This window comes from Aeromonas sp. OTU364 (assembly GCF_038440395.1).
In the GTDB taxonomy this organism is placed as follows: domain Bacteria; phylum Pseudomonadota; class Gammaproteobacteria; order Enterobacterales; family Aeromonadaceae; genus Aeromonas.
Genome location: NZ_JASATR010000005.1, coordinates 111,445 through 205,513 on the forward strand (window position 1 = coordinate 111,445; position 94,069 = coordinate 205,513).

General features: G+C 62.1%; 88 protein-coding genes, 6 tRNA genes and 1 pseudogene (1 of these 95 cut by a window edge). 49 read left to right on the plus strand and 46 right to left on the minus strand.

Annotated elements, in window-relative coordinates; all coding sequences use genetic code 11:
- Both AAHB08_RS07840 and AAHB08_RS07845 read left to right on the plus strand, forming a co-directional pair.
- A protein-coding gene (locus AAHB08_RS07840) for a CobW family GTP-binding protein (RefSeq protein ID WP_342058622.1) crosses the window boundary here: on the plus strand, positions 1 to 92 show its 3' portion. Its footprint begins 922 nt before the window's first position; 92 of the gene's 1,014 nt are visible here — the last part of the coding sequence; the start codon falls outside the window, past its left edge; the stop codon is at positions 90 to 92.
- 13 nt (positions 93 to 105) lie between these two features.
- Complete coding sequence (locus AAHB08_RS07845) at positions 106 to 324, plus strand: DUF6500 family protein (protein WP_342058623.1); 219 nt, start codon at positions 106 to 108, stop codon at positions 322 to 324.
- 77 nt (positions 325 to 401) lie between these two features.
- Here the strand turns inward: AAHB08_RS07845 and AAHB08_RS07850 are convergent, their stop codons facing one another.
- Entirely contained in the window at positions 402 to 1,796 is a 1,395-nt protein-coding gene (locus tag AAHB08_RS07850) for a PepSY-associated TM helix domain-containing protein (RefSeq protein WP_342058624.1), read from the minus strand.
- A gap of 259 nt (positions 1,797 to 2,055) precedes the next feature.
- On the opposite strand from AAHB08_RS07850, the gene AAHB08_RS07855 reads away from it, so the two are divergent.
- Positions 2,056 to 2,463 (plus strand): hypothetical protein, encoded by a 408-nt coding sequence (locus AAHB08_RS07855; protein WP_342058625.1) that lies wholly within the window; start codon positions 2,056 to 2,058, stop codon positions 2,461 to 2,463.
- Positions 2,464 to 2,496: 33 nt separating this feature from the next.
- Here AAHB08_RS07855 and AAHB08_RS07860 read toward each other — a convergent pair whose 3' ends face one another.
- Together AAHB08_RS07860 and dbpA are read right to left on the minus strand one after the other, a co-directional pair.
- The gene (locus AAHB08_RS07860; RefSeq protein WP_041206500.1) at positions 2,497 to 2,787 is read right to left on the minus strand and encodes a YkgJ family cysteine cluster protein; all 291 of its coding nucleotides are present in this window, start codon (positions 2,785 to 2,787) and stop codon (positions 2,497 to 2,499) included.
- 90 nt (positions 2,788 to 2,877) lie between these two features.
- On the minus strand, positions 2,878 to 4,257 hold the full coding sequence (dbpA, locus tag AAHB08_RS07865; protein ID WP_139439596.1) for an ATP-dependent RNA helicase DbpA: 1,380 nt from the start codon (positions 4,255 to 4,257) through the stop codon (positions 2,878 to 2,880).
- Between the two features lie 531 nt (positions 4,258 to 4,788).
- Here dbpA and AAHB08_RS07870 point away from each other — a divergent pair.
- Positions 4,789 to 5,994: a NupC/NupG family nucleoside CNT transporter gene (locus AAHB08_RS07870; RefSeq protein WP_342058626.1), complete on the plus strand. Its 1,206-nt coding sequence runs from the start codon at positions 4,789 to 4,791 to the stop codon at positions 5,992 to 5,994.
- A 168-nt stretch (positions 5,995 to 6,162) separates the two neighbouring features.
- Here the strand turns inward: AAHB08_RS07870 and AAHB08_RS07875 are convergent, their stop codons facing one another.
- Together AAHB08_RS07875 and AAHB08_RS07880 are read right to left on the minus strand one after the other, a co-directional pair.
- Positions 6,163 to 9,159, minus strand: coding sequence for a beta strand repeat-containing protein (locus AAHB08_RS07875; protein WP_342058627.1), 2,997 nt, complete (start codon positions 9,157 to 9,159; stop codon positions 6,163 to 6,165).
- Positions 9,160 to 9,687: 528 nt separating this feature from the next.
- Entirely contained in the window at positions 9,688 to 10,140 is a 453-nt protein-coding gene (locus AAHB08_RS07880; RefSeq protein ID WP_342058628.1) for a YaiI/YqxD family protein, read from the minus strand.
- Positions 10,141 to 10,279: 139 nt separating this feature from the next.
- Here AAHB08_RS07880 and zntB point away from each other — a divergent pair, with 139 nt between their 5' ends.
- Positions 10,280 to 11,245, plus strand: a complete 966-nt coding sequence (gene zntB / locus AAHB08_RS07885) for a zinc transporter ZntB (protein WP_202047498.1) — start codon at positions 10,280 to 10,282, stop codon at positions 11,243 to 11,245.
- Between the two features lie 9 nt (positions 11,246 to 11,254).
- Positions 11,255 to 11,773, plus strand: a complete 519-nt coding sequence (locus AAHB08_RS07890; protein WP_139438827.1) for a mechanosensitive ion channel domain-containing protein — start codon at positions 11,255 to 11,257, stop codon at positions 11,771 to 11,773.
- A 39-nt stretch (positions 11,774 to 11,812) separates the two neighbouring features.
- On the opposite strand, the gene AAHB08_RS07895 is transcribed toward AAHB08_RS07890, so the two are convergent.
- The 8 genes and pseudogenes from AAHB08_RS07895 to AAHB08_RS07930 form a co-directional block, all read right to left on the minus strand.
- On the minus strand, positions 11,813 to 12,061 hold the full coding sequence (locus AAHB08_RS07895; RefSeq protein ID WP_202047497.1) for a hypothetical protein: 249 nt from the start codon (positions 12,059 to 12,061) through the stop codon (positions 11,813 to 11,815).
- Positions 12,062 to 12,146: 85 nt separating this feature from the next.
- Positions 12,147 to 14,028, minus strand: a pseudogene (locus AAHB08_RS07900) (cation:proton antiporter).
- A 30-nt stretch (positions 14,029 to 14,058) separates the two neighbouring features.
- A complete protein-coding gene (locus tag AAHB08_RS07905; RefSeq protein WP_025325560.1) occupies positions 14,059 to 14,580 on the minus strand; it encodes an MltR family transcriptional regulator in 522 nt (173 codons plus the stop codon).
- A gap of 103 nt (positions 14,581 to 14,683) precedes the next feature.
- Positions 14,684 to 15,829 (minus strand): mannitol-1-phosphate 5-dehydrogenase, encoded by a 1,146-nt coding sequence (locus tag AAHB08_RS07910; RefSeq protein WP_342058630.1) that lies wholly within the window; start codon positions 15,827 to 15,829, stop codon positions 14,684 to 14,686.
- Positions 15,830 to 15,866: 37 nt separating this feature from the next.
- Entirely contained in the window at positions 15,867 to 17,795 is a 1,929-nt protein-coding gene (locus tag AAHB08_RS07915) for a PTS mannitol transporter subunit IICBA (protein WP_043140732.1), read from the minus strand.
- A gap of 683 nt (positions 17,796 to 18,478) precedes the next feature.
- Positions 18,479 to 20,515 (minus strand): exoribonuclease II, encoded by a 2,037-nt coding sequence (locus AAHB08_RS07920; RefSeq protein WP_342058631.1) that lies wholly within the window; start codon positions 20,513 to 20,515, stop codon positions 18,479 to 18,481.
- A 100-nt stretch (positions 20,516 to 20,615) separates the two neighbouring features.
- Positions 20,616 to 21,515, minus strand: a complete 900-nt coding sequence (locus AAHB08_RS07925; protein WP_139438815.1) for a LysR family transcriptional regulator ArgP — start codon at positions 21,513 to 21,515, stop codon at positions 20,616 to 20,618.
- A gap of 242 nt (positions 21,516 to 21,757) precedes the next feature.
- Positions 21,758 to 22,384 carry an acyl-homoserine-lactone synthase gene (locus AAHB08_RS07930; RefSeq protein WP_265437064.1) on the minus strand — a complete coding sequence of 209 codons (627 nt, stop codon included), beginning with the start codon at positions 22,382 to 22,384 and terminating at the stop codon, positions 21,758 to 21,760.
- Positions 22,385 to 22,448: 64 nt separating this feature from the next.
- Between AAHB08_RS07930 and AAHB08_RS07935 the strand changes: the two genes are divergently transcribed.
- The 3 genes from AAHB08_RS07935 (at position 22,449) to AAHB08_RS07945 (ending at position 26,223) form a co-directional block, all read left to right on the plus strand.
- The gene (locus AAHB08_RS07935) at positions 22,449 to 23,231 is read left to right on the plus strand and encodes a LuxR family transcriptional regulator (protein ID WP_005324972.1); all 783 of its coding nucleotides are present in this window, start codon (positions 22,449 to 22,451) and stop codon (positions 23,229 to 23,231) included.
- A 264-nt stretch (positions 23,232 to 23,495) separates the two neighbouring features.
- Positions 23,496 to 24,116 carry an L-lysine exporter gene (gene lysE, locus AAHB08_RS07940; protein ID WP_342058632.1) on the plus strand — a complete coding sequence of 207 codons (621 nt, stop codon included), beginning with the start codon at positions 23,496 to 23,498 and terminating at the stop codon, positions 24,114 to 24,116.
- Between the two features lie 127 nt (positions 24,117 to 24,243).
- Complete coding sequence (locus AAHB08_RS07945; RefSeq protein ID WP_247627443.1) at positions 24,244 to 26,223, plus strand: bifunctional 2',3'-cyclic-nucleotide 2'-phosphodiesterase/3'-nucleotidase; 1,980 nt, start codon at positions 24,244 to 24,246, stop codon at positions 26,221 to 26,223.
- 62 nt (positions 26,224 to 26,285) lie between these two features.
- On the opposite strand, the gene lpxL is transcribed toward AAHB08_RS07945, so the two are convergent.
- Positions 26,286 to 27,209, minus strand: coding sequence for an LpxL/LpxP family Kdo(2)-lipid IV(A) lauroyl/palmitoleoyl acyltransferase (lpxL, locus tag AAHB08_RS07950; protein WP_342058633.1), 924 nt, complete (start codon positions 27,207 to 27,209; stop codon positions 26,286 to 26,288).
- Positions 27,210 to 27,462: 253 nt separating this feature from the next.
- On the opposite strand from lpxL, the gene hldE reads away from it, so the two are divergent.
- A complete protein-coding gene (gene hldE, locus AAHB08_RS07955; RefSeq protein WP_106885090.1) occupies positions 27,463 to 28,890 on the plus strand; it encodes a bifunctional D-glycero-beta-D-manno-heptose-7-phosphate kinase/D-glycero-beta-D-manno-heptose 1-phosphate adenylyltransferase HldE in 1,428 nt (475 codons plus the stop codon).
- Between the two features lie 108 nt (positions 28,891 to 28,998).
- Here the strand turns inward: hldE and tolC are convergent, their stop codons facing one another.
- Entirely contained in the window at positions 28,999 to 30,324 is a 1,326-nt protein-coding gene (gene tolC, locus AAHB08_RS07960; protein ID WP_319912243.1) for an outer membrane channel protein TolC, read from the minus strand.
- A gap of 307 nt (positions 30,325 to 30,631) precedes the next feature.
- Here tolC and nudF point away from each other — a divergent pair, with 307 nt between their 5' ends.
- From nudF to AAHB08_RS08005, 9 genes are all read left to right on the plus strand, one after another.
- Positions 30,632 to 31,273 carry an ADP-ribose diphosphatase gene (nudF, locus tag AAHB08_RS07965; protein ID WP_139438803.1) on the plus strand — a complete coding sequence of 214 codons (642 nt, stop codon included), beginning with the start codon at positions 30,632 to 30,634 and terminating at the stop codon, positions 31,271 to 31,273.
- Between the two features lie 102 nt (positions 31,274 to 31,375).
- Positions 31,376 to 31,822 (plus strand): DUF1249 domain-containing protein, encoded by a 447-nt coding sequence (locus tag AAHB08_RS07970; RefSeq protein WP_342058634.1) that lies wholly within the window; start codon positions 31,376 to 31,378, stop codon positions 31,820 to 31,822.
- 27 nt (positions 31,823 to 31,849) lie between these two features.
- Positions 31,850 to 32,668, plus strand: coding sequence for a 3',5'-cyclic-AMP phosphodiesterase (cpdA, locus tag AAHB08_RS07975; RefSeq protein WP_342058635.1), 819 nt, complete (start codon positions 31,850 to 31,852; stop codon positions 32,666 to 32,668).
- A gap of 9 nt (positions 32,669 to 32,677) precedes the next feature.
- Positions 32,678 to 33,265 (plus strand): YqiA/YcfP family alpha/beta fold hydrolase, encoded by a 588-nt coding sequence (locus tag AAHB08_RS07980; protein ID WP_342058636.1) that lies wholly within the window; start codon positions 32,678 to 32,680, stop codon positions 33,263 to 33,265.
- A 2-nt stretch (positions 33,266 to 33,267) separates the two neighbouring features.
- Entirely contained in the window at positions 33,268 to 33,891 is a 624-nt protein-coding gene (locus tag AAHB08_RS07985; protein WP_202047488.1) for an NUDIX hydrolase, read from the plus strand.
- Between the two features lie 38 nt (positions 33,892 to 33,929).
- Positions 33,930 to 34,331, plus strand: coding sequence for a GFA family protein (locus tag AAHB08_RS07990; protein WP_342058637.1), 402 nt, complete (start codon positions 33,930 to 33,932; stop codon positions 34,329 to 34,331).
- A 93-nt stretch (positions 34,332 to 34,424) separates the two neighbouring features.
- Positions 34,425 to 34,667 carry a DUF1656 domain-containing protein gene (locus AAHB08_RS07995; RefSeq protein WP_139438791.1) on the plus strand — a complete coding sequence of 81 codons (243 nt, stop codon included), beginning with the start codon at positions 34,425 to 34,427 and terminating at the stop codon, positions 34,665 to 34,667.
- The gene (locus tag AAHB08_RS08000) at positions 34,660 to 35,526 is read left to right on the plus strand and encodes an efflux RND transporter periplasmic adaptor subunit (protein WP_139438785.1); all 867 of its coding nucleotides are present in this window, start codon (positions 34,660 to 34,662) and stop codon (positions 35,524 to 35,526) included. Before AAHB08_RS07995 ends, AAHB08_RS08000 begins: the two co-directional genes overlap by 8 nt.
- 1 nt (position 35,527) lies before the next feature.
- A complete protein-coding gene (locus AAHB08_RS08005; RefSeq protein ID WP_342058638.1) occupies positions 35,528 to 37,540 on the plus strand; it encodes an FUSC family protein in 2,013 nt (670 codons plus the stop codon).
- On the opposite strand, the gene AAHB08_RS08010 is transcribed toward AAHB08_RS08005, so the two are convergent.
- A complete protein-coding gene (locus AAHB08_RS08010; RefSeq protein ID WP_342058639.1) occupies positions 37,435 to 37,707 on the minus strand; it encodes a hypothetical protein in 273 nt (90 codons plus the stop codon). The genes AAHB08_RS08005 and AAHB08_RS08010 overlap by 106 nt on opposite strands.
- 94 nt (positions 37,708 to 37,801) lie before the next feature.
- Between AAHB08_RS08010 and parE the strand changes: the two genes are divergently transcribed.
- Both parE and parC read left to right on the plus strand, forming a co-directional pair.
- A complete protein-coding gene (parE, locus tag AAHB08_RS08015) occupies positions 37,802 to 39,697 on the plus strand; it encodes a DNA topoisomerase IV subunit B (protein WP_265437058.1) in 1,896 nt (631 codons plus the stop codon).
- Between the two features lie 71 nt (positions 39,698 to 39,768).
- Positions 39,769 to 42,063 (plus strand): DNA topoisomerase IV subunit A, encoded by a 2,295-nt coding sequence (gene parC / locus AAHB08_RS08020; protein WP_342058640.1) that lies wholly within the window; start codon positions 39,769 to 39,771, stop codon positions 42,061 to 42,063.
- Between the two features lie 43 nt (positions 42,064 to 42,106).
- On the opposite strand, the gene AAHB08_RS08025 is transcribed toward parC, so the two are convergent.
- The gene (locus AAHB08_RS08025; RefSeq protein WP_342058641.1) at positions 42,107 to 42,991 is read right to left on the minus strand and encodes a bacteriophage abortive infection AbiH family protein; all 885 of its coding nucleotides are present in this window, start codon (positions 42,989 to 42,991) and stop codon (positions 42,107 to 42,109) included.
- Between the two features lie 636 nt (positions 42,992 to 43,627).
- Here AAHB08_RS08025 and AAHB08_RS08030 point away from each other — a divergent pair.
- A complete protein-coding gene (locus tag AAHB08_RS08030) occupies positions 43,628 to 43,840 on the plus strand; it encodes a hypothetical protein (protein WP_342058642.1) in 213 nt (70 codons plus the stop codon).
- A 107-nt stretch (positions 43,841 to 43,947) separates the two neighbouring features.
- Here AAHB08_RS08030 and AAHB08_RS08035 read toward each other — a convergent pair whose 3' ends face one another.
- From AAHB08_RS08035 to atcJ, 7 genes are all read right to left on the minus strand, one after another.
- Positions 43,948 to 44,712, minus strand: coding sequence for a CPBP family intramembrane glutamic endopeptidase (locus AAHB08_RS08035; RefSeq protein WP_342058643.1), 765 nt, complete (start codon positions 44,710 to 44,712; stop codon positions 43,948 to 43,950).
- Between the two features lie 226 nt (positions 44,713 to 44,938).
- Positions 44,939 to 45,313 (minus strand): hypothetical protein, encoded by a 375-nt coding sequence (locus AAHB08_RS08040; protein WP_342058644.1) that lies wholly within the window; start codon positions 45,311 to 45,313, stop codon positions 44,939 to 44,941.
- Positions 45,314 to 45,384: 71 nt separating this feature from the next.
- Positions 45,385 to 45,636 carry a hypothetical protein gene (locus tag AAHB08_RS08045; RefSeq protein ID WP_202047581.1) on the minus strand — a complete coding sequence of 84 codons (252 nt, stop codon included), beginning with the start codon at positions 45,634 to 45,636 and terminating at the stop codon, positions 45,385 to 45,387.
- Between the two features lie 201 nt (positions 45,637 to 45,837).
- Positions 45,838 to 46,740: a cold adaptation protein AtcC gene (atcC, locus tag AAHB08_RS08050; protein ID WP_139438762.1), complete on the minus strand. Its 903-nt coding sequence runs from the start codon at positions 46,738 to 46,740 to the stop codon at positions 45,838 to 45,840.
- A gap of 10 nt (positions 46,741 to 46,750) precedes the next feature.
- Positions 46,751 to 47,512, minus strand: a complete 762-nt coding sequence (atcB, locus tag AAHB08_RS08055; protein ID WP_342058645.1) for a cold adaptation protein AtcB — start codon at positions 47,510 to 47,512, stop codon at positions 46,751 to 46,753.
- Between the two features lie 13 nt (positions 47,513 to 47,525).
- The gene (gene atcA, locus AAHB08_RS08060; protein WP_139438756.1) at positions 47,526 to 48,056 is read right to left on the minus strand and encodes a cold adaptation protein AtcA; all 531 of its coding nucleotides are present in this window, start codon (positions 48,054 to 48,056) and stop codon (positions 47,526 to 47,528) included.
- Positions 48,057 to 48,063: 7 nt separating this feature from the next.
- The gene (gene atcJ, locus AAHB08_RS08065) at positions 48,064 to 48,348 is read right to left on the minus strand and encodes a cold adaptation protein ActJcold adaptation protein ActJ (protein WP_025325592.1); all 285 of its coding nucleotides are present in this window, start codon (positions 48,346 to 48,348) and stop codon (positions 48,064 to 48,066) included.
- Between the two features lie 361 nt (positions 48,349 to 48,709).
- Between atcJ and AAHB08_RS08070 the strand changes: the two genes are divergently transcribed.
- Entirely contained in the window at positions 48,710 to 49,129 is a 420-nt protein-coding gene (locus tag AAHB08_RS08070) for an EF-hand domain-containing protein (RefSeq protein WP_202047477.1), read from the plus strand.
- A gap of 79 nt (positions 49,130 to 49,208) precedes the next feature.
- Here the strand turns inward: AAHB08_RS08070 and AAHB08_RS08075 are convergent, their stop codons facing one another.
- From AAHB08_RS08075 to AAHB08_RS08090, 4 genes are read right to left on the minus strand one after another with little or no spacing between them, the layout of a single operon-like run.
- A complete protein-coding gene (locus AAHB08_RS08075) occupies positions 49,209 to 49,736 on the minus strand; it encodes a protein disulfide oxidoreductase (RefSeq protein WP_342058646.1) in 528 nt (175 codons plus the stop codon).
- A gap of 3 nt (positions 49,737 to 49,739) precedes the next feature.
- On the minus strand, positions 49,740 to 50,471 hold the full coding sequence (locus tag AAHB08_RS08080; RefSeq protein WP_342058647.1) for a DsbA family protein: 732 nt from the start codon (positions 50,469 to 50,471) through the stop codon (positions 49,740 to 49,742).
- Positions 50,468 to 52,510, minus strand: coding sequence for a protein-disulfide reductase DsbD family protein (locus tag AAHB08_RS08085; protein ID WP_342058648.1), 2,043 nt, complete (start codon positions 52,508 to 52,510; stop codon positions 50,468 to 50,470). Before AAHB08_RS08085 ends, AAHB08_RS08080 begins: the two co-directional genes overlap by 4 nt.
- A 50-nt stretch (positions 52,511 to 52,560) precedes the next feature.
- Positions 52,561 to 52,938, minus strand: a complete 378-nt coding sequence (locus AAHB08_RS08090; protein ID WP_342058649.1) for a hypothetical protein — start codon at positions 52,936 to 52,938, stop codon at positions 52,561 to 52,563.
- A 176-nt stretch (positions 52,939 to 53,114) separates the two neighbouring features.
- Between AAHB08_RS08090 and AAHB08_RS08095 the strand changes: the two genes are divergently transcribed.
- From AAHB08_RS08095 to pspG, 4 genes are all read left to right on the plus strand, one after another.
- Entirely contained in the window at positions 53,115 to 53,843 is a 729-nt protein-coding gene (locus AAHB08_RS08095) for a 1-acylglycerol-3-phosphate O-acyltransferase (protein ID WP_139438739.1), read from the plus strand.
- Positions 53,844 to 54,050: 207 nt separating this feature from the next.
- Positions 54,051 to 54,713 carry a phage shock protein PspA gene (gene pspA / locus AAHB08_RS08100; protein ID WP_163147997.1) on the plus strand — a complete coding sequence of 221 codons (663 nt, stop codon included), beginning with the start codon at positions 54,051 to 54,053 and terminating at the stop codon, positions 54,711 to 54,713.
- Positions 54,714 to 54,715: 2 nt separating this feature from the next.
- Entirely contained in the window at positions 54,716 to 54,922 is a 207-nt protein-coding gene (locus AAHB08_RS08105) for a PspC domain-containing protein (protein WP_042649985.1), read from the plus strand.
- Between the two features lie 48 nt (positions 54,923 to 54,970).
- Complete coding sequence (gene pspG / locus AAHB08_RS08110; protein WP_139438733.1) at positions 54,971 to 55,189, plus strand: envelope stress response protein PspG; 219 nt, start codon at positions 54,971 to 54,973, stop codon at positions 55,187 to 55,189.
- Between the two features lie 70 nt (positions 55,190 to 55,259).
- Here the strand turns inward: pspG and AAHB08_RS08115 are convergent, their stop codons facing one another.
- Together AAHB08_RS08115 and rarD are read right to left on the minus strand one after the other, a co-directional pair.
- Positions 55,260 to 55,604: a GIY-YIG nuclease family protein gene (locus tag AAHB08_RS08115; protein WP_342058650.1), complete on the minus strand. Its 345-nt coding sequence runs from the start codon at positions 55,602 to 55,604 to the stop codon at positions 55,260 to 55,262.
- Complete coding sequence (rarD, locus tag AAHB08_RS08120; protein WP_319916848.1) at positions 55,601 to 56,494, minus strand: EamA family transporter RarD; 894 nt, start codon at positions 56,492 to 56,494, stop codon at positions 55,601 to 55,603. Before rarD ends, AAHB08_RS08115 begins: the two co-directional genes overlap by 4 nt.
- A gap of 101 nt (positions 56,495 to 56,595) precedes the next feature.
- On the opposite strand from rarD, the gene AAHB08_RS08125 reads away from it, so the two are divergent.
- A complete protein-coding gene (locus AAHB08_RS08125; RefSeq protein WP_342058651.1) occupies positions 56,596 to 57,177 on the plus strand; it encodes a uracil-DNA glycosylase family protein in 582 nt (193 codons plus the stop codon).
- 1 nt (position 57,178) lies between these two features.
- On the opposite strand, the gene AAHB08_RS08130 is transcribed toward AAHB08_RS08125, so the two are convergent.
- Positions 57,179 to 58,036: a DMT family transporter gene (locus AAHB08_RS08130; protein ID WP_139438720.1), complete on the minus strand. Its 858-nt coding sequence runs from the start codon at positions 58,034 to 58,036 to the stop codon at positions 57,179 to 57,181.
- A gap of 91 nt (positions 58,037 to 58,127) precedes the next feature.
- Here AAHB08_RS08130 and AAHB08_RS08135 point away from each other — a divergent pair, with 91 nt between their 5' ends.
- Positions 58,128 to 59,018, plus strand: coding sequence for a LysR substrate-binding domain-containing protein (locus AAHB08_RS08135; protein ID WP_025325605.1), 891 nt, complete (start codon positions 58,128 to 58,130; stop codon positions 59,016 to 59,018).
- A gap of 97 nt (positions 59,019 to 59,115) precedes the next feature.
- Here AAHB08_RS08135 and znuB read toward each other — a convergent pair whose 3' ends face one another.
- Together znuB and znuC are read right to left on the minus strand one after the other, a co-directional pair.
- Positions 59,116 to 59,895: a zinc ABC transporter permease subunit ZnuB gene (znuB, locus tag AAHB08_RS08140; RefSeq protein WP_025325606.1), complete on the minus strand. Its 780-nt coding sequence runs from the start codon at positions 59,893 to 59,895 to the stop codon at positions 59,116 to 59,118.
- Positions 59,896 to 59,915: 20 nt separating this feature from the next.
- On the minus strand, positions 59,916 to 60,680 hold the full coding sequence (gene znuC / locus AAHB08_RS08145) for a zinc ABC transporter ATP-binding protein ZnuC (protein ID WP_025325607.1): 765 nt from the start codon (positions 60,678 to 60,680) through the stop codon (positions 59,916 to 59,918).
- A 94-nt stretch (positions 60,681 to 60,774) separates the two neighbouring features.
- Here znuC and znuA point away from each other — a divergent pair, with 94 nt between their 5' ends.
- Together znuA and AAHB08_RS08155 are read left to right on the plus strand one after the other, a co-directional pair.
- Complete coding sequence (gene znuA, locus AAHB08_RS08150; protein ID WP_342058652.1) at positions 60,775 to 61,719, plus strand: zinc ABC transporter substrate-binding protein ZnuA; 945 nt, start codon at positions 60,775 to 60,777, stop codon at positions 61,717 to 61,719.
- A gap of 76 nt (positions 61,720 to 61,795) precedes the next feature.
- A complete protein-coding gene (locus AAHB08_RS08155) occupies positions 61,796 to 62,470 on the plus strand; it encodes a transglutaminase-like cysteine peptidase (protein WP_111913433.1) in 675 nt (224 codons plus the stop codon).
- Here the strand turns inward: AAHB08_RS08155 and AAHB08_RS08160 are convergent.
- Both AAHB08_RS08160 and AAHB08_RS08165 read right to left on the minus strand, forming a co-directional pair.
- A complete protein-coding gene (locus tag AAHB08_RS08160; protein WP_342058653.1) occupies positions 62,465 to 63,406 on the minus strand; it encodes a TAXI family TRAP transporter solute-binding subunit in 942 nt (313 codons plus the stop codon). The genes AAHB08_RS08155 and AAHB08_RS08160 overlap by 6 nt on opposite strands.
- Positions 63,403 to 64,701, minus strand: coding sequence for a LapD/MoxY N-terminal periplasmic domain-containing protein (locus AAHB08_RS08165; RefSeq protein WP_202047465.1), 1,299 nt, complete (start codon positions 64,699 to 64,701; stop codon positions 63,403 to 63,405). The genes AAHB08_RS08160 and AAHB08_RS08165 overlap by 4 nt, the downstream gene beginning before the upstream one ends.
- Before the next feature lie 270 nt (positions 64,702 to 64,971).
- Between AAHB08_RS08165 and mepM the strand changes: the two genes are divergently transcribed.
- Positions 64,972 to 66,309, plus strand: a complete 1,338-nt coding sequence (gene mepM / locus AAHB08_RS08170) for a murein DD-endopeptidase MepM (RefSeq protein ID WP_106885053.1) — start codon at positions 64,972 to 64,974, stop codon at positions 66,307 to 66,309.
- Between the two features lie 68 nt (positions 66,310 to 66,377).
- On the opposite strand, the gene AAHB08_RS08175 is transcribed toward mepM, so the two are convergent.
- Positions 66,378 to 67,322, minus strand: a complete 945-nt coding sequence (locus AAHB08_RS08175; RefSeq protein WP_342058654.1) for a D-2-hydroxyacid dehydrogenase — start codon at positions 67,320 to 67,322, stop codon at positions 66,378 to 66,380.
- A 161-nt stretch (positions 67,323 to 67,483) separates the two neighbouring features.
- Here AAHB08_RS08175 and AAHB08_RS08180 point away from each other — a divergent pair, with 161 nt between their 5' ends.
- Complete coding sequence (locus AAHB08_RS08180; RefSeq protein WP_163147989.1) at positions 67,484 to 68,065, plus strand: YjaG family protein; 582 nt, start codon at positions 67,484 to 67,486, stop codon at positions 68,063 to 68,065.
- Positions 68,066 to 68,113: 48 nt separating this feature from the next.
- Here the strand turns inward: AAHB08_RS08180 and AAHB08_RS08185 are convergent, their stop codons facing one another.
- A complete protein-coding gene (locus tag AAHB08_RS08185) occupies positions 68,114 to 68,593 on the minus strand; it encodes a MarR family winged helix-turn-helix transcriptional regulator (RefSeq protein ID WP_025325615.1) in 480 nt (159 codons plus the stop codon).
- A gap of 163 nt (positions 68,594 to 68,756) precedes the next feature.
- Between AAHB08_RS08185 and AAHB08_RS08190 the strand changes: the two genes are divergently transcribed.
- Together AAHB08_RS08190 and AAHB08_RS08195 are read left to right on the plus strand one after the other, a co-directional pair.
- Positions 68,757 to 69,284, plus strand: coding sequence for a hypothetical protein (locus tag AAHB08_RS08190; protein ID WP_025325616.1), 528 nt, complete (start codon positions 68,757 to 68,759; stop codon positions 69,282 to 69,284).
- A gap of 9 nt (positions 69,285 to 69,293) precedes the next feature.
- Positions 69,294 to 70,892 carry a BCCT family transporter gene (locus AAHB08_RS08195; protein WP_139438696.1) on the plus strand — a complete coding sequence of 533 codons (1,599 nt, stop codon included), beginning with the start codon at positions 69,294 to 69,296 and terminating at the stop codon, positions 70,890 to 70,892.
- Between the two features lie 71 nt (positions 70,893 to 70,963).
- On the opposite strand, the gene mutS is transcribed toward AAHB08_RS08195, so the two are convergent.
- Together mutS and AAHB08_RS08205 are read right to left on the minus strand one after the other, a co-directional pair.
- Positions 70,964 to 73,534, minus strand: coding sequence for a DNA mismatch repair protein MutS (mutS, locus tag AAHB08_RS08200; RefSeq protein ID WP_342058655.1), 2,571 nt, complete (start codon positions 73,532 to 73,534; stop codon positions 70,964 to 70,966).
- 268 nt (positions 73,535 to 73,802) lie between these two features.
- Complete coding sequence (locus AAHB08_RS08205; protein ID WP_236661740.1) at positions 73,803 to 74,210, minus strand: Spy/CpxP family protein refolding chaperone; 408 nt, start codon at positions 74,208 to 74,210, stop codon at positions 73,803 to 73,805.
- A gap of 239 nt (positions 74,211 to 74,449) precedes the next feature.
- On the opposite strand from AAHB08_RS08205, the gene pncC reads away from it, so the two are divergent.
- The 11 genes from pncC (at position 74,450) to AAHB08_RS08260 (ending at position 81,839) form a co-directional block, all read left to right on the plus strand.
- Complete coding sequence (gene pncC / locus AAHB08_RS08210; RefSeq protein ID WP_202047579.1) at positions 74,450 to 74,941, plus strand: nicotinamide-nucleotide amidase; 492 nt, start codon at positions 74,450 to 74,452, stop codon at positions 74,939 to 74,941.
- An 80-nt stretch (positions 74,942 to 75,021) separates the two neighbouring features.
- Positions 75,022 to 76,083, plus strand: coding sequence for a recombinase RecA (gene recA / locus AAHB08_RS08215; RefSeq protein ID WP_005324574.1), 1,062 nt, complete (start codon positions 75,022 to 75,024; stop codon positions 76,081 to 76,083).
- A gap of 40 nt (positions 76,084 to 76,123) precedes the next feature.
- On the plus strand, positions 76,124 to 76,624 hold the full coding sequence (locus AAHB08_RS08220; RefSeq protein ID WP_342058665.1) for a regulatory protein RecX: 501 nt from the start codon (positions 76,124 to 76,126) through the stop codon (positions 76,622 to 76,624).
- Between the two features lie 278 nt (positions 76,625 to 76,902).
- A complete protein-coding gene (gene alaS, locus AAHB08_RS08225) occupies positions 76,903 to 79,527 on the plus strand; it encodes an alanine--tRNA ligase (protein ID WP_342058656.1) in 2,625 nt (874 codons plus the stop codon).
- 16 nt (positions 79,528 to 79,543) lie between these two features.
- Positions 79,544 to 80,791, plus strand: a complete 1,248-nt coding sequence (locus AAHB08_RS08230; RefSeq protein ID WP_005332431.1) for an aspartate kinase — start codon at positions 79,544 to 79,546, stop codon at positions 80,789 to 80,791.
- 93 nt (positions 80,792 to 80,884) lie between these two features.
- Positions 80,885 to 81,073 carry a carbon storage regulator CsrA gene (gene csrA / locus AAHB08_RS08235; RefSeq protein ID WP_005315760.1) on the plus strand — a complete coding sequence of 63 codons (189 nt, stop codon included), beginning with the start codon at positions 80,885 to 80,887 and terminating at the stop codon, positions 81,071 to 81,073.
- 213 nt (positions 81,074 to 81,286) lie between these two features.
- A tRNA-Ser gene (locus tag AAHB08_RS08240) sits at positions 81,287 to 81,379 on the plus strand.
- A gap of 4 nt (positions 81,380 to 81,383) precedes the next feature.
- Positions 81,384 to 81,460: transfer RNA gene (locus AAHB08_RS08245), tRNA-Arg, on the plus strand.
- Between the two features lie 98 nt (positions 81,461 to 81,558).
- Positions 81,559 to 81,635 (plus strand) — tRNA-Arg (locus tag AAHB08_RS08250).
- Positions 81,636 to 81,660: 25 nt separating this feature from the next.
- Positions 81,661 to 81,737, plus strand: a tRNA-Arg gene (locus AAHB08_RS08255).
- 25 nt (positions 81,738 to 81,762) lie between these two features.
- Positions 81,763 to 81,839 (plus strand) — tRNA-Arg (locus tag AAHB08_RS08260).
- Between the two features lie 366 nt (positions 81,840 to 82,205).
- On the opposite strand, the gene pbpG is transcribed toward AAHB08_RS08260, so the two are convergent.
- The 6 genes from pbpG to pepA all read right to left on the minus strand — a co-directional run bounded on the left by pbpG (position 82,206) and on the right by pepA (position 90,431).
- Positions 82,206 to 83,033, minus strand: a complete 828-nt coding sequence (gene pbpG / locus AAHB08_RS08265) for a D-alanyl-D-alanine endopeptidase (RefSeq protein WP_342058657.1) — start codon at positions 83,031 to 83,033, stop codon at positions 82,206 to 82,208.
- Positions 83,034 to 83,169: 136 nt separating this feature from the next.
- Positions 83,170 to 83,835, minus strand: coding sequence for a DedA family protein (locus tag AAHB08_RS08270; protein ID WP_025325626.1), 666 nt, complete (start codon positions 83,833 to 83,835; stop codon positions 83,170 to 83,172).
- A gap of 18 nt (positions 83,836 to 83,853) precedes the next feature.
- The gene (locus AAHB08_RS08275; protein ID WP_139438678.1) at positions 83,854 to 85,146 is read right to left on the minus strand and encodes a hemolysin family protein; all 1,293 of its coding nucleotides are present in this window, start codon (positions 85,144 to 85,146) and stop codon (positions 83,854 to 83,856) included.
- Positions 85,147 to 85,389: 243 nt separating this feature from the next.
- Positions 85,390 to 88,242 (minus strand): valine--tRNA ligase, encoded by a 2,853-nt coding sequence (locus tag AAHB08_RS08280; RefSeq protein ID WP_342058658.1) that lies wholly within the window; start codon positions 88,240 to 88,242, stop codon positions 85,390 to 85,392.
- Between the two features lie 65 nt (positions 88,243 to 88,307).
- The gene (locus AAHB08_RS08285; RefSeq protein ID WP_342058659.1) at positions 88,308 to 88,763 is read right to left on the minus strand and encodes a DNA polymerase III subunit chi; all 456 of its coding nucleotides are present in this window, start codon (positions 88,761 to 88,763) and stop codon (positions 88,308 to 88,310) included.
- 156 nt (positions 88,764 to 88,919) lie between these two features.
- A complete protein-coding gene (gene pepA / locus AAHB08_RS08290) occupies positions 88,920 to 90,431 on the minus strand; it encodes a leucyl aminopeptidase (RefSeq protein WP_342058660.1) in 1,512 nt (503 codons plus the stop codon).
- Between the two features lie 172 nt (positions 90,432 to 90,603).
- Between pepA and lptF the strand changes: the two genes are divergently transcribed.
- Positions 90,604 to 91,716, plus strand: a complete 1,113-nt coding sequence (gene lptF / locus AAHB08_RS08295) for an LPS export ABC transporter permease LptF (protein WP_202047456.1) — start codon at positions 90,604 to 90,606, stop codon at positions 91,714 to 91,716.
- 135 nt (positions 91,717 to 91,851) lie between these two features.
- Positions 91,852 to 92,922 carry an LPS export ABC transporter permease LptG gene (gene lptG / locus AAHB08_RS08300; RefSeq protein WP_342058661.1) on the plus strand — a complete coding sequence of 357 codons (1,071 nt, stop codon included), beginning with the start codon at positions 91,852 to 91,854 and terminating at the stop codon, positions 92,920 to 92,922.
- A 289-nt stretch (positions 92,923 to 93,211) separates the two neighbouring features.
- On the opposite strand, the gene AAHB08_RS08305 is transcribed toward lptG, so the two are convergent.
- Positions 93,212 to 93,730 carry an RDD family protein gene (locus AAHB08_RS08305; protein WP_342058662.1) on the minus strand — a complete coding sequence of 173 codons (519 nt, stop codon included), beginning with the start codon at positions 93,728 to 93,730 and terminating at the stop codon, positions 93,212 to 93,214.
- A 142-nt stretch (positions 93,731 to 93,872) separates the two neighbouring features.
- On the opposite strand from AAHB08_RS08305, the gene AAHB08_RS08310 reads away from it, so the two are divergent.
- Positions 93,873 to 93,957: transfer RNA gene (locus AAHB08_RS08310), tRNA-Leu, on the plus strand.
- The last annotated feature ends 112 nt before the right edge of the window (positions 93,958 to 94,069 follow it).

A 94,069-nucleotide genomic window follows, 5' to 3' on the forward strand; every position in this document is an offset into this window, starting at 1 on the left:
GGGATGAGGTGCCCTGCTCGCGGCTGGTGGTGATCGGTCGCTACCTGCCCCTTGAGGCGCTGGAAGAGGGGTTCGCCCTGACCCGGGCCTGAGGAAAAATAACAGATGCGTGAATCACTTAAACAGAAAATCATCCAGGTCTGCCAGCAGAAGATTGGTCAGAAGGGGGAGGGGGTGGGCGTCTCCTTCTATGCCTTCTTCGCCAACAGGAACGACGACCCCGAGCTGCTGATGGAGGCGGCGACCTGGTGGATCCAGACCCAGAGACTCGACCACTTCGAGAAGGCGCGCAAGATCATCGCGCTGGTCGAGGCCATGAAATAGGGCGAGATGAAACAAGAAGGGCTCCTGATGAGGAGCCCTTCTTGTCTATGGTTTGCGGCTATCGTCGCCGAGTGTTCTCAGCTGGCGGGCGCCACGGCCGTCCGGCGGGAGAAGAAGAGGCAGTCCAGCAGCCAGATGGCCAGCATGGAGGCGCCCACCAGGGGGAAGCAGATCCCGAGCACGACCAGCACTGCGATGGCGCCGCCCATGGGGGGCAACTTGGCGGGCAGGGGCGGGGCGGCGAGCCGGCCCCGGGGGCGGCGGCTCCACCAGATCCAGAGTCCGCTCACCGAGCTTGCCAGCACCATCAGGCAGATGATCAGCATGACGAGCTGGTGGGGCCAGCCGTAGAGCTTGCCGGTGTGCAGCATGACGCCGGTTTCCACCGTCTTGGCAACCGGGCCGTAATCCTGCCAGCGCACGTCGGCCAGCACCTTGCCGCTGTATTGATCGATGTGCAGGGTGGCGTCGTTGCGCGGATCATCGGCGAACAGGGCTATGGTATAGACGCCTGTGTCACCGATCGGCGGCGTGATGCTGTAACCCGGGTGAACCCCGCGCTCAGTGGCGATCTCCACTACCCGTTGCAGGGGGATGCGGTGGCTGGCCATGACCATGCCGTCGTGTTCCCCGCCATGGTTCATGGCGCTGTGATCATGGCTTTCCGGCGCCGGCTGCGAGCTCGGTATGGGCGTGTTCTCGACGGCCCAGGGCACAGTCTGTTCATGGGCATGGTTGAGGGTGCGGGCGAGAGGAGCAGATTTCGGCACCTCGTTCCACATGGCGGCCGGGAAACGGTTCCAGACGTTGGCGAACTGATCCCCCCAGAAGCCGGTCCAGGTCATGCCGCTGAGCAGCAGCAGCAGCAGGAAACCCGCCCCCCAGAAGCCGACCACGGCGTGCAGATCGCGCCACCAGAGGCGTCCGCGCTGGTTCATTCTGGGCCAGAGGATGCCTCCTACGCCGGGTCCCTTGCGCGGCCACCACAGGTAGAGTCCACTGACGAGCAGCACTATGCCCCAGCCGGCGGCCAGTTCGATCAGGCGATCCCCTGTGGTGCCGAGCAGCAGCTCCGCATGCAGGGCGCGGGCCACCGCCTGCAGGTTCCACTTGTTGTCCATGGTGCCGAGCAGGGCGCCGCTGGCGGGATCCATGAAGAGGGTCAGTTCGCGCTCGCCCTGATTGACGATGATCTGGGCGCTCGCATCCGTGGCCACGGGGGGCAGGTATTTGCGCAGACTGGCATCGGGCATGGCGATCTTCGCCTTGGCCAGCAGCTGGTCGGCACTCAGGGTCTGGGTGGCGGGGGCCACCTTCATCAGCTCGGGGTAGAGCAGGTTGTCGAGCTGGGGCTTGTACAGGTACAGGATGCCGGTGAGGGAGAGCAGGATCAGAAAGGGGGCGACGAAGAGACCGGCATAGAAGTGCCAGCGCCAGATCCTTTGGTAATAACTCGCGTCTTGATGCTTCATCTTGGATCCTTGCGCCGAGGCTAAAGATTGCAGTTGGTGGAACGTTTGAGTGGCGCGGATGATAGCAGCAACGTTTTATTAACTGCAACAGAACATGCTGGCTCCGCCTTCACTTCGTTGCGCGCCTTGATTGTGCCATCTGGTGTCGATGCCTGCCGGTGAGGGCCGGGGCTCCATGGACTTTTTGCATATAAATCCTTACCTTGTTGCAACATCAGGCGGCGTCGGCACGACGAAAAAATCAGGGGAGGAGGGGGACGTGCACTTGCAACCACACGGCCATTTCGAGATGCAGCGACAGGGGCAGGTGCTGATTTGCCGCCCGAGCGGCCCCTTCAATCTGGCGGGCGCCATGGCCTATGAGGCTGCGTTCAGCCAGCAGATCGCAGGATTGCGCGATGCCCCCTGGGGGATCGTCGAGGTGGCGACCGAGTTCGAGGCCGCCGGTCCCGAGGCGCTGGCGCGTTTTCGTCGTCAGTTTGGCTGGTGCGCCGCCAATGGCTGCGATTTTCTTGCGGTCGTGGTGGTGGGCGGGTTCAAGCGCTATCTGGCGGATCAGGTCTTCAGCGATCTGCCGTTCAAGGCGGTGTGTTACTTCGAGCAGGAGGCGGCGGCCATCCACTGGTTGGGGGAGCGGCTCGGCGGCGACGTCACGCCGGTGAGCTGACCCGGTAGCCCGGGGCCGTTCTGTCTGCCAGCCTCACTCCAGCTTGATAAACCACTTGTCCCGCTCGTCGACACAGTCGGGCTCGCCCATCTCGAACTCGCGGCAGATGAGGGGCCGCACCTCATAGATGCGGCACATCATGGTGTTGCGGTCGAGGGCGGCACACCAGCCATCTTCCAGCCGGCGCATCACGGGGATCTCCCCTTCCCGATCGAGCACATAGCGATCCGGCACGCCTGTGTCGGTAAAGAGCATCACTTCGAGGCGGCAGCAGCAGGCTTCGCAGTTCTGGCAGCTCACGTCGGTTTGGATTGCTTGGGTCATGGTGCCTGTCTTGCCGCATGGCGGCATGGAAATATATGAAACAGGCGCCTGTCAGGCGCCTGTGGTCTGGCCAACGGCTTGTGAAGAACCTTAGCCCAGTTTGCGGGCGCGGTAGCTGCGCCCCTTGATCTTGCCTTCCTGCAGCCGCTTGAGGGCGGCGCTCGCCACCTGACGCTTGACTGCCACGTAGGAGTACTGCTCGGAGATCTGGATCTTGCCCACGTCGCTGCCGGCAATGCCGCCTTCGCCGGTCAGGGCCCCCAGGATGTCACCGGCCCGTACCTTGGTCTTGCGGCCCGCATCGATGGAGAGGGTCACCATCTGCGGCGCTATCGGCTTGATGTCGCGGCCCAGGGTATCGAGATCTCCCAGCGGCATGGGGGCCTGCTGGTACTCCTCGATCAGGTTGACGCGCTGGGCTTCGTTCGGCTGATACAGGCTCAGGGCCAGGCCCTGCTGGCCGGCACGACCGGTACGGCCGATGCGGTGCACATGCACTTCAGGGTCGTAGGTCAGCTCGTAGTTGATGACGGCGCCCAGCTCCTTGATGTCGAGACCCCGGGCCGCCACGTCGGTCGCGACCAGTATGGTGGCGCTGCCGTTGGCGAAGCGTACCAGTACCTGATCCCGCTCCCGCTGCTCCAGATCGCCGTTCAGCGCCAGGGCCGAGAAGCCCTTGGCGGCCAGGTGATCGGCCACGTCGTTGCAGGCGCGCTTGGTGTTGCAGAACACCACGCAGGAGCTCGGTTGATGGTGGCTCAGCAGCCAGGTGAGGGCGTCGAGGCGCTGACCTGCCGGCACTTCATACAGCTTCTGTTCGATGGCGCTGCCCTCGTGCAGGGACTCCACGCTCACCTCGACCGGGTTGCGCTGCACACCGCGGCTCATCTGGGCTATCCCCTCCGGATAGGTGGCGGAGAACAGCAGGGTCTGACGGCGCTCGGGCGCATGGCGGATCACCTTGTTGATGTCTTCGCCAAAGCCCATGTCCAGCATGCGATCCGCTTCGTCCAGCACCAGGGTCTCCAGGCTGGAGAGCTCCAGGGTGCCCTGCTCCAGATGCTTGAGAATGCGACCCGGGGTGCCGACGGCGATGTGGGCACCGAAGCCCAGGGTGGCGGACTGGGGTGCGGTCGGGGTGCCGCCACACAGGGTCACCAGCTTGACGTTCGGCAGGGCGCGGGCCAGACGACGGATCTCCTGAGCCACCTGATCCGCCAGCTCGCGGGTCGGACAGAGCACCAGGGCCTGTACGTCGACACGGTTGACGTTGAGGCGTGAGAGCAGGCCGAGGGCGAAGGCGGCTGTCTTGCCGCTGCCGGTTTTTGCCTTGGCGATCAGGTCTTTGCCCTCGAGTACCAGGGGCAGGCTCTGGGCCTGGATCGGGGTCATCTGCAGGTAACCCAGGCTGGTGAGGTTCTCTTGCAGGGCGGGGGAGAGATTGAGGCTGCTAAATTCGCTGTTGTTCACAAAAGGACTCTATTTCGGAGAAAACGGGGATGCGTCGTGCGCAAGGGCGCGCATTGTATCAGAAAGCGCTGCCGGGTGTGGCGGATTTTTGAACGCTTAAGCCCGTGCAACCTCGGGGCGGCTTCATCCGTTCCCATGGCGACAGAGAGGCGCAACCGGGGTGGCACCAGGTGAAGGTTTGCGGTCGTTCGCTAATTATTTATCGGAGGTAAACGTTTTTCGTCCCGACTGATTAAATATTCCGGGTTGAAATATGTGCCGCGCAGAGGAGTGAATGTTGCGAGAATGATGCTGGAATATCCATTGGCGTTGTCTGTACAATTTCTACATTCCTATCGATATGTTTTATAAGTAGATTTTTACTTTTCGTTGCGCGATTAATATACAGTTAATGGTTAATTAATTTAAAAACGTTTGTATTATATCGCATACATATTATTGAACCAGATTGTGATGGCTATCTGATTTTTAAATATACGATTCTTTATGATGGCGCCGGTCAAAAATAACAATTCACTGGGTGCTACTGGTATGGAATACGTTCACTTTGTGCTTGGACTCGTGATGGTCCTCGCGCTGGCGTTGCTGGCAAACCGCCGCAACTGGAAACAGATCAAGCTGCGCTATATCGGGCAGCTGTTGGTGGTGGAACTGGCGCTGGCCTGGTTCATGCTGAACTCCGAAGTGGGCCTGGCGGTCGTGGGTGGCTTCGCCGCCGGCTTCACCAAGCTGATGGAGTTTGCCAAGCAGGGGACCGACTTCGTGTTCGGCGGCCTGGTCAACGAAGGGGCCTTCTCCTTCTTCCTGATGGTGCTGATGCCCATCGTCTTCATCTCCGTGCTGATCGGCATACTGCAGTACATCCGTCTGCTACCCATCGTCATTCGTGGCATCGGCACAGTGCTGGCCAAGATCAACGGCATGGGCAAGCTGGAGTCCTTCAACGCCATCAGCTCCATGATCGTCGGCCAGTCCGAGAACTTCATTGCGCTCAAGAACACCTTGCCGCACCTGAACGAGAAGCAGATGTACACCCTGGCGGCGACGGCCATGTCCACCGTCTCCATGTCCATCGTCGGTGCCTACATGCAGCTGATCGAGCCCCGTTACGTGGTGGCCGCGCTGGTGCTCAACATGTTCAGCACCTTCATCGTGCTGTCGCTCATCAACCCGTACGAGCCTGACAATACCGTGACCGACGCCAAGGCGCTGGCCGAGGGGGACGAGCACCATACCCCGAAGAAGGAGAACTTCTTCGAGATGCTGGGGGAGTACATCATGGCCGGTTTCTCCGTTGCCGTGATAGTGGCTGCCATGCTGGTGGGCTTCATCGCCCTGATCGCCCTGGTCAACTACCTGTTCGAGATGGCGTTTGGCGTCAACTTCCAGCACGTCATGGGCTACCTCTTCTACCCCATCGCCTGGATCCTCGGCATCCCGGGTGGTGAGGCGCTGCAAGCCGGCTCCATCATGGCGACCAAGCTGGTGACCAACGAGTTCGTGGCCATGATGGATCTGGGCAAGATTGCCGCCGATCTCTCGCCCCGCACAGTGGGCATCCTCTCCATCTTCATGGTGTCGTTCGCCAACTTCAGCTCCATCGGCATCATCGCCGGTGCGGTGAAGGCGCTGAACGAAGAGAAGGGCAACATGGTCTCCCGCTTCGGTCTGAAGCTGGTGTACGGCTCCACTCTGGTGAGCCTGCTCTCCGCCGTGATCGCCGGTGTGATGATCTAATCGCACCTCGCCATCACCATGACAAACCCCTGCCTCGGCAGGGGTTTGTTTTTCTGGGTGAGTCAGCCGAAAGGTGGTTCTGCTCATCATGACTTGCCGCATGTTGAGAAGATAAGAAGAGGCCGCCAATGCTGGCGGCCTCTCTGTCTGGTGGCTCAATGCCTGGCATCAAGGGCAGGTGATGGTGTTGCTGGTCATGCCATTGAGAGTGGCCTGGTAAGTCACCGACTGGGTCAACAGCAATATATCGGTGTTGTTCAGGGTTACCCCGATGACAATGCCATTTTTGCTCCAGATGACGCTGTTGCTGACATCCAGCGTGCTGGCGTCTGAGAAGGTGGCGACGGCCTTGCGGGTCACTATGTTGGCGATCGGCAGGCCGAGTGCTCCCAGCTGGACCTGTGTGGTGCAACTGGCTGTCAGGTTGCCGAGGGTTGCCGCCGTGATGGTGATTGGCTTGCTGTCTGTCCCGGTCAGGAAGCTGGCGGTGATATTGGCTGTTCCTGCGGTCACCCCTTGGGCCAAGCCTGTGCCGGAGACGGTCACGACTCCTGTGTTGTCACTCTGCCAGCTGACCAGGGCGCTCACATCCTGGCTGGTCAGGTTGCTGAAACTGGCCGTCGCCTTGAGTTGCGCCTGATTCCCGCTCGCCAGATTGGGAATGGGGTCTATGGTGAGCCCGGTCAGGGTCGCCGCCGTCGCTGCGATATTGATGGTGGCGCTAGTTCCTCCCAGACTGCCATTGATGACGGCAGAGCCCACCGCCAGCGCCTTGATCTGGCCGTTGGCATCCACGCTGACCAGAGTCGGGGCGCTGCTGCTCCAGCTGATCTGGCTGGTCACATCAACCAGGGTATCGTCAGAGTAGGTTGCGAGAGCCTTCAGCTGGCCATTGGTCCCCAATGCCAGTGAGGTAAGGGGAGTGCTGATTTGGATGGCACTCACAGTCGCAGCCGTGACGGTGACGGTCAAGTTGCTGGTTTGCCCGCCGAAGCTGCCGGTGATGACGGCCGTCCCCGGGGCCACTGCCGTGACTTCACCACTGGTGCTGACGGTGGCGACGTCGCTGTCACTGCTGCTCCAGGAGACCAAGGGGGTAATGTTCTGGCTGCTGCCATCGGAGTAGCTGGCAACTGCGGTCAATTGAGCCTTGGTGCCGGCTGCCAGGGTTGATGCCGTTGCCGACAAATCGATCTGATTCACGCTGGCATTGGTCACGCTCAAACTGACGCTGTTACTGGTGACCGCGCCCACACTGCCGGTCAAGGTTGCACTGCCGTTGCTGACAGCACTGACTTCGCCGGACAGGTTGATGGTGGCCACCCCTATGTTCGAACTGTTCCAGACCACCTGGTTCGAAATATCCTGGGTACTGTTATCGCTATAGGTGGCAATCGCCGTTAACTTGCCCTTGGTCCCCTTGGCCAGGGTGAGACTGGGCGGGGTGATCTGGATCTGGCTGACGGTGGCATTGGTGACGGTCAGCACAGTCCCGGCACTGGTGACACCGTTCAGGCTGGCACTGATAGTGCTGGTACCCACGGCAACCCCGGTTGCCAGGCCCTGGGCATTGATGGTGACCTTGGTTTGATCGCTGCTGAACCAGGCGGCCTGGCTAGAGACATCTAGGGTGCTGCCATCGCTCAGCACGGCCTGGGCCTTGAACTGAACCGAGCTGCCCTTGGCCAGGTTGCCACTGCCGCCATTCAGGACGACCTGGATGCTGTTGACGGTGGCATTGGTAACCACCAGCAGCACAGTATTGCTGGTGACGCCCAAGAAGTTGGCCGAGATACTCGATCCCCCTTCGCTGAACGCGGTGGCTTCACCGTTCAGATCTATGGTCGCGACGCTGATATCCGAGCTGTTCCAATTGACTTGGCTGGTTACGTCCTGCGATGAGTTGTCGCTGAAGGTGGCGATGGCCTGGAACTGCAGCTTGGTCCCCTTGGGCAGGGAGGCCGTCGGCGGTATGACTTGCAGCGCAGTGGCGATGGCATTGGTGACAGTCAGGGTCGCACTGCGGCTGATGGCGCCAAGGGTGGCGGTGACGGTCGCCTGACCAATGCCGCTCCCCGTGACCAGTCCCAGGCTATCGACACTGGCGATGAAGGGGTCGTTGCTGCTCCACTGGACCTGTGATGACACATCCTGAGTCGAACCGTCGCCAAAGGTGGCGATGGCCTGCAACTGGCTCTTGGTGCCGAGGGCTATGACCGTGACGGCAGGAATGACCTGCAGGGCGCTGACACTGGTGTTGTTGACCTGGATGCTGGTGCTGGCAGTGACCCCCAGCAGGCTGGCGGACAGGGTAGTGGATCCCGCCGCAACGCCGGTCACCAGACCCGTGCTATCTACGGTGGCGACGGCGGTGTTGCTGCTCAACCAACCCACCTGGGAGGAGACATCCTGAGTGCTCTGATCGGCGAAGGTCGCGATGGCCGTCAGCTTGGTCGTGGTGCCTATGGCCAGTTGCACTGTGGCCGGGATGATCTGGATCTGGCTGACGGTCAGAGCGACTGCCGAGATAGTGGTCTGGCCTGTGACCCCCTGTACCGTGGCCGTGACAGTGGCATCACCGGCTTCGATGGCGGTAGCTTTTCCCTTGTCATCGACACTCAACACGGTCGAGTTGCTGCTCTGCCAGCTGGCCTGGGTCGACACATCCCTGGTTGTGTCATCGGAGAGGGTGGCAATGGCCTGCAGTTGCAGGGTCAGCCCCTTGGCCAACCTGGTTGTGGGGGGAATGATGGAGACCTTGGTGGCAATGGCATCCGTGATGGTGAGGGTGGAGATATTGCTGGTAACCCCCTGATAGCTGGCACTGATCCCGGTGCTGCTGACCTTGAGTGTTTTGACCAGGCCCTTCTCATCTATGGTGGCAATGGTGCTATCCGCGCTGCTCCAGCTTGCCTGCTCCGTGATGTCGGCCGTGCTGTTGTCGCTGTAGGTCGCGATGGCAAGATATTGAGTGCTGATCCCGAGCGGGGTGCTGGGGTTGGCTTCGGCTCGGGCCTTGTTGCCAGCGGTGTCGGCTGATATGTCGATCCGGGTCAGTGATTTGGTGACGGGCGCCGGATTGGTCGGATTATCCTCTCCTCCGCCACCCCCACCGCCGCAACTGAATAAGAAAAGAGTGAAAAACAGTGAAAGAAATACATTCATTGACTTGCTCATTGATATTCCCCTTCAATTCCTGTGCTTAATATGAAGTGAAGATCATCCCGGTACTCCTGTATGGGAACAGCGAATCCTGCAGCCATGGCCGCCTCAATGTTGAACGAATAATGAAATCATAAAAGGTGTTGTTATGATTGGGTTTTACTTTTATTGGTCAGACATACTCAATATTTGGTAGGTATTTTAGGCATCCTTTAGGCATGGTGGTAATTGGTCAAACCAATACTGATTAAATTATTATTTGTGGTGTTTTAATATGTCTAGGATAGCGACATTGATAATTCAATCGATACCGATAGAATTAAAAATATTAGTTTGTGACTAAATTGACACCAAAAGTTATATCAGAAATGAATCTTATTGGCGGGACTGGCACGGGGAGTGGGTGGGGCGTCGTCTGCGGGTCAAGCGTGGCGCCAGGTGAGGGGGAGGATGGGTCGGCAAACGATAAGCCCCTGCCATCTGTGGCAGGGGCTTATCGTCAGCCAGGCCATGATGCCTTGTTGCGATGACTCAGGTCAGCTTGCCCTTGAGCAGCCATCTGTCGAGGGCATTGGCAAAGCGCTGCTTGTCGGCTGCGTTGAAGGGGGACGGGCCGCCTGTCTGCACCCCGGCCGAGCGCAGCTCTTCCATGAAATTGCGCATGCCGAGCCGGGCCTGGATGGTCTCGCGGGTGTAGATCTCGCCACGGGGATTGAGCGCCTCGCCACCGGCATCGATGACCCAGGAGGCGAGGGGGATGTCGCCGGTGATCACCAGATCGCCGGGCTGAACCTGCTGGGCAATGACATGATCCGCCACATCGAAACCCTTCTCCACCTGCTGGGTCTTGATGAAGGGAGAGGGGGGAACCCGCAGCCCCTGATTGGCCACCAGGGTGGTGACAACCTGGGCGCGATGGGCGGCGCGGTAGAGGATCTCCTTGACCGGAATGGGGCAGGCATCGGCATCGACCCAGATGGACATGGCATGGCTTCCTGTAGTTGAAACGGGCATGAAACGAGAGCGGGCATGGTAGCACAGGCGCCCCCTTCCCGGTGCGGGGCTGAGTCGGCCCCCGCTTTCGTGTAAGCTGGGGCCTGAGCATGAACGAGAAGGAGACGAGATGGATCGGGTGCCCAGTGACGTAATTTATGGCCTGACCCTGGATGGCAAGGGGGGGATGACCCCGCTGGCCACAGGCAGCGAGATCCCGGCAGCCCAGCCCAGCTGGGTGCATCTGGATTACGGCAATCCGGAGGCGGCCCGCTGGCTGTTGCAGACCCCCTTGCTCAATGACGCCGCGCGCGAATCCCTGCTCGGCCAGAGTAACAGGCCCAAGCTGGTGCGGATGGGGGAGACTGTGCTGCTGATCCTGCGTGGCATCAATCACAACAAGGATCACAGGCCCGAAGAGATGGTGGCGCTGCGCATCTACATCACCCCGGATTTCATCCTCAGCAGTCGCCGTCGCTCCCTGCTGTCGGAAAAAGATGTCTTCCAGCAGTTGGTGCTGGGGGGCGGCGCCATCTCTACCGCCGACTGGCTGGTGGAGATCTGCGATGCCCTGACCGACAGGGCGGGGGAGTTTGTCGAGGAGCTGCACGATCAGATCCTGGAACTGGAAGAGATAGTGCTGATGCGTGAACTGCCCGCTAACGGGCGGTTGGCGCGGATCCGCAAGCAGCTCATCATGATCCGCCGTTACCTCTCTCCCCAGCGGGATCTGGTGGCGCGCCTCGCCAACGAGAAGCTCAGCTGGCTGGATGAGGACGATCGCCGTCGCCTGCTCGACATCGCCGATCGGCTGCGGCGCTGGCTGGACGATCTGGATGCCGGGGTGGCTCGCTCCGCCGTGCTGGCGGACGAGATCAACAACCTGACGGCGGAGGCGACCAACCGCCGTGCCTACCAGATGTCGGTGATGGCGCTGATGTTCCTGCCCGCCAGCTTCCTGACCGGCCTGTTTGGCATCAACCTGGGCGGCATCCCGGGGGCCGAGAGCCCGACCGCCTTCTGGGTCTTCTGCGGTTCCCTGCTGGCGCTGGCGACCGGGCTGGCGGTCTGGCTCAAATATCGACGCTGGTGGTAAGGAGCGCACATGACGACATGGGAATCCTTTGGTGTGACCCTGCTGCTGTTGCTGGGGCATACTCTCATTCGCGGCCTCATTCACAAGAGCCTGATGGCCCTCGGCCAGAGCCGGCAGGTGAGCGAAAACCGGGTGCTCTACGTGGAGCATGTGTTCCACTTCCTGCTCGGCTGCGCCACCCTGCTGATCCTGGCGGGGGTGTGGGGGCTCGACTTCTCCCGGCTGGTGGTGCTCGCCTCCTCCTTCTTCGCCGTGCTTGGGGTCGCCATGGTGGCCCAGTGGTCGATCCTCTCCAACATCACCGCCAGCATCACCATCTTCTTCGCCTTCCCCTACAAGATCGGCGACCGGATCCGCATCCTCGACAAGGATGACTCAGTGACCGGCGTCATCACCGAAATAGGCCTGTTCTACCTGAGGGTGCGGGATGACAACGGCGACCTGGTGACCTACCCGGCCAACCTGATCCTGCAAAAGCCGGTCAGGCGGCTGGAGAGCAAGGAAGCCGAGCCGCTGCAGCCGGAATGAGAAAAGGCTCCCCGGGGAGCCTTTTTGCTGGCATCAGTCTCAACGCTCGAAGAAGCGATAGAGGTGCTCGACCTGGATGGGGCAATCGGCCACCAGGTGGATATGGTCGCGAGCCTCCTCGGTGGAAGAGAAGCTCATCGGGCAACCCAGGGTGTCCGTCATCATGTAGAGATGGCCGTCCTGACCCCGAAACTCCACTACCCAGCCGGGGGAGATGATGTCATGCATGATCTCCGCCTCCTTGAACCTGTGCTGCTGATGAAGCGCACGCAATTCGCTGACTGTCATGACATCCTCCTGTGACTCATGGCGCCACCCTCAAGTCTAGTCGCCCGCGGCGGACGCAGGCGCAGGGAGCCGGATCGTCGGCGCATCAAGCCGCCTGGGGCTCCCGTGGCGGCTGCAGGGCGATCAGCAGCTCACCGGCCAGCGGTGACACCGGGCCTGTGACGACCCGGGGTTTTCCCTTCGTATCGACGATAAACAGGGGAATGGCGCCGGGATTGGCCTCCTGATACTGGTTCCAGTCAAAGGCGTCGCTCAGGCGGGTCGCCTTGATCTGGCCGCCCCGGCTCAGCAGGCCGCTCAGGCGGGCGAAATTCATCTCTGGCCCGAACAGATCCTGGCGTGCGCGGAAGGTGGCGCTCTCCCGGTTCGCCTTGCCGTACTGCTCGCTGGAGCGCAGGGAGTGGACTTTTTCCTCCCCGTACAGGTGGGCAAAGTGCAGCACCCCGAGGGCGTTGTTGTGACGGTTGGGGGAAAGCGCCAGCACCGTATGGATGCTGGTGAGGGGCAGGTGCAGCTCGGCGTGTTCCGATTGCGGATTGCCAAAATAGCAGGGCAGGCCGCTCATGCGGGCCAGCTTGCAATGTTCCCAGGCCGGATCGGAGAGATGGACGGGTATGCCCTGATCCGCCAGCGCCCGGCCGATGGCGCGAGCCACCGAATTGGCGCCGATCAGCAGCCAGGTGTCGGGAGCGGGCTGGCGCATGCCGAGCAGCCTGGCCAGCGGGGTCGCCGTCAGGCTCTGCAGCACCACGGTGAAGATGATCACGGCAAACACCAGGGGCACCAGCTTATCGGCATCTTCAATGCCGGCCTCGTGCATGCTGATGGCGAAGGAGGCGCTGACCGCCGCCGCCACTATGCCTCGGGGGGCTATCCAGGCGAGCAGGGCGCGGGCGCGCCAGGGGAGATCCGATCCCAGGGTCGAGACCAGGATGCAGAGCGGACGGGCCACGAACTGCACCACGCAGAGCAGCACCAGCACCATGGGACCGAGTTGCCAGAGCTGCGCCAGATCGAGGCGGGCCGCCAGCAGGATGAAGAGGGAAGAGATGAGGATGACCGCGAGATCCTCCTTGAAGGCCAGCACCTCCTCCAGATCCAGCCCCTCCTGGTTGGCGAGCCAGATGCCGAACACTGTCACCGCCAGCAGGCCGGACTCGTGACTGAGCCAGTCCGACAGGGTGAAGGTGACCAGCACCAGGGCCAGCACTCCGAACTTGTGCAGGCTGACCGGCAACCAGTCCTTGCGCATGATCAGGGTGGTGATCCAGCCGGCCGCCATCCCGATGAGGGAGCCGACCCCCACCGTCTTGGCCAGGGCCAGCAGGGTGTGATCGATGAGATCCCCCTGGCTGCCGAGGCGCACCGCCTCGAACACCAGTACCGCAAACAGGGCACCGATGGGATCGATGACGATCCCCTCCCAGCGCAGGATCTTGTCCACCTCCCGTACCGGCCGAATGACGCTGAGCATGGGGGCGACCACGGTCGGCCCGGTGACCACCAGCACGGCACCGAGCACCATGGCGACCCGCCAGTCCAGCCCCAGCAGCCAGTAGCTGGCGGCGCCTATGACCGCGAAGCTGGCCAGCATGCCGGTGGAGCAGAGGTTGCGTACCACCTTGCCTATCCCCTTGAGTTCGGTCAGGTGCAGGGTCAGGGCCCCTTCAAACAGGATGATGGCGACCGAGAGCGACACCAGCGGAAACAGCAGCTCCCCCAGCAACTGGTCCGGGTCGAGTACGCCCGTCACCGGGCCGAGCAAGAGGCCGCTGAGCAGCAGGAACAGGATGGCGGGGACGCGCACGAACCAGGCGAGCCACTGGGCGAGCAGGGAGATCAGGGCGATCCCGGCGAGAGAGAGTGCAATCATGCCAACCTCGGGTGGGTAATGGGGTTGGGAGTAGTGTAGCGGGGAAGGAGGGCAAATTGACATCCGGTAGAGGCGGCCTCGGGGAGGCCGGGATCCCGGGAGTAGCCTCAGCGGGCTGGCCTGATCAGATGGGGCTCTCTTTGTGAAGTTCGGTGACGCAATCGGTCACCGCCAGCACCAGTGCGGAGCGCACCATCTGATCGAGCCGGTTGAGCTGCATCTGATAGAGGGGCCAGTCCTCCTCGTTGGCCGGGGGATCCTGCGGCATCATGCTGGTCTGATGGATGGCATGCAGGCGGCTTAGCAGGTCGCGGATCGGCTTGTCGCTGAAGCGATAATCCTTGGGGTCGCGCACCAGAAAATCGCGGATCTTCAGGTAGGCCTCGAGATCCTGGTAGTGCTCGAGGGAGATGAGGCCGAGGGCGAAGATGAGCTTGAGGCGCACCTCCAGCTGGCCGAGGGGGCCGCTCTGGTTGAGCAGGGGCTCGATGGCGTATTTGACGGCATACTCCTCCTGGCGAAAGGCTCGCCGCATCAGGGAGTCGACCGCCTCTTCCAGGATGGTCACGACCTCGAGAAAGAAGCCGCGGGGGCCATCCTGCTCGTTCAGTCGCTCCAGTACATCATCTTCCTGGTGTGTGGTCATAGGTGCTCAGGGTCCGGCTGACTGGGAGAGAGAGTGCCTCTCTCCCGGTTTCTATCATATGGGGCGCACGCGCTCGGGCTGTCGGCGAGTGCGCCCCATGGGGTCACTTCAAGTTGTTGTAACGGGCGACTATGGTGCGCACCACATCGCTGTTCTCATCCAGGCCGGTGACGCGGGCCAGGGTCCTGGCCGGGCCCAGTTCTGCCAGTAGGGCCTGCAGCTCCACCGCCTGGGGATCGTCATCGTTGTGATAGTGCAATGCCGCGGCTATGCCCTCCTGCAGGTGGTCGCTCGGCAGGCCGTACTCCAGGGTACCGAGCAGCGGCTTCACCAGCCTGTCCCCCGCCGCCAGCTTGCGCAGCGGCTGGCGACCGACCCGGTCGATTTCATCCACCAGATAGGGGTTGGCGAATCGGGACAGGATCTTCTCGATGTAGGCGGCATGCAGGCGCGGATCGAAGCCGTAGCGTTTCACCAGCACGGCCCCGCTCTCCTCCATGGCGCGGCGCACCTTGCTGCGGATCAGCGGATCCTCGATCGCCTCGCGCACGGTGCGATAGCCCCTCAGCTTGCCGAGGTAGGCGGTGACGATGTGGCCGGTGTTGAGGGTGAACAGCTTGCGCTCGACGAAGGCCATCAGGTTGTCGGTGGGCTCCATGCCCGCCACCTGGGGCAGCTCGCCCTTGAACTGGGTCTGGTCGACGATCCACTCGCTGAAGCTCTCCACCGTCACCTCCAGGGGATCGTCGTTCGCCGCGGCCGGGGGCACTATGCGATCCACCGCGGAGTCGACGAAGCCGACGCACTGCTCGAGGGTGGCATGATACGCGACCGGCAGGTACTTGAGTACCTCCTGCTTGAGGTGGCTGGTGCCGCGCACCATGTTCTCGCAGGCGATGACGTTGAGGGGGGTCAGGTTGCCGGCATCGAAGCGGGCCTGCAGCCCCTTGGCCAGGGTGCTGGCGATCTTGTCCAGTATGTTGGGGCCCACCGCCGTGGTCACCAGATCGGCTGTGATGATGCGGGCTATCACCTCGTGTCCGGCGGAGCTGACGGCGGCGACGTTGCGCACCACGTCCAGTTTCTGATCCGTGCCCACCACGTGCACCTTGTACTCCTGGCGGTGGTTGAGCTGATCGATCAGGGTCTCGTTGACGTCGGCGAAGGTGACCTGATGGCTGGCGTCCGCCAGCAGTTTTCCGATGAAGCCACGGCCTATGTTGCCGGCACCAAAATGCAATGTTTTCATGATATTAACCTCTACAACCAAAGACGATGAAGGACGATTAGGCAGCCTGTTCGGCCCCCAGCAGATCCAGGAACTCCTGCGGATCCTGGGTGCTGGCCAGCCGGTCGATGAGACCGGGTTCATCCAGTGCATTGGTCAGGCGGGTTATGACCTGAATGTGTTCGTCATTGCGGGCGGCGATGCCGATCACCAGGCGGGCCACCTCGTCGGCGGCTTCGCCGAAGGCGACCCCGGCCGGGTACTGGCAGATGACGATGCCGGTACGCTTCACGTGCTCCTTGGCGGCTATGGTGCCGTGGGGCACGGCGATGGACTCGCCGAGGTAGGTGGAGACCAGCTGCTCGCGCTCCAGCATGGCGTCGACGTAGTCCGGCGCCACATAGCCCCGCTCCGCCAGCAGCTTGCCGGCAGCCCGGATGGCGGCCTCCTTGCTCTCGGCCTTGAGGCCCAGATGCACGTCCTGGAGGCTCAGGGTGAAGACCTCGGCGGCCTGCGGCTCGTAGCTGTCGTCGTTGGCCGCCACCAGCAGTTGCGGGTTGGCCACGTCGTCGTTGGCCGCATTCGCCAGGCTGAGGTTTTGCACCAGCTCCTGATAGAGGGCGTTGTCGAGGAAGTTGGAGAGGGAGATGTGCCGGGCGTGGGGCGCATGGCGACGGGCACGGTCGGTCAGATCCTTGTGGGTGATGACCAGATCCACCTGATCGTCCAGGTTGTTGATGGCACGGTTGGTGACGCTGATGTCGAGACCGGCGGCCTGCACCCGCTTGCGCAGCATGCCGGCGCCCATGGCGCTGGAGCCCATGCCCGCATCGCAGGCGACCACGATATTGCGCACCGCGGTCAGCTCGGCACCCGGCTTCTTGGCCGCTGTGGTCTCGGGTTTGGCACCCTTCATGGCCTTCATCTTGCGGGTGGCTTCACCCAGGGCATCGGCCTCGTCGGCTTCCGGCTGCTGGGCACGGACGAACACGGCGGCGACCAGGAAGGAGACGGTGGCGGAGGCGATGATGGAGAGCAGCACCCCGATCAGGGAGGCTTTCGGCGTCATCAGCAGCACGGCGAAGATGGAGCCCGGGGAGGCGGGGGAGACCAGACCGGCGTTGAACAGGGTCAGGGTGAAGACCCCTGTCATGCCACCGGCGATCACCGCCAGGATGAGGCGCGGGTTCATCAGCACATAGGGGAAGTAGATCTCGTGGATGCCACCGAAGAAGTGAATGATGGAGGCACCGGCGGCGGACTGCTTGGCGGCGCCACGGCCGAACACCATGTAGGCCAGCAGCACACCCAGACCCGGACCCGGGTTCGCTTCGATCAGGAAGAAGATGGAACGACCCTGCTCGGTGGCCTGCTGGATCCCCAGCGGCGAGAAGATGCCGTGGTTGATGGCGTTGTTGAGGAAGAGGATCTTGGCCGGTTCGACGAAGATGGAGGTCAGCGGCAGCAGGCTGTGGGCGACCAGGAAGTCGACACCGCCGGCCAGGGCGCCGGAGAGCACCTTGACGAAGGGACCGATGACGAAGAAGGCGAGGATGGCGCACAACATGCCGATGATGCCAGCGGAGAAGTTGTTGACCAGCATCTCGAAGCCGCTCTTGACCCGGCCCTCCATCGCCTTGTCGAAGCGCTTGATGGCCCAGCCACCCAGCGGGCCGACCATCATGGCGCCCATGAACATGGGGATGTCGGTCCCCACGATGACGCCCATGGTGGTGATGGCACCGACCACGGCACCCCGCTCACCCCCGATCAGCTTGCCGCCGGTATAGCCAATCAGCAGGGGCAGCAGGTAGGTGATCATGGGGCCGACCAGCTTGGCCAAGGTTTCGTTTGGCAGCCAGCCGGTGGGGATGAAGAGGGCGGTAATGAAACCCCAGGCGATGAAGGCGCCTATGTTGGGCATGACCATATTGGACAGGAAGCGTCCAAAATTCTGTATCTTGACTTTGGTATCCGGTGATAACATGTCGGGACCCCGTTTTAAGCCTGTGTGATTAAAAGTGGTAGTCGGGATGACGGGTTTTGCCGAACCCCCATCCCTGTCGTCTAAGCAACTTCAATCTACCAGCTTGTGATCAAATTAGGCTGAAAACGGGGTGTCTTGTGACCCAGCTCTCAAATACCCCGACCTCCCCCCTCCCAACGCAGTGACGCCGATCACATTCAGGCGCTGTAGTTTGGCTACATTTCGATCTTTCCCATCGTGAACGGTATTTTAATGTGATGCACCTCACCTTTTGTCGTTTGCGCAAACCCTGTGTCAATGTGATTCTTGTCACAAAGCCATCATTTGTAGCCAATTGGAGCACGTCTGGTGGCGCCAGATCAGAGGGCAACGACGATGGATCTCGCGCCATCATCAACTACTAATCAATGAATCAGTGGTTTTGTAACCCACTTTCAGTTTTGCTCCCCGCACTTTCGGCCAGTCGGGCTCTGTCCCGCCTCCTTTGGCAGGCCCTGATTGGCCTCTCTGGCGACGCCTGCCAATGCCCGCAGCGACAAGATGAGAGTGTCGGCAGGGGTGTCGACACAGATGCAAGCAGAGGCCGACCCCACCCATTCACCTTCCTGATGTTTCTGCCGGGTTGCCGCGCCCATAAAAAAGCCCGCAGTATTGCGGGCTCTTGACATGCAGGGGAGCGGGGCTTATTCCGCCTTGGGGGCCGCGTCGGCCGCCGCCTCGCTGCTCTCGCTCGCTGGGCTCTCGGCAGCCGGTGCCTCCGGGGCCGGACCCGGCACCAGGGCCACCGCCGGCTTGGCGATGAGGGAGCGGGTCTCTTCCACCGCCTCGGTCAGCTTCACCTCGATGATCTGGCCAAGCTCATAGACCACTTCGGTCTTGTCCAGGTAGACGCGACCGTTGTCCCAGTTGCACTCCAGCCTGTCCTTGTTGTCCAGGATGTGGCGGGCGGGCATGAAGACCACGGCGCCGTTCTCCTGCAGACGCAGCTTGAGGCCGGCCCGCATAACGTCGATGATCTCGGCGTTGAACACCTGATCGGTACCGGCGGCGGCCTGGAGGTAACGGACATAGAGCCAGTCACCGATGTCGCGCTCCACCCTGCGGTGCAGACGGCGGCACTCGGTCAGGTGTTCGGTGAGCTCCTGGCTCGGACGCTCACCCGGGGCCTTGCCAGCGATGACGGCCTTGAGCAGGCGATGGTTGACCATATCGCCGTATTTGCGGATCGGGGACGTCCAGGTGGCGTAGGCATCCAGGCCCAGGCCGTAGTGGGCACCCGGCTCGGCGGACATAAGGGCATAGCTCTGGAAGCGGCGGATCTTGCCGTCCAGCCAGCGGGTGTCCAGGCTGTCGATCCAGCGGCGCAGGGCGCAGAAGCCGGACAGGCTGGCGATCTCTTCCTTCTCGAACGGCGCCTCGGCGCTCTTGAGCAGATCGATGGCGCCGTCGAGAGACTCCTCGTCAAAGCCGGTGTGGACGTTGAAGATGCCGTAACCGACGCTCTTGCCCAATACGCGACCGGCGCAGATGTTGGCGGCGATCATCGACTCCTCGATCATCCGGTTGGCGATGCGGCGGGGCTCCACGTGGATCGCCAGCACGGCGCCGTTCTCCCCCAACTCGAAGTCGTAGTCGGGACGGTCCGGGAACACCAGGGCGTGCTCGGTGCGCCACTTGATCCGCGCCTCCGTCATCGCCTTCATCAGCGGCAGCTGGGCCAGAACGCCGGCATCTATGTCCAGCGCCTTGCCGTGTTCGGCCCAGTCGGAGACGTCGTCATAGTTCAGACGGGCATGGGAGACGATGCGGGCGGCGAAGAATTCGGTCTCTTCCAGCAGCAGGCCATCCTCGGCGATCAGCAGGCGGGCGCACAGGGTGTTGCGCTCCTCGCCCTCTTTCAGGGAGCAGAGCTCGTCGGAGAGGGTGCGGGGTATCATGGGCACGTTGCGGCCCGGCATGTAGACGGTGAAGGCGCGCTTGGCGGCTTCCTGGTCCAGCTCGCTCCCTTCCGCCACATAGGCGGTCGGGTCGGCGATGGCCACCAGCAGCTCCCAGCCGTTGTCCAGTTTGCGGATGGACAGGGCATCATCCATGTCCTTGGTCTTGGCGCCGTCGACGGTGAAGAAGGGCACCTGGGTCAGATCGCGACGGGGCAGCTCTTCCTCTTCGATGACGTTCCACTCGGGCAGGTCCGCCGGCTCGATCTGGGCCAGGTTGTGGCGCGCCAGCACCACCCACCAGGGCACGTTGTGATCATCCTTGTCGGCGATGAGCTGGGTGATCTCGGCGGAGAAGTTTCCATCCACCAGGGCGTGGCGCTTGAGGGTCGCCACCACCCAGTCCCCTTCCTTGAAGGACTTCTCGTCCAGACCCTTCTTGGCGCGGGCCTTGATGGCGTCCTTGATGAGGGGGTGATCAGGCACCACGTTGAGGCGGTCGCGGAACATCTTGACGCGGCCGACGAAGCGGGTCACCGCCTGCTCCAGCAGGGCATCCGGCTCGGCCACTTCCTTCTCTTTCTCGGTACGGATCAGGGCGCTCACCCGGTCACCGTGCATCACCTTCTTCATGTAGGGAGGCGGCACGAAATAGCTGGTCTTCTCATCGACCTCCAGGAAGCCGAAGCCCCGATCGGAGGCGCGGATCACACCCTCTTTCTTGGGGATGTTTTCGCGGATTTGTTGCTTGAGCTGGGCCAGCAGCGGATTGTCTTGGAACATAAGTGAGGAACCTGAAGTGGAAAACCTGGGTGGAGACCTGATGACGGATCGCCCAGCACTATACGTTTTTACCCCTCCAAAGCCAAGGTGAATGGCCCGCTCAGCGGGGTTGCAGTGCCCGGCGGCCCTGCTCGATCAGGCGCAAGGAGATCTGCTTGTGCAGCCCCCGCTCCAGCACCCAGCGGTGCCAGTAGAGGCGCTCGACCAGGTGGAGATCCGGGCTGAGATCGAGCAGCAGCCCCTGTGCGAGCTGCTGGCGGATCTGCAACTCGGGGATGAGACAGCAGGCCAGCCCCTGCTCGGCCATGGCGACGAAGGCCTCCGACGAGCGCACCGTGTGGCAGGGGTAACCGCCGGGGGCCAGGGCGAAGTGGCGGGCCATGAAGCTGACGTGCATGTCGTCGCGCTGATCGAAGGCGACCGCCGGTGCCTTGGCCAGTGCCGCCGGGGTGAGCCCCTGGGGGAAGTGGCGGGCGACGAAGGCGGGGCTGGCGGTCAGCAGGTAGCGCATCTCGCCGAGCTCGTCGACGCAGCAGCCTGCCAGCGGCTGGGGTTGCAGGCTGACGGCGCCGAACGCCTGGCCCTCGCGCACCCGATCCAGGGTGCGGCTCTCGTCATCCACCAGCAGGTTCAGCTCTATGGGGTGCTGCTCCAGCAGTGGCGCCAGGGCGGGCAGGAACCAGGTGGCCAGGCTGTCGGCGTTGACGGCGATGCTGACCCGGATCGGCGCCTGGGGCTCGCTGGGGGAGAGTTCCCCCGCCAGCTCCAGCTCCAGCTGGCGTACCTGACGGTAGTGGGCCAGCAGCTTCTGGCCGAGGGGGGTGGCCTGCAGGGGCTGGCTGCGGATGATCAGCGGCTCTGCAAACTGCTGCTCCAGCTGCTTGATGCGCTGGGAGATGGCGGATTGGGTGAGGTGGAGACGCTGGGCGGCGCGCTCGAAGTTCTGCTCCTGCATCACGGCATCCAGCGCCAGCAGCAGCTTGTAGTCCAGCGTCTTCATCAGCATTCCTTATCAGAGAAGGGGATTGAGCAAGGATGCTACTGGAGCGGGGGCGGGAGAACAACCGGGCAAGACGGCGGGCACTGCGTGGAGGGGCATACGGGTGCTGTCACTGTGAGATGTGACAGTAGCGACAGGGTGAGATTCATCAGATACTCATTCGGTCCGTTTTTGCATGGGGTGGAAACGGGCCATAGCGAGAGTTTTGGTCCCGGGTGTCAGCCCGGGACTTTTTTATGGGGTCAGCTCATGCCGAGCAGTTCCCCGGCCGTAGCGTACTCCCCCCGCAGGGGACGGCTGACGGCGCGCTCGAAGCGTTCGTCCAGGTGGAAGCGGATCCCGACCCCGCGCACGGCCCCCAGATCCACCGCCTGACGGTGACCGAGCCGCTCTATGGGCAGGCCGAGGCGGCGGAAGATGCGCTCCACCGGCAGGCTGACCACGGCCACCAGCTCCCGGATCCCCTGCTCCCTGGCGAAGGCATGGACCTCGCGGAAGATGACGCAGGTCAGCTCGCTGATGCCGTTGTCGAGCGCGGGGGCGCGGCCGGCATCGATGGCGAGCCGGGTCAGCTCCCAGACATCGGCGCCGCGCGGGGGGCGCTCGCCGGCGAGGGCACCGGGAAAGATGCTGGGCAGCATGTAGTCCTGGGCGCAGCTGAGCAGCCTGATGCAGCCGCACAGACCCTCTTCATCTTCAATCAGCACCCAGTGGGTATCGGGCTTGTCGAAGCTGTCCCGCTCCAGACCCCGGTGGGATTCCACGTCCCAGCCTAGCCGATCGGAGAAGACGCGCTTGCGAAAGCGATAAAGCTCGTTTTCGACCTCCCATCTGGGGTGTTCTTTCAATTTTCCTTTGAAAACAAGCATTCATGTCTCTCCATTTCATGGTTAGGCGCTATAATCCAAGGCCTTGGCCAGGGGAGGCTAGCCTATGACACGCGACCAACTGCTTGAGTATCTGGAACATTTCACGCTGGTAACGGATGGAAACCGGCTGGCCGAGCTGATCGGCCGCTTCACCCTGGGAATGGGCTACGACTACTATCGATTCGCGCTCATCCTGCCCATGTCGATGCAAAGGCCCAAGGTGGTGTTGTTCAACCAGTGTCCCGACTCCTGGGTGCAGGCCTACACGGTGAACAACATGCTGGCCTGCGATCCCATCATCCAGCTCGCCCGCACGCAGACCCTGCCCATCTACTGGAACCGGCTGGACGAGAAGGCGCGCTTCCTGCAAGAGGGGAGCATGGATGTGATGGGGCTGGCGGCGGAGTTCGGGCTGCGCAACGGCATCTCGTTTCCGCTGCACGGGGCGGCGGGGGAGAACGGCATACTGTCGTTCATCACCCGGGAGCGGGCGTCCAGCGACCTGCTGCTGGAGTCCTCGCCCATCCTCTCCTGGATGTCCAACTACATCTTCGAGGCGGCGATCCGGATAGTGCGCCAGAGCATGAGGGAGGATGATCCCCAGGAGGCCCTGACGGAAAGAGAGACCGAGTGCCTGTTCTGGGCCAGCGACGGGAAGACATCGGGGGAGATCGCCTGCATCCTCGGGATCACCGAGCGCACCGTGAACTACCACCTCAACCAGGTCACCCGCAAGACGGGGTCGATGAATCGCTACCAGGCCATCGCCAAGGGGGTCAGCAGCGGCATACTGCTGCCTAATCTGGAGCAGGTCGTGGTCACCAACTTCCCCAGACTGTTGCAGTGAATGCCGGCCGGGTGACGCTGACCTGTCGCCCGGTCTCTCCTCTGTCGCCATCACCCACTGTCCCAAGCCGATCCTGTCACTCCGGCGATTCTCGGGGCGGGCTCCCGGGGCCACAATTGTCAGATCCTGCAATTGACAGCCTGCCAGATGTCGTTTTTTGCCCCGCCTTATCAGTTTTTTGAATGCATCAGAAAATGAATGAATTTCTCTGATTTCACGCCTCCCCTTATAGTGCCCCCAGATCTCCCACACAAAGGTTTGTCCATGTTCGCGACCACACTGCAAGGTTTTACCCTCGGCCTTGCCATGATCATCCCCATAGGTGCCCAGAACGCCTTCGTGCTGAGCCGGGGCATTCACCGCAACCACCATCTGCTGGCGGCGACCCTCTGCTGCCTGTGCGATCTCGTGCTGATCGGCATAGGGGTGTTTGGCGGCGCCAACCTGCTGGCGGCCAGCCCCATCGGCCTGGCGCTGCTGACCTGGGGCGGCGTGCTGTTTCTCGGCTGGTTCGGGGTGCGCTCCCTTGGCAGTGCCTGGCGCGGGCAGGGGGCTGCCCTGGCGGACTCTCCCCAGCTGATGGGGGTCAAGAGCGTGCTGGCCATGACGCTAGGGGTGACCCTGCTCAACCCCCATGTCTATCTGGATACCCTGATGCTGCTCGGCTCCTTCGGCAGCCAGTTTGCCGAGGAGTTGCGGCCCGCCTTCGCCGCAGGGGCCATGCTGGCCTCCCTGGTGTGGTTTTACGGACTGGCGGTCGGGGCGGCGGCGCTTTCTCCCTGGCTTGCCCGGAGCAGGGTGCAGCAAGTCATTGATATGGTTGTTGGTATCATAATGCTGGTGCTGGCGGTCAAGCTGGCCAGCGGGGCTCTGCTGGCCTCATAAGGCTATTTTTGTGCCGGGCTTCATAAAAATGAGTCCCGGTGTCATCTGCTGACATATTCGTCTGTTAAATTCCCGCCGCTGGTAAAGCGTTACTCATAATAAAAGGGAAAAGACAGTGAATAACTCCATGAAGCTGGGGGCAATCGCCGCCATCGTGCTGCTGACTGCCTGCAGCAATGAAAATGACAGCAAGGCGCAGCCGGGGACAGTCTCCCTGCGCCTGATCCAGACCTCCGACATCCACTCCAACGTGCTGGGGTATGACTACTACCAGAACAAGGAGGATCGCAAGTTCGGCCTCTCCCGTACCGCCCTGTTGATCCGCGCCGCCCGCGCCGAGAACCCCAACAACCTGCTGCTCGACAACGGTGACCTGATCCAGGGCACGCCGCTGGCGGACTACATCTTCGAGCAGTCCGGTGCCGGCTACCTCGAGAAGCAGGCCCACCCGGTGTTCAAGGCGATGAACGAGCTGGGTTATGACGCGGGCAACCTCGGCAACCACGAGTTCAACTACGGCCTGGATTACCTCGGCAAGGTGCTGGCGGGGGCCGAGTTCCCCTATGTGAACGCCAACGTGTTCGAGGCGGGCGCCTTCAAGCGCGACGCCAAGGGGCAAATCGACTGGAGCGGCAACAAGTTCACCCCCTATCTGCTGCTGGAGCGCCAGGTAACGGATGACAAGGGCCAGTCACAGACCGTCAGGGTCGGCATCCTGGGTCTGACGCCGCCCCAGGTGCTGCAGTGGGACAAGCGCCATCTGGAAGGCAAGGTGGTGGTGGCCGACATGGTCGAGACCGCCAACCACTATGTGCCCGAGCTGCGCGCCAAGGGGGCCGATCTGGTGGTGGTGGTGGCCCACACCGGCATCAATGCCAACAGCTACGAGGCCATGATGGAGAACTCCGCCTGGCACCTGGCCAAGGTGAAGGGGATAGATGCCCTGATGCTGGGCCATGCCCACAAGAACTTCCCCGGCGACTTCCCTGACCTGCCCGAGGTGGACAACCAGGCCGGCACCCTGAGCGGTATTCCGACCGTGATGCCCGGCTACTGGGGCAATCACCTCGGCATCATAGACCTCAAGCTGGAACAGGTGGACGGCAAGTGGCAGGTGAAGCAGAGTCAGGCCAGCCTGCGCAAGATCGACTCCAGCGAGGGCAGCGCCGTGGATCAGCGGGTGGTGGACCTGGTGCAGGCGGATCACGACGCCACCAACCAGTGGCTGGATGAGCCGCTAGGCAAGATCACCTCTCCCATCCACAGCTTCTTCGCCCTGGTGCAGGATGACCCCTCGGTGCAACTGGTGAGCGATGCCCAGCGTCAGCACGCCGAGCAGCTGCAAAAAGACGGTCTGCTCAAGGAGCCCTACCCGATCCTGTCGGTGGCGGCCCCCTTCCGTGGCGGTCGCAACGGCATCAATGACTTCACCTATGTGGCCCAGGGGGACATCTCCCTGCGCAACGTCTCCGACCTCTACATCTATCCGAACACCCTGCAGGTGGTCGAGGTGAACGGGGCCACCGTCAAGGAGTGGCTGGAGATGAGTGCTGGCCAGTTCAACCGCATAGACACCGGCAAGACAGAGGTGCAGTGGCTGGTGAACGAGAGCTTCCCCACCTACAACTTCGACGTGATTGACGGGGTGAGCTACGAGGTGGACATCACCCAGCCGGCCCGTTACAGCAAGGAGGGGCTCAAGGTCAGCGACGGTCAGCGCATCAGCGGCCTCACCTTCAACGGCCAGCCCATGGATCCGGCCCAGAAGTTCTACGTGGTGACCAACAACTACCGCGCCAGCGGCGGCGGTCACTTCCCGGGCATCGACGGCAGCAACATAGTGCACGAAGATCCCTTCGAGACGCGGGAGATCATCGCCCAGTACCTCAAGTCCCAGTCTGCTGCCAATCCGGCGGGCTTCAGCCCAGCGGCCAACAACAACTGGCACATGAAGGCGCTGCCCGCAGGCGTTGACGTGCGGCTCTACTCCTCCCCGGGTGAGGAGGCCAAGGCTCTGGCGGGGGCGGATCTGGCGTACCAGTCCACCCTGCCGATGAGTGACGCCAAGCATCCCGGCTACGCCATCTACCGCCTGATCCGCCAGTAAGGCAGCCTCGGGCAGACAACAAAAAGCCCTCGCAGTGCGAGGGCTTTTTCGTGGGGACGGGCTTAGTAGAAACCCGGATCCTCCGGGTTGGGACGGGTCTTGAAGCGGCGATGCAGCCACATGTACTGCTCGGGGGCACGGCGCACGGCGGCTTCAATCTCGCGGTTGGCGCGGGTGGCATCGGCCAGGTCGTCACCGCTCGGGTAGCCTTCCAGCGGCGCCCCTATATGCAGGGTGTAGCCCTCATTGGTGCGGATGTTGTAGCAGGGCAGGGTGACGGTGTTCTTGACCCTGGCCAGGGTGGCGGTGCCCGTGATGGTGGCCGCCTGCTCCACCGCGAAGTAGGGCACGAAGACGCTGGCGTGGCTGCCGTAGTCGTGATCCGGCGCGTACCAGAGGGCGTCGCCGTTGCGCAGCGCCTTGATCATCCCCTTCACGTCCATGCGGTCCACCAGGTACTTGTTGGAGGCGCAGCGACCGTGGTACTGGGCATACTCCAGCACCGGATTGGTGTTGGGGCGATAGACGCCGACCCCGGGCCGCACCAGGCCGAAGCAGCGGGCGTTGAGCTCAAGGGTGAGGAAGTGGCAGGAGAGCAGCAGCATGCCCTGACCCTTTTCGATGGCGTCGATGACATGCTCTTCCCCTTCCACCTTCATCAGGCGGCGCATCCGCCAGTCTGGCCAGAACCAGGCCATGCCCACCTCGAAGATGGCGCAGCCCACGCTCTCGAAGTTCTGTTTGAGCAGGGTTTCCCGCTGATCCCGGCTGAGCTCGGGCATCGCCAGCTCCAGGTTGCGGCGGGCAATCTTGACGCGGGATTTCAATACCTTGCGGGCCAGGGTGCCGAGCTGGCGACCCAGCCACATCTGGCTGCGCCAGGGCAGCAGCACCAGCAGCCAGAGCAGGCACAGACCGAACCAGCTGCCCCAGTAACGGGGATGGAACAGACGGGGTTCGAGGCGGGGAGCATGTTCTTGGGCCATGAAGAGTCTCTTGTTCACAAAGGCAAGGGAGGGAGCCCAGCCGACACGGGGAGATCGGTGCCCGTGGACAGGCTGTCACTCGCAATCTGGGGATTCTATCCGAAAAACGGGGGCGGGTGCGAATCGCCATCACCTGGTCAGAGGGGTCGGGTGGGGAGTGCCATGGCGGGCATGGCAGTGCTTTTTTCACGTCCCGGAAAAGAGTGTGATAAAATCGCCCGCTGAAATTTTCAGGTTTTGAGAGCCGATACAGATGAAAATCACCCTGCCCGAGTTTGAGAAAGCCCGCGTTCTGGTCGTTGGCGATGTCATGTTGGATCGCTATTGGCATGGCCCCACCGGCCGGATCTCCCCCGAGGCGCCGGTGCCCGTGGTCAAGGTCGAGCACATCGAGGAGCGCCCGGGTGGCGCCGCCAACGTGGCCCTGAACTCCGCCGCCCTGGGTGCCCAGGCCGTGTTGCTCGGGCTGACCGGTCAGGATGAGGCCGCCGATGCCCTGGCCGGCCAGATGGCAGGGGTCAAGGTCGCCTGTGATTTCGTTCGTCTGACCGACTACCCGACCATCACCAAGCTGCGGGTGCTGTCCCGCAACCAGCAACTGCTGCGCCTCGATTTCGAAGAGGCCTTCCACGACGTGGACGCCAGCCTGCTGATGGGCAAGGTGGAGCAGGCGCTGCCAGGGGCCGACGTGATGATCCTCTCCGACTACGGCAAGGGCGCCTTGAACGACGTGCCTGGCATGATTGCCCGCGCCCGCGCCGCCGGCATCCCGGTGCTGGTGGATCCCAAGGGGACGGATTTCGAGAAGTATCGCGGCGCCACCCTGCTGACCCCCAACATGTCCGAATTCGAGGCCGTGGTGGGCAAGGTGAAGAGCGAAGAGGAGCTGGTCGCCAAGGGGCTGGAGCTGGTCAAGCGCTTCGAGCTGGACGCCCTGCTGGTGACCCGTTCCGAGAACGGCATGACCCTGATCCGCGAAGGACAGCCCGAGCTGCACCTGCCGGCCCAGGCTCACGAAGTCTATGACGTGACCGGTGCCGGCGATACCGTCATCTCCACCCTGGCCACCTCCCTGGCCGCCGGCATGAGCCTGGACGAGGCCTGCGCCCTGGCCAACACAGCCGCCGGCATAGTGGTGGGCAAGCTGGGTACCTCCACCGTGAGCCCGGTGGAGCTGGCCAACGCCCTCTACACCGAGCAGGAGACCGGCTTTGGCGTCATGTCCGAGGCCCAGCTCAAGGTGGCCGTGCAGGCCGCCCGCCTGCGCGGCGAGAAGGTGGTGATGACCAACGGCTGTTTCGACATCCTGCACGCGGGCCACGTCTCCTACCTGGCCAATGCCGGCAAGTTGGGGGATCGGCTGATAGTCGCGGTGAACACTGATGAGTCCGTGCGCCGCCTCAAGGGGCCGGGTCGTCCGGTCAACCCGACCGAGCGCCGCATGACGGTGCTGGCGGCCCTGGGTGCCGTGGACTGGGTGGTGCCCTTCGGTGAGGACACGCCCCAGCGACTGATCGCCGAGATCCTGCCAGACCTCTTGGTCAAGGGGGGCGACTACAAGCCCGAAGAGATCGCCGGCTATGCCGAAGTGACCGCCAACGGCGGCGAGGTGCGGGTGCTGAACTTCGAGGACGGCTGCTCCACCAGCGAGATCATCAAGACCATACGCGAGCGCGGCTGAGCACCTCCGGCCTCGGCCGGAGGTGCCTGATCACTCGCCCTGGCGAGGGGCAAGCAGGCAGCAAAAAGGCGACCACAAGGTCGCCTTTTTTCATGCCGTGAATTTGGCTCAGGACTTGGTCGTCACCTGGGCGGCGGGCATCAGGCCCTGGTTCACGTCTTCCAGATCCTTCTGCTCCAGTATGCCGGCGGCCTGCTTGAGAGAGAGGATGCTGAGGATGTAGTTGTAGCGGGCCTCGGAGAGTTTCTGCTTGGCCTGGTACAGCTTGCGGGTGGCGTCCAGCACGTCGACTATGGTCCGGGTACCCACTTCATAGCCGGCCTCGGTCGCCTTCAGGGCGCTGTCGGCGGAGATGACGGACTGGCTGTAGGCGCGCACCGAGCCGATGCTGGCGTTCACGTTGTTGTAGGAAGAACGCACCGTGCTCTGCACCGAGCGGAAGCTGCGCTCCAGCTGCTCGCTGGCGGCCACGTAGTTGAACTGGGCCTGCTTGACCTGGGAGGTGGTGGCGCCCCCGGTGTAGAGCGGCAGGTTGAAGTTCAGGCCGACATTGCCCTGATTGCTGTTGCTCTCGGGGTTGCGGATCTCGTCCTTGTAGTCGTTGTAACCGGCGGTGAGGCCGGCGCCCAGATCCAGGGTCGGCTCGTGGCCCGTCTTGGCCAGATCGATCTGCTCCTTGGCGATGTCCTTGCCAATGCGGGCGCTGTGCAGCTCAAGGTTCTTGTCCAGTGCCAGCTCCAGCCACTTGTCGGAGTTGAACGGGGTCTTCTGCGGGGCGAAACGCTCGGTGTTGAGCACATCCAGCTGGCGATGATCGATGCCGGTCAGCTCGCGCAGGCTCTCGTAGCTGTTGTCCAGGGTGTTCTCGGCATTGATCTCGTCTGCCAGCGCCTGATCGCGCTCGGCCTCGGCTTCATGCACGTCGGTGATGGCGGTCAGGCCCACTTCGAAGCGCTGCTGGGTCTGTTCCAGCTGACGCTCTACCGCGGTCTTGTTGGCACGCACGAACTCCAGGGTGTCCATCGCCTTGAGCACGTCGAAGTAGGCCTGGGCGGTACGCAGCATCAGGTTCTGGTACTCGAGGTTGTAGGCCACGTCGGACTGGGTGGCGCTCTTCTCGGTCAGGTCCAGGTTGACCCAGTTGCTGCGACGGTAGATGGACTGATCCAGGGTCACCGAGCCGGTGGCGCCCGTGTTGGTCTGGGTATCGTCCTTGTTCTGCAGGTAGTTCAGGCCGGCACCCAGATTGATCTGTGGCAAGAGGGCGGCGCGGGATTCGTTGATCTTCTCGAAGGCTTGGTCCCGCTTGGCCTTGGATTCCAGCAGCTGGGTATCCTTGATCTGGGCTTGCTGGTAGATTTCGAGCAGGTCTTCGGCATGAGCGGCACTGCTCACACCCAGCATCACCATGACTGACAAGAGTGTTCTTTTCATATGATATTTTTAACCTTATTTATCAACCCAAAGCTGTCCGCTGGATGAAGGAGGGGATTGTCACCGACCAAGCTTGATTTCAGCTTAACCACTCTACTACAAGCAGATTTCATTGCGAACTGTCTCTTTTCCTGCGACAGGAACGTCAAGAGTCAGGGCGAGTTTTCTCGGCAACGCGCCTAGCCAAATGTCCTGTGGCTGCTAAAATCCATCCCTCATCGTCGGCGAGAGCGAGTGAATGAATGTTCATTCATGCCCCCGAATATTATGGTCAAACCAAGCCAAGTCAAGCTGGTAGGAGTCTCGTATGTCACAGCAAGCCTTGCCTCAAACCAGTCACTATTCCGGTGATGATGTGAAAATCATCGATAAATCATCTGGATACAACGGCTTTTTCAAAGTGAACGTCTATCGCCTGCAACACAGGTTATTTGCCGGTGGCTGGAATGAGCCCATAGTCCGCGAGCTGTTCGAGCGGGGCCATGCGGCCGCGCTGCTGCCTTATGATCCCGTGCTGGACCAGATAGTGCTGGTGGAGCAGTTCCGCATCGGTGCCATCGAGACCAGCCCCACGCCCTGGCTGCTGGAGCTGGTGGCCGGCATCATAGATGAAGGGGAGACCGCCGAAGCCGTGGTGCGCCGCGAGGCGGTGGAAGAGGCGGGCATCGAGGTGGGGCGCTGCGAGCATGCCATCAGCTACCTGGTGAGCCCGGGTGGCAGCACAGAGCGGATCGAGGTCTATGTGGGGGAGGTGGATGCCAGCCGGGCGGCGGGGATCCACGGTCTGGCGGAAGAGGGTGAAGACATCCGGGTCCATGTGGTGAGCCGCGAGCAGGCTTACGCCTGGCTCAAAGAGGGGCGCATCGACAATGCCGCCTCCGTCATCGCCCTGCAATGGCTGGCCCTCAATCATGGCGAGCTGCAGGCCCGCTGGCTGGCGGGGCGCTGAGGTGGTGCTCGTTCACGCCAGGCGCCATCTGCCTGACTTGATCTCCTTGCAGCGCACCTGCGAGGTTAATTACTCACGGGTGTTGATTGATGGAGTTGCGATATGCCATTAGTCCAGAGCCCGATGAAGCGCTATGTGCCTGACTTGATCTCCTTGCAGCGCACCTGCGAGGTCAACTACATGGCCTTGATGAAGTTGCTGCCCCCCGGCGGCAGCGTGGGGGCGGAGCGCCGCTATCAGGTGGGCAACGGCCTGCAGTTCCAGCTCACCGTCAGCGAAGAGAGCCGCTTCACCAGCCAGGTGATCCTGGCCCAGCACAATCCCGAGTTGCCGAGCTACTTGCAGGCTTGCATCGAGATTCGTTTGTATCACGACGTGCGGATGGCGGAAGTGTGTGCGGCGCAACAGATTTCAATGTTGCAACCACGTTATGATTATCCCAATAAAAAAATGCACCACAGGGATGAAAAAGAGCAGGTAAATCTATTCCTGGCCGATTGGCTAAGATTTTGTCTCAAACATGGCACCAGCCTGATCAACATCCTCTAGTCGAACCCATAAAAAAGAAGCGTGATTTTGGAAACAGAGCTACCTCAGGCGCCGGACGGCAGTGTGCGCCTGTTACAGATTACCGATACCCATCTCTTCGCCAGTGCCGAGGGACGACTGCTGGCCGTGCGAACCGCAGAGAGCCTGGCCGCCGTGCTGGAGCAGGTGCATGCCAACGCGCATCCGTTCGATCTGATCCTCGCCACCGGGGATCTCTCCCAGGATCACAGCCCGGAATCCTATCAGCGGTTCGCCTCCATGATGGCCCCGCTGGCGCGCCCCATCTACTGGTTGCCCGGCAACCACGATGACGGCCCCCTGATGACCGAATACCTGCATGCCGCCGGGATCAGCGAGGCCAAGCAGCTGGTGGGGGAGCACTGGCAGGTGATCCTGCTCGATACCCAGGTGCGCGGCAAACCCCATGGGGTGCTCGGCGATCACCAGCTGGCGGCGCTGGACAGCGCCCTGCGCCAGCATCCCGAGCGTCACGCCCTCATCGCCCTGCACCATCAGGCGGTGCCGGTGGGCTGCGCCTGGCTGGATCAGCACAATCTCAAGAATGCCGACGATCTCTTCGCCGTGCTGGCCCGCCACCCGCAGCAGAAAACCATTCTGTTCGGCCATGTGCATCAGGAGTTTGACGAGGTGCACCGCGGGGTGAGGCTGATCGCCAGCCCCTCCACCTGCATCCAGTTCAAGCCGCTCTCCGACGGTTTCGCCCTGGACGAATCCGGCCCGGGCTGGCGTTATCTCACCCTGCATCCGGATGGCCGCATTGCCAGCCAGGTGTGGCGGCTGCCGGTGGGGCAGTTCGTGCCCGACCCCGATGCCACCGGTTACTGAGGCGTTGCCATGAAGCCCGTTCTTCTGTATCTGCATGGTTTCAATTCATCCCCCGGCTCGGCCAAGGCGCAGCAGATGGCGGCCTGGGTGGCCGAGCACAGGCCCGACATCGAAGTGCTCATCCCGGCCCAGCCCAATACCCCGGCGGCGGCCTGGGAAGCCATCGAGGGCGTCATTGCCGAGGCCAGGGCTCGCCATGATGGCCGGCTCAGGCTAGGTGCCGTGGGCAGCTCCCTCGGCGGTTTTATGGCGACCCGGGTGAGCGAGCTGCATGGCTGCCGCGCGGCGCTGATCAACCCGGCGGTGCGTCCTCACGAGCTGCTCTGCGACTACCTGGGCCCCCAGGTCAACCCCTATACCGACGAGCGCTACGAGCTGCTGCCGACCCACATGGACGAGCTGCGGGCGCTGGCGGTGCCGGTGCGCGCCCCCGAGCGGCTCTGGATCCTGCAGCAGCAGGAGGATGAGGTGCTCGACTATCGCAAGGCATTGAGGGAATACGCGTTTGCCCGCCTCTCCCTGGAGTGCGGCGGTAACCACGCCTTCGTCGGCTTCGAGCGCTATCCGGCCCAGATCATTCGTTTCCTCGGGCTCTAGCCGTGCAACCGCCGTTGGCCGCCTTTCTGGAACAGGTGCTGGCCACGGCCCAGGCCGGGCTCACCTACTCCCAGGATCCCTTCGATATCGCCCGCTTCGAGGCGCTCAGGGCGGCCACGGTTGCCCTGATTGCCAGCCAGAGCGAGCTGGCGCCCGAGGCCATCGCCTCGTGGATCGCCCTGGATGACGGCTACCCCACCCCCAAGCTGGATGTGCGGGCCCTTATTCAAAACGATGACGGTCATCTCCTGCTGGTGCAGGAGCGCAGCGATGGGCTCTGGACCCTGCCTGGGGGCTGGTGCGATATCGGCGACTCGCCGGCGGGCGCCGTGGTGCGCGAGGTGGTGGAGGAGACAGGTCTGGAGTGCCGTGCGGTGCAGCTGCTGGCCCTGTTCGACAAGCTCAAGCACCCCCATCCCCCGCAACTGCCCCATGCCCACAAGGCCTTCTTCCTGTGCGAGGTGACGGGCGGATCGCTGCTCACCGAGACTGACGAGACCCGGGGGGCGGCCTATTTCCCCATCGACGCCCTGCCCGAGCTCTCCCGCCACCGGATTGTCGAGTCCCAGCTGCGCAGCCTGCACGACCATGTGGGGCAGGGGCGGCGCCACACCCTGTTCGACTGACACACCCGGGACGCTGGGCCCGGCGGCAAGGAGGCCACATGATCAAACAAATCGGCAATACCCCCATTCAGGCGAAACACAGGGCCAGCTGCCACTGCGGCGCCGTGGTGCTGGAGCTCAGTCTGCCGGACGGCGTGGTGGATCCCCGCCGCTGCGACTGCTCCCTCTGTAGGCGGCGGGGGGCCATAGTCGCCTCGGTGCCGCTCTCCGGCATCCGCATCCTGCAGGGGGAGGAGGCACTGCGCTGCTACCAGTTCAACACCCGCACCGCGAAGCACTACTTCTGCGGGGTCTGCGGCATCTACACCCACCACCAGCGCCGCTCCAATCCGGCCGAGTATGGCTACAACCTCGCCTGCCTCGAGGGGGTCAATCCATTCGAGCTGGCGGAGGTGCCGCTGCGGGACGGCATCAACCACCCGGCCGACAGGGCGGAATGAGACCAGGGGGCCATCTGCTTCTGTAGCCGCCGAAATGGCTGTGTTAACCTTGGTCTGCCTGCCCTCTGGCGGGCCATTGCCACTCTTCTCCTCTTGCCAACCGGGAGCCTGCCCGTGACGACTGCTTCAGCGCTGCCGGATCTGATCCTGGGGGCCTCGCTCTACTTTCCGCCCCTGTTCAAGGCGGTGCTGCTCGGCCTGCTCGGCTGGTTGCCGGTGCACCACCTGCTGCGGGACTGGCTCTACGGCGGGGAGGTCTGGCACCCCCTGCTGATGGATCTCTCCCTGTTTATCCTCGCCGTCAGTGGCGCACTCTGGATACTGCTACATGGCTAAATCACCCCTGGCAACCCTCAAATACTTCTCCACCCTGCTGGTCTGCGCCCTGGCGCTGGTGTCGCTCTGGTGGCTGTGGAACTACTACATGCAGGGCCCCTGGACCCGGGATGGCAAGGTGCGGGCCGAGCTGGTCAGCATCACCCCCGAGGTGTCGGGCAAGATAGTCAGCATCTGGATCAAGGACAACCAGCTGGTGAAGAAGGGGGACGTCCTCTTCAGCCTGGATCCCGTGCCCTACCGGATTGCCCTGGACAACGCCAACGCGGCCCTGGCCAAGGCGAAGTCGGATCTCGACAAGGCGGAGCACGAGGCCAGGCGTCGCCAGGGGCTGTCCCGCACCGTCATCTCCGCCGAGGCGGTCGACGAGTCCAGGCTCAATGCCCAGGCGATGAAGGCGGCCTATCAGGTGGCCCAGGCCAATCTGGAGCAGGCCAGATGGTCGCTCGCGCGAACCGAGGTGCACGCCGCCAGCGACGGCTACATCACCAACCTGCAGGCCAGGGTCGGCAACTACGCCAGCGCCGGGGTGCCCCTGGTGGCTTTGGTCGACATCCACTCCTTCTACGTGCAGGGCTATTTCGAAGAGACCAAGCTCGGGCACATAGCGCCGGGCAAGCCGGCGCGCATGGTGCTCTACAGCGGGGAGCAGGCGCTCAAGGGGGAGGTGGAGAGCATAGGGCGCGCCATTCACGATCAGAGCCTGGAGGGGAACGAGGGGCTGCTGCTCGACGTCAAGCCGAACGTGCCCTGGGTGCGGCTGGCCCAGCGGGTGCCGGTGCGGATCAAGCTGCTGGAAGTACCGCCCGGGCTTGCCCTGATCGCGGGCACCACCTGCACCATCACCATAGGGGAATAGGGTGGCAGGCCGGGGACGCTGGCGCCAGACACCCTGGGGCCAGGCCAATGAGGGCCAGTGGCGCTACGCCCTGCGCAACAGCCTGGCCATGTGCCTGTCGCTCTGGCTGGCCTTCGTGCTGCAACTGGATGCCCCCTACTGGGCCATGACCTCCGCCGCCGTGGTGAGCTTCCCCACTGTCGGCGGCGTCATCAGCAAGAGCCTGGGGCGGGTGGTGGGCAGCCTCATCGGCGCCATGGCGGCCGTGATGATCACCGGCCTTGGCATCAGCGATCCCTGGCTGTTCAGCTTCCTCATCGCGCTCTGGCTCGGCCTTTGCACCTGCATCTCCAACCACCATCAGAACAACGTCTCCTACGCCTTCGCCCTGGCGGGCTACACCGCGGCCATCATCGCCTTCTCCTGCGTCAACGTGACCGAGGCGGAGCACATCTTCGACATCGCCCAGGCCAGGGTGAGCGAGGTGATAGTGGGCATCCTCTGCGGCGGCCTGATGATGATGATCCTGCCGAGCCTCTCGGATGGCGAGACCCTGCTGGCGTCCCTTGGCAAGAGCCAGGCCCGGCTGCGGGAGCATGCCCAGCTGCTCTGGCTGGGGGAGGCGGGAGCCGATGTGCGCGGCGCCCACGAGGGGATCATCGGCCAGATCCTCACCATGAACGTGCTGCGCATTCAGGCGGTGTGGAGTCACCACCGCCTGCGCCGCCACAACCGCTTGCTCAACTTCCTGCTGCACCGCCAGTTGCGGATGGTCAGCCTGATCTCCGGGGTGCGCCGCATGCTGCAACACTGGCCGCAGCCGCCGGACGGGCTGACGCCCCTGCTGGGCTCGGTGATCCGCGCGCTGGGCGAGCCCGATTGCGACAAATACCGCATCGCTCGCCTGCTGGCCCCCTTCGTGGCCGAGTCGGGCAGCGACTTTCGCCGCCGCACCTTCTGGCTGCGCCTGCGCCATTTCTGCTGGAGCTATCTGGAGTGCCAGCGCTGGCTCGGCCGGCTGGCGCCCTATGACGGCCAAGAGTGGCCCGCGCCGCCGCGCCACAGCTCGCTCACCCGCTACAACGACAGCGTCGAGGCGGCCTACAACGGCGGTCGCACCTTCCTCTGCGTGGTGCTGGGCTGCGCCTTCTGGATCAACACCCAGTGGGAGTCGGGCGCCTCGGCCCTGACCCTGCTCTCCATCTGCTGCGTGCTCTACTCGGCCACCCCGACGCCGACCAAGGGGACCCAGACCATGCTGCAGGCCATCCTGCTGCTGAGTCTGGTCTGCTTCGCGGTCAAGTTCGGCCTGATGATCCGCATCGACGACTTCTGGCTGTTCTGCGCCCTGCTGTTCCCGGCGCTCATCACCATGCAACTGATCAAGTTGCAGCGCCCCGCGTCGGCGGCGCTCTGGGGCCAGCTCATCGTGCTGCTCGGCTCCTTCCTCGCCATCACCAACCCGCCGAGCTACGACTATCAGGCCTTCGTCAACGACAGCATTGGCAAGGTGCTGGGGGTCATGGTGGCGGGGCTGGCGTTCCAGATCCTCAGACCCAGCTCGGACAGGCGCAAGAGCCGCCGCCTCATCCGCTCCCTGCGCCGCCACTTCATCGATCAGCTGGCCGCCAGGCCCCGGCAGAGCGAGAGCCAGTTTGAATCCCTCATCTATCACTGCATCAGCCAGCTCGGGCAGGGGCAGGATCTGGGGGCTCGGCTCTGGGTGCTGCGTTGGGGCGTGGTGCTGCTCAACTGCAGCCACATCGTCTGGCAACTGCGCCAGTGGCGGGGCAGGGAGCCGGCACTCCATCTGGTGCGGGACGCCTGCGTGCGCTGTCTGGAGGGGATCCTCACCGAGCAGGGGGTGCAGCACAGCTCCCTCCATCAGACCCTGGGCGAGCTGGATCGCATCAGTCGTGGCCTGGCCGATCACCCCGAGCCCTCGGCCCGGGAGCTGGCGGGCCTGGTGTGGCGACTCCATTGCTCCCTATCCCCCCTGTTGCAGGCACAGCCTTCGGCACTGGCACCCGCCTGATCCCGCTCGTCCTTGTTGCAGGCACAGCCTTCGGCACTGGCACCCGCCTGATCCCGCTCGTCCTTGTTGCAGGCACAGCCTTCGGCACTGGCACCCGCCTGATCCCGCTCGTCCTTGTTGCAGGCACAGCCCTCTGCCCAGGCATCCGCCTGATCCCGCAGGGCCATCGCCTCTCTGGATCACCCTTTGCCACCGCCCTATTTGTCCAAGGCCCTCCCAGCGAGTAAGATTCCCTCCAAACGTCAATTCGCAAGGCCCTCCATGTCCACTCAATACAATGCGGATGCCATTGAGGTCCTCAATGGCCTCGAACCGGTGCGTCGCCGCCCCGGCATGTACACAGACACCACCCGGCCCAATCACCTCGGCCAGGAGGTCATCGACAACAGCGTCGACGAGGCGCTGGCGGGCCATGCCCGCACCCTGGAGGTGATCCTGCACGAGGACCAGTCTCTCGAGGTGATCGACGACGGTCGTGGCATGCCGGTCGACATACACCCGGAGGAAGGGGTATCCGGTGTGGAGCTGATCCTCTGCAAGCTGCACGCGGGGGGCAAGTTCTCCAACAAGAACTACCAGTTCTCCGGCGGTCTGCACGGGGTGGGCATCTCTGTGGTGAACGCCCTCTCCGATCGGGTCGAGGTGACGGTACGCCGGGACGGCCAGGTCTATGACATCGCCTTCGAGCGTGGCGACAAGGTACAGGAGCTGACCATCACAGGCACTTGCGGGCGCCGCAACACAGGCACCCGGGTGCGCTTCTGGCCGCAGGCAAGCTACTTCGACTCCCCGCGCTTCTCGGTCTCCAAGCTCGAGCACCTGCTCAAGGCCAAGGCCGTGCTCTGCCCCGGCCTCACCATCAAGTTCCTCGACAAGAACACCGGCATCCGGCTTGAGTGGTGCTACGAAGATGGCCTCAAGGATTACCTCATCGATGCGGTCAAGCAGTTCACCTGCCTGCCGGAGCAGCCCTTCGTCGGCGCCTTCAGCACGGATCAATCCGCGGTGGACTGGGCCCTGTGCTGGCTGCCGGAAGGGGGCGAATGCCTCGCCGAATCCTATGTGAACCTCATTCCCACGGCCCTCGGCGGCACCCACGTCAACGGCCTGCGCCAGGGGTTGCTCGACGCCATGCGCGAGTTCTGCGAGTTCCGCAACCTCTTGCCGCGCGGGGTCAAGCTGACCCCGGAAGACATCTGGGATCGCTGCGCCTACATCCTCTCGGTCAAGATGCAGGATCCCCAGTTCGCCGGTCAGACCAAGGAGCGGCTGTCGTCCCGCCAGAGCTCGGCCTTCGTGTCGGGGGTGGTGAAGGATGCCTTCAGCCTCTACCTGAACAGCAACACCGAGCTGGCGGAGCAGATAGCCGAGATCTGCATCTCCAGCGCCCAGCGCCGGATGCGCGCCGCCAAGACGGTGGTGCGCAAGAAGATAACCCAGGGCCCGGCCCTGCCCGGCAAGCTCACCGACTGCAACTGCGCCGACCCCATGCAGGGGGAATTGTTCCTGGTGGAGGGTGACTCCGCGGGCGGCAGCGCCAAGCAGGCGCGGGATCGCGAGTTTCAGGCCATCATGCCGCTGCGCGGCAAGATCCTGAACACCTGGGAGGTGGAGGCCGGTCAGGTGCTCGCCTCCCAGGAAGTGCACGACATCTCTGTGGCCATCGGCCTGGATCCCGACTCCGAGGATCTCAGCGGCCTGCGCTACGGCAAGGTGTGCATACTCGCGGATGCGGACTCGGACGGTCTGCACATTGCCACCCTGCTGTGTGCCCTCTTCGTGAAGCACTTCCGCACCCTGGTCAACAAGGGCCACGTCTATGTGGCCATGCCGCCGCTCTATCGGATCGACATCGGCAAGGAGGTCTTCTATGCCCTCGACGAGGACGAGAAGAACGGCGTGCTGCAGCGGGTCGAGGCGGAGAAGAAGAAGGGCAAGGTGATGGTGACCCGATTCAAGGGTCTGGGCGAGATGAACCCGAAACAGCTGCGGGAGACCACCATGGATCCCAACACCCGCCGCCTGGTGCAGCTCACCATGGGCGAGCTGGAGGAGGGGGACGAGACCCTGCAGCTGATGGACATGCTGCTGGCCAAGAAGCGCGCCCCGGATCGCCGTGAATGGTTAGAGGAGAAGGGCAACCTTGCCATCATCTAAGCCGTCGGTTAGCTGCCGACCCGCATTCCAGGCGTGCCCTCCAGGGGAGCGCCATAGCAAGAGAAAAACATATGAGTGATGCTATCGAGCTCAGTCTGGACGGGGTAGAGCGCCAGCCCATGCGCGCCTTCACCGAGCAGGCTTACTTGAACTACTCCATGTACGTCATCATGGACCGGGCCCTGCCCCATATCGGCGACGGCCTCAAGCCCGTGCAGCGGCGCATCATCTACGCCATGAGCGAGCTGGGGCTGTCGGCGCTCTCCAAGCACAAGAAGTCCGCCCGTACCGTGGGTGACGTGCTGGGTAAATACCACCCCCACGGCGACAGCGCCTGTTATGAAGCCATGGTGCTGATGGCCCAGCCCTTCTCCTACCGCTACCCGCTGGTGGACGGTCAGGGCAACTGGGGGGCGCCGGACGATCCCAAATCCTTCGCCGCCATGCGTTATACCGAGGCGCGGCTGTCGCGCTTCTCCGAGCTGCTGCTCTCGGAATTGGGCCAGGGCACTGTGGAGTGGACGCCGAACTTCGACGGCACCATGAAGGAGCCGGTGGTGCTGCCTGCCCGCCTGCCGCACATCCTGCTCAACGGGGTGACCGGTATCGCGGTGGGGATGGCGACCGACATCCCGCCCCACAACGCGCGGGAAGTGGCCCTTGCCTGTGCCGAGCTGCTGGACAACCCCAATGCGGGGCTGGATGTGCTGATGACGCACATTCAGGGGCCGGACTACCCGACCAACGCCGAGATCATCACCCCGCGTGACGACATCCGCAAAATCTACGAGACCGGCAAGGGCTCCATCAAGCAGCGGGCGGTCTGGAGCGAGGAGGATGGCGATATCGTCATCACGGCGCTGCCCCATCAGGCGTCCGGCGCCAAGATCATGGAGCAGATCGCCGCCCAGATGGTGGCCAAAAAGCTGCCCATGGTCACCGACCTGCGCGATGAATCGGACCACGAGAACCCGACCCGTCTGGTCATAGTGCCGCGCTCCAACCGGGTGGATGTGGAGGGGCTGATGGCCCACCTGTTCGCCACCACGGATCTGGAGAAGAACTACAGGGTCAACCTCAACATCCTTGGCCTCGACAACAGACCCCAGGTGAAGACCCTCAAGATGATCCTCTCCGAGTGGATCGTCTTCCGCCGCGAGACGGTGCGCCGCCGTCTGCAGTTCCGCCTCGACAAGGTGCTGGCTCGCCTGCACATCCTCGAAGGCTTGCTGGTCGCCTACCTCAACATCGACGAGGTGATCGAGATCATCCGCACCGAGGATGAGCCGGGCAAGGTGATGGTGGAGCGCTTCAACATCAGCGAGACCCAGGCCGAGGCGATCCTCGAGCTCAAACTACGCCATCTGGCCAAGCTCGAAGAGTTCAAGCTGCGTGCCGAGCAGGAAGAGCTGGCCGAGGAGCGCGACAAGCTGGAACTCATTTTGGGCTCTGAGCGTCGCCTCAACACCCTGCTCAAGAAAGAGCTCTTGGCGGATGCCGAGAAGTACGGCGACGATCGCCGCACCCCCCTGGTGGAGCGCGCCACCGCCGTGGCCCTGACCGAGAAGGAGCTGACCCCGAGCGAGCCGGTGACAGTGATCCTGTCTGACAAGGGCTGGGTGCGTGCCGCCAAGGGCCACGACGTGGACGTGGCCGGGCTCTCCTACAAGGCGGGGGATGGCTATCTGGCCCACGCCTGCGGGCGCAGCAACCAGCAGGCTGTGTTCCTCTCCAGCCTGGGCCGCACCTATTCCCTGGAGGCGCACACCCTGCCCTCCGCCCGCAGTCAGGGGGAGCCGCTCACCGGTCGCTTCGCGCTGGGGGCGGGGGAAGAGGTACGCCATCTGGTGATGGGCAACGAAGGGGAGCCGTACCTCATCGCCAGCGACGCCGGTTACGGCTTCGTCTGCAAATATGACGACCTGATTGGCAAGAACAAGAACGGCAAGGCGCTGCTCACCGTGCCAGAAGGGGGCCAGGTGATGGCACCCCAGAAGATTGGCTCGCCGGAGACCGATCTCTGCATGGCCATCTCCAACGAGGGGCGCATGCTGCTGTTCCCGCTCAGCACCCTGCCGGTGCTCGGCAAGGGCAAGGGCAACAAGCTCATCAGCATCCCCTCGGCGCGCGTCAAGGCGCGGGAGGAGTTTATGGTGATGGCCGCCATTATCCCGCAGGGGCAATATGTCACCCTGTTTGCCGGCAAGCGCAAGCTGACCCTCAAGCCCTCGGATCTCGACTACTACCGCGGCGAGCGCGGCCGCCGTGGCGCCAAGCTGCCCCGCGGTTTGCAGCGAGTAGACCGCATCGAGATTGAACCCGTGGCCGGTGCAGAACCGGCAGCCGGGGAAAATCAGGAGGGGTGATTAATAAGAAAGGGCGCGAAAGCGCCCTTCTCTACAATTAAAATCAAAAAATATAAGCATTGAGATCTGAAAGAGATAATGGAATTATATTTGCCACGTCAACTCCACAAGCACTTAAATTTAACTTAAGTTCTTCTATATCCTCCTCAGAATGGTAGCTTACTACCCACTTACAATTATCTGCTACACTCTCTTTGATTTTTATGAAATACGGATGATCTACACAACCAATAGAGTGACCAAGAATTAATACATGCTCTAATCTAGATAAAGATAAGAAGAAAGAACTATTGTTGTTCATTATCTCGGAAACTGGCTTTTTCAACGCGCTGAATGGATGTCTAGCGACGGCCATTGCATCACTAAATGGTGTTCTTAGACTTTCTCCATATTCATCAAATTCTGGTTTTTCAGCAATATCCAAACCATGTCCAAAAATTAAATCATCATATCTTTCTGCACACCCATGTATATAGGTGATCGACTCTCTTGGAATGTTGTATATTTTTTCTAATGTTGTCGTGTAGTTAAATGATAGATATAATGAGCTAGGTACTAGATTAAGACGTTCCGCTATATCACTTGGATTTATTTCAATAGAGTTTATCCATTCTGAGAATGCACCCTGCAAGTTCGAAACGATATTTTCTGTTTGTTCGGAAATTTCATCCTCCAGTCCATATATTATACTGAGTTTGAATTTCTCATTACCTATGTCTAAGTTATTAAATTCACTATAAAGAACCTCGGAGTTATATTTTCCTAAGTTTTCCTCAAACTTATGCCAAGGGTACTCGTCTTCGTTATTGGGGAAATAATCCGATAGGCCATCAAGCAGTTCACGGTATTCTTGGTAGAAATAAGAGTAACTGGTCAGCAGCTTATGATGACGATCAAAACCATTTCCTATCACATATAGTATTTTCATGTTTTGGTTCTCGATAAAGCACTTCAATATTCTGACAAGAGAATATTTTAATAACAATGTGACGTCATCACATTTTTAAATAATGATTAGGGGTGTAGATTTGATTAGCGCAGCATAATCAGACGATCGCGAAAACCTATTGTCTCGATGTTATCGGTAATTTCATATTGCTCCCCCCTCATCCCCAGCCCTTCTCCCGCGAGGGGATAAGGGGGCGCAGATCGCAGCGATTTTGGAATGGCGTGACAGCTACGCCCAAAGGTTGGCAGGCACCTGTCCCCTCTCCCCTTGGGAGAGGGCTAGGGTGAGGGGAGGTAACCGTAGGGTGCAATGAAATTGCACCACTATTGAATCCGCGAGGTTGCCGGTGCAATGCGCTTCGCTTATTGCACCCTACGTCCTTTCTCTTTTGCCTGCTCGCGACCGGATAACCGGTGCGGCCGATTACGCTTCGCTAATCGACCCTACTTGCCTCTGTTTTATTTAAGGCTCTGTTGCTGGTCGATGGCTTCTGCTGTGGTGGCTTGCTCTCCCCTTTGCCGATTGCCACAGGTCAAGGATTTGACCGATTTGGCCCCGCAAGTCGCCTCTGCTCGCTAACCTTGTAGGGAGCAGCACAGTGCCAGGAGGCCAAACATGGAAACGGAGCAAGCCATCGGACTGATCGAGGCCCACGGGGCCTTTCACGGGGATCACTACAGCTTCAACAGCGACGAGTTCGTGCAGTGGTGCGAGCAGGATACCCACCAGACCCTCAGCCTGGAGCAGGCCAATCACGAGCTCGCCCCCTTCTGCATCCGGGTCGGCTATGCAGAGCCGAGCAGGTCGTGGCGTTACTATCTCACCTGATCCCCACCTGACGCAGGTGAAGGCGAGGCAAGGGTCTCGCCTTTTCTATGGGCTGGGTAATGGAAAAAGGAGCCGTCAGGGCTCCTTTCCTGTGATCATGCACGGCCCTATATGCCGGCCTGGGCACCATGCAGCAGCACCATGCCGGTAAACAGCAGCCAGTCGTTGATGATATGCGCGCCGGTCGATACCCAGATGTTTTTGGTGATGATGTAGCCACTGAGCAGCACGATGCGGGCCGTGCCGATCACCAGAAAACATTGCAGAAAATTCCAGTCATAAGTGGGCAGGTGCATGGCCCCGAAGATAAGGGCAGTGGATAGCCAGGCGATGATGATGGCGGACTTGCGCGTCAGGGCGAGCTTGGTGTGACAAAACCAGAGGATGGCCAGAAAAGGCAGGATGGAGACCACCTCCTCGCCAAAGAGCTGAGGGGCCGTTTTTAAATAAAAGAGGATGCGCGCCGTATTGGGGGCCTCTGCCAGCATGGCGCTGACCGGGTTGTCACTCATCTTGAACAGCTGCTGCAGCACCAGGGCAACGGCGACCGAGACCAGAATGTTGACGACGGCGATCGCCTGCATCAAGAGGAGATCCCGCCCCGTCGGCGTTCGAAACAGCGCTCGCCATGCCTTACCCGCCACCATGGCGAGCACGGCCAGGGGGATGAGGGGGAACAGGATGGCGGATACAAAGCCGCCCGCCGTGGTTTTATAGAATGCAAGGTGCGCCGTCAGCACGGCGAACCCCAGTACTACCCCCAGCAGGATCAGCACCCAGCTGCGGCCAGACAAGGCATTCGGGGACTGGCGATAAAAGGGGAAGTCTCCGGCACTTTTGCGCTCAAAGCCAAAGCTATCGCCGTCGTTCAAACCCGGCATTGCTGCAGATTGGTGCTCACCCATGCTGACCCTCGATAGTTCATTCAGTTGGCATGGAGTCAACCCTACACTAAGTGGGGCACCTGGGTAGCCACGCCAGCCTCTTTATTCAAAGGCCGACCATCAAGCAGTTATCTCGGAGCTCCCACCTTCTTGGTCGCCGTGTCATTCAGCCCCTGGCACAGCCCCACCGATTTCACCCGGATTGCCGGTGCCATTAATGATTGAAATTCCAGGCGATGGGCAGCTCAAGGTCGAAGACAAGCTCGCCCCCTTCCAGACGAAAGGGGACGCTGATCTGGTGCTGCTCATATTCGTCGACGATGAGGCAGCACTCGAAGAAGTTGGATTCGTAGCTGAGCTGGGCCTTGCCTGTGGCGCCTTCGGCGTCGAGCGTTATGCCAAGCACTTGCGGCGGGTGCTCCTGGCTGAGGTTGACCGCGGGATTGCCCTCATCCACTAGCCGCTCCAGCAGGGGGAAGAAGTCCTGCTTGTGGGCATCTATGGCTCGGGCTATGGCTTGTTCCAACTCGGCCTGAGTGGCAAAGGGGCCCGCCAGCTTATATCGGGTCTGGATCCGCTCCTGGGTCATCTTGCTCTCCTTTTCGCTTGTGCCCGTTCCGGGCCTGTGGGTCACACCTTATCAGATGCGGGGGCAAAGCATCAGGCGGGGATGCGGCCGTTGCGCACCAGGGCCCGGCGGATATTTTTGCACATCTTGCCGAAGCGCTGGATCTCGTCGAAGGAGGGCGGAATACCGCGATCGATCTGGTATTGCCAGTAGCAGAGATCCGTATCCACCAGCTCCATCAGCTTCTTGGGGCAGCCGATGCAGCTGTTGTCCGGCCCGCACCTGAAGGTATCCGGTTGATAGAGCGGGAATTCTTGTTTCACGGCGTCGATGATCTGCTGCATGGCGGTGATGCGGTCGGGTTTTCTGCTCACGGCGTTCCCCTGCGGTCGGAATGGGGGAGCCATTATATCCCTGACAAAAGGTGGGCCAATGACGCTGAGGAGGTAGTTCGGCGGCGGCCGATGGCGGATAGCATAACGCCCGGCAAGCCGGGCGTTATGGGGACAGGCGGCCATGGCGCCATGCAAAGCGCCGACAGACGACTAGAAGTCGTGGTAGAGGGGCCAGCCGAGCAGGGGGTGCCTGAGCCCGGCGCGCATCTCCATGTTGTCGAGCTTCTCCGGGGAGGCGTTCTCCCGTTGCTGCTGCTGGTACTGGCGCACAAACCCCAGGGTGTGCAGCAGGTTCGGCACGAAGCCAGGGCTCAGCTCCTGGCGCAGGGCATCGGCCATGTCGGCGGGCAGCTCGGCGAGCATCAGGGCAAGCTGGGCGGCGAGATAGTCGGTATCGTACCAGCGCTCGTCGAGCTCAATCTCCCGCGCAAGTTTGCGCTTGAGATCCTGCTTCACCTTGAGGGGCGCGGCGCCGCTGCCCTTGCCGCACAGGATGCGGTAGAGCAGGGCCTCGGCCAGCTTGTCTTCCATGGTGGGGTGATCGCTCTCGCAGGCGAAGAAGTGCTGGTCGATGAGCCCCATCAGGCGGACCTTGTTGTGCTCGGCCAGCGCCTTCTCGTACTCCTGCCACCCTTGCCACTCCTCGATGTCGGGGGGGCTCGAGATCTTGTCCAGCAGCCTGGCATCCACGTCGCCATAGAGGCTGTTGCCCGTCTGTTTGGGGCTGACGGAGATCAGCATGGACCAGCCCTTCTGGAACGGCTTGATGGGCCCTTCCGGCGCCTGCAGCAGGGCCAGCGCCCGGGCCGTGTCGCGCCCGGAGAGCTCCTGCAATCCCAGGCTCACCACGCCGATGACGTCGTGGGCGGCCTGCTCCAGCAGGTGCATCTTGTACTTGTTGTAGTACTTGTCGGCGAATTTCAGGCTCATCAGCACCGCTTTGCCCTTGATGGCGGCAAGCTGCTGGGCGCTCAGGCGTTCGTTGTCGCGGCCAAAGCGCAGCACCTGGGTGAGGAAGGGGCCTTCGTTGGCCTCGCGGATGACTAGCTGCATAGGGCTCTCCTCAATCCAGGAAGCTGAACATGTCGTCCACTTCGTCGTACTCGTCGCTGACCTGGTTCTTCTCCTTGGCCTGCATCACCAGCTCGTTGGCGAACTTGTTGATGATGCCGTCCCAGGTGGCGTTCTCGCTGCGCAGCAGCGACTTGATGGCTTTCTCCACCTCGGGAGCCTGCTCGCGGATCAGCATCAAGAGGCTTCTCGGGTCATCCAGCGGGTAGTCGTGGGCATCCTCGCTCTGCTGGCGCTCGCTGTAGGCGAGGGACTCCTCGAGATCTTCCTCTTCGGCGTGCAGGGTGTCGCGATAGCCCTCTTCATCCTCGTAGCGATCGCCACGGTAGAACTCGATGAAGGGGATGGCGAGGTAGAAGAGACCGGCCGGGTCTTCGGCGATGCACTCCAGGATCTCGCGCTGCTTGGCCTCGTTGTCCTGGGTGCGGATCAGGTAGTTGAGGAAGTCGAAGGTGTGCTGTTGCAGCTCTTCGGCATTGTTCTTGATGGCCTCCTCCCAGTAGAGAGGCTGCTGGCAGACGATGTCGCGGATCCGCTCCGGGGTCATCAGCTCGGAGATGATGGACGGGAAGGAGATGTCGTGCTGGCCGTTGATCTGGGTCAGGGTGACGATATCAATGTTTTCAATGACTTCAGCCAATTGCTCGTCGGACATTGTCTTGGCGATCAGCTCGAACTTCTCGCTGGCCTGCTTGGGCTCGATCACGGCCAGCTCTTTGATCTCGATGGCGGTAATTTCTATCAGACTGTTCATGCTTTGCCTCAAATTAGAAACGCACTTCGTCGTACATGTCCTGATCGTCTTCCTCACCCTCGCCGCCATGATAGTCGGCGTCGGCATCTTCCCCGTCGTCGTCTTCGTCGTCGCGCAGCTCGTAGTCGTCATCGGCACGACGGCCACCGCGGGGCAGGGGGTTGTCCAGCAGGTAGAGCACGGCGCAGGCTTCGATCAACTGATCTTCGCTCTGGGCCCGCACCGCCTTGACCAGCGGCAGATCGGCGTTGTTGAACGCCACCGACACCTTGAACGCGTCCCATGAGGGTTGTACGCCGTCGGCGAGCCACCTGGCCCACTCAGGTTTCGCCTTGGGCGGGAACTGCACCCGGCCATAGAGGGCGAGCGGCAGGTATTCGGGCATGAACTCCAGCATGCTGATGTCGGCCAGCAGCAGGGCCTTCATCTTGCCGGTGAACTGCTCGAGCGCCTTGGGCTGATCCTGATCCCGGTAGGATTCGATGTTCTCGCCCGCGTCACTCATCAGCGCTTTGATGCGCGCCTGGTCCCATTTTTTTTGCATAGCGCCCTCAGGGGTAGAATTGGTCCCACATCTCCTGCATGGCAGCAGCGGGATCGGTCACGATGACGTTGTTGAAATCCTTGATAAAAGCGGCTCTCGCCTTGGGATCGGAAAGCACTTCGTAGGCCTTCTTCACCTGATGCAGCTTGATGGCTGCCTGCTCTTTCTCTTCTTCGCTCGCCCCGTGCAACTTGTCGGGGTGGTACTGGTTCGAGAGCCGTCGATAGGCTTTCTTGATGTCGTTTTCGCTGGCGTTGGACTTGACGCCCAGCACCCGAAAGTAGTTGTTCATGGCAGATCCTGCATCACTGGCATCATCAGAGTCACAATGCTGGCGCCTGATGGGGCTTGGGGGAACCAGGCACGGTAAAAACCCGTCATTTTAACGGAAACCACCGGCCACCGCCATGAATAGGACGCGATATGGCAGCGACCCGGGGTGGACACGGATCCCGCCCGTCACGGAGCGGCTTGTCAGCCCTGCAGACATGGAGGGTCCGGCATGGAGACTACACTGACAGAGGGTATCCGTGACGGGCGACAGTGTACTCATGCTGGAACCACATCGTCGGGCGTGCATGTGACAAGGAACCTGCCCTGGGGATAGGCATCAGGACCCGGCAAGGCCGGGGCCATCACAAGGAATAGACACCATGTTCAAACGTTATCTTCTGCCTCTGGTACTGCTGGGGGGCGTCGCCATCGCCGCCGATGAGAGCCTCGATGAGCCCTTGATGTTCATGAAGGGGGACATCACCAAGGCCCAGTTCATGGAGAGAGCCGAGCAGCGCTTCGCCCGGCAAGACAGCAACGGCGATGGCACCCTGTCGGTCGCCGAGAAAGAGGCCGCCATGGCCAAGATGCATGAGGCGATGAAGCAATCGGGCAAGGCCATGCCCGGCAAGATGGGCAACATGAGGCCGATGCAGGACACGACCAAGGCGCAGTTCATGGAACGCCATGAGACCCTCTTCACCAAGATGGACAAGAACGGTGACGGCGTGATCGACGAGGCCGAACGGGCCAGTGTCAAGGCCCGGCTCGGCCAGGGGATGATGTCACCGGCGCAATAGGGGCCGCAGCAAAAAGTACCGCCTTCAGATAAAAAAAGAGCCCGGTCGTCATACCGGGCTCTGTTCATTGTGATGGGGCTCAAGCCAGCCAGTCGGCCCACAGCAGCCGCAGCTGCAAGCCCCAGCGACTGCTCCAGCCCGTGGTGCTGCTCACCACCTTGCCCTCCTTGAGGATGAGGAAGCTGGGGGTGACGCTCACCTGCCAGCGGGCGGCGAGCGCACCCTGCTCATCGTTGTGGGTGGGGAAGCTCAGCCCCTTCCTGGCCATGCCCTGCTGCAACCTGGCGTCGTCGCCGGAGCGCAGCGCCACCGTCAGCACATTGCCGCCGTCCTGCCAGAGCTGCTCCACTGCCGGGGTAGTGAAGCGGCAGACGGCGCACCAGCTGGCCCAGTAGTAGACCAGCAGCGGCCGCTCCCGGCTCATGGCCAGCAGGTCGGCCCGGGTGCCATCTTGCAGGGTCAGCACTGGCAGCGGGCTCCCCTCCGGCAGCGCCGGACTGCGCCACAGGTCCAGCACGGTCGAGATGACCAGGGCAAACAGCAGCAGCCAGAGCGCCTCCTTGCCCCAGCGTCGCCAGCGGGGTCTGGGGGTTGTCGTCTCGGTCATTGGTTACCCCAGTTTCGCCAGTTCAGTTTTCACGAGCTGCTCGAGCTGCTCATAGGGGAGGGCACCCGGCACCAGCTGGTTGCCGATAAGCGTCGCCGGTGTGCCCTGCACTCCCAAGAGGGTGCCGATGCGCAGGCTATTGCGCAGCTCCTCGGTGGCCTTACCCTCGGGTTTGAGCGCCACATTGCCGGTGGCCGCCAGCGCCTTGTTGATGTCCGCCTCGGTCAGCATGCCCTGCTTGCTCATCAACTTGTCGTGCAGGGCGAGGAAGCGGGCCGGATCCTGCTGCCACAGGGTCAGGCTGTACTGGGCCGCCTTGGCTGAGGTCTGCCCCTTGAACGGCAGCAGCTTGATCACCAGCCCCAGATCGTTCGGGTAGGCCTTGAGCAGCCTGGCCACCGCAGGGTCGAACTGCTTGCAGTAGGGGCAGTTGTAGTCGGTGAAGAGCACCAGGGTCAGCTTGGGATTCTTGGCCCCCAGGCGCGGGCTGGTGGCGCTGTTGAACAGCACCTCTTTGTTGCCCTTGATGAAGTCGCCGAGCTGGGCCGCCTGATCCGCGGCGTTCTGTTTCTCCCAGGATTCGGCCGCCTCATCCAGGATCTTCGGGTTCTGGACCAGGGTCTCGCGGATGAGCTCCTTGATGCGGGCCTCCTGTTCCGGGGTGAAGGGAGCGGCGTGCAGGGCCGGGGTCAACAAGGTGCCCAGCAGGGTCAAAGTGAGCAGGGTCGGTTTCATTTGGTTTCTCCTTGAGAGGGGGCAATACCGGCTTGCGCCAGGGTGGCAAGCAGGGTCGATCGGTCCAGCAGGGGGGAGAGGATCTCGCCATCCGTCAGGCCGGGCCCGTAGATCTGGTTGAAGGGAATGGCCACGCTGCCGCGCTGGCGCAGGAAGCTGGCGATGCTGTCGGAGGGGCGGCTCCAGTCCCCGCGCAGGGCCACCACATCGGGGGCGCTCAGGGCCTGTTGCACGTCATCTCGCAGCAGTACGTTGAATTTGTTGGCCTTGCAGGTGATGCACCAGTCGGCGGTCACATCGATGAAGACCCGTTTGTTCTGGGCCAGTGCCAGTTCGATGGCCTGCTCCGAGAGCGGCTGCCAGTCGACCCTGTCCTGCTGGGGCCTGCCGTCCAGGGTGAAGGCGCCGCCGAGCAGCAGGGCCCCGCCCAGCAGGCAGCCCAGTGCCAGCCCCAGGGTCAGCGTGCGTATGCCGTGGCGCCAGACGACGGCCAGCAGCAGGGCGACCAGCATCAGTGCCATCAGGATCAGCATCCAGAAGGGGCCGACGTGGTTGCCGAGCAGGCTGAGCAGCCAGAGGCTGGAGCCCAGCATCATCAGGCCGAGCAGGGTGCGCAGGCGCCCCATCCAGCGGCCCGGCTTCGGCAGCCAGAGCGCCAGGCGAGGGACGGCGGCGATGAGCAGCCAGGGCAGGCTCATGCCCACTCCCAGAGCGGTAAAGATGAGCCAGAGCTGGCCCAGCGGCGCCCCGAGCGCAAACGCAACCGCAGTGCCGAGGAAGGGCGCCGAGCAGGGGGTCGCCAGCAGGGTAGCAAAGCAGCCCTGCAGGAAGTGACCCCCCAGCCCCTGGCCGCCGCTGGTGGCCAGACGGGTATTGAGGTTGCTCGGCAACCGCAGCTCGAACAGCCCCAGCAGGTTGGCGCAGAACAGCGCCGTCACCACCACCATGAAGCCGATAAACCAGACGCTCTGGAACTGGATCCCCCAGCCGACGGCCCCCTGAGTGGCGCGCAGCAGGGTGCTCATCAATGCCAGCGCCCAGAAGGAGACCAGAATGCCGGCACTGGCCGCCAGGAATTGCAGGCGCACCGGGCGGCGCTCCCGGCTCTCGAGCTGCAGCACGGATCCCAGCTTGAGGGCCAGCACCGGCAACACGCAGGGCATCAGATTGAGGATGAGGCCCCCCAGCAGCGCGGCTCCCAGCAGCCAGAGCAGCGACTGGCCGCCGCTCGGCAGGGTCAGGGGCTCACCTATGCGGACCTCGCTCTGCCAGGCCTGCTCGCCGCTCGCCAGCACCAACCCGAGTGGCTGATGACGGATATCGGGGGCATCCCCCTGCCAGCCATCGCTGACCGGAATGCGGGCGATCAGGGTGTTGCCCTGCACCTCCAGGCTGGGCTCGCCGAATTCTGCTCCCTCCAGGCGCTGGAGGAAGATCTGAGGATCCTGCCAGCCCTGGGGGTTGTCGGCGGTCAGCTGCAGCTGGTTCTGCCGGTAGCCCGCCTCGAGGGTCACAGTGCCCGGCATGGCCTGTGGCAGGGTGCTCATCGCCTTCGCATAGGCCAGGTCGAACCCTTCGGGGGCAGTGCCGTCCAGCGCCAGGGTGAAGGGGTAGTCGGTCAGGATGCAGACGTTGCTGCAGGTCGAGAGGCGCAGGGTGCCCGTCAGTGCCTCGCCGCCGCTGCGGGTGAGGCTGATGGGAAGGCTGACGTCCCCCTGATAGCCCTGGGTCGAGATGCCGCTGACGTCGAACCGCCTGGGCACTGGCCAGTGCCACTGCGCCGCTGGCTGGGGAGCATCCCAGAGGATCTCGGGGGCTATGCCGCCTTCCCCCGGGTTCTGCCAATAGGTTTTCCAGCCGGATTCAAGCTGCAGGCTGAGCAGCAACCGGGGGGCGGCGGGATCCCGGGTGTCAGCTTGCAGCCGCACCTTGGCGTGATCGTTCTGGGGGCTGGTGAGCCAGCCGGTGTCGCTGGCCAATCCCATGGATTGCCACAGCAGACCGCTCAGCAACAGGGCGGTCTTGATGATGTTTGACATGTGTTTGTCTCTTGAAAATGAAAGTCAGGGTGGAGAAAACCGCCGCAGACTCATTCCCGCCAGACGCAGAGAGTGAGGTGCAGTCGCCGTTCGGGAGGCGAAATGTTGATGGGAGGAGGAAGCGCAGGGGCGCGGCGCGACAGGGGCGCCAGCAGGGCAATCACGAAGGCGATGGCAAAGAAGATCTGCTCGGCGCAGAGCAGGTTGGCGGCACTGAGCCACTTGCCGTTGAGCTGGCAACTGCTGGGCTGGGGCGTCGTGGCTTGCCCCTCGTCGGCATCGGCGCTGGACGAGGAGAGGGGGAGCATCTGGCAGCTCAGGGCCTGGTCGAGCTGTGCCAGCCTGGCCAGGGGCTGGGCCGCACAGTTGATCACCAGGATGCAGACCAGCAGCAGGAGTCTTGTCGCCACGCGTTGTCGCAAAATCATGCTCGTCCTACCCTGTTGAATGGGGCATATCCTATCGATCAATGGTGGCGTGAGCAAGCTGGTGGGATTCGATACGACCACACGCTCCGTCTGGGGTGGTCGGTTCTGTCTGGCGAACGCTTGTTCGCTAAAAGGGGGACCAGTATACTGCGCCGAGTCAAATTCCGAGGTGTTCGATGCTCAAACTTGCCCGTGTGCTGCTGCTTACCCTGCTGCTCATCTTCTGGTTCGTGTTTGGTCTGTTGCTCTGTCTGGTGCGTCCGCGCCACCCCAACAACGTCTATGTTTTCGCCCGCATGTACCATGCCGTCTGCCCGCTCATCGGGCTCAAGGTCCGGGTCACCATTCCGGACGAGGTCAAGTCGGTGGGGCCTGCCGTCTATGTCTGCAATCACCAGAGCAACTTCGACATCTTCACCGTGACCGGCGCCGTGCGTCCCGGCGTGGTGGCGGTGGGCAAGAAGAGCCTGCTGTGGCTGCCCTTCTTCGGCCTCATCTTCTGGCTCTCCGGCAACGTGCTGATCGACAGATCCAACCGCTCCCGTGCCATCGGCACCATAGGTCAGGTGGTGGATCGCATCAAGCACCACGGCACCTCCATCTGGATGTTCCCGGAAGGGACCCGCTCCCAGGGCCGTGGTCTGCTGCCGTTCAAGGCCGGCGCCTTCCATACCGCCGTCCAGGCCGAAGTGCCCGTGGTGCCCATCGTCTGCTCCAGCTACTTCGGTCAGGTGGACCTGAACCGCTGGGACAACGGCGAGGTGCTGCTGGAGATGCTGCCCCCCCTGTGCAGCAAGGAGCACGGCGCCGCCGGCATCCGCGATCTGTCGGATACCTGCCGGGCCAGGATGGAAGCCAAGCTGGCGGAGCTGGATGGCAAGCTGGGCCATCGCCCGGCCGCCTGAGGCTGAGCCCAACTCCATGAAGGGAGCCGCTGGCTCCCTTTTTTATTGGTAAAAATCACCACCATGTTGGCAATTTTTACCAACTTATGACCTTGAGATGGCAATGCCAAGTCTCCATCTATCTGTAAAACAACAATAAATTATCTTGGCACGGCTCTTGTAATGCCATGGGAAGAGAGTGACATCCCATCAACAAGGAGCCAGACCATGAGCGTATTCAGCCGCCTGACCGACGTGATCAATGCCAACCTGCACAGCCTGCTCGACAAGAGTGAAGAGCCGGAGAAGATGCTGCGTCTGATGATCGAAGAGATGGAGCAGGTGCAGATCGAGATGAGAACCCAGGCCGCCCGCGTCATCGCCGAACAGAAACAGCTGGAGCGCCATCAGCAGGCGCTGCGCCACCAGATCCAGGAGTGGTCTGCCAAGGCCGAGCTCGCCATCCAGAAGGGACGTGAGGATCTGGCCCGTGCCGCCCTCACGGAGAAGCTGGCCGAGGTCAAGAAGTGCGAGCAACTGGAGCAGGACAAGGCCCGGGTGGCCGAGGTGCTGGCCCAGCTCACCGCCGACAGCGAGCGGCTGGCGACCAAGCTGACCGAGGCCCGCGAGAAGCAGAAGATGCTGACCCTGCGCGAACAGACAGCCCATAGCCGGATCCGTGCCCGCGCCCAGGTGGACAACCAGCGCATGCATGAGTTGATGGCCCGCTTCGACGGCTTTCAGGGCCGGGTCGATCAGCTGGAAGCCCAGCTGGAGGCGGCCACTCTGGGGCAGAATCCCTCCCTGGAGGCCCAGTTCCGCGAGCTGGAGTTGAACGACGAGATTGAGCGCGAGCTGGCCCGCCTGAAAAGCCGGAAGGCGGAGGCATAACCATGAGCCCCTGGCCCAAAGATCTGGCCCATCGCAAGCTGACCGGGGTCTGTGCCGGTCTGGCCAGGGGGCTTGGGATCTCGAGGGTGACGGTGCGGGTGCTGGCCTTGCTGGCGCTTATCCTGATGCCGCCCCTGGCCCTGGCCCTCTATCTGCTGGCGGTGCTGGTGATGCCGCCCCGTCGTGAATTGAAACGCTGGCTGGATTGATCCCCGGATCAGACCCGCTGGCCACTGCAAGCCTGTGAGGAGCACAACATGCTGGAATTTATCGTCTTGATGCTGGTGCTGGTGACCATGGCGCTGACCGGTTTTACCGTGCTGGCCATGCTGCTGGTGAGCGGGGTCTTCGTGCTGTTTGGCGCCCTGGCCGGCATGTTTGCCCTCGTCATCAAGCTGGCGCCCTGGCTGCTGCTGGTGCTGGCGGTGTGCTGGTTGCTCAGTAACAGGCGCAAGCAGTCGAACACCTACCGTTAAGCCTCCCTGCTATCGGATCCTTCCTTGGCCGCTGCTCCCAGCGGCCTTTTTTATGGCGGGAGCGACTGGTTCAGGGGGATGGAGCGATGGGGGCCGCGGCGGCGCTCAGCCAGGGTTGGCTCCAGTCGTGCCAGAGTCCGGGGTCGAGCACCAGGCGCTCCTTGAATGCCTTGCTCTGCTGCTTGAGGCGATACTCGAGGCGCAGCGCCTCGCCCTTGTCCGCCACCCCCTGGCGCCACACCAGGGTCAGCGGCCCCTTGCCACGCAGGGCGCGGGCGCCCTTGCCGCTCTGGTGCTGGCGCAGGCGCCGCTCGGGATCTGTGCTGATCCCCGCATAGAGCGAGCCCGCACCGGTGCGCACCAGATAGATAAACCAGTTAGCTGCAGGCTTATCGGTACAGGCGTCCGTCGTCATGACTCTTTCCACTGGACCCGGCCGCGCCTGAGCAGGTGCAGGGGCAGCAGGCTCACCAGCAGGCCGGCCCAGACGAAGGCGAAGCCCACCGATTTCACCGGATCCGGGATCTCCCCAAACCAGAAGATGGCGAGCAGGAAGGCGAGGCTCGGCTCTATGTATTGCAGCAGCCCCACAGTGCTCATGCGGGTGCGTGCCACTGCGTAGCAGAACAGCCCCACCGGCAGCAGGGTCGCGGGGGCAGAGCCCATCAGCAGCAGCTTGTCGGCCCAGTCACCGGCCATGAACTGGCTCATGCCGTGCAGGCCCAGCCATGCGAGGATCAGCAGGGCGACGGGAAGCTGGGCCAGGGATTCGAGGTAGAGGCTGACACCGGCATCGTGGCGCACCTTCTTCTTGATGAGGCCGTAGAAGGCGAAGTTGGCCCCCATGATGAGGGAGAACCAGGGCAGCTCGCCGTAGGAGAACAGCATGTAGGCCAGCCCCGCCAGGGCCAGGGCGACCGCCAGATGCTTCTGGGGGGTAAGCCGCTCCTTGAGGAAGAGCACGGCGAAGGCGATGTTGAACAGCGGCGTCATGAAGAAGGCGAGGCTGGTGGCCAGCACCTGACCCGTGGTCAGGCACCAGGTGAACATGCACCAGCTGATGGACATGACGGGGCCCGCCAGCAGGATGAGGCCGAGCTGGCGGGGTTCGCTGCGCAGGCGTGCCCAGGGGACCCGCACGCCGAGCAGCAGGAAGAGCCCGCCCAGCAGGACAACAGACCAGAGCACCCGGTGGGAGAGCAGCTCCCACATGTTGATCTCGGGCATGAACTGGTAATAGAGGGGCAGCATGCCCCAGAGCACGAAGGAGAGGGCCGCACTGCCGGGGCCCAGCCAGTTCTTCATCGCTTTCCGTTTATTAAATTAAACAAATGTGGCCGCATGATAAGTATCTGCCGCCGGTTCCACAAGCGGGATCCTGCCGGAAACTCTGTTACCATCAGGCCATGAACCGACTAGACCTGCTGTTTGAACAGATCCGGGACTGCCGCCTGTGCGAGGCCCACCTGCCGCTCGGGCCCAGGCCGGTGATCCGTGGCAGCGAGCGCGCTCGCCTGCTGATCATCGGTCAGGCGCCCGGTACCCGTGTCCATGCCAGCGGCGTCCCCTGGGATGATCCATCCGGCGATCGGCTGCGCCACTGGCTCGGGGTGGACAAGGCCACCTTCTACGACGAGTCCCGCATCGCCATCATGCCCATGGGGCTCTGCTACCCCGGCAAGGGCAAGTCGGGGGATCTGCCGCCGCGCCCAGAATGTGCGCCCACCTGGCACGACAAGGTGCTGATGCTGTTGCCCAACATAGAGCTGACCCTGCTTATCGGCCAGTATGCCCAGCGCCACTATCTGCGGGAGGCGGGCAAGGAGTCCCTTACCGAGACGGTGCAATGCTGGCGGGAGTATGGTCCCGGCTGGCTGCCGTTGCCGCACCCTTCCCCGCGCAACACCTTCTGGCTCAGGAAGAACCCCTGGTTCGAGCAGGAGGTGATCCCCCATCTGCAGCAGCGGGTTGCCCCCTTGCTGCTTTGATTCAGACCGCCGGCTCTGCCAGCGGTTTTGACTTGCCGCGCGCCATGGCGACCAGCGGCAAGATGATGCACAGGCACCCCAACAGCAGCGGCAGACCGGGCTGTTCGTCGAACAGCCAGACCCCGATGGCGACCGCCATCAGCAGGCCCGTGTACTCCGCCGAGGCGATCTTGCTCGCCTCCGCCTTGCGATAGGCCACCACGCACAGCCCCGCATAGACCATGATCAGCGCCGAGGAGCCGAAGGCGGGCCACCACATCTGCCACTGCCAGTTCCCCCCTTCCCACCAGGCCAGCGCCAGTATGAAGGGCATGCTCAGCACGTTGGTGAAGAACAGGGTCTGGGCTATGGGCTGCTTGAGCGGGATCCGCTTGATCAGCAGGTTGTTGACCGCCATGGAGAGCGCCACCCCGAGCGCCGCCAGGGCGGCCCAGTTCACCTCGGTCGGGCGCAGCACTATCAGCACACCGATGAAACCCACCAGGGCCGTCAGCACCTTCTGGCGCGACAGCGCCTCCCCCGCCAGCCAGACCGCGAGCGGCACCATCAGCAGCGGGGCCGCATAGAAGAGGGCGTTGGCGGTGGCCAGCGGCAAGCGGGTGAGGGCGACCACCATCAGGCAGACGCCGATGGCCCAGATGTGGGCCCGCAGCAGGTGCCACTTGATGGCCACCGGCGGGTTGCGCCGCCAGGACCAGAGCAGCCAGGGCGCCAGCAGGAGGGCGGCGGAGAGCTGGCGGAAGAAGACGAACTGGAACACGGGCTGGCTCGGCTCCAGCACCTTGACCAGTGCATCGGAGAAGACCGCCACCATGTTGCCCAGCACCAGATAGAGGATGCCAATCCCGACTGCATTCATACCACCTCCCACGTTAGATGAGGGAAGGGTAGTCTGACGCCTGTTATCCAGTAAAATGATAAAAAATCACCATCCATGAGAATTTTGGATAATGAAACTGCCTCCCCTGCGCGCCGTTCAATACTTCGAGGCGGTTGCCCGCCTGCTCAGCTTCTCCCGTGCGGCCCTGGAGCTCAATGTGAGCCAGAGCGCGGTCAGCCACCAGATCCGCCTGCTGGAGGACTTTCTGGGGGAGCGGCTGCTGCTGCGCCAGGGGCGACTGCTGTCACTGACCGCCCAGGGGGAGAGCTATTTCGAGGGGATCTCCGCCGGGCTCGGCCAGATAGCCCAGAGCAGCGAACAGCTGCGCGGCGGCGGCGAGATGCGGCTGCGGCTCGCGGTCTACAGCTCCTTTGCGGTGAAGTGGCTGATCCCCAGGCTGGCCGGGCTGCGCCAGCTCTACCCCGAGCTGGATCTCAGCCTCGAGATGGTGGCGGAAGATCCCGAACTCTCCGATCGGGTGGCGGACTGCTTCATCACAGTCTCCCCCCACGGGCGGGGCTATTGCCACGATCTCATCTATCGGGAGCGGCTCTTTCCGGTCTGCAGCCGTCGCCTGTTGCAGCAGGTTGAGGGGGAGTGGCCTGCCGCCATCTGGCAGTTGCCGCTGCTCTCGGTGCAATCCATCTACAAGGCGCGGGGGGAGGATTGGCAGCGCTGGGCCAAGGCGGGGGGGCTGGTGATTCCGGACGAGGCGCGGATGCACCACTTCAGCCATGTGCTGCTGGCGATGGAGGCGGCGGCCTGGGATCAGGGGGTGGCATTCGTGAACGACTACATGCTGCGACCGGACGATCCTCAGCTGGTGGCCCTGCCGGTGCACCAGCTGGAGACCGGAGATGCCTTCTACTTCACCTGCAAGCGCTCCCGGGCCCATGAGCCCGCCATCAGTAGGCTGCGCCAGTGGTTGATGATGGAGACGCGCCAGAGCATGCCGCTCTAGCCGGTTGGGCTGCTGGCTCAGGATGGACAGGGGGCAGGGGATGAACGAGGGGGCGAGATAGGGAGTGGCCTGACAGCGGGATCAGGCCACTCCAGGCTCAGGCTTTCTTGAACTGGCTCAGGATAAAGAGGCTGGTGGCGCAGACCACCACCGAGGGGCCTGCCGGTGTGTCCTGGTACCAGGAGAGGGTCAGCCCCCCCAGCACGGCGAGACAGCCGATCAGGGCCGCGAAGCCGGCCATCTGCTCCGGCGTCTGGCTGAAGCGGCGGGCGGTGGCGGCGGGAATGATCAGGAGCGAGGTGATGATCAGCGCCCCGACAAACTTCATGGCCACGGCGATGACCAGGCCTATCAGCAGCATCAGCACGCAGCGCAGCACATCCACCCGCACCCCTTCCACCCGCGCCAGCTCCTCCGAGATGGTCATGGAGAGCAGGGGATCCCACAGCCGCCACAGGGTGAGCAGCACCAGGGCGCCGCCACCGTAGATCCAGAGCAGGTCCATGGGCTGCACCGAGAGCAGGTCGCCGAACAGGTAGGCCATCAGATCCACCCGTACATTGTCCATGAAGCTCAGGGTGACCAGGCCCAGCGACAGGGCGCTGTGGGCCAGGATGCCGAGCAGGGTATCGGTCGCCACCTGCTGGTTGCGGCTCATGATCACCAGCAGCATGGCCATGGCGAGGCAGCAGACCACCACCGCCAGGGTGAGATCCACCTGCAGCAGTATGCCGAGCGCTATGCCGAACAGGCAGGCGTGGGAGAGGGTATCGCCAAAATAGGCCATCTTGCGCCACACCACGAAGCTGCCGAGGGGCCCGGCCAGCAGGGCGATGCCGAGGCCGGCCGCGAGGGCGTATAACAGAAAGCTGTCCACTTGAATGTCCTTAACTGCGCTTATGGATTGCGAGACGGCAGGCGGATGACGGGGACCTGCGGCTCATGATGATGGTGTTCGCCGTCGCAGTGGTGATGGTGGGTATAGACCGCCAGCACCTCCCGCTCCGGCCGCCCGAACAGGCGGGCAAACTCGGGGTGACGGGCCACGCTCTCCGGCTCGCCGTGGCAGCAGACGTGGCGATTGAGGCAGATCACCTCGTGGGTGCTGGCCATCACTAGGTGCAGATCGTGGGAGACCATCAGCACGGCGCAGTTGAACTCGGCGGCGAGCTGGCTGATGAGGGCGTAGAGCTCGATCTGGCCCGTGATATCCACCCCCTGGACCGGTTCGTCCAGCACCAGCAGCTCGGGCTTGACCAGCAGGGCACGGGCCAGCAGCACCCGCTGCATCTCGCCGCCGGAGAGCTTCTGCATCCGGTTGTCCAGCAGCTCCTGGGCGCCGACCCGCTCGAGCGCTTCCTCGATGGAGAGGCGGCTGTTCTTGCCGAGTTGCAGGAAGCGGCGCACCGTCAGCGGCAGGGTGGGATCCAGATAGAGGCGCTGGGGCACATAGCCGACCCGCAGATCGCGACGACGAATGATCTTGCCGGAGTCCGGGTTGAGCAGGCCCAGCACCAGCTTGCTCAGGGTGCTCTTGCCCGCCCCGTTGGGGCCGACCAGGGTGGTGATTTTGCCTTTGTTCAGGGTAAAGGAGACCTTGTCGAGCACGGACCGTCCGTCAAACGACAGACAGACCTCTTTCAGCTCCACCAGTTGGGTCATGACAGCTCCGGGGTTTACAGCCTGTGAGAGTTATAATATAACAGCGACGTTGGTTTGTTATATTATCACACACTCACTCCCTGACGAGACCTCTATGCGAATTCTTACACTGATCACTGCGCTGCTGGCGGTGAGTCTGCCTGTCCGCGCCCTCGAGGTGCTGACCACCATCAAGCCCCTTGGTTTCATCGCGGCGGCCATCACGGATGGCGTGAGCGAGCCCAGCGTCTTGCTGCCAACCGGTGCCTCTCCCCACGACTTCTCCCTGCGACCTTCCGATATTCGCAGCATCAACGACGCCGATCTGGTGGTCTGGGTCGGCCCCGAGCTGGAAGGTTTCATGGCCAAGCCGCTGGCCAATCATCCCCACAAGCTGACCCTGACCCAGGTTCCGGGGATGCCGCTGTTCAACTACGCGACTCAGGGCAGCCAGGATCCCGCTCATCATGACGACCACGACCATGATCACGCCGCCCATGAGCACGATGACCACGATCACGAGGAAGGCCATGAGGGGCATCACCACGAGGGGGTGGATCCCCATATCTGGCTGGGGCCGGCCCAGGCCAAGGTGATTGCCAGGGCGATCGCGACCGAGCTTGGCAAGCAGGATCCGGCCAATCAGGCCCGTTATGCCGCCAACCTGGCCGCATTCGATGCCAAGGTGGATGCCAAGGACAAGGTGATCGCCGAGCAGATGAAGGTGGTGAACCAGAAGGGCTATTTCGTGTTTCACGAGGCCTATGGTTACTGGGAGCGTCACTACGGCATGAGCTCCAGGGGCCACTTCACCGTGAGCCCGGAGCGTCGCCCCGGCGCCAAGACCCTGGTGGAGATCCGCAAGGCGCTTGAAGAGAAACAGGCGAGCTGCATCTATGCCGAGCCGCAATTCTCCCCTGCGGTGATCGAATCGGTCGCCCGCAACACTGGCGCCAAGGTGTTGCTGCTGGATGAAGTGGGTGAGCAGGTGCCGCTTGGTCCCGATGCTTATCCGCACTTCATGCAACAGCTGGCCGACGCCTTCGCCCAGTGTCGTTGAGGCATCCCAGACTCGCCCTATGGGGTGGCCGCAGCCAACTATACTGACCTCCAGCGTCTGATATGGAGTGTCAGCTATGAAATTATTGCTTGTCCCCACCTGCACCCTGGCACTGCTCTGTGCCAGTGTGCAGGCCTCCCGCCTGTCCGAACACATTGCCAGCCCCGAGCTGAAGGCAAAAATGCAGGAAGTCTATGGCGCCAGGGCTATCCAGCGTGCCGAGGCCTTTTCCCGCCTGCTCGCGCCCAGAGCGGGCACCACGGACCAGCAGAAGCTGGAACTGGTCAACAACTACTTCAACAATCTGACCTACAGTGAGGATCCCAGGCTTTGGGGGGACGAGGACTATTGGGCCAATCCGCTGGAATTCATCGGGGCCAGAGGGGGTGACTGCGAGGATTACAGCATCTCCAAGTACTACACCCTGATGGAGCTCGGCGTCGACGAGAAGAAGCTGCGGCTGGCCTATGTGAAGGCGATTCGCTACAACCAGTTTCACATGGTGACGCTCTATTTCCCGACGACCAAGTCCGACCCTCTGGTTCTGGACAACATCAATGGTCGCATCCTGCCCGGCAGCAAGCGCAACGACCTGCAACCCGTTTACAGCTTCGATGCCAAGAGCATCTGGGTCATGAAGTCACGTCGTGAGGGGACGCTGGCCGGGAGTGCCGATCGCCTGACCCAGTGGAAATCGATGCAGAGCCGCTTCTCCAGCGAACATCTGCGAGCCCCCCGTCGCCAGCTATAGCTTGCCTGCGGCTTTCAACTCCTCGAAATACCTTGCTGCCCCCGGATGTTGCGGGGCGTTCAGCACCGGGCCTATCTTGTTGCGCGCCTTGTGGAACAGGTTGGCATAGCCATAGGTCTGCTCATTGAAACTGGTCTGCTGGCTCAGCATGGCCTTGGTCAGGCGATAGGCGTCTTCCTCCGGCGTGGCGGCATTGGTCACCAGGGTGGCGGCGATGGCAAAGGTGGGGGTGGCTTTCAGGTTGCCGGGATAGATGCGGGCCGGAACCTGGCTGCGCTGGTAGTATTTGACGCCTTGCAGCAGTTGATCCCGGGTTGCGCCCTCGATGGCCATGAATCGGATGGCGCAGCGCTTGGATGTCTCCAGCACTATCCGGTTCGGGTGCCCCATCACCAACCCATAGGCATCGATCTGTTTGCTGCACAAGGCTTCGGACAGATTGGCCACGCTCTTAAGATCGAGATCCTGCTCCTTTGTCCCCAACACGTTGAACAGCGCCAGCGCCGTCTGGCGAGTGCCCGAACTCTTCAGTCCCATGTCGATGGGGGCCAGCTTGAGTTGCTCCAGGGTGGTGATGTCGCCATCGGCCCGCACCACTATGGTGAAAGGCTCGGCGTGGGTGGCAAAGAGGGTTCTCAATTCGGGCTGGGGTTGCTTGGCAAATGCTCCCGTGCCCTGGCTGGCCTGATAGAGCCAGTCAGACTGGACGAGGGCGTAGGGGGTGTCTCCGGCTTGCAACTGCCGCAGATTCTCGATGGAACCCGAGCTGGCCTGCGGTTTGCATTGCAGTGCGGGGTCGCTCTTGTGAGCCAGTCGGCAAAACTCCTTGATGACCTGGTAATAGATACCCTGCTCTCCCCCCGTGCCTATGGTCATGGACACAGCGTGCGAGCCGGGCTGCCACAGCAGGGCAAGTAATAGAATAGGGATTCTCATGATGCCTCCTGGCTGGCATAGCCATCGATGCCCCAGCTGCGCAGGGTATCCGTGTCGTTGATGTCGCCGGCTTCTGCCAGCAGGGTATAACCGGAGGCATGCAGACACTGGGAAAGCAGGTTCCAGTAGAGGGGGGCCTGGGTCAGCTGGCAGCTGATGAAGACCGGCTTGATGGGATCGAGCTTGGTCAGGTTGTCGTTGTTCATGGGCACATTGCTGAATGCCATCTCGACACCCTGGGCCTGAAGCGCTCCCAGACGCTCCTCGGCCAGGGGAGGGAAGCTTGCCAGATCCCAACGCCAGTCCAGGGTCTTGCCCCTGGCGCTGGCCAGGGTGGGGGCGAACTGTGCCCAGTCGGGATGATTGAGCAGGCTGAGGGGGAGCTGTAGCCCTTCCGCCTTCTGGGTCAGCCAGTCGTTGAGCAGTGCCCGGATCTCGTCCGGCGAGCTGTCCGTGGTGGGGGGGGTCTGGGGCAGCAACCGGCTATAGAGCCGGATGTTTCCCTGAGTTGAGAAAAAGTGTTGCAGGTACATGCCGTTGGCGATGTCGGTCAGTCCCGCGAGTTTCTGATGGGCTTGCAGGTTGTCATGTTTGCCGAGCTGGGTGATCTTGAGTCTTTGCTGCAGCAGATCCCGCTTGCGCTCGGAGACCAGCTGGTTGATGGAGACCACGACCTCCTGCAACTCGCGAAGCCATGGGGTTGGCAGATTGCCGCTGAACTGGCGTTTGCGGATCTGCACCAGCTGCAGGCTGACCTGTTCGAGGGGACGCAGCAGGCGGCTGCACACCCAGGTGATCACCAGGGTGAATACCAGCAGCCCCGCGAGCAGTGCCAGTCCGGTGCGGCTGATGGCGTTCCATAGGTGTTGGTAGGCGTACCCTTCGTGGCCCTCGAGGGTGAGGGTGCCCAGAATGCGCCAGCCGTCGGTGAGCTCCTGCTCGATCTTGACCGGTGGCATGTGGACGACAGCCGGCAGCCAGCCGGGGATATTTTGCTGGGCCGTGTGGAAGACCTTCTGGAACAGCAACTGGCCATCGGGATCCAGCAGCGTGACCGAGCTGACGAAGCCGCCATCGAACATGGCGTTGACTATGGTTTCCGCCAGCACCTTGTCATCGTTGAGCAGGGTGCCCTGCAGCACCAGACCCAGGGCCGTGATGGCCGTCTCCAGGTTGGCCGACATCTGATCGAGGATGGACTGCCGTACCGTGGTGATCTCCAGCATGAGCAGCAGGATGGCACCAATGATGAACAGGATCAGGATGATTACATTTAACAATCTTGCCAATGACATATCCACTCCCTGGAAATGTTTTTGCAACATCTGATGGTCCGGGGGGGAACGCAACCGGACTTGGTTCTTAAAAATAGAAAAAAATGGCTGAAAAAGGCGATCATTTCTGCCCATGCAGGAAGGTTATGCATAAAATGTAAGTTTCGTGCATATCGCGATGAACTTTTTGTAAGTATTTAGGTCTAAAACCCAGATATTCGGTTTTCATAATAAAAAATCATAAAAACAGACCCACAACTACCACCCTTAGATCTAATAACAGGATAGCGGATGAAACGTCTCCGTCCCTTGGTAGCGCAGGCTGCCAACTGGGAACCCCCGGTTCCCCGCAAGCATTTTTACGCCATGCTATTGCTCACGGCCATGACGCTGTCAGCGGTAGCCGTATTGCCAGCTCCAGGTGACATCCTTGAGCGGCCATTGCGTCTGGAGTTGCCGATTGCCACCACTGGCACCGCAACCAACGAAGACAACACCGACTTCAACGACATCCCGGATCACGAACTGGTGGAAGCCGCAGCGCCGGAAGATGACATTCCGGCCGATGCCACGCCCCAGTGGCAGGACTACCGGGTGCGAAACGGCGAGAACCTGACCACCATCTTCAACAACCTGGGCCTCTCCACCACCACCCTCTACAAGGTGCTGGATGCGGATGCCAAGAACAATCTGGCCCGCCTCAAGCCCGGCCAGACCATAGAGTTGCTGATCGATCAGGACAACATACTGCAGCAGCTGAAGATCCGCCTGAACATCAAGCAGACCCTGGTGCTGGAGCGTACCGACGACACTTACAGCGCCAACATGCTCAATGAAGAGGTGCAGTGGCAGCAGAAGAGCTATGACGGTGTCATCAATGGCAGCTTCTACGTCAGCGCCCGCAACGCGGGGATCCCGGCCAACCACATCCAGAAGATTGCCAACCTGTTCCAGTGGCGCCTGAATTTCGCCAAGGATCTGCAAAGAGGCGACAAGTTCAAGGTGTTGGTGAGACAGGAGACGGTCGAGGGCAAGAGCACCGGCAACACCCAGCTGCTGGGCGTCGAAGTGTTCAGCCAGGGCAAGACGGTATCTGCCTGGCTGTCGGAAGATGGCAACTATTATGATGGCCAGGCGAACAGCCTGGAGCGTGGCTTCCGCCGGTATCCGACCCATAGTCGCTACCGGGTCAGCTCCAACTTCAACCCGGCCCGACGCCACCCCATTACCGGCCAGGTCCGCCCCCATGAGGGGACTGACTTCGCCCTGCCGGTGGGGACGCCCGTGATGGCGACCGGCGACGGTGTCGTGCTCAAGGCGACCCGCCATCCCCTCGCGGGCACCTATGTGGTGATCAAGCATGGCCGCACCCTGATGACTCGCTATCTGCACCTGAGCAAGTTGCTGGTCAAACCCGGCCAGAAGGTGAAGATGGGGGACAAGATAGCGCTCTCCGGCAACACGGGTCGCTCTACCGGTGCCCATCTGCACTACGAGGTGCGAGTCAACAACCGCCCGGTGGACCCCATGAAGGTCAAGCTGCCGATGGCGGAGCCGCTCTCCGGCAAGGACAAGCGCCAGTTCCTTGCCAAGGTGAAGAGCTATCGCAAGGAGATGGAGGCGGGTTGATCCCCCCCTCTGCGGATACAAAAAGGCCCCGCCAATCTGGCGGGGCCTTTTTTGCTGCTGGCCTGGACTCAGTAACCCTTGTCGAAGTCGATGCGGCCATCGAGTTGTTGGCCGTCGATGAAGCGGATGTAGTTGCGGATGAAGATCTGGGCCACATCTTCCGGGAAGCTATAGGCGCTGTTGTGGGGGGTGATGATGAGATTGGGCTGATGCCAGAGCGGGCTGTCGGCGGGCAGGGGCTCCTGCTCGAACACATCCAGCACCGCAGTGCCCAGCTTGCCGCCGCGCAATGCTGCCAGCAGATCCCCTTCATGTACCGCATTTCCCCGACCGACGTTGAAGAAGATGGCCCCCGGCTTGCAGTGGTTGAAGCGATCGGTGGTGAACAGATGGCGGGTCTCGCGGGTCGCTGGCAGCACGCTGACGATGGCGTCGGCCTGGGCCAGCATCTTGTTCAGCGTCGGCAACTGATACACCTGATCGAAGCCCGCGCGCTCATTGCCACTGTGGCTGATGCCGAGCACCCGCATGCCGAAGTGCTTGGCGGTGTGGGCTATGTGCTGGCCTATGCTGCCGGTGCCCAGGATCAGCATGGTGCGTCCCTTGAGCCCCTGATAGGGGTGGCTCTGCCACAGTCGCTGCTGCTGTTGTTCGCGGTAGAGCGGCAACTGGCGCGACAGGTTGAGCAGGTGGCCGAACACGTACTCGCTCATCAGCGGCCCGAAGATGCCGCGTACATTGGTGAGCAAGTAATCGCGGCGGCAACTGGCATCCAGCAGCACGTCGACCCCGGCGTAGGTGGACTGGAGCCAGCTCAACCTGTCGGCTTTGGCTAGCAGGGGCTTGGCCCGTGCCGGTTCGGCCATCAGGATATGGGCATCACCGATCAGCTTCTCGGCATCGCTCTGGTTGTCGGCCCGCAGTATGTGCAGATGGGGAAGGCGGGCGGCCTTGAGCAGGCGTTCATAGTGGTTGTTATCCTGGCTGAGCAGAAGCAGGGTACGTTGGCTCATACTCTTGTTCCTTATCATGTTTGCGGCACGGCGGAGGGGGTGTCTGCCCTCATCTTACCCCAGTTGATCGGGCAAGATAGTCGACCAGGGCGCTTTTTCGTTTTCGCCACGCCCCTCGTGGGCTACAATCTGCCCCACATTTTGCAAAGGATCCGACTCCAGTGTTTGGTGACAAGTTTTATAAGCGACTGGCCGAGCTGCAGCCTTGGCAGCAGACCGTCTACACCCTGGCTCTGGCAGAGCGCATGTACCCCAACTATGCGCTGTTTACCCAGGCCTCCGGCTTCGGGGATGCGAAGGCATTTCGCCACGCGTTGGATCAGATGTGGAATTACCTGACGGTGAAGGGCTCCCGCGTCAATCTTGGGGCGATCCTGGAGGCGTTTGAAGTCTATATTCCCGAGCCTGGCAAATTTGAGTCTTACGGGGCCTACCCGGCGCTGGATGCCTGCGTGGCGCTGGGCTGTGCCTACAACTCGGTGATCTGCCGGGTGGGTGAAGAGGCAAACGATGCCAGCCATGCCTCGGTCGGTACCGTGGCCGGTTTCATCGAGATGCTGGAAGAGCGGGATCTCAGTGACGAAGAGCTCTACGAGCATGAGTACATGGAAGCCGAGCTGGAGTTCCAGGTCGAGCTGCTAAAGCGGGTCGCCCATGAGCGCGACAGCGATCGCATCCTGGCTATCCGCACCTTTGCGGCCCAGGGCGGCGTCTCCAACATAGGCATCAGCCTGGAAGAGTGATCTCCCCGCACGCTTCCCATAAAAAAAGCTCCCATCCGGGAGCTTTTTTTATGCCCGCTCTTCGGTGAGCGGCCTGACGCTCAGCACGGGAGCCGCGTCTATGCCGTCGGCATTCATCATGGCCGAGATCCGTTGCAGGGAGGAGAGCAGCAGTCCCTGCTCCCAGTTCTCCAGGGCCTGGAAGCGCTGGATGAAGCTCTCCTGCAGCGGGGTGGGGGCCTGGGCGAGCAGGGCGCGCCCCGCGTCAGTCAGTGTCGCATGCACCTTGCGCTTGTCGGTTTCGCTGCGGATGCGCTGCACCAGCTGGCGGCTCTCCAGTCTGTCCATGATGGTGGTCGCGGTGGCCTGACTCATGTTGGTGTGATCGGCGAGCTGGCGCATGGAGATCTGGCCAAGCTCGTTGATCCCCTTGAGCAGCAGGAGCTGCGGCGACGTCAGTCCGGCCTCCTTGATCAGGCGCTTGGAGTGCATGTCGATGGCACGGATGATCTGGCGCAGAGCAATCAGCACTTCATCATGTTTTTCCATGGAGTCGGGGTCATCGCAGGGCAGTGGAGAGGCGCAAAATTCTCCGCCTAATCCACAACAAGGTCAATATGGTTTTTGGTGTAATCATTTCTGCTCTAATGAATTTTATGTTAGGTTATTGGACAATTGCCGCATTTAAACCCGATATTTGAGGAGTGACATCATGAATGACGACCTGGATATCAAGTCCCTGGTTGCCGACCTTCGCGTGGTCAGGGTCCGCTATGAACTGCCAGATACCTCGGCTTTCGTGCGTTATCAGCCCGCCTATGACGAGGATCCCAACAACCTGCAGGTCCATCACTACGATGGTGAGCTGCCGCTCTCCTGCAGCGACACAGGTTCTTTCAGTCTAAAGGAGTTGGTGAACGAATTGCGCTACGCCTATGTGCTGGTGCACCTCTTCCCCGACGAGAGCGCCATGAACTTCTACCTGGCCGGTCTGGACAATGGCCTGGCCCAGCTCGAGTTCATCGGCGGCTCCTATGACTTCAACCGGCTCTGGATCACCAGCGGGGTCTCCAGTCTGGGGGTGCCCATGGCCATCTTCCTCGGCAAGCGCCACGCCGTGAACGGCCAGCCTTCGGTCACCCTGGTGGATCACCGCGAGCGGGTGGCGGGTCGACTGGTCTATCGCGCCATCGGTGGTGCGGGGGATCACGTGGGTGAAGATTTTTTCAACAATGACTAAGGAGGCCAGATGAGAGCAACCAAAGGGCTTTTGAAAGGCCTCAATCCCACCATGGCCATGACGGCCCTCACCGTCGTGACCCTGTTCCTGCTGTTTGGGGTGTTTGACCCGGATACTGCGGGAACCTGGTTCACCGGCGCCAAGGACACCATCATTGCTGGCTTCAAGTGGTACTACATCCTGGTGGTCGCCCTGTTCCTGTTCTTCGCCGTCTACCTGATGTTCAGCCGTTTTGGCAGCATTCGACTGGGCGACGACGACCAGGTACCGGAGTTCGGCTACTTCGCCTGGTTCTCCATGCTGTTCAGCGCCGGCATGGGCATAGGCCTGGTGTTCTGGAGCATCGCCGAGCCCATGTATCACCTGCAGGGCAACCCCTTCGTCACCGAGGGGATGACGCCGGAAGCGGCCCAGATGGCCATGCGCCTCACCTTCTTCCACTGGGGTCTGCACCCCTGGGCCATCTATGTGATCGTCGGCCTGTCGCTGGCCTTCTTCAGCTACCGCCGCAAGTTGCCACTGGCCATTCGCTCCGTGCTCTACCCCATTCTCGGCGAGCGGATCTACGGCTTCTGGGGCCATGCCGCCGACGTGCTGGCGGTGTTCGGTACCGTATTCGGGGTGGCGACCTCCCTGGGGCTTGGCGTCTCCCAGATGAACACCGGCCTCAACCAGATGTTCGGCATGGAAGTCTCCCAGCACAGCCAGCTCTGGCTCATCGGCGGCATCAGTCTGATCGCCACCCTGTCGGCCATCTCCGGCGTGGGGCGCGGGGTGAAGATCCTCTCCGAGCTCAACATCTGGCTCAGCGCCTTCATCCTCGCCCTCTTCCTAGTGCTGGGGCCGACCACCTACATCCTCAACGCCTATGTGCAGAACATCGGCGATTACCTGCAGAACATCGTCAAACTGAGCTTCTGGACCAACACCGAAGCCAACGGCACCTCGGCCTGGCAATCGAGCTGGACCGCCTTCTACTGGGGCTGGTGGATAGCCTGGGCCCCCTTCGTCGGCATGTTCATCGCCCGCATCTCCAAGGGGCGCACCATTCGTGAGTTCGTGCTCGGCGTGCTGCTGGTGCCCTCCCTGCTCGGCATGTTCTGGCTCACCGTGTTCGGCGGTACGGCCATGCATCTGGAGCTGTTCGGCGGCGGTGGCGTGGTGGCGGCGGTCAACCAGGACGTGACCCTGGCGCTCTACAAGACGGTGGAGCTGCTGCACTGGGAGACCTTCGGCTGGATTGCGAAAGGGGTGTTGACCCTGCTCATCTGTACCTACTTCATCACCTCCAGCGACTCGGGGACGCTCGTGATTACGACGTTGCTCTCCATCGGCGATCAGGATCCCCCCGTGCTGCACCGCGCCATCTGGGGGCTGGGTCAGGGGCTGGTGGCGGCCATCCTGCTGGTTTCCGGCGGCCTGGCGGCCCTGCAGGCGGCCAGCATCATAGCCGCGCTGCCCTTCTCGCTGATCATGCTGGCCATGTGCTATTCGCTGATGCAGGGGCTCAAGCAGGAGAGCCAGCACCAGTTCGAATACCGGCAGAAGCTCAAGCGCCATCCCGGCTCGGTCAATCTGAGCCTGCTGGATCGCATAGGTCCGGGTTGATGGCAGGTTAAGGCAAACGAAAGGGGAACCTCGCGGTTCCCCTTTTTTCATGCCTGAGCGGCGGCCGGTATCTACAGCATCTGCTTGAGGCGATAGAGCAGGTCCAGCGCCTGACGGGGGGTGAGCTCGTCCGGGCGCAGCGCTTCCAGCTCTTCCACCACCGGATGGATCTGCGGGGCGAGAGTCACCGGAGCCGGGCGGCTTTCACCGGCGGCCGCCGGGGTGGCACTCTCCAGCTCATGCAGTTTGTGGCGGGCCTGCTGGATCACCGATTTCGGTACCCCCGCCAATGCGGCGACTTGCAGACCGTAGGAGCGGCTGGCCGCCCCCTCCTGCACCGCGTGCATAAAGGCGATGGTGTCGCCGTGCTCCACCGCATCGAGGTGGACGTTGGCCAGCCCGCTCATCAGCTCCGGCAAGCGGGTCAGCTCGAAGTAATGGGTGGCGAACAGGGTGTAGGCGCCAATCTTGCTCGCCAGCTGCTCGGCACAGGCCCACGCCAGCGAGAGGCCGTCGTAGGTGCTGGTACCGCGGCCAATCTCGTCCATCAGCACCAGACTGCGGGCGGTGGCGTTGTTGAGGATGTTGGCGGTCTCGGTCATCTCCACCATAAAGGTGGAACGGCCGGAGGCGAGATCGTCCGACGCCCCGATCCGGGTGAAGATGCGGTCGATGGGGCCGATGCGGGCGCTGTCGGCGGGCACGAAGGCGCCGATATGGGCCAGCAGCACGATCAGTGCGGTCTGGCGCATATAGGTGGATTTACCGCCCATGTTGGGGCCTGTGATGATCAGCATCCGCCGTTCCCGCTCAAGCCGGATGGGGTTGGCGATAAAGGGATCTGTCATCACCTGCTCCACCACCGGATGGCGGCCCGCCTCGATCAGGATCTGATCCTCATCGATCAATGTGGGGCAGCGGTAGTCGAGGGTCTCGGCCCGCTCCGCCAGATTGGCCAGCACGTCCAGCTCCGCCAGCGCGGCCGCGGACTCCTGCAGATCGCCGAGGTGGGGCAGCAGGGCGTCGAGCAGCTCTTCGTAGAGCCGCTTCTCCAGCGCCAGCGCCTGGGCCTGGGCGGTGAGTACCTTGTCCTCGTACTTCTTCAGCTCATCGATGATGTAGCGTTCGTTGTTCTTGAGGGTCTGGCGGCGGATATAGTGGGCTGGCACCAGATGGCTGTTGGCGCGGCTCACCTCGATATAGAAGCCGTGCACCTTGTTGTAACCCACCTTGAGGGTGTTGATGCCGGTCAGCAGCCGCTCACGCTCCTCGATGCGGGCGAGGCTGGCGGTGGCGCCGTTGGCCAGATCCCGCAGCTCGTCCAGCTCCTGATTGAAGCCGTCACGGATGACGCCGCCATCGCGGATCAGCACAGGCGGCACTTCCATTACCGCGCGCTCCAGCAGGTCGAGCAGCTCGGGGAAGGTGCTGGCGCGCTCGCGCAACTGCTGCACCGCCTCGTGCTCGTTGTCCGCCAGCAGGCCCTGCAACTCGGGCAGCTGGACGAAAGCCTGACGCAGGCGGGTGAGGTCGCGGGGGCGGGCCGAGCGCAGGGCGAGACGGGCCAGCACCCGCTCCACATCCCCGACCTGACGCAGCAATCCGCCCAGCTCGTCGTAGAGGTTCTGCTCGATGAGCTCCTTGATGGTGCTCTGGCGACCTTTGAGGATCACCCGATCGCGGATCGGCTGGTGGATCCAGCGCTTGAGCAGCCGGCTCCCCATGGGGGTGGCGGTGCGATCCAGCACCTCGGCCAGGGTATTTTCGTAGCCACCGGCCAGATTCTGGGTCAGCTCCAGATTGCGGCGGGTGGCGGCATCCATGATGACGGCGTGATCGGGCTGCTCGAGGCGTACGCTGCGGATGTGGGGCAGGGCGGTGCGCTGGGTGTCCTTGACGTACTGCATCAGGCAGCCGGCGGCGCACAGGGCGGTCTCGCTCTGCTCGACCCCAAAGCCCACCAGATCCTGGGTGCCGAACTGCTGGCACAACAGCTTGCGGGCAGTGCCCAGCTCGAACTCCCACTCCGGGCGGCGGCGCAGGCCACGGCGCCCCTCGACGTGGCGCAGGAACTCGAAGGATTCCGGGTAGAGCAGTTCGGCCGGATTGGTGCGCTGCAGCTCCGCCAGCAGGGTCTCTTCTTTCTCGAACTGGTTGATGAAGAAACGGCCGGAGCCTATGTCCATGGTGCCGTAGCCGAAGCGGCGGCCATCGTGATAGACGGCGGCGATCAGGTTGTCCTGTCGCTCGCTGAGCAACGCCTCGTCGGAGACGGTGCCCGGGGTGATGATGCGAATGACCTTGCGCTCCACCGGCCCCTTGCTGGTGGCGGGATCCCCCACCTGTTCGCAGATGGCGGCGGATTCACCGAGCTGCACCAGCTTGGCAAGATAGCCCTCGATGGCGTGATAGGGGACGCCCGCCATGGGAATGGGGCTGCCCGCGGACTGGCCGCGCTTGGTCAGGGAGATGTCTAGCAGTTGGGACGCCTTGCGGGCATCGTCGTAGAACAGCTCGTAGAAGTCGCCCATCCGGTAGAACAGCAGGATCTCCGGGTTCTCGGCCTTGAGGCCAAGGTACTGCTGCATCATGGGGGTGTGGGCGCTCAGGTTGGCGCTGGTGGCTTGGTGCTGTGCTGTCATGTTCTATTCCAGAAGGTGCTCTTGCGGGCAAGCGTCTGCCGTAATGGGTCTGAATCTGGTGGCCATTCTACATGGTCGGGCCGAGATGGTGAGGGGTTATCTCGCGTTGGGGAAGGCTGTCCTGAGGTTTCAGGGGGCGGGTGGCGCTGGCAGGCCATCACCGGGATCAGAAGCTAAGAGGAGGGTGGGGTGCGAGGCGTGGGGGAGTAAGGGGCAAGATCCCCGCCATCAGCGCGGGGATTGGCATCACAGAAACGGGAGCCGTCTCTCAATACATGGCTTCGTTGCCACTGAGCATCTCGTGCAGCTTGGTTTTCTGCTCCGGGGTCAGCACCTTGCTGACTTCGAACAGGTAATGGGCACGGTAGTAGCGAGCCTCGGCCTGCACGTTGCTGATGGTCTGCAACTGCTTCTTGGCGGCCGCTTCGTCCCACTTGCCGGTCTTGATCATGTTGATGATGACGTCCTGACCGATGGCGTCGAGCTTGACCGCGCCGAGCTCCTTGGCCGCCTGCTCACGCAGGCTCTTGATCTGCTCAACCTGTGCGGTGGAGAGGTTCAGCTCTTGCGCCAGGGTGGTCTCGCTCTGCAGCTCCGGGGTGCTCTCGGCGGCGAAGGTGTTGGTGGCAAAACAGATCGCCAGGGCAGTCATGGCGACTTTAAATTGATGCTTCATCTGCTTTCTCCAGTATCCAAAAAGATAGAAACCGCATACATGGCGGTGCCTGCAGATTATAGGAAGCCCCATGTACTGGAGCTTAAGCGCGGGCGACTTGCCGCTGTGGTGCGTTTGCCCGGCAGGGCCATGCCGGTCGGTCGCTGACGCAGCCGGTCCCGGGTCGGTTGCTCGCGATTCGGGGCAACTGCATAATGACCCCCATGTTTCCCCCGCAAGGGGCCAGAGAGGGCATGATGATGGGGCTTGAGGCAGAGATCGACCGTTTATCCCGGGAGCTCGGCGAGGCATTGCAGGCAAGAGGCTGGCTGGCCGCCACGGCGGAGTCCTGCACCGGTGGCGGCGTCGCCACGGCCATCACGGATATTGCGGGCAGCTCAGGCTGGTTCGACCGCGGTTTTGTCACCTACACCAACGAAGCCAAGCAGCAGATGCTGGGGGTGAGCATCGACAGCCTGCTGCGCCATGGTGCCGTCAGCGAGGCCGTGGTGCTGGAGATGGCCAGAGGGTGCCTGGCCCGTTCCGATGCAGGGATCTGCGTCGCCATCAGCGGCATCGCCGGGCCCGGTGGCGGCAGTGACGACAAGCCGGTCGGCACCGTCTGGTTCGCCTGGGCGGATCGCTCGGGCCGTCATCACTCCCTGCTCGCCCGCTTCGATGGTGACCGCCATCAGGTGCGCCAGCAGGCGGTCAGACAGGCCTTGTCCGGACTGCTGGCCCTACTCAGATAAATTGGGCTTGATACTGTATGCATAAACAGTATACTTAGTCCAACTTCACTTCTACATCACGATTCCCAGCGGAGATTGGCATGGATCAGAACAAACAGAAGGCACTGGCGGCTGCGCTGGGCCAGATCGAAAAGCAGTTTGGCAAAGGCTCCATCATGCGTCTGGGCGACAGCAAGACCATGGACATCGAAGCCATCTCCACCGGCTCCCTCTCCCTGGACGTGGCGCTGGGCATCGGCGGTCTGCCGTGCGGTCGTATCGTCGAGATCTACGGCCCGGAATCGTCAGGTAAAACCACCCTCACCCTGCAGGTGATCGCGGAAGCCCAGAAGAAAGGCAAGACCTGTGCCTTCGTCGATGCGGAACACGCCCTCGACCCCATCTATGCCGCCAAGCTGGGGGTCAACGTCGACGACCTGCTGATCTCCCAGCCGGATACCGGTGAACAGGCCCTGGAAATCTGCGACATGCTGGTGCGCTCCAACGCCGTTGACGTCATCATCGTCGACTCGGTGGCCGCCCTGACGCCGAAAGCGGAAATCGAAGGGGAGATGGGTGACTCCCACGTCGGCCTGCAGGCCCGCCTGATGTCCCAGGCCCTGCGCAAGCTGACCGCCAACATCAAGAACGCCAACTGCCTGTGCATCTTCATCAACCAGATCCGGATGAAGATCGGCGTCATGTTCGGCAGCCCGGAGACCACCACCGGTGGTAACGCGCTCAAGTTCTATGCCTCGGTGCGTCTGGATATCCGTCGTATCGGCGCCATCAAGGAAGGTGACGAAGTGGTCGGTAACGAGACCCGCGTCAAGGTAGTCAAGAACAAGGTGGCCCCGCCCTTCAAGCAGGCCGAGTTCCAGATCTTCTACGGTGCCGGCATCTCCAAAGAGGGCGAACTGGTGGATCTGGGCGTCAAGCACAAGCTGATCGACAAGGCCGGTGCCTGGTACAGCTACAACGGCGAGAAGATCGGTCAGGGCAAGGCCAACGTGATGAAGCTGTTCGCCGAGAACAAGGTGATGGCTGCCGAGGTGGAAGCCCGTCTGCGTGAGTTGCTGCTCTCCGGTGCCGTACCGGTCGAGAAGCCGGTGGCCGCGGTCGCCGAAGAGTTTGAAGACGAAAGCGAACAAGAGTTCGAATAAGGAAAAAGGAAGGCCGGGTTGATACCCGGCCTTGTCATTTATGGTCGATGAATCCTCCCCCGAACCCGTTGAACTCTCCTTTGAAGAACAGTTTGCCGCCGCCCGCGCCTTTGCCATGCGCAGTCTGGCTCGCCGCGAGAGCGCCCAGTCGGAGCTGGCCAAGCGGCTGCGGCTGCAGGGCTTCAATGAAGAGGTGATCGAGGCGGTTATCGAGTATTGCCGCGGCTACGACTGGGTCAATGACGATCGTTACGGCGCCATGGCGGTGCGGGCCGGTGCGGCCAAGGGCCATGGTCCCATCAAGATCCGCTTCGATCTGCGCCGCAAGGGGCTGGACGATATGCAGATAGACGCCGCCTTCGACCAGCCGGAGCTGGACTGGTTCGAGCTGGCGCTCGCCCTGCTGGCACGGCGTGCCAGCGTCGCCGATCTGGCCGATTTCAAGCTGCGGATGAAATGGCTCAAGTACCTGCTTGGGCGGGGCTTTACCCAGGATCAGGCGCGTTACGCCATCTCTGCCCTGCAGCAGGGGGAGGAATAAAGGGCCGGTGCTGGTCATGGCGCCATGCGTGTTCCCCTGCACCGTGCGCTGATAAGAGAGGGCCTTTTCCCTGTTTTATCCTGTTTCTGATGGTCGCGGCACCATGATCCGCCACCCAGCCGACTCCCCTTTCAGCCTGCTTCTGTACGGCGTCCTGCCGCTGCCCCGTTCATTGGGGGCTTTTTCACCCGTGACGGGCCCGCGCGTTTTACTTTACCCCGCAGAAAACTTACATTATTGCGATTAAAAGTCCGTATCCGAATCAAGCAGGATTTTCCATGTATATGTCCACGTCAGAGTTACGCGCAGCGTTTCTCGAGTATTTCCGCTCCCAGGGGCACCAGGTTGTCTCCTCCAGCTCGCTGGTGCCGCACAACGATCCGACCTTGCTGTTCACCAACGCAGGGATGAACCAGTTCAAGGACGTGTTCCTTGGCGCAGAGAAGCGTGCCTACAACCGCGCGACCACGGCCCAGCGCTGTGTACGGGCCGGCGGCAAGCACAATGACCTGGAAAACGTCGGCTATACCGCTCGTCACCACACCTTCTTCGAGATGCTGGGCAACTTCAGCTTCGGTGACTACTTCAAGCAGGACGCCATCCGTTTTGCCTGGGAATTCCTGACCGGTACCCTCAAGCTGCCCAAAGAGCGCCTGCTGGTGACCGTCTATGAAACGGACGACGAAGCTTTCAACATCTGGGCAAACGAGATCGGCGTGCCGGTCGAGCGCATCGTGCGCATCGGCGACAACAAGGGTGCCGCCTTTGCCTCCGATAACTTCTGGCAGATGGGTGACACCGGTCCCTGCGGCCCTTGCACCGAGATCTTCTACGACCACGGCGATCACCTCTGGGGTGGCCCTCCCGGCTCACCGGAGGAAGACGGCGACCGTTTCATCGAGATCTGGAACGTGGTCTTCATGCAGTTCAACCGTCAGGCTGACGGCACCATGGAGCCGCTGCCCCGTCCGTCCGTGGACACCGGCATGGGCCTGGAGCGCATCTCCGCCATCATGCAGGGTGTGCACTCCAACTACGAGATCGACATCTTCCAGGCGCTGATCAAGAAGGCCGCCGAGATCGTCGGCACCGAGGACCTGAGCAATCAGTCCCTGCGCGTCATCGCCGACCATATCCGCTCCTGCGCCTTCCTGGTGGCTGACGGCGTCATGCCCTCCAACGAAGGTCGTGGCTATGTGCTGCGCCGCATCATCCGCCGTGCCGTGCGCCACGGTCGCAAGCTGGGTGCCACCGAGATCTTCTTCTACAAGCTGGCCGCCGAGCTGGCGGTGCAGATGAAGGACGTGGCTGCCGAACTCATCGCCCAGCTGCCGCTGGTCGAGCGCGTGCTGCGCATCGAGGAGGAGCAGTTCGTCCGCACCCTGGACAGAGGTCTGCTGCTGCTCGAAGAGGTGCTGGCGAACCTGGGGGATGCCAAGGTCATCCCGGGGGAGGTGGTGTTCAAGCTGTATGACACCTACGGCTTCCCGGCAGATCTCACCGCCGATGTGGTCCGCGAGCGCGAAATCGGTATCGACGAGGAGGGCTTCAAGGCCGAGATGGAGAAGCAGCGCGCCCGTGCGAAGGAGGCTTCCAGCTTCGGTGTGAACTACAACGAGGTGTTGAAACTCGATTTCGAGACCCCATTTACCGGTTACAAGCAGCTGAGCCAAACGACTCAGGTGATCGGCATCTACAAGGATGCTGTCGAAGTGAGCGGGCTGATCGCCGGTGAAGAAGCGGTGATCGTACTGGCCGAGACCCCCTTCTACGCCGAATCCGGTGGTCAGGTGGGCGACAGCGGCATTCTGAAAGTGGATGACGGCATCTTCGCCGTGACCGACACCCAGTATGCGGGCAATGCCATCATCCACAAGGGCTATATGGAGCTGGGTACCCTGGAGAAGGGCGCCGAGGTGGAAGCCGTGGTCGACGGGGAGCGCCGTCAGGCCGTGGCCCTGAACCATTCGGTCACTCACCTGCTGCACGCGGCCCTGCGCCAGGCGCTGGGTGATCACGTGACCCAGAAGGGCTCCCTGGTCGGGGCGGAGCGCATGCGCTTCGACTTCTCCCACTTCGAAGGCCTGACCATGGCGACCATTCGCCGGGTCGAGGAGCTGGTCAACGCCCAGATCCGTGCCAACCACGATGTCGTCACCCAGGTGATGGATCTGGAAGCGGCCAAGGCCGCCGGCGCCATGGCGCTGTTTGGCGAGAAGTATGAAGAGGACGTGCGTGTCGTGCGCATGGGCGACTACTCCACCGAGCTGTGTGGCGGTACTCACGCCAAGCGTACCGGTGACATCGGCTTCTTCAAGATCATCGCCGAGAGCGGTGTCGCCGCCGGGGTGCGCCGCATCGAAGCGGTGACCGGCAAGGGCGCTATCGATTTCATGCACCAGCTGGCAGAGCAGTTTGAAGAGGCCGCGGCCCTGGTGAAAGGGGACCAGTTCTCCATCGGCAGCAAGGTGCGCCAGCTGCTGGACAAGTCCAGGATGATGGAACGCGAGCTGGAGCAGCTCAAGGCCAAGCTGGCCGCTCAGGCTGGCAGCGACCTGCTGAGCCAGGTGATCGAGATCAAGGGCCAGAAGGTGCTGATCGCGGCGCTGGACGGAGCCGATCCCAAGTCCCTGCGCGGCATGCTGGACGAGCTGAAGAACCGGATGAAGTCCGGTGTCGTCCTGCTGGCAACCAGCAGCGAGGACAAGGTCAACCTGATCGCCGGCGTGACCAACGATCTGACCGCCAAGGTGAAGGCTGGCGAGCTGGTCAACCTGGTGGCCCAGCAGGTGGGTGGCAAGGGCGGTGGCCGTGCTGACATGGCCCAGGCGGGTGGTACCCAGCCTGAAGCGGTGCCGGCGGCCCTGCAATCCGTTCACTCCTGGCTGGAAGAGCGCCTGTAAACGGGCGAGGTGATCTGTGGCACTCTATGTACAGAAGTACGGCGGCACCTCGGTCGGCACGCTGGAGCGGATCGAGGCGGTAGCTGATCGCGTTCAGCTGAGCCGGGCCCAGGGGCATGATGTGGTGGTGGTGGTGTCCGCCATGTCGGGCGAAACAAACCGGTTGCTGGGCATGGCCCAGCAGCTGGATCCGGATGCCAACCGGCGCGAGATGGATGTGCTGGTCTCGACCGGTGAACAGGTCACCATAGCGCTGCTGGCCATCGCGTTGAACAAACGGGGTTGTCCTGCGGTCTCAATGACCGGTGATCAGGTTCGTATCCACACTGATTCCGCCCATGGCAAGGCGCGCATCACCCAGATCGACACCGAGCAGGTTCAGGCCGAGCTGGGTGCGGGCAAGGTGGTGGTGATCGCCGGCTTCCAGGGCCGTGATGAGCACAACGCCATCACCACCCTGGGGCGAGGTGGTTCGGACACCACAGCGGTTGCCGTGGCGGCCGCCATCAAGGCCGATGAATGCCAGATCTTTACCGATGTGGATGGGGTCTATACCACGGATCCGCGCATCGAGCCCAAGGCACGCCGCCTCTCCACCATCACCTTCGAGGAGATGCTGGAGATGGCGAGCCTGGGGGCCAAGGTGCTGCAGATCCGTTCGGTGGAATTCGCGGGCAAGTACCGCGTACCGCTGCGGGTGCTGTCGAGTTTTGTCGACGGAGAGGGAACCTTAATCACATATGGAGGTGAGAGGATGGAAGCACCCCTGGTATCCGGCATTGCGTTCAATCGCAACGAGGCCAGCCTGACCATTCTGGGAGTGCCGGACCGGCCGACCGTGGCCGCGCAGATCCTGAATCCGATCAGCGATGCCAACATAGATGTCGACATGATAGTGCAGAACACCATGGGGGATGGCACCGCCGACTTCACCTTCACGGTGAATCGCGATGACTATCGCCGGGCTCGCGCCCTGCTGGAGGAGACCGCCACCCTGCTGGGGGCCGCCTGCGTGCAGGGCAACGGGGAGATCGCCAAGGTCTCCATCGTCGGGGTCGGCATGTGGAATCATCCCGGGGTCGCGCGCACCATGTTCAAGGTATTGGGCGAGGAGGGGATCAACATGCAGCTGATCTCCACCTCTGAAATCAAGATATCCGTGGTGATTGACGAGAAGTACCTGGAGCTGGCCGTGCGTTCGTTGCACTCAGCGTTCGGGCTGGATAATGAGCCTCATGAGCAGCCCTTGGGGAACAATCCCTGATTGATTTAGTTTCAACCATTTACCATATCGGTATCTTTGTAAGATAATGGCGCATATCGATATAAATACAAAACAGGATACAGGAGCAAGCGAATGCTTATTTTGACTCGTCGTGTAGGGGAAACCCTGATGATCGGTGACGAAGTGACAGTCACCGTGCTGGGCGTTAAGGGTAACCAGGTTCGTATCGGTGTGAACGCACCCAAAGAGGTCTCCGTGCACCGCGAAGAGATCTACATGCGGATACAGGCCGAGAAAGTACCGGGCCAACCGAATTTCTAAGCCATTCCATTGGCAGCCTCAAGGCGACATCTCAGGTGTCGCCTTTTGTTTTTCCGGGCCCTGCAAATCGCCTTGCGAGGCGCGGAACCAGGGGGTAAGTGTCGATATTGCTTGAATATTCCACGCTTTGACCAAATGCTGAGCGAACACGCTGTTTTCTCCAAAAAAGTGTTTGACTAAAAATCCCTGTGAAGTATTATCAGCCCCGCAAACGGAGAGGTGGCCGAGAGGCTGAAGGCGCTCCCCTGCTAAGGGAGTATGCGGCTTATACCCGCATCGGGGGTTCGAATCCCCCCTTCTCCGCCATTTTGCGCCCGTAGCTCAGCTGGATAGAGTACCTGGCTACGAACCAGGTGGTCAGAGGTTCGAATCCTCTCGGGCGCACCATATTAGACTCACGATGAGTCATGTATCGACCGTCAGCAGGTCGGTACGCTAGAAAAGGCTTACTGTTGAGTAAGCTTTTTTTATCGCTTTAAATCAGGGCGCCCGTAGCTCAGCTGGATAGAGTACCTGGCTACGAACCAGGTGGTCAGAGGTTCGAATCCTCTCGGGCGCACCATTTTTGCAGTACCAAAAGTTTGTGAGCGCCCGTAGCTCAGCTGGATAGAGTACCTGGCTACGAACCAGGTGGTCAGAGGTTCGAATCCTCTCGGGCGCACCATTTTAGCAGTACCAAAAGTTGATGAGCGCCCGTAGCTCAGCTGGATAGAGTACCTGGCTACGAACCAGGTGGTCAGAGGTTCGAATCCTCTCGGGCGCACCATACAGACAGCCTCGACGTCAGTCGGGGCTGTTTTTTTATGGGCGCATTCCCCGGTCGTGGGGCTCTGCTGCTCTGATGGCGATCGATGTGCCGCCGCATTGAACGACCCTTGCCGTTCCCGCCATATCACTCCCTATCTTCCCCCTATCCGGATCAGACCCTGCCACTCGGCGTCTTGTCATCCCAGCCCCATGCCACCTCCAGCTGCTCACAGGCGCTGCTGCAGGCACGCTCTGTGCCCACTGGCACCACGAGGGCGGCATGACCCCAGGCTCTGGGCGTTGCGCGCCCTGGCGGCCGACAGCAGCCTTTGGTGGGCAAACAAAAAGGATGCCGAGGCATCCTTTCTTGTCTTCGTGGAGAGGGTCAGCTTTTCAGCCATTTGCGAATGCGGTTGGCATCGCCGATGGGGGTGCGTTTACCCACGGAGTTGAGCAGCACTATGGCGAGCTCCTGACGGTCCGGCTTGGCACGCATCAGCAGGCAGCGCCCCGCCTCGTCGGTGTAGCCGGTCTTGGAGAGGCGCACGTCCCAGTCCGGGTTCTTCACCAGGGGATTGGTGTTGTTGAACATCAGGCTGTAGGCGGGTGTGCTGAAGCGCATCTCCTTGTTGGTGTCCTGGGTGAACTGGCGGATCAGCGGCTGGCGATAGGCGGCGGCGATGAGTTTGGCCAGATCCCGGGCGGTGGAGACGTTGCGGGTCGACAGGCCGGTGGAGTCGTAGAAACGGCTGTTGCGCATGCCAAGCTGTCTGGCCTTGTTGTTCATGGCGCGAATGAAGGCTGAGCGGCCACCCGGATAGTGGCGGGCGAGGGCAGAGGCCATGCGATTCTCGGAAGACATCAGCGCCAGATGCAGGGCGTCACGGCGGCTCACCTTGGTGCCCATGCGCACCCGGGAGTAGGTGTGCTTGAGGTTGTCCCTGTCGTTCTGATCTATGGTCAGGGTCTGATTGAGGTTCTGGCGGGCATCCAGCACCACCAGGGCCGTCATCAGCTTGGTGAGGGAGGCGATGGGGCGCACCTGGGCAGGGTTCTTCTGGTAGAGGGTCTTGCCCGTGTTGATGTCCATCACCAGGGCACTGCCCGATTTCAGTTGCAGCTTGGCCGGGTTGGGCGCCGCCAGGGCTGCCTGCGATCCGAGCAGTCCCATCAATCCACATACCAGCGCGATTGCGCGAATCCGACACCCCATACAACCGACTCCATCCACAGCGAAAAAAGGCGCTAGATTCACTCATTTTTGCCCTCGCTTTACAAGAGCGGGAGGGCGGAATTCGCCACTATTTCCATAAAAAAGGGCCGCCTCTCGGCGACCCCTGTGATTTCTCTCAGTCCCTGGAGACGTGGACCTTGCGTTTGCTCAGCCAGCGCCAGACCAGTGCTATCAAGCCGCCGACCAGCAGCACCAGCGGCAGGCAGAGGATGATGCTGAGGAACTGGGACTCATACTGCGCGGCCAGCTTGGTGTGGCTCAGGTAGTAACCCAGCCCGACCAGGGGGCAGATCCACATGATGGAGCTGATGAGGTTGACCACCAGGAAGCGGCCCTGGGGTATCTCGTTGGCGCCGACTATGTAGGGGTAGGCGGTGCGCACGAAGGCGATGTAGCGGGCGGTGATCAGGGTGATGATGCCGTACTTGTTGAGCAGGTAGTGCACCTTCTCCTTGTGCTTCTCATCCAGGTGGGACATCAGCCTGTGGTACATCTGGGTGTGGCCGAGGAAGCGCCCCTGCATGTAGCCGAGCCAGGTGCCGACGAAGGTCGCCAGGATCAGCAGCGGGATGACGGCGAGCGGCAGTACCCCTTGATAGATGAGTACGCCGGTCAGGATCAGCAGGGTGTCACCGGGCAGGAAGGCGGTCGGGATGAAGCCATTTTCCAGCACCAGGAAGGTCAGCAGGACTATGTAGACCATGAAGACCATCTTGGGGTCGGACAGGGTCGCCAGATCCTGATTAATGAAGGCGTGAGCCAGGTGGTAAAACTGCTCCATACATGCAAACTCCGCAGGTTAGCTGGGTTGGTCGGTCAAGGGCATGGCAAGCACCTTGTCGATGCGCAGGCCGTCCATATCCACGATTTCCAGTTGCCACTGTTCCAGGGTGACCAGGTCTCCGGTCTGGGGAAGGCGGCCAAGGAGCAGCATGATAAGCCCTCCGAGGGTGTGATAGTGATGTTTTTCTTCTTCCGGCAGGCGAACCAGTTCCAGACAGTCCTTCAATTCCGGCAGCGGGATCAGGCCGTCGAGCAGCCAGCTGCCATCGGCACGCTGGAAGGCCCAGTTGTCCTCCCCGTCTTCCTGCTGGAAGTCGCCCGCCAGGGTCTCCAGCAGATCCTGCTGGGTGACCAGCCCCTGCAGCTCGCCGTATTCATCCACCACCAGCACCATGTGTTCGGCGTGGGCGCGGAAGTGGTTGAGCAGCTCCAGGCCGTTGAGGGTCTCCGGCAACAGGCTGCCGTCCTGGGTCAGGGCCGCCAGATCGATGGGCTCCCCCTTGATGTAGGCGTGCAGCACCTTGCTGACGTTGAGGATGCCCACCAGATCAGAGAGGCTGCCGTCACAGACCGGGAAGAAGCTGTGGCGATACTCCACCAGGCGCTGCAGGTTGGTCTCGAGCGGCAGGGAGAGATCCAGATAGCGGATGTCGCTGCGGGGCACCATCAGGGAGGAGAGGCTGCGTTCGTCGAGGCGGAACACGTTCCGCAACATGGTGTGCTCGTGATCCTCGATGATCCCGGCCTCGGAGCCTTCCACCAGCATGGCGTGGATCTCCTCCTGGGTGACGTTGTTGCTGTTGTTCTGATCGACCCGCAGCAGACGCAGGCTGGCGTTGGTGGAGGCGGAGAGCAGCCAGACGAAGGGGCGGGTCAGGGTCGCCAGCCAGAGCATGGGGCGGGCCACCAGGCAGGCAATGCGCTCGGCATTGAGCTGACCGAGGCGCTTGGGCACCAGTTCCCCCACCACGATGGAGAGGTAGGTCACCAGCACCACGACGACCACGGTGGCGATCAGGCTGCTGCTCTTGGGAGAGAGGCCCCACTCCTGCAACCACTGCGCGAAGGGCTGGGCCAGCAGGGACTCGCCATAGATGCCGTTGAGCAGACCGATACTGGTGATGCCGATCTGGACGGCGGAGAGGAAATGGGTCGGATTCTCCCCCAGCTTGAGGGCGATGGCGGCAGAGCGGCTTCCCTCGCTGGCCATCTTGCTGAGACGGGCCTTGCGTGCGGTGACGATGGCGATTTCCGACATGGCGAAGACGCCATTGAGCAAAATCAATCCAAGCAGGATCAATATTTCCATACTACAGCAGCACTCCCGGTAGAAAAGATCGCTGGCAGTGTAATGAATTTGCGGGCGCAGCGCTTGTGAAAGGAGGTGATTTGGCCCGTGAATTTTTCAATTTCTCCCGCTGAAAGGGGGCATGTGTCCCTCACGGCGGCGTCGTCATGCTGGTTGCTGCACGATACCAGCAGCCTTGCCATCCGGGGGTGGAAAATGAAAAGCCCCCGATAGACGGGGGCTTTTTGCGCTCGGGAGGGGCACTTAGAGGGCGGCGATCTCGGCCTGCTGGGCTTCCAGCTTGGTCAGCTGGAGACGGTAATCTTCCAGCTTCTCGCGCTCCTTGGCGATGACGGCTTCCGGCGCCTTGGCCACGAAGGCTTCGTTGCCGAGCTTGCCTTCGATGCGGCCGCACTCGCCGACCAGTTTGGCGACCTCTTTGGCCAGACGGGCCAGTTCGGCCTCCTTGTCGATGAGGCCCGCCATGGGGATCATCAGCTCGGTGGCACCGATCAGCTTCTTCACCGACAGGGGGGCGACTTCACCTTCGCCAAGCACGCGGATGGACTCCAGACGGGCCAGGGACTTGAGGAAGGCCTCGTTGTCACCGGCGCGCCGGGCGTCCTTGCCATCACACTTGAGCAGCACGTTGAGGGCCACGCTCGGCGCCACGTTCATCTCGGCGCGGATGTTGCGGATGCCGACGATGAACTCCTTCACCCACTCCTGATCCGCCATCGCGGCTTCGTCTACCTTGGCGGTATCGAACTCAGGGAAGGCCTGCAGCATGATGGTGTCGGCGTTGACACCGGTCAGCGGGGCCACCGACTTCCAGATGGTCTCGGTGATGAAGGGGATGATGGGATGCGCCAGACGCAGCAGGGTCTCCAGCACGGTCACCAGCGTGTGACGGGTGGCGCGCTGCTCGGCCTCCGAGCCCTTGCCCAGCACCGGCTTGGTCAGCTCCAGATACCAGTCGCAGAACTGGTTCCAGATAAATTCGTACAGCACGCCGGCCGCGATATCGAAGCGGTAGGTATCGAGCGCGGTACGGAAGTCACGGATGGCCAGCTGCAGCTGGGACTGGATCCAGCGATCCGCCAGGCTGAACTGCATCTCGCCGCCGTGCAGGCCGCAATCCTGATCCTCGGTGTTCATCAGCACATAGCGGGAGGCGTTCCACAGCTTGTTGCAGAAGTTGTTGTAGCCGTCCAGGCGCTTCATGTCCCAGTTGATGTCACGACCTGTAGAGGCCAGCGCCGCCAGGGTGAAGCGCAGGGCGTCGGTACCGTGGGCCTCGATCCCTTCCGGGAACTGCTTGGCGGTACGCTTGCCGATCTTCTCGGCCATCTGCGGCTGCATCATGTTGCCGGTGCGCTTCTCCAGCAGATCTTCCAGGGAGATGCCGTCGATCATGTCGAGGGGGTCCAGCACGTTGCCCTTGGACTTGGACATCTTCTGCCCCTCTTCATCACGGATCAGGCCGGTGATATAGACGGTCTTGAACGGGACCTGCGGCTGGCCGTTCTCGTCCTTGATGAAGTGCATGGTCATCATGATCATCCGGGCAATCCAGAAGAAGATGATGTCGAAGCCGCTCATCAGCACGTCGGTCGGGTGGAAGGTCTTGAGCGCCTCGGTGTTGTTCGGCCAGCCCAGGGTGGAGAAGGTCCAGAGGGCGGAGCTGAACCAGGTGTCGAGCACGTCTTCGTCCTGACGCAGCACGGTCACGGACGGGATGCTGTGCTTGGCACGCACTTCCGCCTCGTCACGGCCCACGTAGACGTTGCCGGCGTCGTCATACCAAGCCGGGATGCGGTGGCCCCACCACAGCTGACGGGAGACGCACCAGTCCTGAATGTCGCGCATCCAGGAGAAGTACATGTTTTCGTACTGTTTCGGCACGAACTGGATGCGGCCATCTTCCACCGCCTCGATGGCGGTCTTGGCCATGGGCGCCACGCGCACGTACCACTGGTCGGTCAGCATCGGCTCGATGGGCACGCCACCGCGATCGCCGTAGGGCTGCTGCAGCACGTGATCCTTGATCTCGGCCAAGAGGCCCAGCTCGTCCAGCTTGGCGACGATGGCCTTGCGGGCGGCGAAGCGCTCCATGCCGGCGAACTCGGTCGGCAGGGCGGCGTCATAGGCGGTGCTGGGGTTGCCGTTGGTGTCGACCACTTCGGCCTCGGCGCGCACGTGGGCGTCCAGGGTGAAGATGTTGATCATCGGCAGGTTGTGGCGCTTGCCCACTTCGTTGTCGTTGAAGTCGTGGGCCGGGGTGATCTTCACGCAGCCGGTGCCCTTCTCCATGTCGGCGTGTTCGTCGGCGACGATGGGGATGAGGCGGTTCACCAGCGGTAGCAGTATGTGCTGGCCGATCAGCGCCTTGTAGCGCGGGTCTTCCGGGTTCACGGCCACGGCGGTATCGCCCAGCATGGTCTCCGGACGGGTGGTGGCGACGATCAGGTGATCCTGGCCCTCGGCAGTCTTGGCGCCGTTGGCCAGGGGGTAGCGCAGGTGCCACATGTGGCCCTTGATCTCGCGGTTTTCCACTTCCAGGTCGGAGATGGCGGTGTTGAGCTTGGGATCCCAGTTCACCAGACGCTTGCCGCGGTACATCAGGCCATCTTCGTAGAGACGCACGAACACTTCCTGGACGGCGCTCGAGAGACCCTCATCCATGGTGAAGCGCTCGCGCTCCCAATCCACGGAGTCGCCGAGGCGGCGCATCTGGCGGGTGATGGTGCCACCGGACTCTTCCTTCCACTGCCAGATCTTGTCGATGAAGGCATCACGGCCGTAATCGTGGCGAGTCTTGCCCTCTTCGGCGGCGATCTTGCGCTCAACCACCATCTGGGTGGCGATACCGGCGTGGTCGGTACCTGCCTGCCACAGGGTGTTCTTGCCCTGCATGCGGTTGTAGCGGATCAGGGTGTCCATCAGGGTCTGCTGGAAGGCGTGACCCATGTGCAGGCTGCCGGTGACGTTCGGCGGCGGGATCATGATGCAGAAGGAGTCTTTGCTGGTGTCGCCGTGGGGCTTGAAGTAACCCTGGGCTTCCCAGTGCTGATAGAGCGCCTGTTCGATGGCGTTGTGATTAAAAGTCTTTTCCATGGTCTCGCCGTATTCTGGATGGATGGAGTCTGGTGTTGGGTCGTCGTGGATCGAAGGTGGCGCAGTCAGGGCTGCGCCGGATCCGGTGCGGCAAGGACGGGCTGATCCCTCATCTCGAGGGTGTGGCCCGCCTGGCGATAGTGCTTGTAGCGCTCGCGGGCTTGCTGCTTTTGCGTTTCGTCAATGGGGACAAAATCTACCACTTGAGCGAAGTGTCCTGCAAACAAAGGTGTCTGCTCGGCCAGGTTGATGAGGCGGGCATAGCGCCGCTTCGGTGGCTGATGGCCGATCTCCACCGGGGCCTGGCCGCTCTCCCCCTGCAACTGGTGCGGCACGAAACGATCCGGTGGCAGTTGCCACAGCAGCTCGTCCAGGCGCAGGGCCTGGGCCTCGTCGTTGCAAAACAGATAGAGGTGGCCGGCACTCCAGCCATCGGCTGCCAGCTGGCAGGCGAGGCGTTCGACCGCAGACGCCTGAGCGTCGTCCGGCTCACTCATCAGGTAAAAGGTCACTTGGCTCATCAGGTTGGTCCCGTTTGGCTGTGACGGACAGCGATTGGCCGTCTGCGGGGCGCCGTGCCAGGCACGGTGTTCCCGGATTCTCTCAATGAAACAAGGAAGAGGCGAGCCTCTTCCTTGTGGTACCACTCCCCTGATGCGGGCATCCGAAGAGAGGGGTTACTCCTTGTCTTCGACGTCCGCCACACCGGCTCGATTGAGCAGGAACTGGGTGAGCAGCGGCACCGGGCGACCGGTGGAGCCCTTCTCCTTGCCGCTCTTCCAGGCGGTCCCAGCGATATCCAGGTGGGCCCAGTTGTACTTCTTGGTGAAGCGCGACAGGAAGGCGGCAGCCGTGATGGTGCCGGCCGGACGGCCGCCGATGTTGGCCATGTCCGCAAACGGGCTCTCCAGCTGCTCCTGATACTCGTCGAACAGGGGCAGGCGCCAGGCGCGGTCACCGGCCTGCTCGGAGGCGTTCAGCAGCTCGTGGGCCAGGGGGTTGTGGTTCGCCAGCAGACCCGAGGTGTGGTGACCCAGGGCGATGATGCAGGCGCCGGTCAGGGTCGCCACGTCGATCACGGTCTCGGGATCGTAGCGGTCCACATAGGTGAGGGCATCGCACAGCACCAGACGACCTTCCGCATCGGTGTTGAGCACCTCGACGGTCTGGCCGGACATGGTGGTGAGGATGTCACCGGGGCGATAGGCGTTGCCGCCCGGCATGTTCTCGCAGCCTGCCAGCACGCCGATGACGTTGATGGGCAGCTGCAACTGGGCCAGGGCATGCATGGTGCCGAGCACGGAGGCGGCGCCGCCCATGTCGTACTTCATCTCGTCCATGCCGTCCGCCGGCTTGATGGAGATGCCGCCGGAGTCGAAGGTCAGCCCTTTGCCCACCAGCACTATGGGCTTGGCGTCGGCGTTGCCCTTGTACTCGATGATGGCCATCATGGCTTCGTTCTCGGAGCCGCGGGCCACCGCCAGATAGGAGTTCATGCCGAGTTCGGCCATCTCCTGCTCGCCGATCACCTTGGTGGTGATGTTGTCATAGGCGTCAGCCAGACGGCGGGCCTGGGAGGCGAGGTAGGCCGGATTGCATACGTTGGGCGGCATGTTCGCCACGTCGCGGCAGATGCGCACCCCTTTGGCCACGGCCAGGCCGTGGGTGATGGCGCGCTCGCCTATGGTCAGTTCCCGACGGGTCGGCACGTTGAAGACCAGCTTGCGCAACGGGCGGCGTGGCTCGGCCTTGTTGGTCTTGAACTGATCGAAGCTGTAGAGGCCCGCCTTGGTGGTTTCCACCGCCTGACGCACCTTCCAGTAGGTATCCCGGCCCTTGACGTGCAGCTCGGTCAGGAAGCAGACAGCCTCCATGGAGCCGGTCTCGTTCAGGGTGGTGATGGTTTTGTTGATGATCTGCTTGTACTGGCGTTCGTCGAGTTCCCGCTCCTTGCCGCAACCGACCAGCAGCACGCGCTCGCTGAGCACGCCCGGTACTTGATGCAGCAACAGCATCTGGCCTGGTTTGCCTTCCAGATCGCCGCGGCGCAGCAGCGAGCTGAGGTAGCCGTCGCTGATCTTGTCCAGCTGTTCGGCAACCGGAGAGAGGCGGCGAGGCTCAAATACGCCGACCACGACGCAGGCGCTGCGTTGCTTCTCAGGACTGCCACTCTTTACACTGAACTCCATGGAATCTCCTACATCCTAAAGACAAAAGGCACCATTTATTGAATAATGCGGTGCTTGTTGGGGTATCAGAGGCGGAGCGAACAGCCACAGGCTCCGCAGTTCAAACTGGTAAAAATCCAATATAGGGCCCTATTTTTCAGGCATTCGACTAAAAACACAAGTTTACTTGGGAATGACTGTGATCGTTTTCCGATATTTGTTCAGGGAGACCCTGAAAACCCAGCTGGCGGTGCTGTTCGTACTGCTGCTTATCTTCGTCAGCCAGCAATTTATCCAGATCATTGGCGATGCCGCCGATGGCGAGGTGCCGACGCGCCTGGTTTCCACCCTCTTGCTGCTCAACCTGCCGAATATGGCCCTGTTGATGCTGCCTATCAGTCTGTTTTTAGCCATTCTGTTTGCTCACGGTCGTTTGTATGCGGAAAGCGAGATGACGGTGATGCATGCGGTGGGCTTCAGCCACCGCTTCGTGATGGGCAGCGCCCTGCTGCTGGCCCTGCTGACGGCCGCCGTGGCGGCCTTCAACACCGGCTGGATAGCCCCCCAGGCCAAGGAGCGCGAGTACCAGGTGATCGACGAGTTCAAGGCCGATCCGGGTATCTCCTTCCTGCAGGCCGGTCGTTTCATGGAGCTCGACAAGGGGCGTCTGGTGGCCTACATCCAGGATCTGAACGACAAGGGCTCCGAGTTGCAGAAGATCTTCGTGCTGCAGCGGGCCGAAGGGGGCTCGCCCCCCTCCGTGGTGGTGGCCAACGAGGGGCAGGTGACGGCCGACAGCAACGGCTTGCAGTGGCTGACCCTGAAGGATGGCTCCCGTTACGAGGGCCAGTTCACCGGCAAGCAGTTCCAGGTCTCCGAGTTCAGCGAATACAGCCTGGTGATCCGTCAGCAGGAGATGGAGCGATCCAACCGCAAGGCGGCGGCCAAGCCTACCATGGAGCTGCTCGGCACCCAGAGCAACCAGCTGATGGCCGAGTTGCAGTGGCGCCTGTCGCTGCCCCTCTCCATCCTGGTGCTCACCTTCCTGGTGGTGCCGCTGGCCAGGGTCAACCCGCGGCAGGGGCGTTACGCCAAGCTGCTGCCGGCCATACTGCTCTATCTCTCCTATTTCCTGCTGCTCAGCGCCGCCCGGTCGGCCATCGACAGCGGGCGTCTGCCCCACTGGCCCGGCATGTTCCTGGTGCCCCTGGTCTATCTGCTGCTGATCGGGCTGCCGCTCAACCTGCAGGGCACCAGCTGGTGGAACGGGGTCAAGAGTCACTTTGTCAAAGGCAAGTCAGCATGATGCTGCAACCTGGGAGTCTCTGCTGATGTTTGGCATTCTCGATAGACATGACAGTCGGGTCATTTTTGATGCCGATCTGGTGCACCGCATTGCAGGAGAAATCAGCATGAAGCTACAAGATAGGGGTCTCGGCTGATGTTTGGCATTCTCGATAGATACATCGGCAGGGTCATCTTCATGTCGATCCTGCTGTGCGAACTGACCCTGGTCGGGCTGGCGGCGCTCATCAAGTATGTGGAGCAGTTGAAAGCCGTGGGGGAGGGCAACTACGACATGCTCAATGCCCTCTATTTCGTGCTGCTCTCCATGCCCAAGGAGGCAGTGCTCTTCTTCCCGCTGGCCGCGCTGCTGGGTGGCCTCATCGGTCTCGGTCAGCTGGCGACCAGCTCGGAGCTGGTGGTGATGCAGGCGGCGGGCCGCTCCAAGATCAGCATCGTCATGGCGGCGCTCAAGACGGCTATCCCCCTGATGCTGCTGGTCGGTCTGATGGGCGAGTACGTAGCCCCGGCCGCCAAGCGGATGGCGGATGACATCAAGGCGGGGGCCATGTCGGAAGGGCGACTGACCGTCTCGGCCTACGGGGTCTGGGCGCGGGATGGCAACAACTTCGTCAACATCAACGGGGTGCGCAACGACGGCGCCCTGACCGGCATCACCCTGTATCGTTTCACCCCGTCCCGCAACCTGATCGACGTGGTCCAGGCGCAGGAGGGGGTATTCGAGCAGCATCACTGGCTGCTCAAGCAGGTGCACATCACCCGCTTCGACGATCCCAAGCAGATCCAGGATGAGAAGCATGCCCAGATGGCGTGGCAGTCCGAGCTGACTCCCAAGCAGTTGGGGGTGGTGAGCATAGATCCCGAGAACCTGCCCATCTCGGGACTGCGGGACTACATCGGCTATCTGGATGCCAACAAGCAGGATGCCGGGCGCTACAAGCTGGAGATGTGGCGCAAGCTGCTGTCGCCGCTCTCTGTGGTGGCCATGATCTTGCTCGCCTCCTCCTTCATCTTCGGCCCGCTGCGCTCGGTGAGCATGGGGGCCCGGATGCTGATGGGGATCATGACCGGCTTCGCGGTCTATGTGAGCGATAGAGTGTTCGGCCCGGTCAGCCTGGTGTATGCGGTGCCCCCCATTCTGGCCGCCGTTGCGCCCAGCCTGCTGTTCGGCGGCATCTCCCTCTATATCCTGAGCCGCAAGCAGTAGCGAGATAAGGAGGCGTGCTGCGGTGCCAACTCCATGCTGGCGGCCATCGCCCCCAGCCTGCTGTTCGGCGGTATCTCCTTCTATATCCTGAGCCGCAAGCAGTAGCGAGATAAGGAGACGTGCTGCGGTGCCAACTCCATGCTGGCAGCCGTTGCGCCCAGCCTGCTGTTTGGCGGCATCTCCTTCTATATCCTGAGCCGCAAGCAGTGATGCTGTTATGTGAGACGACAAGAAACAAGAAGGGCACCCAGTGGGTGCCCTTCTTGTTTCTCATCTCGTACTCACCTGGTCACTTGTTCAGCTGTTCCAGGTTCTCCTCCTTGCTCAGTACCACCACTTCACACTCGGCCCAGATGTCCTGGAAGGCGCGGGGCCGCGCGCGATTGAACACGCACATCAGGTTGCCGAGGCCGAAGGCCGAGGTCGCGAGCCGGATCAGGGCCTGGGTGATGCGAATGTTGCTGCCGTCCAGATTCTGGATGCGCAGACGCCAGGCGCGCATGCCTATGGTCTGGCCGGCACGGGTCCAGAACCAGGTGTAGAAGCCGCAGATCACCAGGGCGAGCCAGGCGCTGTAGAGGGGGCTGGTCAGCAGCCAGGCCGCATCCTTGCCCTCGGGAACTGTCGCCATCCCGGTGGCCAGCAGCAGCTGCGCCACTCCCATGCCGATGAAACCGGCGATGATCAGCAAGGCGATGACCACCAGGTAGTCATAGAGCAGGGCCCCCAGGCGCCGCAGCAGGCCGGCCGAAGGGTGCTGGTGCTGGGGGGGAGGCTGGAGAGAGGAGGGGGTCTTGCGTTTGGCCATGATGATTATTCCATTAATATGATGCGGGCATTCTATGTAACTGGCCGAACATCGGCAAGGCGTTGAATAATTGAGCAAACGACGGCCGCGCAAGAAAAACACCTTGCATGCCAAAACGCCATTCGTATAATCCCTCGCAGTTGCCCGGGTGGCGAAATCGGTAGACGCAGCGGATTCAAAATCCGCCGTTGCAAGACGTGTCGGTTCGAGTCCGACCCCGGGCACCATTCAGATTCCATAACAAAAGGCCATCCTCGCGGATGGCCTTTTGTTTTTCCGGGTGGTCGGGATACTTGTACCCTCAGACCCTCAGACCCTCAGACCCTCAGAACCTCAGCA

Bases quoted from the DNA above. Each gene is read 5' to 3' on its own strand.
- AAHB08_RS08080 (WP_342058647.1), bottom strand. From the start codon at position 50,471: ATGAAACCGACCCTGCTCACTTTGACCCTGCTGGGCACCTTGTTGACC.
- AAHB08_RS08285 (WP_342058659.1), bottom strand. From the start codon at position 88,763: ATGAGCCAAGTGACCTTTTACCTGATGAGTGAGCCGGACGACGCTCAG.
- AAHB08_RS07905 (WP_025325560.1), bottom strand. From the start codon at position 14,580: ATGACCACACACCAGGAAGATGATGTACTGGAGCGACTGAACGAGCAG.
- AAHB08_RS07970 (WP_342058634.1), top strand. From the start codon at position 31,376: ATGCCATTAGTCCAGAGCCCGATGAAGCGCTATGTGCCTGACTTGATC.
- AAHB08_RS08275 (WP_139438678.1), bottom strand. From the start codon at position 85,146: ATGGAAATATTGATCCTGCTTGGATTGATTTTGCTCAATGGCGTCTTC.
- znuA (WP_342058652.1), top strand. From the start codon at position 60,775: ATGCGAATTCTTACACTGATCACTGCGCTGCTGGCGGTGAGTCTGCCT.
- atcA (WP_139438756.1), bottom strand. From the start codon at position 48,056: ATGCAAAAAAAATGGGACCAGGCGCGCATCAAAGCGCTGATGAGTGAC.
- lptF (WP_202047456.1), top strand. From the start codon at position 90,604: ATGACTGTGATCGTTTTCCGATATTTGTTCAGGGAGACCCTGAAAACC.
- AAHB08_RS08280 (WP_342058658.1), bottom strand. From the start codon at position 88,242: ATGGAAAAGACTTTTAATCACAACGCCATCGAACAGGCGCTCTATCAG.
- AAHB08_RS07875 (WP_342058627.1), bottom strand. From the start codon at position 9,159: ATGAATGTATTTCTTTCACTGTTTTTCACTCTTTTCTTATTCAGTTGC.
- parE (WP_265437058.1), top strand. From the start codon at position 37,802: ATGTCCACTCAATACAATGCGGATGCCATTGAGGTCCTCAATGGCCTC.
- AAHB08_RS08270 (WP_025325626.1), bottom strand. From the start codon at position 83,835: ATGGAGCAGTTTTACCACCTGGCTCACGCCTTCATTAATCAGGATCTG.
- AAHB08_RS08130 (WP_139438720.1), bottom strand. From the start codon at position 58,036: ATGAATGCAGTCGGGATTGGCATCCTCTATCTGGTGCTGGGCAACATG.
- AAHB08_RS07990 (WP_342058637.1), top strand. From the start codon at position 33,930: ATGATCAAACAAATCGGCAATACCCCCATTCAGGCGAAACACAGGGCC.
- tolC (WP_319912243.1), bottom strand. From the start codon at position 30,324: ATGAAAAGAACACTCTTGTCAGTCATGGTGATGCTGGGTGTGAGCAGT.
- lptG (WP_342058661.1), top strand. From the start codon at position 91,852: ATGTTTGGCATTCTCGATAGATACATCGGCAGGGTCATCTTCATGTCG.
- atcC (WP_139438762.1), bottom strand. From the start codon at position 46,740: ATGCAGCTAGTCATCCGCGAGGCCAACGAAGGCCCCTTCCTCACCCAG.
- AAHB08_RS08190 (WP_025325616.1), top strand. From the start codon at position 68,757: ATGAATGACGACCTGGATATCAAGTCCCTGGTTGCCGACCTTCGCGTG.
- AAHB08_RS08160 (WP_342058653.1), bottom strand. From the start codon at position 63,406: ATGAGAATCCCTATTCTATTACTTGCCCTGCTGTGGCAGCCCGGCTCG.
- alaS (WP_342058656.1), top strand. From the start codon at position 76,903: ATGTATATGTCCACGTCAGAGTTACGCGCAGCGTTTCTCGAGTATTTC.
- AAHB08_RS08000 (WP_139438785.1), top strand. From the start codon at position 34,660: ATGGCTAAATCACCCCTGGCAACCCTCAAATACTTCTCCACCCTGCTG.
- pncC (WP_202047579.1), top strand. From the start codon at position 74,450: ATGGGGCTTGAGGCAGAGATCGACCGTTTATCCCGGGAGCTCGGCGAG.
- AAHB08_RS08115 (WP_342058650.1), bottom strand. From the start codon at position 55,604: ATGACGACGGACGCCTGTACCGATAAGCCTGCAGCTAACTGGTTTATC.
- AAHB08_RS08205 (WP_236661740.1), bottom strand. From the start codon at position 74,210: ATGAAGCATCAATTTAAAGTCGCCATGACTGCCCTGGCGATCTGTTTT.
- AAHB08_RS07860 (WP_041206500.1), bottom strand. From the start codon at position 2,787: ATGACCCAAGCAATCCAAACCGACGTGAGCTGCCAGAACTGCGAAGCC.
- mepM (WP_106885053.1), top strand. From the start codon at position 64,972: ATGAAACGTCTCCGTCCCTTGGTAGCGCAGGCTGCCAACTGGGAACCC.
- pspA (WP_163147997.1), top strand. From the start codon at position 54,051: ATGAGCGTATTCAGCCGCCTGACCGACGTGATCAATGCCAACCTGCAC.
- AAHB08_RS07910 (WP_342058630.1), bottom strand. From the start codon at position 15,829: ATGAAAACATTGCATTTTGGTGCCGGCAACATAGGCCGTGGCTTCATC.
- AAHB08_RS08185 (WP_025325615.1), bottom strand. From the start codon at position 68,593: ATGGAAAAACATGATGAAGTGCTGATTGCTCTGCGCCAGATCATCCGT.
- mutS (WP_342058655.1), bottom strand. From the start codon at position 73,534: ATGACAGCACAGCACCAAGCCACCAGCGCCAACCTGAGCGCCCACACC.
- atcJ (WP_025325592.1), bottom strand. From the start codon at position 48,348: ATGAACAACTACTTTCGGGTGCTGGGCGTCAAGTCCAACGCCAGCGAA.
- AAHB08_RS07895 (WP_202047497.1), bottom strand. From the start codon at position 12,061: ATGACAGTCAGCGAATTGCGTGCGCTTCATCAGCAGCACAGGTTCAAG.
- AAHB08_RS08090 (WP_342058649.1), bottom strand. From the start codon at position 52,938: ATGATTTTGCGACAACGCGTGGCGACAAGACTCCTGCTGCTGGTCTGC.
- AAHB08_RS08085 (WP_342058648.1), bottom strand. From the start codon at position 52,510: ATGTCAAACATCATCAAGACCGCCCTGTTGCTGAGCGGTCTGCTGTGG.
- AAHB08_RS08070 (WP_202047477.1), top strand. From the start codon at position 48,710: ATGTTCAAACGTTATCTTCTGCCTCTGGTACTGCTGGGGGGCGTCGCC.
- hldE (WP_106885090.1), top strand. From the start codon at position 27,463: ATGAAAATCACCCTGCCCGAGTTTGAGAAAGCCCGCGTTCTGGTCGTT.
- lysE (WP_342058632.1), top strand. From the start codon at position 23,496: ATGTTCGCGACCACACTGCAAGGTTTTACCCTCGGCCTTGCCATGATC.
- AAHB08_RS08095 (WP_139438739.1), top strand. From the start codon at position 53,115: ATGCTCAAACTTGCCCGTGTGCTGCTGCTTACCCTGCTGCTCATCTTC.
- nudF (WP_139438803.1), top strand. From the start codon at position 30,632: ATGTCACAGCAAGCCTTGCCTCAAACCAGTCACTATTCCGGTGATGAT.
- AAHB08_RS08165 (WP_202047465.1), bottom strand. From the start codon at position 64,701: ATGTCATTGGCAAGATTGTTAAATGTAATCATCCTGATCCTGTTCATC.
- AAHB08_RS07870 (WP_342058626.1), top strand. From the start codon at position 4,789: ATGGAATACGTTCACTTTGTGCTTGGACTCGTGATGGTCCTCGCGCTG.
- parC (WP_342058640.1), top strand. From the start codon at position 39,769: ATGAGTGATGCTATCGAGCTCAGTCTGGACGGGGTAGAGCGCCAGCCC.
- AAHB08_RS08135 (WP_025325605.1), top strand. From the start codon at position 58,128: ATGAAACTGCCTCCCCTGCGCGCCGTTCAATACTTCGAGGCGGTTGCC.
- AAHB08_RS07945 (WP_247627443.1), top strand. From the start codon at position 24,244: ATGAAGCTGGGGGCAATCGCCGCCATCGTGCTGCTGACTGCCTGCAGC.
- AAHB08_RS07890 (WP_139438827.1), top strand. From the start codon at position 11,255: ATGACGACATGGGAATCCTTTGGTGTGACCCTGCTGCTGTTGCTGGGG.
- pepA (WP_342058660.1), bottom strand. From the start codon at position 90,431: ATGGAGTTCAGTGTAAAGAGTGGCAGTCCTGAGAAGCAACGCAGCGCC.
- AAHB08_RS07980 (WP_342058636.1), top strand. From the start codon at position 32,678: ATGAAGCCCGTTCTTCTGTATCTGCATGGTTTCAATTCATCCCCCGGC.
- AAHB08_RS08105 (WP_042649985.1), top strand. From the start codon at position 54,716: ATGAGCCCCTGGCCCAAAGATCTGGCCCATCGCAAGCTGACCGGGGTC.
- AAHB08_RS07920 (WP_342058631.1), bottom strand. From the start codon at position 20,515: ATGTTCCAAGACAATCCGCTGCTGGCCCAGCTCAAGCAACAAATCCGC.
- AAHB08_RS07925 (WP_139438815.1), bottom strand. From the start codon at position 21,515: ATGAAGACGCTGGACTACAAGCTGCTGCTGGCGCTGGATGCCGTGATG.
- AAHB08_RS07935 (WP_005324972.1), top strand. From the start codon at position 22,449: ATGACACGCGACCAACTGCTTGAGTATCTGGAACATTTCACGCTGGTA.
- pspG (WP_139438733.1), top strand. From the start codon at position 54,971: ATGCTGGAATTTATCGTCTTGATGCTGGTGCTGGTGACCATGGCGCTG.
- pbpG (WP_342058657.1), bottom strand. From the start codon at position 83,033: ATGGGGTGTCGGATTCGCGCAATCGCGCTGGTATGTGGATTGATGGGA.
- AAHB08_RS08305 (WP_342058662.1), bottom strand. From the start codon at position 93,730: ATGGCCAAACGCAAGACCCCCTCCTCTCTCCAGCCTCCCCCCCAGCAC.
- AAHB08_RS08045 (WP_202047581.1), bottom strand. From the start codon at position 45,636: ATGCAGCAGATCATCGACGCCGTGAAACAAGAATTCCCGCTCTATCAA.
- AAHB08_RS08220 (WP_342058665.1), top strand. From the start codon at position 76,124: ATGGTCGATGAATCCTCCCCCGAACCCGTTGAACTCTCCTTTGAAGAA.
- AAHB08_RS08125 (WP_342058651.1), top strand. From the start codon at position 56,596: ATGAACCGACTAGACCTGCTGTTTGAACAGATCCGGGACTGCCGCCTG.
- AAHB08_RS07845 (WP_342058623.1), top strand. From the start codon at position 106: ATGCGTGAATCACTTAAACAGAAAATCATCCAGGTCTGCCAGCAGAAG.
- lpxL (WP_342058633.1), bottom strand. From the start codon at position 27,209: ATGGCCCAAGAACATGCTCCCCGCCTCGAACCCCGTCTGTTCCATCCC.
- AAHB08_RS08040 (WP_342058644.1), bottom strand. From the start codon at position 45,313: ATGACCCAGGAGCGGATCCAGACCCGATATAAGCTGGCGGGCCCCTTT.
- znuC (WP_025325607.1), bottom strand. From the start codon at position 60,680: ATGACCCAACTGGTGGAGCTGAAAGAGGTCTGTCTGTCGTTTGACGGA.
- AAHB08_RS08195 (WP_139438696.1), top strand. From the start codon at position 69,294: ATGAGAGCAACCAAAGGGCTTTTGAAAGGCCTCAATCCCACCATGGCC.
- rarD (WP_319916848.1), bottom strand. From the start codon at position 56,494: ATGAAGAACTGGCTGGGCCCCGGCAGTGCGGCCCTCTCCTTCGTGCTC.
- AAHB08_RS08175 (WP_342058654.1), bottom strand. From the start codon at position 67,322: ATGAGCCAACGTACCCTGCTTCTGCTCAGCCAGGATAACAACCACTAT.
- AAHB08_RS08030 (WP_342058642.1), top strand. From the start codon at position 43,628: ATGGAAACGGAGCAAGCCATCGGACTGATCGAGGCCCACGGGGCCTTT.
- AAHB08_RS07915 (WP_043140732.1), bottom strand. From the start codon at position 17,795: ATGTTATCACCGGATACCAAAGTCAAGATACAGAATTTTGGACGCTTC.
- AAHB08_RS07930 (WP_265437064.1), bottom strand. From the start codon at position 22,384: ATGCTTGTTTTCAAAGGAAAATTGAAAGAACACCCCAGATGGGAGGTC.
- AAHB08_RS08155 (WP_111913433.1), top strand. From the start codon at position 61,796: ATGAAATTATTGCTTGTCCCCACCTGCACCCTGGCACTGCTCTGTGCC.
- AAHB08_RS08075 (WP_342058646.1), bottom strand. From the start codon at position 49,736: ATGACCGAGACGACAACCCCCAGACCCCGCTGGCGACGCTGGGGCAAG.
- zntB (WP_202047498.1), top strand. From the start codon at position 10,280: ATGGATCGGGTGCCCAGTGACGTAATTTATGGCCTGACCCTGGATGGC.
- AAHB08_RS08010 (WP_342058639.1), bottom strand. From the start codon at position 37,707: ATGGCCCTGCGGGATCAGGCGGATGCCTGGGCAGAGGGCTGTGCCTGC.
- AAHB08_RS07850 (WP_342058624.1), bottom strand. From the start codon at position 1,796: ATGAAGCATCAAGACGCGAGTTATTACCAAAGGATCTGGCGCTGGCAC.
- recA (WP_005324574.1), top strand. From the start codon at position 75,022: ATGGATCAGAACAAACAGAAGGCACTGGCGGCTGCGCTGGGCCAGATC.
- AAHB08_RS08025 (WP_342058641.1), bottom strand. From the start codon at position 42,991: ATGAAAATACTATATGTGATAGGAAATGGTTTTGATCGTCATCATAAG.
- atcB (WP_342058645.1), bottom strand. From the start codon at position 47,512: ATGAACAGTCTGATAGAAATTACCGCCATCGAGATCAAAGAGCTGGCC.
- AAHB08_RS07880 (WP_342058628.1), bottom strand. From the start codon at position 10,140: ATGTCCATCTGGGTCGATGCCGATGCCTGCCCCATTCCGGTCAAGGAG.
- csrA (WP_005315760.1), top strand. From the start codon at position 80,885: ATGCTTATTTTGACTCGTCGTGTAGGGGAAACCCTGATGATCGGTGAC.